The sequence below is a fragment of the Chryseobacterium sp. KLBC 52 genome (assembly GCF_003347605.1).
Taxonomy (GTDB): Bacteria; Bacteroidota; Bacteroidia; order Flavobacteriales; family Weeksellaceae; genus Chryseobacterium.
In genome coordinates this window covers 57,672-151,356 of record NZ_QDFZ01000014.1, presented here as the reverse complement: position 1 = coordinate 151,356, position 93,685 = coordinate 57,672, and the positions used below count along the sequence as shown (strand labels likewise).

General features: G+C 36.4%; 91 protein-coding genes and 4 tRNA genes (1 of these 95 running past the window's edge). 60 read left to right on the top strand and 35 right to left on the bottom strand.

Features of this window, described 5'->3' with window-relative positions:
- The 4 genes from DDF69_RS15830 to DDF69_RS15815 all read left to right on the top strand — a co-directional run.
- Window positions 1-465: IS3 family transposase (locus DDF69_RS15830; RefSeq protein ID WP_114820850.1), on the top strand; the 465-nt coding region annotated here is incomplete at its 5' end.
- 114 nt (window positions 466-579) lie between these two features.
- Window positions 580-1,023 carry a hypothetical protein gene (locus DDF69_RS15825; RefSeq protein ID WP_114821619.1) on the top strand — a complete coding sequence of 148 codons (444 nt, stop codon included), beginning with the start codon at window positions 580-582 and terminating at the stop codon, window positions 1,021-1,023.
- A 14-nt stretch (window positions 1,024-1,037) separates the two neighbouring features.
- A complete protein-coding gene (locus DDF69_RS15820; RefSeq protein ID WP_114821618.1) occupies window positions 1,038-1,874 on the top strand; it encodes a hypothetical protein in 837 nt (278 codons plus the stop codon).
- A 205-nt stretch (window positions 1,875-2,079) separates the two neighbouring features.
- A complete protein-coding gene (locus DDF69_RS15815) occupies window positions 2,080-2,580 on the top strand; it encodes a hypothetical protein (protein ID WP_114821617.1) in 501 nt (166 codons plus the stop codon).
- A gap of 276 nt (window positions 2,581-2,856) precedes the next feature.
- Here DDF69_RS15815 and DDF69_RS15810 read toward each other — a convergent pair whose 3' ends face one another.
- A complete protein-coding gene (locus DDF69_RS15810; protein ID WP_114821616.1) occupies window positions 2,857-3,258 on the bottom strand; it encodes a nuclear transport factor 2 family protein in 402 nt (133 codons plus the stop codon).
- A gap of 199 nt (window positions 3,259-3,457) precedes the next feature.
- Here DDF69_RS15810 and DDF69_RS15805 point away from each other — a divergent pair, with 199 nt between their 5' ends.
- From DDF69_RS15805 to DDF69_RS15795, 3 genes are all read left to right on the top strand, one after another.
- On the top strand, window positions 3,458-5,608 hold the full coding sequence (locus DDF69_RS15805; RefSeq protein ID WP_114821615.1) for a TonB-dependent siderophore receptor: 2,151 nt from the start codon (window positions 3,458-3,460) through the stop codon (window positions 5,606-5,608).
- 217 nt (window positions 5,609-5,825) lie between these two features.
- Window positions 5,826-7,100 carry a PepSY-associated TM helix domain-containing protein gene (locus tag DDF69_RS15800; protein ID WP_114821614.1) on the top strand — a complete coding sequence of 425 codons (1,275 nt, stop codon included), beginning with the start codon at window positions 5,826-5,828 and terminating at the stop codon, window positions 7,098-7,100.
- Window positions 7,084-8,136, top strand: coding sequence for an alpha/beta hydrolase (locus tag DDF69_RS15795; RefSeq protein ID WP_114821613.1), 1,053 nt, complete (start codon window positions 7,084-7,086; stop codon window positions 8,134-8,136). Before DDF69_RS15800 ends, DDF69_RS15795 begins: the two co-directional genes overlap by 17 nt.
- Window positions 8,137-8,510: 374 nt before the next feature.
- On the opposite strand, the gene DDF69_RS15790 is transcribed toward DDF69_RS15795, so the two are convergent.
- Window positions 8,511-9,527 carry a hypothetical protein gene (locus tag DDF69_RS15790; protein ID WP_162800948.1) on the bottom strand — a complete coding sequence of 339 codons (1,017 nt, stop codon included), beginning with the start codon at window positions 9,525-9,527 and terminating at the stop codon, window positions 8,511-8,513.
- Between the two features lie 31 nt (window positions 9,528-9,558).
- Window positions 9,559-10,413 carry a hypothetical protein gene (locus tag DDF69_RS15785; protein ID WP_114821611.1) on the bottom strand — a complete coding sequence of 285 codons (855 nt, stop codon included), beginning with the start codon at window positions 10,411-10,413 and terminating at the stop codon, window positions 9,559-9,561.
- Window positions 10,414-10,482: 69 nt separating this feature from the next.
- Here DDF69_RS15785 and DDF69_RS15780 point away from each other — a divergent pair, with 69 nt between their 5' ends.
- The 9 genes from DDF69_RS15780 (at window position 10,483) to DDF69_RS15740 (ending at window position 16,395) form a co-directional block, all read left to right on the top strand.
- On the top strand, window positions 10,483-11,001 hold the full coding sequence (locus DDF69_RS15780; protein ID WP_114821610.1) for a Crp/Fnr family transcriptional regulator: 519 nt from the start codon (window positions 10,483-10,485) through the stop codon (window positions 10,999-11,001).
- A 53-nt stretch (window positions 11,002-11,054) separates the two neighbouring features.
- Window positions 11,055-11,600 carry a DinB family protein gene (locus tag DDF69_RS15775; RefSeq protein ID WP_114821609.1) on the top strand — a complete coding sequence of 182 codons (546 nt, stop codon included), beginning with the start codon at window positions 11,055-11,057 and terminating at the stop codon, window positions 11,598-11,600.
- A 46-nt stretch (window positions 11,601-11,646) separates the two neighbouring features.
- A complete protein-coding gene (locus DDF69_RS15770; RefSeq protein ID WP_228412015.1) occupies window positions 11,647-12,153 on the top strand; it encodes a methylated-DNA--[protein]-cysteine S-methyltransferase in 507 nt (168 codons plus the stop codon).
- Window positions 12,154-12,245: 92 nt separating this feature from the next.
- Window positions 12,246-13,013 (top strand): isocitrate lyase/phosphoenolpyruvate mutase family protein, encoded by a 768-nt coding sequence (locus tag DDF69_RS15765; RefSeq protein ID WP_114821608.1) that lies wholly within the window; start codon window positions 12,246-12,248, stop codon window positions 13,011-13,013.
- Window positions 13,010-14,056, top strand: a complete 1,047-nt coding sequence (locus tag DDF69_RS22445) for a bifunctional transcriptional activator/DNA repair enzyme AdaA (protein WP_114821607.1) — start codon at window positions 13,010-13,012, stop codon at window positions 14,054-14,056. Before DDF69_RS15765 ends, DDF69_RS22445 begins: the two co-directional genes overlap by 4 nt.
- 211 nt (window positions 14,057-14,267) lie before the next feature.
- Complete coding sequence (locus DDF69_RS15755; protein WP_114821606.1) at window positions 14,268-14,870, top strand: DUF2911 domain-containing protein; 603 nt, start codon at window positions 14,268-14,270, stop codon at window positions 14,868-14,870.
- A gap of 3 nt (window positions 14,871-14,873) precedes the next feature.
- On the top strand, window positions 14,874-15,401 hold the full coding sequence (locus DDF69_RS15750; RefSeq protein WP_114821605.1) for a GNAT family N-acetyltransferase: 528 nt from the start codon (window positions 14,874-14,876) through the stop codon (window positions 15,399-15,401).
- Window positions 15,398-15,769 (top strand): cupin domain-containing protein, encoded by a 372-nt coding sequence (locus DDF69_RS15745; protein ID WP_002980258.1) that lies wholly within the window; start codon window positions 15,398-15,400, stop codon window positions 15,767-15,769. Before DDF69_RS15750 ends, DDF69_RS15745 begins: the two co-directional genes overlap by 4 nt.
- Before the next feature lie 245 nt (window positions 15,770-16,014).
- Window positions 16,015-16,395, top strand: a complete 381-nt coding sequence (locus DDF69_RS15740; protein WP_114821604.1) for a PEGA domain-containing protein — start codon at window positions 16,015-16,017, stop codon at window positions 16,393-16,395.
- Window positions 16,396-16,459: 64 nt separating this feature from the next.
- Here DDF69_RS15740 and DDF69_RS15735 read toward each other — a convergent pair whose 3' ends face one another.
- A complete protein-coding gene (locus DDF69_RS15735; protein WP_114821603.1) occupies window positions 16,460-17,203 on the bottom strand; it encodes a dienelactone hydrolase family protein in 744 nt (247 codons plus the stop codon).
- A gap of 196 nt (window positions 17,204-17,399) precedes the next feature.
- Window positions 17,400-17,831 carry a type I restriction enzyme HsdR N-terminal domain-containing protein gene (locus tag DDF69_RS15730; protein ID WP_114821602.1) on the bottom strand — a complete coding sequence of 144 codons (432 nt, stop codon included), beginning with the start codon at window positions 17,829-17,831 and terminating at the stop codon, window positions 17,400-17,402.
- 7 nt (window positions 17,832-17,838) lie between these two features.
- Here DDF69_RS15730 and holA point away from each other — a divergent pair, with 7 nt between their 5' ends.
- The 3 genes from holA to DDF69_RS15715 all read left to right on the top strand — a co-directional run bounded on the left by holA (window position 17,839) and on the right by DDF69_RS15715 (window position 21,737).
- Window positions 17,839-18,876 carry a DNA polymerase III subunit delta gene (holA, locus tag DDF69_RS15725; RefSeq protein ID WP_114821601.1) on the top strand — a complete coding sequence of 346 codons (1,038 nt, stop codon included), beginning with the start codon at window positions 17,839-17,841 and terminating at the stop codon, window positions 18,874-18,876.
- A gap of 318 nt (window positions 18,877-19,194) precedes the next feature.
- A complete protein-coding gene (gene trxB, locus DDF69_RS15720) occupies window positions 19,195-20,139 on the top strand; it encodes a thioredoxin-disulfide reductase (protein ID WP_114821600.1) in 945 nt (314 codons plus the stop codon).
- A gap of 1,220 nt (window positions 20,140-21,359) precedes the next feature.
- Entirely contained in the window at window positions 21,360-21,737 is a 378-nt protein-coding gene (locus DDF69_RS15715) for a VOC family protein (protein WP_114821599.1), read from the top strand.
- A 224-nt stretch (window positions 21,738-21,961) separates the two neighbouring features.
- On the opposite strand, the gene DDF69_RS15710 is transcribed toward DDF69_RS15715, so the two are convergent.
- Window positions 21,962-22,813, bottom strand: a complete 852-nt coding sequence (locus tag DDF69_RS15710; protein ID WP_114821598.1) for a hypothetical protein — start codon at window positions 22,811-22,813, stop codon at window positions 21,962-21,964.
- A 182-nt stretch (window positions 22,814-22,995) separates the two neighbouring features.
- On the opposite strand from DDF69_RS15710, the gene DDF69_RS15705 reads away from it, so the two are divergent.
- Entirely contained in the window at window positions 22,996-23,208 is a 213-nt protein-coding gene (locus DDF69_RS15705) for a glyceraldehyde-3-phosphate dehydrogenase (RefSeq protein WP_114821597.1), read from the top strand.
- A 69-nt stretch (window positions 23,209-23,277) separates the two neighbouring features.
- On the opposite strand, the gene DDF69_RS15700 is transcribed toward DDF69_RS15705, so the two are convergent.
- Entirely contained in the window at window positions 23,278-23,658 is a 381-nt protein-coding gene (locus tag DDF69_RS15700; protein ID WP_114821596.1) for a helix-turn-helix domain-containing protein, read from the bottom strand.
- Between the two features lie 277 nt (window positions 23,659-23,935).
- Between DDF69_RS15700 and DDF69_RS15695 the strand changes: the two genes are divergently transcribed.
- From DDF69_RS15695 to DDF69_RS15685, 3 genes are all read left to right on the top strand, one after another.
- Window positions 23,936-24,020: transfer RNA gene (locus DDF69_RS15695), tRNA-Ser, on the top strand.
- Between the two features lie 316 nt (window positions 24,021-24,336).
- Window positions 24,337-24,516 carry a bacteriocin-like protein gene (locus tag DDF69_RS15690; protein WP_114821595.1) on the top strand — a complete coding sequence of 60 codons (180 nt, stop codon included), beginning with the start codon at window positions 24,337-24,339 and terminating at the stop codon, window positions 24,514-24,516.
- Entirely contained in the window at window positions 24,510-25,370 is an 861-nt protein-coding gene (locus DDF69_RS15685; protein ID WP_114821594.1) for a GLPGLI family protein, read from the top strand. The genes DDF69_RS15690 and DDF69_RS15685 overlap by 7 nt, the downstream gene beginning before the upstream one ends.
- Before the next feature lie 306 nt (window positions 25,371-25,676).
- Here DDF69_RS15685 and DDF69_RS15680 read toward each other — a convergent pair whose 3' ends face one another.
- Together DDF69_RS15680 and DDF69_RS15675 are read right to left on the bottom strand one after the other, a co-directional pair.
- On the bottom strand, window positions 25,677-26,657 hold the full coding sequence (locus tag DDF69_RS15680) for a sterol desaturase family protein (RefSeq protein WP_114821593.1): 981 nt from the start codon (window positions 26,655-26,657) through the stop codon (window positions 25,677-25,679).
- 11 nt (window positions 26,658-26,668) lie between these two features.
- Window positions 26,669-27,319 carry a lysoplasmalogenase gene (locus DDF69_RS15675; RefSeq protein WP_114821592.1) on the bottom strand — a complete coding sequence of 217 codons (651 nt, stop codon included), beginning with the start codon at window positions 27,317-27,319 and terminating at the stop codon, window positions 26,669-26,671.
- A gap of 491 nt (window positions 27,320-27,810) precedes the next feature.
- On the opposite strand from DDF69_RS15675, the gene DDF69_RS15670 reads away from it, so the two are divergent.
- Complete coding sequence (locus DDF69_RS15670; protein ID WP_114821630.1) at window positions 27,811-28,263, top strand: Hsp20/alpha crystallin family protein; 453 nt, start codon at window positions 27,811-27,813, stop codon at window positions 28,261-28,263.
- Between the two features lie 142 nt (window positions 28,264-28,405).
- Here DDF69_RS15670 and DDF69_RS15665 read toward each other — a convergent pair whose 3' ends face one another.
- Entirely contained in the window at window positions 28,406-29,194 is a 789-nt protein-coding gene (locus tag DDF69_RS15665; RefSeq protein ID WP_114821591.1) for a PhzF family phenazine biosynthesis protein, read from the bottom strand.
- A gap of 368 nt (window positions 29,195-29,562) precedes the next feature.
- Here DDF69_RS15665 and DDF69_RS15660 point away from each other — a divergent pair, with 368 nt between their 5' ends.
- The 5 genes from DDF69_RS15660 (at window position 29,563) to DDF69_RS15640 (ending at window position 34,193) form a co-directional block, all read left to right on the top strand.
- A complete protein-coding gene (locus DDF69_RS15660; RefSeq protein WP_114821590.1) occupies window positions 29,563-31,158 on the top strand; it encodes a tail fiber domain-containing protein in 1,596 nt (531 codons plus the stop codon).
- 314 nt (window positions 31,159-31,472) lie between these two features.
- The gene (locus DDF69_RS15655) at window positions 31,473-32,288 is read left to right on the top strand and encodes an oxidoreductase (RefSeq protein WP_114821589.1); all 816 of its coding nucleotides are present in this window, start codon (window positions 31,473-31,475) and stop codon (window positions 32,286-32,288) included.
- Between the two features lie 30 nt (window positions 32,289-32,318).
- Complete coding sequence (locus DDF69_RS15650) at window positions 32,319-32,753, top strand: DUF2147 domain-containing protein (protein WP_114821588.1); 435 nt, start codon at window positions 32,319-32,321, stop codon at window positions 32,751-32,753.
- Between the two features lie 14 nt (window positions 32,754-32,767).
- On the top strand, window positions 32,768-33,268 hold the full coding sequence (locus tag DDF69_RS15645; protein WP_114821587.1) for a hypothetical protein: 501 nt from the start codon (window positions 32,768-32,770) through the stop codon (window positions 33,266-33,268).
- A gap of 19 nt (window positions 33,269-33,287) precedes the next feature.
- The gene (locus tag DDF69_RS15640) at window positions 33,288-34,193 is read left to right on the top strand and encodes a helix-turn-helix domain-containing protein (protein ID WP_114821586.1); all 906 of its coding nucleotides are present in this window, start codon (window positions 33,288-33,290) and stop codon (window positions 34,191-34,193) included.
- 98 nt (window positions 34,194-34,291) lie between these two features.
- Here the strand turns inward: DDF69_RS15640 and DDF69_RS15635 are convergent, their stop codons facing one another.
- The 3 genes from DDF69_RS15635 to DDF69_RS15625 form a co-directional block, all read right to left on the bottom strand.
- Window positions 34,292-35,341 (bottom strand): alpha/beta hydrolase, encoded by a 1,050-nt coding sequence (locus DDF69_RS15635; protein WP_114821585.1) that lies wholly within the window; start codon window positions 35,339-35,341, stop codon window positions 34,292-34,294.
- A gap of 12 nt (window positions 35,342-35,353) precedes the next feature.
- Window positions 35,354-35,920 (bottom strand): sugar O-acetyltransferase, encoded by a 567-nt coding sequence (locus tag DDF69_RS15630; protein ID WP_114821584.1) that lies wholly within the window; start codon window positions 35,918-35,920, stop codon window positions 35,354-35,356.
- Window positions 35,921-36,001: 81 nt separating this feature from the next.
- The gene (locus DDF69_RS15625) at window positions 36,002-36,823 is read right to left on the bottom strand and encodes a helix-turn-helix domain-containing protein (RefSeq protein WP_114821583.1); all 822 of its coding nucleotides are present in this window, start codon (window positions 36,821-36,823) and stop codon (window positions 36,002-36,004) included.
- A 222-nt stretch (window positions 36,824-37,045) separates the two neighbouring features.
- Here DDF69_RS15625 and DDF69_RS15620 point away from each other — a divergent pair, with 222 nt between their 5' ends.
- Window positions 37,046-38,335 (top strand): hypothetical protein, encoded by a 1,290-nt coding sequence (locus DDF69_RS15620; RefSeq protein WP_114821629.1) that lies wholly within the window; start codon window positions 37,046-37,048, stop codon window positions 38,333-38,335.
- 53 nt (window positions 38,336-38,388) lie between these two features.
- On the opposite strand, the gene arsB is transcribed toward DDF69_RS15620, so the two are convergent.
- From arsB to DDF69_RS15585, 7 genes are all read right to left on the bottom strand, one after another.
- A complete protein-coding gene (gene arsB, locus DDF69_RS15615; RefSeq protein ID WP_114821582.1) occupies window positions 38,389-39,420 on the bottom strand; it encodes an ACR3 family arsenite efflux transporter in 1,032 nt (343 codons plus the stop codon).
- Between the two features lie 2 nt (window positions 39,421-39,422).
- Window positions 39,423-40,034: a low molecular weight phosphatase family protein gene (locus tag DDF69_RS15610; protein ID WP_114821581.1), complete on the bottom strand. Its 612-nt coding sequence runs from the start codon at window positions 40,032-40,034 to the stop codon at window positions 39,423-39,425.
- Between the two features lie 19 nt (window positions 40,035-40,053).
- Window positions 40,054-40,527 carry a DUF6428 family protein gene (locus DDF69_RS15605; protein WP_114821580.1) on the bottom strand — a complete coding sequence of 158 codons (474 nt, stop codon included), beginning with the start codon at window positions 40,525-40,527 and terminating at the stop codon, window positions 40,054-40,056.
- 76 nt (window positions 40,528-40,603) lie between these two features.
- Window positions 40,604-40,933 carry an ArsR/SmtB family transcription factor gene (locus DDF69_RS15600; protein ID WP_062670547.1) on the bottom strand — a complete coding sequence of 110 codons (330 nt, stop codon included), beginning with the start codon at window positions 40,931-40,933 and terminating at the stop codon, window positions 40,604-40,606.
- 182 nt (window positions 40,934-41,115) lie between these two features.
- Window positions 41,116-42,057: a 3',5'-cyclic-nucleotide phosphodiesterase gene (locus tag DDF69_RS15595; protein ID WP_114821579.1), complete on the bottom strand. Its 942-nt coding sequence runs from the start codon at window positions 42,055-42,057 to the stop codon at window positions 41,116-41,118.
- 126 nt (window positions 42,058-42,183) lie between these two features.
- Complete coding sequence (locus tag DDF69_RS15590; RefSeq protein ID WP_114821578.1) at window positions 42,184-43,305, bottom strand: agmatine/peptidylarginine deiminase; 1,122 nt, start codon at window positions 43,303-43,305, stop codon at window positions 42,184-42,186.
- A 69-nt stretch (window positions 43,306-43,374) separates the two neighbouring features.
- Complete coding sequence (locus DDF69_RS15585; protein ID WP_114821628.1) at window positions 43,375-44,199, bottom strand: GyrI-like domain-containing protein; 825 nt, start codon at window positions 44,197-44,199, stop codon at window positions 43,375-43,377.
- A gap of 162 nt (window positions 44,200-44,361) precedes the next feature.
- On the opposite strand from DDF69_RS15585, the gene DDF69_RS15580 reads away from it, so the two are divergent.
- Together DDF69_RS15580 and DDF69_RS15575 are read left to right on the top strand one after the other, a co-directional pair.
- The gene (locus DDF69_RS15580) at window positions 44,362-44,610 is read left to right on the top strand and encodes an FUSC family protein (protein ID WP_110009680.1); all 249 of its coding nucleotides are present in this window, start codon (window positions 44,362-44,364) and stop codon (window positions 44,608-44,610) included.
- Window positions 44,610-45,017: a YybH family protein gene (locus DDF69_RS15575; protein WP_114821577.1), complete on the top strand. Its 408-nt coding sequence runs from the start codon at window positions 44,610-44,612 to the stop codon at window positions 45,015-45,017. The genes DDF69_RS15580 and DDF69_RS15575 overlap by 1 nt, the downstream gene beginning before the upstream one ends.
- A gap of 128 nt (window positions 45,018-45,145) precedes the next feature.
- Here the strand turns inward: DDF69_RS15575 and DDF69_RS15570 are convergent, their stop codons facing one another.
- A complete protein-coding gene (locus tag DDF69_RS15570) occupies window positions 45,146-46,600 on the bottom strand; it encodes a sigma 54-interacting transcriptional regulator (RefSeq protein WP_114821576.1) in 1,455 nt (484 codons plus the stop codon).
- Between the two features lie 60 nt (window positions 46,601-46,660).
- Window positions 46,661-47,800, bottom strand: coding sequence for a vWA domain-containing protein (locus DDF69_RS15565; protein ID WP_114821575.1), 1,140 nt, complete (start codon window positions 47,798-47,800; stop codon window positions 46,661-46,663).
- Window positions 47,801-48,519: 719 nt separating this feature from the next.
- On the opposite strand from DDF69_RS15565, the gene DDF69_RS15560 reads away from it, so the two are divergent.
- From DDF69_RS15560 to DDF69_RS15545, 4 genes are all read left to right on the top strand, one after another.
- Window positions 48,520-50,253 (top strand): sensor histidine kinase, encoded by a 1,734-nt coding sequence (locus tag DDF69_RS15560; RefSeq protein ID WP_114821574.1) that lies wholly within the window; start codon window positions 48,520-48,522, stop codon window positions 50,251-50,253.
- The gene (locus DDF69_RS15555) at window positions 50,231-50,884 is read left to right on the top strand and encodes a response regulator transcription factor (protein ID WP_185144358.1); all 654 of its coding nucleotides are present in this window, start codon (window positions 50,231-50,233) and stop codon (window positions 50,882-50,884) included. The genes DDF69_RS15560 and DDF69_RS15555 overlap by 23 nt, the downstream gene beginning before the upstream one ends.
- A 525-nt stretch (window positions 50,885-51,409) precedes the next feature.
- Window positions 51,410-51,817, top strand: a complete 408-nt coding sequence (locus DDF69_RS15550) for an ACT domain-containing protein (protein ID WP_185144357.1) — start codon at window positions 51,410-51,412, stop codon at window positions 51,815-51,817.
- Window positions 51,818-51,963: 146 nt separating this feature from the next.
- Window positions 51,964-52,911, top strand: a complete 948-nt coding sequence (locus DDF69_RS15545; protein ID WP_114821572.1) for an alpha/beta fold hydrolase — start codon at window positions 51,964-51,966, stop codon at window positions 52,909-52,911.
- A 209-nt stretch (window positions 52,912-53,120) separates the two neighbouring features.
- On the opposite strand, the gene DDF69_RS15540 is transcribed toward DDF69_RS15545, so the two are convergent.
- A complete protein-coding gene (locus DDF69_RS15540; RefSeq protein ID WP_114821571.1) occupies window positions 53,121-53,516 on the bottom strand; it encodes a VOC family protein in 396 nt (131 codons plus the stop codon).
- A 101-nt stretch (window positions 53,517-53,617) separates the two neighbouring features.
- Complete coding sequence (locus DDF69_RS15535; RefSeq protein ID WP_114821570.1) at window positions 53,618-54,304, bottom strand: Crp/Fnr family transcriptional regulator; 687 nt, start codon at window positions 54,302-54,304, stop codon at window positions 53,618-53,620.
- Window positions 54,305-54,701: 397 nt separating this feature from the next.
- Here DDF69_RS15535 and DDF69_RS15530 point away from each other — a divergent pair, with 397 nt between their 5' ends.
- Window positions 54,702-55,427, top strand: a complete 726-nt coding sequence (locus DDF69_RS15530) for a YoaK family protein (protein WP_114821569.1) — start codon at window positions 54,702-54,704, stop codon at window positions 55,425-55,427.
- Window positions 55,428-55,478: 51 nt separating this feature from the next.
- Here DDF69_RS15530 and DDF69_RS15525 read toward each other — a convergent pair whose 3' ends face one another.
- Window positions 55,479-56,297 (bottom strand): DUF4249 domain-containing protein, encoded by an 819-nt coding sequence (locus tag DDF69_RS15525; protein ID WP_114821568.1) that lies wholly within the window; start codon window positions 56,295-56,297, stop codon window positions 55,479-55,481.
- A 3-nt stretch (window positions 56,298-56,300) separates the two neighbouring features.
- Window positions 56,301-58,631, bottom strand: a complete 2,331-nt coding sequence (locus DDF69_RS15520; protein ID WP_114821567.1) for a TonB-dependent receptor — start codon at window positions 58,629-58,631, stop codon at window positions 56,301-56,303.
- A 357-nt stretch (window positions 58,632-58,988) separates the two neighbouring features.
- Between DDF69_RS15520 and DDF69_RS15515 the strand changes: the two genes are divergently transcribed.
- The 6 genes from DDF69_RS15515 (at window position 58,989) to DDF69_RS15490 (ending at window position 65,743) form a co-directional block, all read left to right on the top strand.
- Entirely contained in the window at window positions 58,989-59,639 is a 651-nt protein-coding gene (locus tag DDF69_RS15515; RefSeq protein WP_228412014.1) for a TlpA family protein disulfide reductase, read from the top strand.
- Window positions 59,640-59,677: 38 nt separating this feature from the next.
- A complete protein-coding gene (locus DDF69_RS15510; protein ID WP_114821566.1) occupies window positions 59,678-60,241 on the top strand; it encodes a Crp/Fnr family transcriptional regulator in 564 nt (187 codons plus the stop codon).
- Window positions 60,242-60,337: 96 nt separating this feature from the next.
- Complete coding sequence (locus tag DDF69_RS15505) at window positions 60,338-60,727, top strand: RidA family protein (protein ID WP_114821565.1); 390 nt, start codon at window positions 60,338-60,340, stop codon at window positions 60,725-60,727.
- A gap of 96 nt (window positions 60,728-60,823) precedes the next feature.
- A complete protein-coding gene (locus DDF69_RS15500) occupies window positions 60,824-61,612 on the top strand; it encodes an SDR family oxidoreductase (RefSeq protein WP_114821564.1) in 789 nt (262 codons plus the stop codon).
- 225 nt (window positions 61,613-61,837) lie between these two features.
- Window positions 61,838-62,194, top strand: coding sequence for a hypothetical protein (locus DDF69_RS22110; protein WP_162800947.1), 357 nt, complete (start codon window positions 61,838-61,840; stop codon window positions 62,192-62,194).
- 63 nt (window positions 62,195-62,257) lie between these two features.
- The gene (locus DDF69_RS15490) at window positions 62,258-65,743 is read left to right on the top strand and encodes a DUF2723 domain-containing protein (RefSeq protein ID WP_114821562.1); all 3,486 of its coding nucleotides are present in this window, start codon (window positions 62,258-62,260) and stop codon (window positions 65,741-65,743) included.
- A gap of 325 nt (window positions 65,744-66,068) precedes the next feature.
- Here the strand turns inward: DDF69_RS15490 and DDF69_RS15485 are convergent, their stop codons facing one another.
- The 6 genes from DDF69_RS15485 to DDF69_RS15460 form a co-directional block, all read right to left on the bottom strand.
- Window positions 66,069-68,312 carry a nitric-oxide reductase large subunit gene (locus DDF69_RS15485; protein ID WP_114821561.1) on the bottom strand — a complete coding sequence of 748 codons (2,244 nt, stop codon included), beginning with the start codon at window positions 68,310-68,312 and terminating at the stop codon, window positions 66,069-66,071.
- 13 nt (window positions 68,313-68,325) lie between these two features.
- Window positions 68,326-69,051: an iron-sulfur cluster repair di-iron protein gene (gene ric, locus DDF69_RS15480; protein WP_114821560.1), complete on the bottom strand. Its 726-nt coding sequence runs from the start codon at window positions 69,049-69,051 to the stop codon at window positions 68,326-68,328.
- A 41-nt stretch (window positions 69,052-69,092) separates the two neighbouring features.
- On the bottom strand, window positions 69,093-69,524 hold the full coding sequence (locus tag DDF69_RS15475; protein ID WP_114821559.1) for a c-type cytochrome: 432 nt from the start codon (window positions 69,522-69,524) through the stop codon (window positions 69,093-69,095).
- 14 nt (window positions 69,525-69,538) lie between these two features.
- Window positions 69,539-69,988, bottom strand: coding sequence for a hypothetical protein (locus tag DDF69_RS15470; RefSeq protein ID WP_114821558.1), 450 nt, complete (start codon window positions 69,986-69,988; stop codon window positions 69,539-69,541).
- Between the two features lie 55 nt (window positions 69,989-70,043).
- Window positions 70,044-70,475, bottom strand: coding sequence for an RrF2 family transcriptional regulator (locus tag DDF69_RS15465; protein WP_079241300.1), 432 nt, complete (start codon window positions 70,473-70,475; stop codon window positions 70,044-70,046).
- A 102-nt stretch (window positions 70,476-70,577) separates the two neighbouring features.
- A complete protein-coding gene (locus tag DDF69_RS15460) occupies window positions 70,578-71,390 on the bottom strand; it encodes a helix-turn-helix domain-containing protein (RefSeq protein ID WP_114821557.1) in 813 nt (270 codons plus the stop codon).
- A gap of 132 nt (window positions 71,391-71,522) precedes the next feature.
- Here DDF69_RS15460 and DDF69_RS15455 point away from each other — a divergent pair, with 132 nt between their 5' ends.
- From DDF69_RS15455 to DDF69_RS15430, 6 genes are all read left to right on the top strand, one after another.
- Window positions 71,523-72,845, top strand: coding sequence for a TolC family protein (locus DDF69_RS15455; protein ID WP_114821556.1), 1,323 nt, complete (start codon window positions 71,523-71,525; stop codon window positions 72,843-72,845).
- Between the two features lie 4 nt (window positions 72,846-72,849).
- The gene (locus DDF69_RS15450) at window positions 72,850-73,914 is read left to right on the top strand and encodes an HlyD family secretion protein (RefSeq protein ID WP_114821555.1); all 1,065 of its coding nucleotides are present in this window, start codon (window positions 72,850-72,852) and stop codon (window positions 73,912-73,914) included.
- Complete coding sequence (locus DDF69_RS15445) at window positions 73,907-75,499, top strand: beta-carotene 15,15'-monooxygenase (protein ID WP_114821554.1); 1,593 nt, start codon at window positions 73,907-73,909, stop codon at window positions 75,497-75,499. The genes DDF69_RS15450 and DDF69_RS15445 overlap by 8 nt, the downstream gene beginning before the upstream one ends.
- Before the next feature lie 195 nt (window positions 75,500-75,694).
- On the top strand, window positions 75,695-76,696 hold the full coding sequence (locus DDF69_RS15440) for a GlxA family transcriptional regulator (protein WP_162800946.1): 1,002 nt from the start codon (window positions 75,695-75,697) through the stop codon (window positions 76,694-76,696).
- A 105-nt stretch (window positions 76,697-76,801) separates the two neighbouring features.
- Window positions 76,802-77,428 (top strand): DJ-1/PfpI family protein, encoded by a 627-nt coding sequence (locus tag DDF69_RS15435; protein ID WP_114821625.1) that lies wholly within the window; start codon window positions 76,802-76,804, stop codon window positions 77,426-77,428.
- Window positions 77,429-77,687: 259 nt separating this feature from the next.
- Window positions 77,688-77,760 (top strand) — tRNA-Lys (locus DDF69_RS15430).
- A 164-nt stretch (window positions 77,761-77,924) separates the two neighbouring features.
- On the opposite strand, the gene DDF69_RS22105 is transcribed toward DDF69_RS15430, so the two are convergent.
- Window positions 77,925-78,086, bottom strand: a complete 162-nt coding sequence (locus DDF69_RS22105; RefSeq protein WP_156106559.1) for a hypothetical protein — start codon at window positions 78,084-78,086, stop codon at window positions 77,925-77,927.
- A gap of 327 nt (window positions 78,087-78,413) precedes the next feature.
- On the opposite strand from DDF69_RS22105, the gene DDF69_RS15425 reads away from it, so the two are divergent.
- From DDF69_RS15425 to DDF69_RS15390, 8 genes are all read left to right on the top strand, one after another.
- Window positions 78,414-78,486, top strand: a tRNA-Lys gene (locus DDF69_RS15425).
- A gap of 229 nt (window positions 78,487-78,715) precedes the next feature.
- Complete coding sequence (locus tag DDF69_RS15420) at window positions 78,716-79,585, top strand: helix-turn-helix domain-containing protein (RefSeq protein ID WP_114821552.1); 870 nt, start codon at window positions 78,716-78,718, stop codon at window positions 79,583-79,585.
- 176 nt (window positions 79,586-79,761) lie between these two features.
- Complete coding sequence (locus tag DDF69_RS15415) at window positions 79,762-80,679, top strand: alpha/beta hydrolase (protein WP_114821624.1); 918 nt, start codon at window positions 79,762-79,764, stop codon at window positions 80,677-80,679.
- Window positions 80,680-80,700: 21 nt separating this feature from the next.
- The gene (locus DDF69_RS15410) at window positions 80,701-81,627 is read left to right on the top strand and encodes an alpha/beta hydrolase (RefSeq protein WP_114821551.1); all 927 of its coding nucleotides are present in this window, start codon (window positions 80,701-80,703) and stop codon (window positions 81,625-81,627) included.
- Window positions 81,628-81,902: 275 nt separating this feature from the next.
- Window positions 81,903-81,975: transfer RNA gene (locus DDF69_RS15405), tRNA-Lys, on the top strand.
- A gap of 374 nt (window positions 81,976-82,349) precedes the next feature.
- Window positions 82,350-82,661 carry a hypothetical protein gene (locus DDF69_RS15400; RefSeq protein ID WP_317048657.1) on the top strand — a complete coding sequence of 104 codons (312 nt, stop codon included), beginning with the start codon at window positions 82,350-82,352 and terminating at the stop codon, window positions 82,659-82,661.
- Window positions 82,662-83,061: 400 nt separating this feature from the next.
- A complete protein-coding gene (locus DDF69_RS15395) occupies window positions 83,062-83,526 on the top strand; it encodes a heme-binding domain-containing protein (RefSeq protein WP_114821549.1) in 465 nt (154 codons plus the stop codon).
- Window positions 83,527-83,602: 76 nt separating this feature from the next.
- Complete coding sequence (locus DDF69_RS15390) at window positions 83,603-86,116, top strand: cation-translocating P-type ATPase (protein ID WP_114821548.1); 2,514 nt, start codon at window positions 83,603-83,605, stop codon at window positions 86,114-86,116.
- A gap of 146 nt (window positions 86,117-86,262) precedes the next feature.
- On the opposite strand, the gene DDF69_RS15385 is transcribed toward DDF69_RS15390, so the two are convergent.
- Both DDF69_RS15385 and DDF69_RS15380 read right to left on the bottom strand, forming a co-directional pair.
- Window positions 86,263-87,129, bottom strand: coding sequence for an alpha/beta fold hydrolase (locus DDF69_RS15385; RefSeq protein ID WP_114821547.1), 867 nt, complete (start codon window positions 87,127-87,129; stop codon window positions 86,263-86,265).
- Between the two features lie 136 nt (window positions 87,130-87,265).
- Window positions 87,266-87,610 carry a GNAT family N-acetyltransferase gene (locus DDF69_RS15380; RefSeq protein WP_228412016.1) on the bottom strand — a complete coding sequence of 115 codons (345 nt, stop codon included), beginning with the start codon at window positions 87,608-87,610 and terminating at the stop codon, window positions 87,266-87,268.
- A gap of 531 nt (window positions 87,611-88,141) precedes the next feature.
- Between DDF69_RS15380 and DDF69_RS15375 the strand changes: the two genes are divergently transcribed.
- From DDF69_RS15375 to DDF69_RS15365, 3 genes are all read left to right on the top strand, one after another.
- Complete coding sequence (locus DDF69_RS15375; RefSeq protein WP_114821546.1) at window positions 88,142-89,680, top strand: tetratricopeptide repeat protein; 1,539 nt, start codon at window positions 88,142-88,144, stop codon at window positions 89,678-89,680.
- Window positions 89,681-89,821: 141 nt separating this feature from the next.
- Window positions 89,822-91,246, top strand: a complete 1,425-nt coding sequence (locus tag DDF69_RS15370) for a tetratricopeptide repeat protein (protein WP_162800945.1) — start codon at window positions 89,822-89,824, stop codon at window positions 91,244-91,246.
- 653 nt (window positions 91,247-91,899) lie between these two features.
- Window positions 91,900-93,685 carry the 5' portion of a reprolysin-like metallopeptidase gene (locus DDF69_RS15365; protein WP_114821544.1) on the top strand. 1,217 nt of this gene lie beyond the right edge of the window, so the window shows 1,786 of its 3,003 coding nt (coding positions 1-1,786); it begins with the start codon at window positions 91,900-91,902; its stop codon lies off the right edge, out of view.

Below are 93,685 nucleotides of genomic sequence, written 5' to 3'. Positions count from 1 at the left end.
ACAGAATTTAACGTTTCGGGCAGTAAATTGTATCTTTCGCCGATAATTGACCTTTACAATGGCGAGATTATCAGTTACGATCTCTCAGAAAGGCCTGCCTTTGCGCAGGTTGTGAATATGCTCAAAAAAGGATTCAGAAAAATTAAAAATACTGAAAACCTCATTATCCACTCTGATCAAGGCTGGCAATATCAGATGAAAGCCTATCAGCACCTGTTAAAAGAAAAAGGCATTATCCAAAGTATGTCCCGCAAAGGAAACTGTCTGGATAATGCAGTAATAGAAAACTTCTTTGGAACTTTAAAATCTGAAATGTTCTATACTAAGAAATTTAAAACCATTGATGAGCTCAAAAAAGAAATAAAGAAGTATATCAAGTATTACAATAACGACAGGATAAGACTTAATCTAAAAGGAAAGAGTCCGGTACAGTACCGAACTCTTTCATATAATAATATTGTTTAATTTTGTCTAAACTTTTGGGTGCAGTCTATCTTGTGGGATTTTTTTTATCAATTTAATCCAGAAAAAATAAAGGATTCTGTTTACTTTTGCAAAAGCCATTTAAACTTCAATATAATGAGTATAAAATCAATTACGATAGGATTTCTATGTTGTATTTTCGTAGCAGTGCTTTCAGGATGTTCCTGGATAACTGATTTCTATATTCAAAACCTTACTGGCTCCAAAAAAATAATTAAGATCAATTACAGTTATCCCATCTCAAAAGCAATTGATAATGGAGGCGGCAGCTTTGCATTTAATTATGAAAATGGAATATTGTCACCTCGGTCTTTCTATAAAATCAAAAATCCAAAGTCTCTTGAAAAAATAGAAATAAAAGATTCTTCCATTGTCCTTGAGCTTTATCCAAATTCAACAACAAAAATTTACACAAGCCATAATGGAAGCTGGAGATATAGAATTAAAAGTGTTGAGATTAATGGAACCATATTTTATCCTTCAGAATTAATAAATAAAAGCAGATATATCAGTAAGAGTTATGTTTATAAAATCGAATAAAGGAAAAAGCTGTAATGGATAAAAAAGCAATACAAATTTTACTCAACACCATAAAAACTTCCCAGAACGAAAGTGTAAGGGATTGGTTTTATTGGGAAACTTATATGCAGTATATCTCTGAAGATGATTTTGAGTATGCAAAGAAACATTCTGTAATGTATGATCAGGAAGAGATAAGTCATGATGAAATTTGCAGAAGAATTAAAAGGGCTGTCGCTGGTATTGAAAAGCAGAAAGTTGTGGATGCTTTTGTGTACAGTTTAAGTACAAGACAACTGGAATACCGATCATTTTTATCCAGCTATTGCATTGCAGAAAGTCTGGAAGAGCATAGCTTTACGCCAAGTCCGGAACCTAATGAAGATATCTGTGCGATATGCGGGCTTCATACTTATGAGTTTGAAGATCCTATCGAATTCAATACCATCAATTATTTCAAATACAAAGATGGATGTTGTTTTGATAGTTTAATCCAGGTTTTATTTGATGTAGAACAGTTTCCAAAACTTCCGGTCGTTAAACCTACCGAAAATGACTACAGGATTCTCAATGAACTGAAAGAAATTATTGAAACATCAGAACCCGGCGACAGAATTTCTCAACTTAAAAAGAGAATCGCCAAAACAGTAAAATCAAATGATGAAGAAAGATTAGGATTGTTGGAAATTTTGGGAGTTATCGGAATTTTACATGATGATGCTCATTTTGGGTATGCAGATCAATATGTTACCTATCCGGAAAGAGAACACAGACCCATTAGGAATGATGATGTTGGTTATCCCGCAAGATGGTGGCAGGGGAAATTTGGAATTGATGATGAAAAATGGAAGTACTGGTTTGAAAGCAATTAAGTGATTTTTTTATCATGCTCTCATACATTTAAAAGCAAATTTTCAATACAAAAAACAGGGTTAAAATGAATTCGGAAGTGTTTTTATCGGATTAGCTTAAAAATAGATGATGTTTACCGAATTATTTATAAATTAGAGCGTTAAAATTCAGGCTGTTATTAGTATTTAAAAACTAATAAAAATTCCACCAAATCAAAATATAACCATGGCAGAATATTACGCAAAATCAAGCAATTCTTTATCTTTCGAGGTCACAAGAGAAGAAAGATTAATTGGAAAACTTACTTATACAAGCTGGTTTAAATTTAATGCTGTCATTGAAATTGCAGATGGTAAAACCTATCAGGTAGAGCCAAAAGGTTTTTGGGGAACTACGATTGAGCTTAAAGACCATGAAAGGGTACTTCTGAAATTCAGAATGAACTGGAACGGGGAAATTGTGGTGCAGACCTATTTTGATGGGATTAAAAATGGCTATCTTTTTAAACACAGAGGTATTTTTAAAGAATCATTTGTCCTTACAGATCAGGACGGCGTAGAGCTGATAATTATAAAACCCCACCTGAAATGGACTTCCATGAATTACGAATATCAGATAACCACCTCTGATGCCTATGAAACCTTTCCGGAAAAAGAAATCGTTTTAATTAACGCACTGCATTGCGCCAATTATTATATGTCGATGATGGCCGCTGCCGTTATATAAAAGATAATTGTAGACATTAATAGCAATGTAATTCTGACACAGAAAAAAGTTCTGTGCGCATTGTTCAAAGAATCTCATTAATAATAAACTTGTTTAAACTTTTTTGAAACATTAAGATCGCATTAAGGTATTTAGACTATTAAGATGAGCTTCGCTTTATGCTTAAAAATCAGAATGATTTATCTTAACTTAATTATGCTTTACTGCTTAAATCCTTCTTAATGGTTTAAGAAATATCCAATGTATGTTGTTATCAATAAGATAAATAGCCTTTAACTACTTATCCAAAGCCTTTGAAACTGCTAAACTATCTTCCAGTAGTCTGTAGCGTGTAATTTTATGATTTTGAATACGCATCTGAATACAGAATAAGGACTCTACAATATTCCCAGTTTCAAGCATTTTCGTTACAAATTCTCCTGTAATCACGGCATTTTCATCATCGGTAAAAATATGATCAATTTTTGCAGAAACAGGCTCCGTATATTTCCATAGCAGTTCAAAAAATTCGGCGACTTCCTGTTTATTGTTTCTTACTCCCAGCCAGGGCGCTTTTTGTTCATCTCCAGGTATATACCAGTCTACAGTATCAGAAAAAAGGTTGGTTAATTCTGTCAGATTTCTTTCCGACATAAACTGTAGAAATTGCTGAATAGTTTCTTGGTTATTGCTCTTCATTTCTTGAAAATTATAATCAATAATTAGCTTGATATGGAGTCATGAAGATAAGAAAAAATTAAACTCCAATTGCTGTTTATTTTCATAGAATCCTTTATTAATGGGTTATTTCATTGCAAAAGTTTTATGATTTGTATCATGTTTTTATTTAGAATTAATAAAAATAAGATAATTTTGCAGAACTAACTTAATTATAAACATGAAAAAAACTATTATTTCTGCAGCTCTATTAGCCGTAACGATGCTGAGTGCCCAGGAAACGGATACCATTAAAGTGGCTGAAATTCAATCCGTATCGCTCCAGGGAACTCACAATTACAGAACCAAAAAATCTGAATCTATCGCAAGACTTCCTCTTGAAAACCTTGAAAATCCAACCGTTTACAACCTCGTTCCCAAAGAAATCATCAGTGAAATGGGAGCAATGGACTTCAATACAGCCATGGCTTCTGCTCCGGGAGTTGTTGTAAGCAACAGTGTCAATGACAGTGGAAACGATATTTTTATGAGAGGATTCAGTTCCAATGCCAGTTTCAGAAACGGACTGATTCAAAATCCAAGAGTACAATCTGAGATCGCTAATATCGAGAGAGTAGAAGTAATAAAAGGCCCATCCGGAACTTTATTCGGAGGAACATTAGCCAACTATGGTGGTGTGGTGAATATTGTAACCAAAAAACCACAGGAAAACTTCGGAGGAATTATCAATTATACTACCGGAAGCTGGGGAATGAACAGGATCACAGCAGATGTGAATACCCCTTTGAATAAAGAAAAAACTGCATTGGCAAGATTCAATGTCGCAGCCTATTCTCAGGATTCTTTTCAGGATGCGGGCTACAACAAAGGATTATTTTTCTCCGGAAGTGTTTTGTACAAAGTAAGTGATAAAACCACAGTAACGTTAGACACCGAGTTCCATGCTCCGGACAAAACATTGAATGCTTATGTAAGAAACTCAGAAAAGCTGACTCTCCACTCCATGAAAGACCTGGAAGTCGCTTACAAAAGAGCATTTACCAGTAATGACATCGGTTCCAAAAGAACCAATTTTGTAACAATGGCTGAGGTTACCCATAAATTCAATGATCAATGGACTTCAAGAACCTCTTATCAAAGAGGGGAAGCCAATGAAAATGAGTCGATCTTTTTAGTGCTGAGATATCTGAATAATAATCAGGTAGAAAGAATGATCCGCCCTTTCGACAGTTTTAAAGTAACCACAGACAATATCCAGCAGAATTTCACAGGAGATTTTAAAATAGGAGGTTTAAGAAACCGTCTGGTGGTAGGAATAGATTACTTCCAGCAAAGAACAAAATATCAGTTCCCTTATTATGAAGCCAATGGATACAGCAATGTTTTCATGCCTTATGACAAAGTGAATCTTGATAGCTCTTCAGCTTGGGATCCGATCTCAAGAAACAAATTCATGAACAGAGAAAGAAAATCCACAGAATCTGATATTACAACTTTCAGAACGATCAGTGGTTATGTCTCCAATGTTTTAAATATCACAGATAATTTACTCGTAATGGCCAGTTTGAGAGTAGATAGCTATAAAAATGATGATATGGTGGTAAATGGTGTAGAGATCTCTACCAAAAACGGATATGCTGAAAATAAGGTTTCCGGTTACAGCCAGACCCAATTTTCACCAAAGTTCGGATTGGTGTATGAAATTGTAAAGGATGAGATTTCATTCTTTGCCAATTATGTGAATGGATTTAAAAACTATGCTCCATCACTGAATGAAGTCGGTGTTCTGACAAAATGGGATCCGGAACAGGGAAATCAGATTGAAACAGGTTTCAAAGTGGATTTGTTCCATAAAAAACTACTAACGACCGTGAGTTACTATAATATTAATGTTAAAAACAGACTGGTTGCAGATCCGGGTGGAATAGGAAGTATTCAGGATGGTAATATCAAAAGTCAGGGACTGGAAATAGGGATCATTGCGAACCCTTTCAAAGGATGGAATATCGTTGCCGGATATGGTTATAACGACAACAAATATGATGACCGAAGCAAAGACAGCGGAAAAAGAATCGCCTGGACTCCAAAACATGTAGCCAATCTATGGACAAGTTACAAAATTATGGATGGTGCTTATGAAGGACTTGGTTTCGGAGCCGGATTTAATTTTGTAGATCAAACCTACATCAACATTGTGAATCATTTTCTAGCTCCTTCTTACACTACTGTGGGTGCTACCATTTTCTATGACAAGAAAAAATACAGAATCGGTCTGAAAATGAATAATGCGCTGAATGAAAACTATTGGAATTTCTACGGACAGCCACAGAAGCCGAGAGAAATCCTTGCCAATTTTGCATTCAAATTTTAAATCTAAAAAACAAAAATAATCTCAACGAAACTATAAGGATGAAAACCGCAAAGGTGCAACGATTTGATTTATAATCTCTTTTTATTTCTGAAGCCTTCAAATATGCTAAAGTAAATGGCAGCAGAAATAACTCTTTTCACTTTACAAACACGCCATTATAAATACGATTGCGCCTTTGCATTTTCTACCCTTCCATTTTTGAGCAGATAAAAAAGATATGGAGAATAAAAAAACTAATCCTAAAAAAAAGCAGGGGAAATCCCTTACCAAAAGGATCACCGGCTGGCTGCACCTTTGGCTCGGACTGGTGTCCGGAATCATTGTGCTTACTGTTACTCTTTCTGGAACTGTATTCGTCTTTTGTGACGAAATCATTGATTGGTGTGGTGGAAGCGCGAAATACGTCCAGGCTCCGGCTCATGCAAAAAAAATGACCCCTGAAGAATTGCTTGTACAGTTTCACCAGCAGGTTCCGGACAGAAAAGCGTTCTATTTTGATACGTACAAAGAATCAGACAGAAGCTTCAGAGTAGCATCAGCCACCAAACCGCCTAAAGATAAAAATGCGGACAAAGCAGAAAAACCGAAGAAAAAAGGCCGTGGCCCGCGAGGTGTATTTGCTTATCATTATCTCAACCCTTACACCGGAAAAGTAATAGGCTCTACAAAAAGCTATGAGTTTTTCTATGTTGTAGCCCATATTCATGCGCAGCTATTGGCAGGAAAGTTCGGGAAAACGGTGGTCGGAATTGCCTCGATCATCTTTTTTGTTCAGCTTATCGGCGGACTGATTCTCTGGTGGCCAAAAAAATGGAACAAAACAACCAGAACAACTGCTTTTAAAATCAAATCCGGAACAAAATGGCGCAGGAAAAACTACGATTTTCATAATGTTTTTGGGTTTTATTCATTGCTTCCGGCCGTGTTTATTACCATTACAGGATTGATTATGGCGTATGAGGTTTTAACCAATCTTACCCAGCAGGCTTTCGGAGGAGCCGTAGATGCCCATACTATTGCGGAAAAATATGAACCTAAGTTTGATCCGGAAAAGAAAGCTTTGACTTATACTGATTTTGTAGACAGAAAGTTTAAAGAGTTTCCTGATGCAAAACAGTTCAGAATGAGTATTCCGAGAAATGATTCTGCAACGGTGTACCATGTTGGAGTCGCTCAGTTTATCGGGTTGAAAAGCCTTATCAACGGGAAAAGTATGGAAACCAACAAATACACCGGAAAAGAAATAGATTATCCTAAAGAAGTTCAGATGCATGAAGTAATAGAACACATGAATTTTGATCTTCACGTAGGCTACTGGGGTGGAATGTTCGGTAAAATATTCACCTTCATCATCGGAATTATCTGTACCAGTCTCCCGATTACCGGATTCCTGATCTGGTGGGGCCGAAGAAACAAATCACCCAAAAAGAATAAAGAAATTAAAAACATTCATCAACACAGAAAAGACTCACACCATGAACAATTGGTTTAAAATTATATATCTTCCCTTATTTTTACTGTTTACCTTTGGGAAATCACAGGAAAAACTGACGATAGGAGAGAAGCAAAACGTATTTTCAAAAGTTTTGAACGAAAACAGAGAAATCTGGATTCACCTGCCTAAAACGTATAACGACAATACCATCAATCCCGCAAAATATCCGGTGATCTATCTTTTAGATGGAGAAATCAATTTTGAATATTATACAGGATTAGCAGATTTCATTGCCAGAACACCCTATGCCGATATTCCTGAGTGTATTGTGGTAGGAATTAAAAATACAGAAAGAACAAGAAATCTTACCCCGACAAAGTCTGAAAAGAAAAGTCCCGTAAATCCTGCTCTTACTCTTTTTGCAGATAGCGGAGGCGGTGAAAGTTTTCTGAAATTCATGCAGGAAGAATTGAAACCTTTTATGAATAAAAACTACAGAACTCAGGATTATTCTGTGTTGGTAGGGCATTCTTTCGGAGGATTATTTGCCATTAATACCTTTCTTTTGCATCCGGATTATTTCAATGCTTATGTTGCGAATGATCCCAGTTTATGGTGGGACAATAAAGTAACCATCAAAAGAACGAAAGAGTATCTGGAAAAGAATAAGAACTTTCCTGCAAAAAAATCTTTGTATGTTTCCCAGGCAGATAATGAAGAACAGCAGAAAAACTGGAATTCTGAGATGACGCAGGCTATTGAAGAGTTTAAAGGAATTATAGAAAAGAACGGTTCTTTGAACTATAAACATCGCTTTTTTGAAGGCGAAACCCACGGAACCGTTTCTTATCCTGGAAATTATGAAGCCTTGAAATTTATATTTAAAGGTTTCAGAACCGATATAAAACAGTTGGCCAAAAATCCCAAACTGCTTGAAGAAGAGTATAAAAAGTTTTCCGAAAAAATGGGAGCAGATTTTATTCCTTCAGAGGCCTATCTGAATGTGGTAATCAAATTCATGAAAAGCAATAGTTTCAAAGAATCTGAAACCTATTTTATGAATCTGAAAGACAAGTATTATTCTAAGAAATAATACGCTGAAAAAGAAGCTGTCTCAAAAGTCAAACAATTTGGCTTTTGAGACAGTTTCTTTTTTATATATACTAATTTTAAAATTAGGTTTTGGCTAAAGCCAATGGAATTGCTGATGTAATATAAAACGGGCTAAAGCCCGTTCCTATTGAATATTTCTCTCGCAGATTTTGCTGATTGAGCAGATTTATTCTTAAAGATCCGCACAGTTTTTCATTCCGCAGGAATCTAGATCTAGTATTTAGATGGTAAGAGTATAGATTCCTACTGAATGGACAAACTACACGTTTTATTTATCCAAAGAATTTGACATTCCTATAGAAGCCTAAACCGATTCTTTTAGAAGCTTTTTTACCATTTCGCATTTTCGCCCTATTAATGTCTGTTATCACAATTAATCGGGAAATCCTTCTCCTTTTGATCTAAAAAACTAATGGAAGGACAACCAAAAGACTGCGCCATGAATCCAAAAATAACAGGAGGCTTTCCTTTGAAAAGGTGACCTGTATATTGGAAAACATTGGCTTCATCGGCATCTATACCATACAGAGGAAGAAATTCTCCACCATCACTTCCTGCAAGGCTGAAGGTCTTTTCCGCAATTTTTTCCTTACGATCATTGATGACCGCAAGCTTACGTTCAACAATATTTCCCTCTTCAAGGTAATCCTGAAGATAATAGGTCAGATTTTCATATTGTGACTGATACGTTTTTCCCAGAGCCAGTTTTGAGTGAGAAAAGTATTTTTTTGAAATATCTGTACCCGCTTTTTGCCATTTCAATGCTTTCATTTTATGGTCTACAAACGGATTTTTATTTCCAAAATAAGCGATAGCATTAGTATAACGGTCGTATTCTGTTGTTTTTTGATGAGTAGCCACCTGGAATCCCATCATATAAGAATCCGGGTCTAAATCCTGATCATCGGAATAAGGACTTAAGTAGGCCACAGCTTTTAATTGGCTGACAGGCATTCTTTGAAGTTGGTTCGAGCCATACTCATAGATGTAGAGAGAATCATTTTCAGTAAGGTGAATCCCATCCAGCAATTTTTTTCTGCTGGGTGCATCCAGTTCAAAATGCTGACGTTCCTCATAAGTCATCTGCTTCTGATTTTTCATAATAGCTGCAGGAATTGGTTGTTCCCCCTTATAAATATCTGAGACAGAAATGAAAATATCCATATCAGAATCTTTTTCCGCGGATGAAATAACAGACAGACTGAATATATTAAAGTTGGTATAATCTATTTTCTCTTCAGTTTTTACTGTTTTTAGAGTATCATTCGTAATTTTTGTTTCCGTGGCAACAGTTTTCTTTTCTTCTTTCTGACAGCTCACAACAAACAGTTGAAAACAGAAAAGGAATGCAGCAGTTTTGATCTTCATCATCTTTCTTGACATTAAAGTGTGTATAATAAGTTTAATTCATTTTGTAATAAGGTTCCGAAAAATATTTGCTGGGTTTGATGTAAGCCATTTTCCTTTCCGCATCAAAGATCCAGATAAATCTTCGGAGCATATCGGCACCGAGATAACTTACATTTTGTGTTTTCAGTTCACCTGAGAAATATCCTACGGAAACATCTTTAAACACGCTGTTTCCCAACTTGAAATAGGGTAGAACAGCTTGTTTGGTCGTTAAAGTTTTACCTTCAGAATTCTTTAGTGTTTTTTCTCCTGTTACCTTCAGTTTTTTCTCCAGATGTTTTTCTTCAGCAAACTCATTGCTATAAAGAATAGCTCCGGAAAATCCGGATTGTAAAACAAAATAGGCTTCCTGCTGCTGATCACCTTCAAGAATATTATCTGCGGCAAGGTAAAACCCTTCATGATCGAGAATGATGTTGATGGGTTGATAGCCTTTCAGATCCGGCATTTTGTCGTACATCACAAACTGGTTGTTGTCGTAATCAATTTTAAAGGCTTTCCCTTCAAAAATTCCGGTTCCGATTTTTCCGTCTGCTTCATGACCTGCTAACTGCTTGTCAAAAAAACGAACATTTTTCTGAGTAATTTTCCCGATTTGTACAGTATTGTCGTCGCTGAGTTCTTCTTTGTTGAAAATAATATGATTTGCTTTCTGTTTGCCATCAGGGGAAATAGCATAATCTTTCATCGCAATCTGGAACATCAGATCCAGTGAATCTTTTTTGTTGACAAGGGTTTTAACAATAATATTATTGTGCCTGGTAATCCGGAAAGGGATGGTTTCCTGTGCTTTCATACCATAAGATCCGGCAGAAAGCAGTATAAAAAGTACTGTTTTTTTGAGCATTATCAGTGATTAGTGTTTTAAAACTTTAAAATTACCTATTATCTTTGGAAAAGCAAATAATAAAATGAAATGGTTGAAAAATTGCTTCAAAGCGGAATCCATTGGGAAAAGAAAGCATTCAGACGGAATGAGTTCCTGAAGATTTCAGGCAGTACAGATACCTCGATTTATTGTATTGAAAACGGAAGTGTCCGGATTTTTATGATGGATGAAAATGAAGAAAGGATCATTCGTTTCGGATACACAGGAAATATTATTGTCAGCCTGGATTCTTTTTTATCGGGAAAACCTTCGGATCTTTATATTCAGGCGATTAAGAAAACAACGGTAAAAGTAGCTTCAAAAAAGGATTTCTATGCTTTCGTACAATCGGATGAAGAACATATGAAATTCTGGATGAATGTCCTTGAAGATCTCGTATTGCAGCAGCTTGAAAGAGAAAAAGATCTGCTCATCAATGCTCCCGGAGAACGTTTTGAAAGGGTTTTAAAACGAAGTCCGAAACTATTTCAGGAAGTTCCCAATAAATACATTGCCAATTATCTGAGAATGTCACCGGAAACTTTATCCAGACTTAAAAAATCTTGAGTTCAGTCAAGATTTAAGAACAACCAGATCAGCATATTTGCATAAAAAACGTAATGAAAATTTCAACCTCAGAATTGCTGGATGAGTTAAAAAACAGGACAAAGCAGCATTTACAGTTTGCTGAAATGTTGTCTTTAAAGACGGAACATGATCTGAATTTCAGAACTTCCGCAGACAGTTGGAGTACCTTGGAATGTCTGGAGCATCTCAACCGCTATGGAGATTTTTATATTCCCGAAATAAGCCGTACTATTTCTTCTGCCGGAAAACCTTCTCAACTCTATTTTAAGCCTGGAATTCTCGGGAATTATTTTGCTAAAAGTATGCTTCCCAAAGAGAAACTGAATACAATGAAAACGCTTAAAGCCATGAATCCTATACACAGCAATCTGGATAAAAGAGTAGTGGATACATTCATAAAACAGCAGGAGAAAATGCTTGAATTACTGGAAGAGGCTCAATATATTGACTTAGAAAAGACAAAAACAGGCATAAGCATTTCAAAACTAATCAAAATGAGGTTGGGAGACACCTTTCGTTTTGTTATTTATCATAATGCAAGACATGTTGAGCAGATAAAAAGAATTTTAACGGATTAAAAAACAAGTTATGATTTCCAAAAAGCTTAATTTTAAGCTAATGGAAATGATACACCAAAAAAACATATCAACCCCGCTGGGAGAAATGATTGCCTGCGCTGTAGATCAGGGAATCTGTCTGCTGGAATTTACAGACAGGAAAAACATTGAAAAGCAGCTGAAGGCGTTGGCAAAGATTTTGAAAGCAGAAATTGTAGAAAAAGAACATTCTCATTTCAAACAGCTGGAAGAAGAACTGAAAGAATATTTTGAAGGAAAAAGAAGCCGTTTTGAAGTTCCGTTGTTGACTACAGGAACTGAGTTTCAGGAAAAAGTATGGAAGCTTCTCCGTGACATTCCGATGGGAGAAATCAGAACCTACAAACAACAGTCAGAAATACTCGGAAACCCCAAGGCGATACGTGCAGTGGGAACGGCCAACGGCATCAATAAAATTGCTATTTTAATTCCCTGCCATCGTGTGATAGGTTCTAATGGTGAATTGGTAGGTTACGCTGGAGGGATCTGGAGAAAACAAAAGCTGCTGGAGCTTGAAAAAGCGATTCTATTTTAAAACCAAAATTTACATTCGGAAAATAAAAAATAGGTGTTCATTTTTCGGTTGTGGAACATGTGGTAATCTTTCTACTTTTGAATAAAAAAATTATGATTAGTTTTAAACAATTACATCATGGTGAAGAACCTTTACTTTTAGGTAATGTATGGAATGTAGAAAGCGCAAAGGCATACGAAAAGCTGGGCTATAAAGCATTAGCGACCTCAAGTTCGGCAGTCGCACTGAGTTTGGGATATGAAGATGGAGAACAGATGACCTTTGAAGAATATTTTTATATCATCAAGAGGATCAGAGCTTCCGTTTCAATTCCTCTGTCGGTCGATCTGGAATCCGGATATGGTCTTGAAAATGATACGGTTGTTTCCAATATTATGAAACTTATAGAAATTGGAGTATCAGGAATTAATATTGAAGATACCAACGTTATTGACGGGACACGAAAACTGGTAAACAGAGATGTTTTCTATGAAAAATTAAAAGATATTTTCATCAAATTAGGAGAAAACAGAGATAAGGTATTTATCAATGTACGCACAGATCCTTTTTTATTGAATATTGAAAATGCGCTGGAAGAAACTTTAGAAAGAATTAAACTGTTTGAAAAACTTAAAGCCGATGGCGTTTTCATTCCGGGCATGACTTCTGAAAACGACATCAGAACGATCACAGAAGCTACTTTTCTTCCCGTGAATGTTATGGCTCTTCCTGATTTACCCGATTTTGATACGCTTAAAGCATTAGGTGTAAAAAGAGTTACTTCAGGTGCTTTTATGTACAGACATATTTATAGAGAGCTTGAGAAAGCAAGTCAGAAAATTACAAACGTAAGAAGTTTTTCACCTCTTTTTATCTCATGATGGAACTTACTGAAAAAATCATGTACGAGGCATCTTATATCAAAGATGTTTCATTTGAAGGGATATTCTGGATGGGCGTAAAAACCACAGGAATATTCTGCAGACCGACCTGTACGGCCAGGAAACCGAAATTTGAAAATGTAGAATTTTTTTCTACTACCAAAGATGCGATGCTCAAAGGGTATCGTCCTTGTAAAGTCTGTAGACCTTTGGAAAATCTCAATGCTACACCTCCGTATATCCAAGATTTATTGAAAGAAATTGCCGACGATCCCACATTAAAGCTAAAAGATTATGATCTTGTAAAAAGAGGTCTGGAACCCGCTACCGTACGCAGATGGTTTCTGAAACATCATGGGATTACGTTTCATGCTTTCCAGAGAATGTCAAAGCTCAATACAGCATTTAAAAAACTTCAACAGGGAGAATCCGTTACAGAGGTAGCATTTGATACAGGATATGAAAGTCTGAGCGGTTTTAATGAGAGTTTTAAAAATATTTTTGGTGTATCACCTAAGAATAATTCCATGGAAAAGATCATTGATCTGAAGAGAATAGAAACCATGCTGGGAACGATGATAGCCTGTGCTGATGAACATGGAATCTGCCTTCTTGAATTTTCCGACAGGAAAGCGCTTCCGACAGAATTAAAAAGTGTTGCGGAATATTTTAAAGCCAATATTATACAAGGAGAAAATCCTCATTTTGTTACGCTGGAAAAAGAATTGAAAGAGTATTTTGAAGGAAAAAGAACCGTATTTACAGTTCCTCTTTCCCCTGTAGGAACAGTTTTCCAAAAAGAAGTATGGACTATTCTTCAGGAAATTCCTTATGGTGCAACAAGAAGCTATCAGGAGCAGGCTGATATTCTGGGAAATCCTAAATCTGTAAGAGCAGTAGCCAATGCCAATGGTCTGAATAAGATATCCATTATAATCCCTTGTCATCGCGTAATTGGCAGCAACGGACAATTAACAGGCTATGGAGGAGGAGTCTGGAGAAAGCAAAAATTGCTGGAATTGGAAAAGGCTATATTATTTTAGAAAATAATTTATACTTATCCTGTTTTTCAATACAGCTTAGAAAAGGGAAAACGATTAAGAAAAATAAAATTTTTAATAGTTAATCATTTACTTTTAAAAGGGATTTGGTAAAAAAATACCTTCATAGAAAAATATCGGTAAAACAAAATTTAACGAAGTTTGGGAAAGCTATTTCGTTTTGATTTTTGTAATTTTAAGCAAAAATTTACACGTGAAAAAGTTAATAATAGCAGTTTGCATTTCAGTTTCAGCATTCAGTTTTGCACAGGATTATTCTGTACCGGCAGCAAGTCCGCGTCAGAAGGTTGAGCAGCAGTTTTCTATGTCCAAAATCTCTATCGACTATGGAAGACCGGGAGTAAAAGGACGCAAGATTTTTGGAGAATTGGTTCCTTATGGCCAGGTTTGGAGAGCGGGAGCGAACTCTTCTACGAAAATTACTTTCGGACAGGCCGTTAACTTCGGCGGGAAAACAGTACCTGCAGGAACATACGGATTATTCATCATTCCTACAGAAAAAGAATGGAAAGTAATCCTGAATAAAGATTTCCAACAGTGGGGAGCTTATACTTACGATCCAAAACAGGATGTAGTAGATGTTACGGTACCGGTTAATAAACTGACAGACAAACAGGAATGGTTTGAAATCACTTTAAATCCTACTGATGAAAATACAGGGAACCTGGTGATCAAATGGGATATGGCTCAGGCAGAAGTTCCGTTGAAGCCATCAAAACTAGACACTGTCATCAAGATTTCTGATAAGCTGAAAGAAATCAAAAAAATAGAATCAGATTCTACTAAAAAGAGCTAATTAATGAATTTTTCTGTTCAGCCTATTTTAGAGAATGAAGAATTTCAATTGATCCACTTAGAGCAAGGGGATTTTGAATCTTTATATGAAGTAGCTTCCGATCCTAAAGTGTGGGAACAACACCCCAACAAAGATCGTTACAAGAGAGAAGTTTTTGAAAACTTTTTCACAGGAGCTATGGAGAGTAAAGGTGCTTTCAAAATTATGGAGAAAGCAACCGGAGATGTATTGGGAAGCAGCCGTTATTATGATTTTGATGAAGAGGATAATCATATTTTCATCGGGTATACTTTCTATGGAACAAAATCATGGGGAAAAGGCATTAATCCTAAGGTGAAAAAGCTGATGCTGGATTATATCTTCCAGTTTGTAGACAAAGTTCATTTCCACATTGGAAAAGAGAATTTCCGTTCGCAGACAGCTTTGGAAAGATTGGGAGGACAAAAGATTGCTGAAGAAGAAGTGGCTTATTTTGCAGAACCTACAAGAACCAATTTCGTGTATGAAATTAAAAAAGAAGATTGGGTATGAAAAAATACAAAATCCAGCAGTCACCATTTATCGTTCCTACTACAGACGGAAAACTGATCGAAGAACACTGGGGAAATTCTACAGGGAATTCTAATGTTTCCATTGCTCACATGGTAGCCCCTCCGGATTGGAGTGAGCCCCACCAGACTCCTGAATTTGATGAATTTACTTATATCATTTCAGGGAAAAAGCAATTTGAAATAGATGGCGAAATTGTTACATTGGAAAAAGGACAAAGTATCCTTATTGAAAAAGGAGCGAGAATCCGTTACAGCAATCCGTTTTCTGAACCTTGTGAATATCTTGCCATCTGTCTTCCTGCATTTTCTATGGAACTGGTGCACAGAGAAGAGGAAGGAGTAGACTAAGAAGTAATTAAAAAATAGATGAAAAAGCAAATCTGAAAATAGTGGATTTGCTTTTTTTATATAATTACTTCATCATGAAAAAATAAACATAGATTGCTGCATTCTTTGAAATTGATTTTCAATGTGTTTTTATTGATAATGCCCGTCAATACTAGGTTTTGCCATAGTTTTTTCTTTTTCATGATTGATAGTTTTAATTTATTTTGTAAGTTCGCGGACTTAAAAAAATGAACTAATTAAAATCTATGAAAAACAAATTATCGATTGTATTCATGCTGACAATCGCGCTTTCTACCACTTCATGCGCAACCATTTTTACAGGAACTCAGGATTCAATTGCTTTTTCTTCAAGCCCTGAAGGAGCAAAAGTGTTTCACAAAGGAATAGAAAAGTGTACAACCCCTTGTACCCCTAAAATCCCAAGAGCTCTAGGGAAGCAGATGGTTACATTTGAAAAAGAAGGATTTGAGAAGCAGGAAATAAAGCTGACAAAAACTTTTAATGCCGTTACTCTACTGAATATTATTCTGGGAGGAGCAATAGGAGTAGGAATTGATGCAGCAACAGGTTCTCTTACCAAATATTCTCCAAAGAAATATGATGTTGAGCTTCAGGCTAAACCATAATTAAGCAACACTATAAAAGTAAAAAGGCAAATTCAATGGTTCACGAATTTGCCTTTTTTATTGTTTATTTCAAAATTTCTTTCAGGAACAGCAGCGTATGATTCCATGCTCTTTTAGCCATTGTCGGATTGTAATCCGGAGATTTCGGATCTGTGAATGTATGTTTAGAATGAGCATAGGTGATGATCTGCCAGTCGGCATTTCCTTCATTCATTTCTTTGATGAGGTTATTGTAATCCTCAGGAGTTACACTTTTATCATCTGCCGGATTTTCAACAAGAATTTTAGCCGTCAAAGTTTCATTTTTTCTGCTCTGATCTCTGCCCAGACTTCCATGGATGGAAACCACACCTGCTACAGGAAGATGTCCTCTTGCAGATTCCAATGCTCCTGTACCTCCGAAACAGTACCCGATCACTGCTACTTTATCAGAAATCGCTCCGTTTTTCTTCAGTTGTTCCAAAGCCAGTGAGATTCTTTTCTGGTATTCCTGATAATTCTGTTTATAATATCCTGAGGTCTTTGCTGCAGATTCATTATCGGTCGGAATTTTTCCTTCACCATAAATGTCAGCAATAAAAGCGATATAGCCTTGCTTTTCAAGCTCAACAGCCGCTGTTTTTGCCTCTTCGTCAATCCCTTTCCAGGCTGGAAGAATCAATACTCCGGGAAGTTTTTTCCCTGCATTGGAAGTGATGAGACCATTAAGTTTCTGTGAACCGTCCTGGTAGGAAACAGGTTTAAGTTTCTGACTGAAAAGGGTTCCTGAAGCCATAATCATTGCAGTTAATAAGATGGAACGTATCATATTTTGTAATTTATTTTAATATAAACTACACTAATCCTTTTCACAAATACAACAAATAACAATTGTGTAATTCATGTAAAAATTTGTGATATTAGTGTTGAGAAGAAATCTTATCTAAATTAATAAAAATAAGTCAGAAAGAATATTAATAGAATATTATTTAATCTTTTTCAGAAATCATTTGGTATTGTAAGCCTTACTCAGGTCTGTAAAACTGATACTGTCCGTCTTCATAATAAGCATTGATATGCTGAAGCCCATTCGTCAGAATAATTTCCCTGGCTCCGATAATGGAATTGTATCGGGCAGTCTGCTCAAATGTTTTTTCCGTTAATTTGATCTGCGGAGCTTTACATTCAATCAGAATTACGGGTTCGGTTTTTTCAGTAACCAGAAGGTCAATTCTTTTGGTAAGGCCATTCAGAATAATCTTTTTTTCGGTAATGAGAGCCGATGTGGAGTAGGATTTTACAGTAAGATAATAATGTACCCAGTGTTGTCTGACCCATTCCTCAGGAGTGAGCAGAAGATAAGTTTTGCGAACCAAATCATAAATAAAAAACTTATCTTTGTCTTTCTTGAATTTAAAATCAAAAGTTTCCTGAAAATTCAGTTTTGGAAGTTCCATTAATAAGATGAAAGAATTAGATTTAATCCTCAAAAATATTAAAAATAAAGAAGTTTTACCTATTTATTTTTTCCACGGAGAAGAAGCTTACTTCATTGATGTTGCTGTAAAAGCCCTTGAACATAACTTTTTGGAAGAAGATGAAAAAGCTTTTAACCAAACGGTTACCTACGGAAAAGATACTTCTTATCAGGAAGTTCTTTCTCTGGCAAGACAGTTTCCGATGATGGGAGATAAGCAGGTAATTATTGTGAAAGAAGCTCAGGATTTACGATTCAATGAAGAGGAAAACAGAATTCTGGAATCTTACGTAGATAATCCTGTTCCTTCTACAGTTTTGGTTTTTGCTCACAAGCACAAAAAGCTGGATAGCAGAAAAAAAGCCGCCAAAGCCTTAGATAAAGCCAAAGCCCTTTTCCTGAGTGAATCTGTAAAGGAAAGCAACTTACCGAAATGGATTTCGGATGAATGTGCAAAGCTGAAAATCAATACAGCTCCTAATATTTCTCATCTTCTGGCAGAATATCTTGGAAATGACCTTTCAAGAATTTCCAACGAGCTGAACAAACTGAAGATGATCCTTAAAGAAGGAGAAATCCTTGACGGAACCATCGTTGAAAACCACATCGGAATCAGTAAAGAATATAATATTTTTGAGCTTCAGAAGGCTTTGGGAACTAAAAATGCCAATGCAGCTTTTAAGATTGCTCATTTTATGGGTAAAAACCCGAAGAATAATCCTTTTGTCATGATGCTGGCAAGCCTTTACAATTATTTTTCAAACGTTATTATTTACCAAACCATGGCAGGACAGTCTCCACAGACCATTGCTTCACAAATGGGAGTAAATCCTTATTTTATCAAAGACTATGCAGAAAGTGCAAGACTTTATCCTTTGAAACATGCCACAAGAGTGATTTCCATTCTCCGTGAATTCGATATGAAAGGTAAAGGGCTCGGAGCAGTAAATATGGGGGAAGCGGAGCTGATCAGAGAACTGGTGTATAAGATCATTAATGTAGATAAGATTAAGATGAAGGTGTGAGGCGAGTTGCGAGATGCGAGGTAACGAGTTGCGGGATACGTGTTGCGTGATGCGTGTCGCGAGATAGTGAGATTCGGGATATGATGGATAAAGGACATTAAAAAAGTTTTAAATTTCCTGCCAATCTAAATTCCGTAACACAATAACCCGCACCCCGAATCTCGGATCCCGAACCCCGGAAGTCACCCACAACAGCTACCATCGAAATTCAACATATCAGATATTGACAAGTATCATTAAAATAACTTTAAAGAGAAATTAAAATTTCCGAAATTAGCAGTCTTAATTCAAATTAAATCTTTTCGAACAAAGCAAATTATGGAGCAAAACATTTTAGATTGTGTGATCGTTGGATCTGGGCCTTCTGGTTTCACAGCTGCTATCTACGCAGCAAGAGCAGACTTAAAACCTGAATTGTATACAGGTTTGGAGCCGGGCGGACAATTAACAACCACTACAGAAGTTGACAACTTCCCAGGGTATCCAGCCGGGATTACAGGTCCTGAAATGATGATGGATCTGCAAAAACAGGCAGAAAGATTTGATACCAAAGTTCATTACGAAATGATCACTAAAGCTGAATTCTCTAAGGAAGCAGGCGGTGTTCATAAATTATATGCAGGAAACAAAGAGATCCTTGCCAAAACAGTAATCATCTCTACAGGAGCTACAGCAAAATATTTAGGTCTTGATGATGAGAAAAAATATGCCGGAGGTGGAGTTTCTGCTTGTGCTACATGTGACGGATTCTTCTACAGAGGAAAAGATGTTGTAGTAGTAGGAGCGGGAGATACAGCAGCTGAAGAAGCTACTTACCTAGCAAAGCTTTGTAAAAAAGTAACGCTGTTGGTAAGAAAAGATGTATTCAGAGCATCGAAAGCAATGGTTCACAGAGTAGAAAGTACTCCGAATATCGAAGTGAAATTCCATCATGAATTAATCGGGATTGAAGGAGAAAACAGCCTTGTAGAAAGAGCTGTAATCATCAATAACCAGACTCAGGAGAAATCTACAGTAGATGTTGAAGGAATCTTTATTGCCATCGGTCACAAACCGAATACAGATATCTTCGTAGGTCAGGTAGATCTTGATGAGAACGGATATATTTTGACTGAAAAAGGTTCTTCAAGAACGAATCTTCCAGGGGTATTTGCTGCCGGAGATGTTCAGGATCATATCTACAGACAGGCTATTACAGCTGCAGGAAGCGGATGTATGGCTGCAATGGATGCAGAAAAATATTTAGCTGAATTACACGGATAGTTTTCAGTATATACAATACAAAGCGTGCCCGGTAGGTGCGCTTTTTTTATTGGAAAACACAAAGGAGAAGATATCGTCAAATTATTCTAAACCATTAAGGAACTTGAAGCTTTGAAGGAAAGTTAAGGAAACATCCAAGATGTTTTAGAAAGTGTTGCGCTTCAACTTAATATTCTTAATTATTTAATTCATCTTAATGGTTTAATATGTATACAATGTTCTCGCAGATCATGCAGATTGCGCAGATTTATTTCATAATAATTGATCTGCTTTATCTGCAAAATCAGCGTGAGACTTAAAAATTTGCATTTATCAATTTTATCAGAGATAAAATCTTTGCGCCCTAAAGCAGTGTGTTTTTATATTCTTAGCGTCCTTGCGTTTCCCAACAATAATTTATCCTAAACTTTTAAATATCAGCTCAAGGAATAGAGTTTTTGAACTTATTTTAAACCATTAAGGAACTTGCAGTTGTGAAGGAAAGTTAACGAGACATCAAATATTTTTCGAAAGATTATTAAAACTCTCGCAGATCATGCAGATTACGCAGATTTTTTTCATAATAATTGATATGCTTTATCTGCAAAATCAGCGTGAGAGTTAAAAATGTGCAGTTACCAATTTTATCGGAGATAAAATCTTTGCGCCTTAAAGCAGTATGTTTTTATATTCTTAGCGTCCTTGCGTTTCCCAACAATAATTTATCCCAAGCTTTTAAATATTTGTTGAAGGAATAGAGTTTTTGAAATTATTTTAAACGATTAAGGAACTTGAAGCTGTGAAGGAAAGTTAAGAAAACATCCAAGATGTTTTAGAAAGTGTTGCGCTTCATCTTAAATATTCTTAATTATTTAATTCATCTTAATGGTTAATATTATACAATGTTCAGAAGATTCTCAGCAAATATGGCTTAGGTTACAATGTTCTCGAGGATCATGCAGATTGCGCAGATTTATTTCATAATAATTGATCTGCTTTATCTGCAAAATCAGCGTGAGACTTAAAATGTGCAGTTATAAATTTTATCGGAGATAAACTCCTTGTCCCTAAAACAGTGTGTTTTTTAGTATTCTTAGAGGTTTCGCGTTTTTTCAAAAACCTTTAAAAAATTTAAAAAAAATCAGTCAACAACTCGCTAAAACATTGATATATTTGTGAAATTGCAAAGCGTATTGTATTTGCGTGTAAGAAACTATCAACTGAATAAAAACAAATAAAAAATGAAAAGAGTAACCGCGATTGGAGGAATCTTCTTCAAGTGTAAAGACCCGGAACAAGTCAATGAATGGTATAAAACTCATCTTGGATTACCAACGAGCCCATACGGCGCCAAATTCGACTGGAAAGATGAAGAATCTGATAAGAAAGGATATACGCTGTGGAGTCCTTTTAAAGATTCTACCCAGTATTTTGAGCCTTCTGCCAAAGAATTTATGATCAATTATCATGTAGAAAATATCGAAGCATTGGTGGAAGAGTTAAAGAAAGAAGGCGTAACAGTGCTGGATGAAATTGCAACGTATGAGTATGGAAAGTTTGTACACATCCTGGATCCCGAAGGAAACAAAATTGAATTGTTCGAACCGGCAGGAGAGTAGCTGTTATTTTTTCAGAAAACTTCTGAAAACCCGTATTACCAACTATATAACAACTGAAGACGTAATGATTCCCATCCTCCGGAGGGGTGGCGAAAATTCAAAGAATTTTTGACGGGGTGGTTTTCTCAGCACACTTTTCCACATTGTCATTCTGACGAAGGAAGAATCTCAAATTTGAGTAGGATTCTTCGTCAGAATGACAGTTTACTGTACCGATGTAGTTTTTAATCCAAAATATAGATCTTTTTCTCTTTAAGATTGAATCCCAATTTTTTACCCAGCCAGTTGATGCTGGTTTTGCCTTCATAAATAAGACCTTCTACAAAAAATACAGCCGGTTTTTCTACGGTGGCAAAGGGGGTAGAAATAGAGCCAATATCACTTTTGTAAAACTTAGTGGTTATATCGGGATTAAATTCGCTTTTCTTTTCAACTACATTCAGGCCTTCTTTTTTGATATCCATTGTTTTCATCAGGCTTTCATTCAGCCAGAAAGAATCTTTGCCCGCTCCGGAATCCAGAAGAATATTGATTCTGTATTTGTTGTTCAAGAGAACATAGGTGGTAATATCCAGAGACTGATCTGCATTTGTAGACAGCTGAATATCCATCACTTTCTTACCGTTAAGTTTTTCTTTAGGAAAGATCAGTTCTTTCGTGGTATAATCGATGATGAATTCTGTATCATAGAGCATGGGCAGGGAAATCAAACCGTCAATTCCTTTGATTTCCATATCATGAGTGGAATACCAGATATCTTTAAATTTTTTACCGTTAAAAATAATCTCTTTTGATTTGAACAAAGGAATCGTCATCTTTTCTCCAGTTGCCCGGAAAGCGGTAAGGTAATTATAGGTTTCTTTCGTGTCCAGGTTTTTGGAAAAATTTCCCAGAAAAAGATTGATTCCACCTCCGGTATCAAAAATAAAATTTCCCTTTCTGCCATCCACTTCAGCACTCACTACAAGATGGCCGGAAGGAAGAACAGATATAGGTGTTTTTTGGGCAAAAGCCATAGAGGAGAAGGCTAATGAGGCGGCAATAACCGCGTTTTTAATAAAGGATGGAGTAATCATCTGAAATAGTATTATTAGTTTTTATGGGTGCAAATATACTCTATTATACCTTTTATATAAAGGGCTTCTGGTATTTATAACGTCTGAGGAACGTTTTGTAGTCATATTAATTCATATCTTTTCCCGAAACATCTTTATCCTTAAAGTAAAATGCCTACATTTAGCCCTTAATCAAAAACAAAATGGAAACAAAAATCATAAAGGTTACACACGTTACCGGAACCTATATCATTGAAATTCCCAATGGAGCGCTTAATGACATGAAAACCCAATTGGACAAATGCCTCAACGATGAACAGGGCGCTATTGTAGTAAAGGGAGAAGATGGAGATCAGTTTGTATATCCGTCTGATTTTTTAAAAAACAGTTTTATTTCCATTGTTGATCGGGAATAAGGAGTTTTTCAAAAGTATAAAATAAAAACGGCTTTCAATAGAAGCCGTTTTGTTCTTATATAAAAGTGATTATCCTTTTTTCAGTTTTTCATTTTCTTCTTTTAAAGCCTTAATCTGCTCTTTCAGAAGATTAATGTATTCCTGTTGGTTTTCTAATAAATATTCTGGAATATTGCAATACTGATTATAGTTACCAGATTGGTTACTGGTATTAGAACTACTATCGTTAAATGTAAGATTCTGTATAACAGTTGCTGTTTTCTCCTCTCTGATATCTTCTACAGAAACATCTAAAACTTTAGCCAGTTTCTCCCATTCGTCATCAAATATTTTGACATCTCCATTTTCTTTTCTGCTGTAGTTGGAGACATCGGTGGCAAGAAGATCAGCAATCTGCTGCTGAGTATAACCTTTCTGCTTTCTTAAAGTTCGTAGTTTTTCCATTGTCATAAGATACCTGTGTTTTTACAAATGTAGTGAAAAATATGTGTGTTTGTAAATAGAGCTGTAAGTTTTGTTATACAAATGCCTTTCTATAATGGGATTTCTCAAAATATAAATGTTTTAGATTTTTATATTGAAGCTTTTGCGAAAGAGCGAAAAATAATTCCCCTGATTCCTAGTCTATTATTAAGTTTTGTTAAAATTTGTGAGGGAAAAGTTTTGCAGAAATTAAAAATCGTTCTATATTTGCACCACTGAAAACAACGGTATAGCCGGAGTTTATGGAGAGTTGGCAGAGTGGTCGATTGCGGCAGTCTTGAAAACTGTTGACTGTAACAGGTCCGGGGGTTCGAATCCCTCACTCTCCGCTTAGGGAGACGTTTATTATTAACGTCTCCTTTTTTTGTGTCCTAAATTGCTTGATTTCCGGTCGGCTAAGGGAGAGGCTTGTTGTTCGTAGGTAGTTAAACTACATATAAAAAACTGGTTCAGGTATTGAAATGGGTGTTCACATTCTGAATAAAACCAAAATTCTATCAATCATTTAAATCACATATTTGTAAATCGTAACAATGCACAAGTTGGTATAAGTTGTTTATTAACAAATACTTAACATAATAAAATTTTTCTCTTTAGAATGATTTATATTGTTATATTCGCTATCGAATTTAAAATATTACAAAAATGAAAAAATTAAAAAAATTATCTCGAAATGATCTTAAAAAAGTAACAGGAGGAACTTGTAGTCAATGGGTTGGTGTTACTGCACCTTGTGGAGCTTCTTATTCCTTATGCACGGATAATTATAGTAACTGGGCAGAATTACAAGAAGCAGCAGAATACTTTAATGATGTGAAATGCTAATAAAAATCGGAATAATTAACAATAACCGTAATTTCTTACGGTTATTTTTTTTGGTGATTGGATTCTTTTCAAATGCTCAAATTACTGTAACAGGTAATTTCTCTATGAAACCTGATTCGTATGAAGAAAAAATTATAGACAGTAGTTATCAAAATATTTATTACAAATTAGAATTTTTAAAAGACCCTAAAAAAAAGAAGTTAGAAACAATATGCTTACTTCAAATAGGAAAGAATTTTTCAAGGTTTTCAGATTTTAATTCTTTACGAAAGGATTCTTTAATGTTAAGTTTTAGTCATTTAGAAAAACTAGGAGCTAAGGAATTAAACCAAACACTTAATTTACCTGATAAATGGAAAAATGTTTTAGTTAAGGATTTTTCAATGAATAAAGTTATCGTACAGGATAGAGCAAATGTAACTTATCAATACGAAGAGAACCAGCCAGTAATAGAATGGAAGCTCGAAAATGAGACAAAAGATATATTAGGTTACTTGTGTAAGAAAGCCACAACTAAATATAGAGGTAGAAAATACACAGCTTGGTATTCTAAAGAAATCCCAATTAATAATGGACCGTACGTTTTTCAAAATTTACCTGGTCTAATTTTAGAAATTGAGGATAGTAAAAGTAATTTCCATTTTACTGTAATAGCAATGGATAAAAAAACTAATAGAATCTATCTGAGGAACGAAAAAAGAATATTAACAGTAACAAGAGAACAATTTAGAAAAGTATTACAAAACTACAATGATAATCCTGGCTTTTTTCATGGTAAAGCCTACAATGAAGATGGTAGTCAGATATCTGTTAAATCAGACCCACTACCATATAATCCTATTGAATTAGAGTAATGAAAATTTATTTTCTTAACACTTTTTTTAACCAGGAAAGCTTTGTACATAAATTCAATTATATTTTAAGCATTTTAAAGTTGCTAAAAAAGTGTCTGGAACTTAATTTGCTATTTGTTTTCAGTAATCAATTATTTAAAGCGCTATATGGTGACTTTATTTTATTACGAAGTATTTCAAGATAAAAATTCCCTCCAAATTGTTGAGGGAATTACTTTGTCTAACAAGTCGTAGAAGGTTGATGTCTGTTTCTGAATTGATAAAGAGTTTTTATCAGTAATTTACACTTTTCATGCAAGACAACCATCAATTCATCTTTTCTTTTAATTCCCGCTTCAAAGTAGAAATCCGCTCATCTTTATCATGATGATGCCAGCCCGGAGCATTGAATATATACCCCAGTTTCGCTTTCCATGTCGGTGCATTTCGGACATCCTTTATCATATTTCCAAACTCATCAAAGACGATATGAAAGACATTATAAGTATTAATGTTATGATAGATTCCGTAATCTGTCGTTTTCTTTTCTTCCGCTTTGTATGTGCCGAAAAGATGATCCCAAATCATCAAAATGCCCCCATAGTTATTATCTAAATCCTCAACTTTTCGGGAATGATGCACCCGATGGTTGGATGGAGAATTGAATACTTTGTCGAACCACCCTAATTTTCCAATAGCATTGGTATGCGGCCAAAACTGAAAAATCAGGTTAAATTGATGCATCATAGCAATCATAATAGGATGAAAACCAATAATGATAAAAGGGATATACCAAATGTCCCGATATATGATTTCAAACCATCCCTGACGCAATGCAATAGCAAAACTCAAATGAGTAGCCGAATGATGATTGACATGACCTGTCCAAAATAATCTGATTTTATGACTCAATCGATGATGCCAGTAAAAGCCAAAATCCTGAACAATCATAACCAATAACCAAAGCCACCAGTGATCTGCATGCCATTGTAAAGTGAAGAATTTATTAAAATCTTTGATCCCGAAAATATCGGTAAGTCTAAAATGATTGTAAATCCAAAAAAAGTAGGATAATGAAATAGCTTTCATCCCAAAGTCTAACATTACTGCCCCTATCCCCAATCCGATACTCGATACATTATCTTTGATGAGTCTTTTTGTGAATACTTTTTGAGGAATCTGATACAAAAATATTTCCCCTACTATCAACAAGATAAACACAGGAATAAAATAAGTAACAGGATCAGTAAAATCCAATGGACAGAACAGGCCAATACTATGAAAAAAATGGTTATCTTTTCTTTTCATAAGGCTTGATTTTATCGGATAATTCTGTTCTTTTTTTCAATACCAACCACTCCCAACACCAGCATCAATTGGGCTAAAACATAAGTAATCATCACAATAAGTTCTTTCCCGACACTATGCTGTACGAAAATATTAATGGCCAATACAGAATCTGATATTACAAACAAAACAGCTCCCAGGATTAATACTAAAGAATAAGTTCTGATACTGAAATACAGCATCGTAGCAATGGTAATTCCGTAAATCACCACGGGTATCTTCATTTCGTTTAAATAAGGATATATAGAGTAAATAAATGAGCCTAAATATAGAAAAACAAAGGGAAGCCAACTCCATGCATTTTTCTTTTTAATCTTAAAAAAATAAATGATGTAACAAATATGAGCCAACAAAAAGCTGCCCAAACCGGGCATAAATCCCCATCCAAATAACAAAAACACATCACCCAAAAAGCTCAAAATTAATCCAGACAAAAACCATTGGTTGATCCGAAATACATTTTGTTTAGAATAAGTAAAATACAACCAGATAATAATAGGTAACAACAGTGGCTTGGTAAAAAACCGCCAGGAACTATGATCCCTAGCTATAAATACTAAATCAAATGCAAAAACAATCGCAAGAAGGACTAATAACAATTTGATATTGACAGATTTTATCATGGTACAATTTTATTGCAATCTTTTAATTATCTTTTTTCTTGTTACAATACGGATATATCTCAGGTTTGCATCAAGTTATTCTATACGTGATACTTAGCTCGGATTGTTAAATTACAAATAAAATTAAGATAAAATACTTTTGAAATATAAAAATACAATGCACCACACTTTAGTTTATTTTATATTGTAGAAATAGACTATTATTAGAAATATTATTTAAGCTAATACAGTTTAATCACATCTTTTCCAAAGTAATTTTCGAATTTTTTGGAAAATTCTTTATCCTTGAACTTTTAGGATGTATGATAACTATTAAAAATATTGAATATTCTAAGAATCAAGGCTTTGTGTCATAAATACTGAAAAAATGACAGAAGATCGGAAAAAATTTCACTCGTACTCAAATGGTATTTTTTTTGCAAATTTTTATGTACAGCTGGCCAGCTGACGTGTTTTTTAATGATTGTTAAACTTAATTAAAAATGATTACAATGAATAATCTAATAAGAAAAAACGGAAACAGCAATTTGGGCTTTTCAAATGTCTTTGATGATTTTTTTGGTCGTGAACTTTTTAACTGGGGCAATAACAATTACTCATCTACCAGTACAACCGTACCATCGGTCAATATAAAGGAGAATGGAGAGGCTTATGAAGTTCAGGTTGCAGCACCAGGTATGGATAAAAATGATTTTCAGATCAGGCTGGATGGTAACCTGCTTACCATTTCATCAACGAAGGAAGATCGTAAAGAGTCAAAAGATGACAATTTCACACGAAGAGAATTCAGTTATCAATCCTTCCAGAGAAGTTTTGAGCTTCCGAAAGATGTTGTGGATCAGGATAGCATTAATGCAAAATATGAAAATGGCCTTTTAATGTTAACCATTCCCAAAAAAGAAGAGGCGAAGCAGAAACCACCCAGAATGATTGAAATATCATAGAAATAATTACAAAATTGGCTACCGAAAGAGTAGCCAGTTTTTTTTATAATTTTTGAAAGTGCAGATCAACTTAAATCCTTTAACCGAATAATTCTAGGATTGTAATTCCAGCATATCTGGTGAATGTCATTATGCAGAAAATCTATTCTATCCAAAAATGCCCTGCAGAATACGTTTGGGCTTTCCCCGCTACAATTACCCTTTCATTTTTGTTCTCACAATAGAGTTCTCCGCCTCTTTCAGAGATCTGGCGGGCAAAAAGCTGATCTTTTCCTAATCTTGATGACCAGAAGGGAATCAGTGAGCAGTGTGCAGAGCCGGTTACCGGATCTTCAAGAATAGAGGACTGCGGGGTAAAGTATCTTGATACAAAATCACAATCAGTGCCTGTTGCGGTCACGATAACACCACCCGGATCCAGGTTGATAAGATCAAAAACAGATCTTTCAATGCAGATCTTTTTTACATCCTCTTCAGAATCATATACCAACACATAATCTCTTGCTTTAAAGACTTCCTTAGGCTGAATATTGAGTGATCTGGATATGATATCCGGAAGAGTAGAGGTTTCGGGCATCCTTGATGGAAAATCCATATAGTACATCCCATCTTTAACATCTACCGTCAGTTCACCGCTTTTTGTTTCAAAAATGATTCTATCACTCTGATAATGTAAGATGGAAACAAGACAATGAGCGGTAGCAAGGGTAGCATGTCCGCATAAATCCATCTCTATTTCCGGGGTAAACCATCTCAGATGAACACGATCTCCATTGTCAATAAAGAAAGCGGTTTCTGCTACGGCATTTTCACGGGCTATTTTTAAAAGGATTTCATCGGGTAACCAATTTTTTAATGGAACAACACCAGCCGGATTTCCATGGAAAACAGATTCTGTAAAAGCATCTATCTGATATAATTCTAACTTCATAGGTTGTAAAAATTTTGTGAAATATAAAGATAATTCATTTTCATCAGGAACTTCTCCGGTATTGCTGAAAAATTATTTCAGGTTCTGTTTTATACAAATAATTAATGAGCTTTCATGGTCTGTTTTGTAATAATTTTTCCACATCCGGGTGGCAATTTTCTTACAGGTGTTTTTCCGGAAAAGCTTTCGGAAAATTTAGTTTTGTACTCAATAAAAACGGGAAACAATGAAAAATATAATCGTGATTTTCTTCATTTTAGTCTTTCGGGGAGACTGGTAGCTAAAGTCCCCAATCTGTTGAAAAGACTCTGAATATCAATTGTTCCTGAGATTTCTTCACTTCATTAATAACTCATAATCAAATAATAATGTTTAAAAACTTTACTACATTATCAGTAGCAGCAGCTTTGCTCTCTTATGGTATTGTGTCTGCCCAAAGTGTCGGAATCAATACAGCTAAACCAGGTTCAACACTGGATGTGAACGGATCATTAGCTGCAAAATACAGCACTGTTACTGCCGCAGCGTATACACTTACTGCTGCTGATTTTCATATCTCGTATAACGGAACGGCCAACGCGGTTTTTACATTACCGACATCAATATCCGGTGCAGGTAATTTCAAAGGACGTCTGTATACGATCAAAAATAATACGGCTTTTACCGTTACAATAGCTCCCGCAGCGTCAGAAACCATTAATGGTAATGTAAGTATGGCAGTAGGTCCTAATCAGAGCCTGCAGCTCATCAGTACCGGTCTTACGGGAGCTGCTTCTACATGGGAAATTTCAGGAAGTGCAAATGTGACGGCAAGCAACGGGCTTACAGCTGCAGGGCAGGATGTGAGACTTGGCGGTACACTTTTACAGAATACAGCGATTGATTATCTGGACAAAGCCTTATATTTCAGAAGCAATGTAGATGGTGCAGGATTGACATCCATCAGCAACACGAATTCCGGAACTAATGCTTCCGCTCTTTTAAGACTTACTAATGATGTAGGAAGTTCTATGGATATGTTCCTGAACTCTTCTACCAAAACAACAGAAGGTGGAGCCAGTGCAGGAATTATAAACAATATAGGTGGCGCGCTAACGATAGCGGGAAATAATAATGTTGCCCAGTTGAAACTCAGCCAGGCCAATGGAGGAGATTATCTTTTTAATGGAGACAGAAAGCTTAACTTCAATGGAGACGGTGATATTACAGCGTTTGGGGCTGCCGGTAATTCTGTGAATGCTTTCAATGGTCTTCTTACCTTAAAAGGAAACAGCAACAATCCTGCATTTGCTCAGGTAACCGTTGGGACTACAGGGCTTAGATATTATTATGGTAACAGCGTTAACAGTATGCTTGACATCGATGGTAATGGAGATATCAATATGAACAGACCGGAAGTTGGCGGTATTGGCGGAAATAAAGTGGCGGCCACCAAAGGGCATCTAGATTTAAGCGGATACAACACGCTGAATGGCTCTGTAACTCAGATTTACCTTGGGGCGGAAGGATTTAAGTACAGTTATAACGGAAGCACTAAGGTGACGATTGATGGTAACGGATTGGTGAGTGCAGCAGGTGGTTTTGTCAATACTTCGGATACGCGTTTAAAAACTCAGGTTAAAGAAATAGGATATGGTCTTACTACCATTATGGCATTGCAGCCGAAACAATACGAGCTGTCTGCCAACAATCAGATTAAAGAAGGTAAACCGGCTGTGAATCCGGCACAGAAGACTCAACATAAAATCGGATTTCTGGCACAGGATCTTTATAAACTAATTCCTGAAGCCGTCTATAAACCAAAAGATGATACCAGAGAGGCCTGGGCTGTTGACTATGCTTCACTTGTTCCTGCCCTTACAAAAGCTATTCAGGATCAGCAGACTGAAATAGAAGAGCAGAAAACCAAAATTAAAAAGATGGAAACAGAAATGGAAGCCATCAAAAAGAAACTGGGATTGTAATAAACAGGTAGAATATTTTGGACTTAAAGGTATTGCATTTCCGATTCTAAGAACACACACTAAAAAGAATATCTTATCCTGTTGTAAAAATATTTTAATAAAGCATTCCCTCGGTTTTTATTAAAATATCTAAGGTTTAGAATTTCCCAATTTTTTATTTTCCGATACGTCGCAAAAGCCTGCAGATAGCAGGCTTTTTTTTGATATGTAGTTGTTCTGAGTATCTGTAAAAAGTATACAACAATCGTGGATTTGTCTTAGAACCAACGTTATCTGTATCCTCATCTTTGTACTGTTAATCAAATACTCAGAAAATGAAAAAGATAATTTTAATTACAGGGGCAAGTTCCGGGATGGGTAAAGAAGCCGCAAAATCCCTCATCCAGAAAGGTCATACAGTTTATACAGCAGCCAGAAGAATTGATCAGATGCAGGATCTGAAAAATATGGGTGGATATCCTATTCGAATGGATATTATCAAAGAAGAAGACATCCAGAATGTTGTGGATACTATCATCAGGAGAGAAGGCAGAATTGATGTACTTTGGAATAATGCAGGCTTTGGCTTGTATGGTTCGGTGGAAGATGTACCCTTGGAGGAAGCCCGAAAGCAGATGGAAGTAAATGTCTTTGGAATGGCTGCAATGACGCAAAAAGTAATACCCTACATGCGAAAAGCAAGATCAGGAACTATTATCAATACTTCTTCTATGGGAGGAAAGATGTACTTTCCTATGGGAGCCTGGTATCACGCCAGCAAACACGCAGTGGAGGGGCTAAGTGATTGTCTTCGTCTGGAGCTGAAATCTTTCAATATTAAAGTTGTGGTTTTGGAACCAGGCTTTATTGCTACGGAATTTGGTTCAGTATTATTGGACAATTTTTCTAAAATATCAAAAGGCAGCGCCTATGGAAATATGATGGATAAAATTGCAAAGGGAACGGCTGATGCAGCCAAAGGAAACGGCTCATCAAAACCTGATGTCATTGCGGAGGCTATTGTGAAAATAGTGAATTCCAACAATCCCAAAACAAGATATAAAGTAGGTAAATATTCTGTAATGATGCCTTGGCTGCGTGTTTATTTGGGAGACAGGTTATTTGACAAAATTGTAATGAGCCAAATGTAATAATGGATATTCAAAAAACAGTTAAATAAAATGAAAACAACAAAGACTCTGATTATAGTTATGCTGGCGATGTTTGCCAGCACCTATGCACAATCTGAAAAAGCAATTGTAGGAAATTGGGAATCTGACAAAAAAGATGTCAGAATTGAAATCCTTAAAGAAGGAGATACATATTATGGAAACTATCTCTGGGGAGAGGATATTGTTGAAAAAGATGGTATTACTTCCAAAAAAGATATCAAAAACCCGGACGTTAAACTCCGTTCCCGTAATGTAGTGGGAATTAAAAGCTTAACAGGTTTAGTATGGAACGGAAAAGAATATGTGAACGGCAAAATCTATAATGCACCGAGTGGAGATACTTATAGCTGTAAAATATGGATTAAAAATGACAAACTCTATTTGAGAGGATATTTAGGATTGTCTTTACTGGGGCAAACAGCAACTTTTCATAAATATAAATAATTGAAATCATTCAGATGAATTTAATAGATTTTACTGTGGACTGGATTAAAGGTGAATTGTTTGAGGCTAAATTAATTCTTACCTTTGGTATTATCACAATACTTGCAGGTTTTATTTTTTGGAAAGAAGGATCAACTCTAAATGCAAAGGCACTTTTCATTCCTTTATTGGTTGCAGGAACCATTTACTCAGCAATTGGCAGTGGAATGCTGTATTCCAATACAAAACGGATGAGAGACTTTCCCCAAAACTATCAGAAGAACAAATCAGTATTTGCCAACCTTGAAAAGAAGCGGGTTGATGATTTTCAGTATGGATACAAGGTGTCAAAAATTGTAGCCACTCTCTTTTTTGCAATCACACTGATTATTTTCTGGACTACCAAAAATCCTGTCCTGATGGGAATAGGAATTGGGCTTACATATTTTGCATTGGCCGGATTGGTGATTGACTATTTTTCCGGGGAAAGAGCAGATGTATATTATTCGGCGATTTTAAAATCATTAAGATCATAAAAAACAGTAAATTAAACAAATGAAACCTATTATCAACATACAATCTATCTCTGACATTAATAATTTTGTTCAGCATAAGACCAGGCATCCTTTGGTAACTGTTATTGATTTCGGTAAAATGGATGATCAGATGGAAGAAGGTATACGGATAAGCTGTGATTTTTATTCCGTGATGTTCAAAAACTATTGCGCCAATAATATGCGCTATGGCAGGCAGTCTTATGATTTTCAGGAAGGAAGTCTGGTTTGTATTGCCCCAAAGCAAGTAGTAACCATGGATACAGAAATTATAAAAAAAGAAAACATGATGGGCTGGGGATTGTTTTTTCATCCTGATCTTTTGCGTGGCACCTCATTAGGAATGAAGATGAAAGACTATACATTTTTTTCCTATGAAACATCGGAGGCTCTTCATTTATCAGATAAAGAAAAAGAGATTCTGTATGACTGTATACAGAAAATAGAAACAGAGCTTCAGGAAAATATTGATCATCATAGTCAGACACTGATCGTATCTAACATAGAACTTTTGCTGAATTATTGCCAGCGTTATTACGGAAGGCAGTTTATTACAAGAAAAAACTCTAACAGAGATATCGTAGCGCAGGTTGAAAATGTTCTGAAAGGGTATTTTTTTTCTGATACTTTAAAAATGGAAGGATTACCAACAGTAAGCGATCTGGCAGATAAAGTAAATTTATCTCCTAACTACCTCAGTGACCTGTTGAAAAAAGAAACCGGAATGAATACCAAGGATCATATTCACCATTTTCTGATCGAAGAAGCTAAAAATATTTTATTGAGCTCCAATAAAAGTATCAGTGAAATTGCTTATGAACTGGGATTTGAGTACCCGCAGTATTTTAGTAAACTGTTTAAGCAAAAAACAGGAAATACACCTCAGGAATTCAGAAATTTGAATTGAAAATTTGATTTTTGGAAATAGAAAAACCTACAGTATAGTAGGTTTTTTGAGAATAATAGGGATATCCGTAAGTCATGATGATATTGTGAACTATCAATTTATTTCAGGTTTTCCCTGAAAAAAGCATCCAGTTTATCGAAAGGAATAATGTCTGTTTTGTCGTAAAGATCTGTATGTACAGCATCAGGAATGATTATTAATTCCTTAGGCTCAGCAGCCATCTTGTAAGCATCTTCACTGAAGTACCTGGAATGTGCTTTTTCTCCTGCAATAATCAGTACCGGACGGGGAGAAATTTCTTTAATATAAGTGAGTAATGGCATATTCATAAAAGAAAGTGCATTGGTTGCATTCCAGGAACCGACTGAGTTTAATGAACGTTCATGAAACCCTCTCGGACTACGGTAGTAATCAAAGTATTCTTTTACAAACTGAGGCTCATCTCCTTTGAGTTTTTCAGCATTCAGCCTTGGTCCGGGCTGAAATGTTCCCTTTTCTGCATCTTTCCAGCGTTGTTCACCAAGTTGCTGTAACAATTGTGTACGCTGTTCCGGAGTGACGGCGTCATAATATCCTCTGGACATTACCCGTGACATATCATACATACTGGTTGTTGCAACAGCTTTTACCCGGTGATCCACCGCAGCAGCATTTAATGCAAAACCTCCGAATCCGCATATTCCGATAATTCCTATACGGTTTCTATCCACTTCTTTTTGTAATCCCAGGAAATCTACCGCAGCACTGAAATCTTCTGTATTGATATCAGGAGATGCCACACTTCTCGGTTCTCCGCCACTTTCCCCGGTATACGATGGATCAAATGCCAGTACAATAAATCCACGTTCTGCCATCTGATTGGCATAGAGACCGGATGACTGCTCTTTTACTGCCCCAAAGGGTCCACTTATGGCAATAGCTGATAGCTCTTTATTTTTAACTTGGGATGCAGGACTGTACAGATCACCGGTAAGTAATATTCCGTAACGATTTGTAAAATGTACTTTTTGACGGATAACATTGTCACTCAGTTTAAAAGTATAGTGTTCGTTTTTTTCTGTATTTTTCATTTTTTTTTCATTTTGCTGTGGATAAGCTTTTCCTGTGAGCAGCAATGCAAATGCTGTTAAAATTGTCCATTTTTTCATGAGAATGTTTCTTTAGATAGGTTTAATGATTTTTGCAGGAACTCCTCCCGCAATGACATTGTCCGGAATGTCTTTAGTAACAACTGCTCCAGCCGCTATTACGGTATTTTCGCCTATGGTAACTCCGGGAAGAATGGTTGCATTGGCTCCAATCCAGGCATTCTTTTTAATGTGAATACGTCCGGGAACAAGTGAGTGACGGCTTACTGAAGAAACAGGATGTCCTTCAGAAAGTAAACTGACGTTGGGAGCGATTAAAACATGATCTTCTATTGTAATACCTCCCAAATCAAGAAATGTACAGCCGAAATTGATGAATACATTTTTACCGATTTTTGTATTCTTTCCGTAATTGATATATAACGGAGTAAAAATAGTCGTGTTTTCTTCAATACATATACCGGTGATCTGGCCCAGAAACTCCCTGATTTCTGCCGGATCAGAAGAACCGTTCATTCTGATCAGTAATTTCTTTGTTTCAAAAGAGGCTTCCCGCATTCTGATGGCCTGCGGATCATCTTCAGGAATTGTTTCCCCTTCTGTGAGCCGTTCAAAAATATCCTGTGTTTTCATTATCATTTATTTACAGGACAAAATTAAAAAGTGAGCCTCACAGTACTATTACTGCGAGGCTCAAATAACTTTTCTCTGAAGCTCAGGTTAAATTTCCTTCGGTGAAAATCCGTATTGTTTTTTGAATGCTGTGGAAAAGTGTGAAGGATTTTTAAATCCAACCTCTACATAAACATCCTGTACTTTCCTGCCTTCGTTTTTCATTTTGAAATAGGCTGCTTCAAGACGTTTTCTGATCAGCCATTTTTGCGGACTCAGGTCACTTATCTTTTGGAAGTCCCGCTTGAAAGTGGCAAGACTACGGCCGGTATAGGAAGCAATTTGTTCCATGGTAAGCTCATCCATGTAATTTTCATTCATGAACTCCATAATATCAATTTTCCAGGGCTCTGTAAAATCAAACAAAATAGGAAAAAAGATCTCTGAATGATTGAGTAAGGCGTAGATTCCTTCCTGTAATTTAAGATGAACAACCCCTTCAGTAGGTCTTGTATTTTCATCAAAATAAGGAGTTAGCGATTGAAACAGGCTCGTAATATCGGCACGAGGTTCTATTTTAAATACATTTTCTTCAGAAAAATGAACCTTCTGAGGCAGATTCGATTTATTTAGTTTATGATAAAAATCCCGGAGTAAGTTACGGTTAAAAGTTAATGAAATACCCTTGTAAAGTTCATCGTCTTTACTGTTTTTATACATCATCAGACGATGGTTACGCCGTATAAAAGCACATTCTCCTGCTCCTATGGTTATTTTCGTATTCCTATCTTCAATAATTTGTTCTCCGGAATACAAATAGAGCAGTACATGTTCAGGAGTTGCATGAATGCATTTTTCACTGTAATCCGAAAAACAGGAAAAAAATATTCCTGAGTAATTTATGGTTTTCAATAGGTCAGCCTGTTCCATCTTGTTCTAATAATATAGGGTCTGTAATAACAAAGTTAGTTATTAAATGCTAAGCTTTCTTTTCTTTACGGCTCAATATATATTTCTTAGAAGCTCATCAAATCAATTTACCTGTAGGTTATTTTTGATGGTTGCCGTTGTTCCTGATCGCTGTAATTCATTATATTAGCTACCTAAAGTATGTATTTTAACAGAAAAACATTAATCACAAAGAATTTAACCATGAAGATGACTGTTACAGCTTTCTTTTTCTTGTTTGTATTGGGTGTAAAAGCACAAAAACAATCTATTCCCCATGATACAGTTTCTGTTTATTTTGATGAACTCAAGACAGCTTCAAAAAAGAATATCGGACTATGGAACAAAGATTTATATGGTCCTATGATTTTAATCGATCCGAAAACCAGAGCGTTTTTTGCCACCGAGCCGGATTCGGAGGGAATACTGAAACGTGATGGTACTCTCTATTCTGGGGTTTTACCTGCCACAGTCAACATCGCAAATACCGCTGTCAATTGGGGTGGAAAAAGATGGGCAATGATTATGCTCCCTCTTTCTCAGAATAAGGAAAACAGGATTAATCTTTTGGCTCATGAGTCTTTTCACCGCATTCAGCCTTCATTGGGGTTTAATCTTAACAATGCAGAAAATAATCATCTGGATCAGAAGGAGGGCAGGATTTACCTTCGTCTCGAATTGGAAGCGCTAAAGCAGGCAGTCCGCTCAAATTCAGAAAAAGAAATGAAGCAGCATCTCACCAATGCATTGATCTTTAGGAAATACAGGAATACACTTTACAAAGGTTCAGAAACTACAGAAAACCTGCTGGAACTGAATGAGGGAATTGCTGAGTTTACAGGGCTCATTGTGAGTGGCAGAAATAAAGATCAGACAAGATCATATTTTTTGAATGGCATAGAAGGTTTTATGAAAAACCCCACATTTGTACGTTCATTTGCTTATTACACCATACCTGTTTATGGATATCTGCTGTATCATAAAGATCCGGACTGGAACAAAAAAATTGATTCAAAAACAGACCTGACCGGTTATTTCATTAAAGCATTCGATATACGGATTCAGACTGACTTGCAAAAAGCAGCTGAAAAGCTATCTGACAATTATAATGGTACATCCATTATAAAGCAGGAAACCGATAGAGAAGAACAAACGAAAAAACGTATTGCCGAGTACAAACTGAAATTCATTCAGCAGCCTCACTTTGAAATCAAATTTGAAAAAATGAATGTTTCCTTTGATCCGAGAAATATTGTGCCTGTGGAAGATCAGGGGACGGTATATCCCAATATCCGGATTACTGATTTGTGGGGCATTCTGACGGTTGAAAATGGAGCATTAATGAGTCCAAACTGGGATAAAATTTCAATATCCAATCCAGTGAAAACTGAAAATAAAAAAATATCAGGTGACGGATGGATTCTTGAACTGACAGACGGCTATACCATAGCTAAAGATGAAGGTAGTGACAATTATAAATTGATTAAGAACTGATATCCATAAAAAAGCATCACTGTTTCGGTGATGCTTTTTATTTAATAATAAGATTAGTGATACCATTTCTTTTTCATAAATAAACTGGCTCTTACCAGAAGTATCAACACCGGAACCTCTACCAATGGACCAATCACGCCTACAAATGCCTGTGGTGAATGAATGCCAAAGACCGAGATGGCCACTGCAATAGCCAGTTCAAAATTATTTCCGGTAGCGGTAAAGGCTATAGATGCATTTTTATCGTAAGGTATCTTCAATGTTTTGTTGAGCATAAAACTTACAAAAAACATCAGAACAAAATAGATCACCAATGGGATTGCTATCTTAATGACATCCATTGGCAATTCCAGTATTGTGGAACCTTTTAAGCTAAACATCAGTACGATGGTCAATAATAAAGCATACAATGTCACAGGAGAGATCTTAGGTACGAATTTTCTGTTGTACCAGTCCGCACCTTTTGATTGGATCAGAAAATAACGGGTGAGAAAACCTGCCAGAAAGGGAATCCCGAGATAGATCAGTACACTTTCTGTGATATCCTGCATAGAAACGTTGACATTAAAGCTTGCCAGACCGAGTTGATTGGGAAGTACATTGATAAAAAGCCAAACCAGAAAACTGTAAGTAAGCACCTGAAAGATGCTGTTTAAAGCCACCAATAATGCTGCATATTCTCTGTTTCCTTTGGCAAGATCATTCCACACGATAACCATGGCAATACATCTGGCCAGTCCAATGAGGATTAATCCTGACATATAATCTGGTTCATTTCTTAAAAAAAGAATGGCAAGACCAAACATCAGAACCGGACCAATAATCCAGTTGAGCAATAAAGAAATTCCGATTACTTTTTTATCGTTAAAAACCAATGGCAGAAGAGAATAATCAACCTTAGCCAATGGCGGATACATCATCAAAATAAGTCCGATAGCCAGAGGAATATTAGTAGTACCCACTGACTGTGAATTAATAATAGTAGGAATGGCCGGGAAAAAATGTCCCAAAGCAATTCCTGTCCCCATAGCCAGAAAGATCCATAAGGTAAGATAGCGGTCAAGAAATTTTAATCTGGGCTGCATGATTATTTTTTGATTTTAGAGAAAACATAGAACATCTCTTCTGCAATTTGTAAACTTCTTTCAGCATAAACAGCTGCCTGTTCCGGAGTATGATCTGAAATCTTAGGATCTTCAAATGTGATCGGAATTCTCTTTTCCGCACCGGGAATAAAAGGACATCCGCCATCTGCCTGCGAACAGGTCATAATTGCTGCAAAACCGGATACAGGATTGAACGGGCTGTCATATTTTTTAGAAAAGCCAATGATCGGAAGGCTGTTATCATCATATTTTACAGCATATACAGGATTGGTTGTATCAGCAATGCTGAAAATTGAAAAACCCTGTTCTGCTAAAACTTCCGCAATCTTATGAAATAATGCCGTTGTCTCCGTTCCACCGGAATAGCAGCGGACTTCCGGAATTGTAAAGAAAGAAGCCGCTGCCTGTGCCCAGATCTGTGCCAGATGGCTTCGTCTTGAATTGTGAGTGCAGATAAAATTCAGGTTGATTTCCTGGTTATCATCCACTTTTTGCTGGATAAAGCTGATCAATGGCTCAAGAACCTCTTTTCTATCGCTATCTGTATTTTCCCATTTCAGAGATTGAATCGTGTTTAATAATTCCTTATACATAAGATTTTAATAAAATTAATTAGCAGCATCCTGATCCCGGAGTGCAGGCTGATGCTGGGTTTACAGATAAGTCAGACAGGTTTTTCTTTTGTTTTTCGGAAGGAATTCCGCAGGCTTCCTGAGCAAGGCAGGCTGTTGTTTTATTTTTCAGTACAAAGTTTTTTCCGTTAAATTCAAGGTCATATTTTCCAATGGTTTCTCCCTGATATTCAACTTCAATTTCGCTGTCTTCTATCCCAAGCTTTTCTTCAGAAAGCTGAATGATATGAAGCAGTTTTCCAGGTTTTAAACGATGTTCATAATCATCGGCATCCCAAAGCTGGAAGTTGACCACTTTTTCATTTCTGATGACTCCGCCGCAATCGATGAAGTTTTTTATAATCTGTCCCACTTCCGTTACATGGAAATGTTCAGGGACAAAATTTCCGTTTTCTAATTGAAATTCAACATTTTCCAGAGTAGGGAGAATTTCTTTAATTTCTGATAGTCTCATAGTAGATTAAAATTGAGTGTTATGATTTTATAATGTTATATTGCAATATTACGATGTATCAGTTCAAAAAAATGCCCTAACAGCATTGTTTTATACTAACATCCTGATTAAAAAACAGGTTGAATTCATTTTGAAACTGTTTCCAGTTGCTTTCATTAATACAATAGCATACAGATTTTCCTTCAATAGAACCTTTGATGATTCCAATATTCTTCAGCTCTTTTAAATGCTGAGAGATCGTTGCCTGAGCCAATCCAAGTTCTTCAACAAGATCATTACAGATACATGCTTTTTGATTAATGATATACTGTAAAATAGCGATTCTTGCCGGATGTCCCAAAACTTTAAGCAGAGAAGCCAGCTTGTTTTGTTCGTCAGTATAGATTTCTGTTTTAGTAACTCCCATTGTTGTAATTTTATATTGCAATATTACGATGATAAATTAATTAAACAATAAAAAAACTTCATAATTTTAATTATAAGTATTTAAATTGTTGTATTTCAGTATTTTAAAGTTTGTTGAGAGAGCTGATAATATCTGAAATAAAAAAGATGAAGCAAAAACAGGCTTCATCTTTTTATTTGTTGTTATGGTAAACTAATCTTTTTACCTTGTTCCGGGAAGATATAATTTACTTTCAAAGGATTGTTTTTCAATAGTTCCTTTTTGATCAGTTCAGGATTATCACCTGTAGGTTTTCTGTGAGTAACCACGATATTGAGACCCTCAAGGCTGCTTTGTCCTGTCTTTTCTTTGAGTTTGCTCAATTCCTCAATCAGCAGACTCGGAGTAAGGTGGCCGAACAGCAGATGTTCCGGCTGACTGTTGGGGAAAGAAACTTCAATTAATATCGTGTTGAGCTGACTTTTTTTAACAAGTGGAGCTGTCCTATTCCAAAGTTGATCCAGACGGTCAGATTTTTCTATACGGTCTGCACCTGTATCTCCCAGATAAAGCAGATAATGATTCTCTCTTCTTACCAAAGCGGCACTGCTTTTATATGGATTTACGTGGCTCAGTTCATAACCTGTTATAAAAAAAGGAGTTTTAGGTGCGGGAATTTCAGTTCCTGCCTGCAACTCATTGTAATGATACTTTCCAAGAATAGGTTTTTGTCCCTGATCTGCAAAATTGATCCAGGTATCTGTAATAAAGTAATGATTCTGTAAAATCTGAATAACCGGAGCTATGGCGAAAATATATTTCTTAGAATCAGCCGGAGAATTGATGATAAGTCCTGACAAATGATCGAGATGACCGTGGGATACAAAATATCCTTTGATCTGATCCTTTAAAACCGTTTCTGCTGATCCCTCAAGACTTTTCAGTTCAATCGCTTTTCGGATTCCTGCATTTACGGTACCGGCATCCAGGCAGAGAAATGCATTGTCTTTTGGAGCGCCTACCAGATAGGCTGATAAATTGTCTTCCTGCTCACCACCATAGATTCCTAAGGGAATTACATCAAAATTCTGTGCCTGGCAAACAATATTCAGAAGAACCAATAAAGAAAGTGCTGTTTTTTTCATAATACGTATAATAGAAAACCATCTTTTTCGGGATGGACAGAGCAAATTTACGCTATTTTTTGACGACTGAAGCCCTGAATCAGTAAAGCCTGCTGAAAATGAGCAGGCTTTATTTTTACGATTATTTTATTGAGGTTGTTGCTGGGTGACACAATGCACCATTCCTCCATTGGCGAATAAATTACGGCAATCAATCCCAACTACTTGTTTGCCAGGGTACAGCTGTTGGATGATGTTGTTGGCAACCGCATCATTCGGGTCATTATAATTAGGAACCAATACACGGTTATTGGCAATATAATAATTGATGTATGAAGCGCGACCTACATTTTTCCCGTAAGTAGTGATCACATCATTTCTTGTTAGAGGCACTTTTACAAACTGATAGGCAGCTCCGGTTTTTGTGGTTGCATCATACAGTTTATCAACATCTCCATTGGGAACCTGCCAGTAGTTAAGATCGTCCGGATTCATGGTGATAATGGTAGATGAATTGGCAAATCGGGCAAACCCATCAATATGCATGTCGGTAATATCCAGACCGGCTTTTCCATTCAGCCAAATAAATTTGGTTACTCCGAGGTTTTTAGTAAATATGGCTTCTGCCTGTTGTTGTGTCATTCCCGGATTTCTGTTATTATTCAGGATAGAACTTTTACAAGCCATCAACACTCCGTTTCCGTCAATTTCCACACTTCCTCCTTCATTGATCATGACTGAATTAAGATCGATTTTTGGAATATTCGTATCTGCTGATATTTTAGATGGAATTTCGTTACATTTGCTGTAATCTGCCTTATTTCCCCAACCGTTAAATCCCCAATCCTGAATAAACAACTGTCCGTTCTGGTCTTTTACATAAATAGGACCATTATCTCTTACCCAGAAATCATCTGTCGGATAAATTTTGAAATTAATATTGGTAAGAGGAACTCCTGCAGTGTTGAGTAACCCTACAATACGACTCTTTTCTGCACCGTCATAAGCAATGATGTGAACTTTTTCACTTTGCACAAGCTCTTTGGTCATGGCTACCCAGGTGGCATCCAGACGGTTTCGGTAAGTAGTTCCGTACTGATACTGGTGTGGCCACTGAAGCCAGGTTCCTTCATGGGTTGCAGACTCTTCAGGCATTTTATAAAGAGCTGTTGCAGGGTTCAATGTTTCCGGATTCTCTATTGGATCTGTCTGAGAACAGGAAAGTAAAAGAGCGGGTAATAACAGGAACATGATTTTCTTTTTTTGCATAACTGATCTATTTTTAACAGGGCAAAATTAGATCAGCAAAAGTTTTGAAAGTTGTCCCAAATTGACAACTTACTTCAAGGGCAATAAAATATAGGTCAGCTGTTTTTCCTGGTCGTCTTCATTTTCAGCATGATTTTCATACTTTTCAATGATAGGAGTGTGTGAGAATTCAAGATCTGAATTGAAAATCCAGCGGGAATAGATTTTCGTATACGTGTCGTCTATTGTTTCGTAACTTCCGGAATGGATAAAGCGGGCATATTTCCCTCCGAATATCATTTTTGAAGGAAGCTTTTTATTCCCGGATTGAACAGATGAACATGCATCATAGCGGCAGTTGATTTCTGTTTTTATTAATGGTTCATCGGCTATAACTCCAAAATATTCTACCCCGGAGTCAGGGAAATCATTTTCCATAAACTTTTCCCACAGCACTTCAATTTCTTCATTATTATAATAGGTGTTAATGCTCTGATAATAGACCTGGACAGGTTTCAGATAAACAATTTCGGGTTCCAGCAAGACTGCTGAGGTGATAGGAATGATGGCACCTCCACAAAGGAGTTGTTCCTTGCTTTGTCTTGCCGCTTTAGGGGAAATCCCAAAATGTTGTTTAAAAGCTTTGGAAAAGGAAGCGATATTGGCAAAACCGACTTCAATGGCAATGGAGGTAAGATTTTCCTGAGTATAAAGAATCCGTTTATAGGCGTTTTCTACCTTCAGCCTCTGTTGGAAAGCACCTATTGTCTCTCCACAGCTGTATTTGAAAATGCGCTGGATATTCCGGTAAGAATAATGAGAAATGTCTTCCAGTTCCTTTACAGAAACAGGCTGGTCGTAATTCTTTTCCATGAAATTGATAACTCTGTAAATACAATTCAGGTTGTCTTCCATAAGCATTGAAATTTTTCCGAAACTGGTGATATGAAATAAATTACAAATAAAAGAAATAAAAAAATATCTTGACAATATTGTAATTTAGCTTTCGGTAAAAATAGATTTAAAAAAAATGAATTTTACCGCTTTAAAACGAAAAACCAAGAAATACTATTAAATATGGAAAAAGATTTGTCAGAATTAACGGATCAGGAGCTGATAGAGAAAAAAAGAACTATTGAAGCCAGAAATGTTGTGAATGCTATCATCCTGGGAGTACTGGCTGGAATTGCTATTTACAGCACCATAACCAAAGGAATCAGTTTCACTACTTTTTTACCGATACTTCTTGCTTTTTTTGTGGCCAACAGCTGGAATAAAGGTAAGAAAGGCTTGAAAAGGGAGATGGATTCCAGAAATGTAAAGTAATGCAGGAATTTGATAGAAAAACAGAAACTGGTGCTGTAGCCTATTTTCGGTATTGCATCAGAAACGGAGATGTAAAAGGAGCATTAAGTTGTTTTCATCCTGAAGCAGTCTACATAGACCGCGATGGAGGAGAGTGGAGAGGGCTTGAGCAGATAGAAAGGGCAATGAATGAGATCTGCCGCTTACAACTGGATATTCAGGGTGAAACTCCACATATCACTGTTGTAAATGATCTGGCAATGTGGCAGGATCAGTGGGAAATAACAGGAACTGCTCCGGATGGACATTCTATTCATATGACAGGCAATACTTCCTGTATCCTGAAAAGAAATGAAGATGGAGAGTGGCTGTGGCTGGTTGACAATCCTTTCGGTTCTGCTGTGCTTAAAAATGACAATCTGGTATAAAGTCTGAAATAATCGTACCCTTGTCAAGGTTTTAAACCTTGACAAGGGTGGAGATAAAGTCTTTCAGAAACAAATAAAAAACCTTCAGCTGAACTGAAGGTTTTACTTTTATAGTATTTTACTGATTTTTAGTTACGTAAAAATTGACCGATCCCGGGAGAATCAAAAGTGAATGCATTCTGATTTTCAGATTTGTCAATTTTATTGCTGATGGTTAATGCCCATAGCACCAGTTCTTTGCAGAAATTCTGATCTTCTTTGCTCAATTCGGAAGCATTTTCTTCCACTACAGTTGTCAGGGGTTCTATTTGATCAAGTTTAGCATAAAATTCTTCATCCGTATCATTGTAATTAAGTTCTAAATGATTTTTGTTAAACCATCTGATCAGTTCAGTGTATGGTGTTTTGATCCCTTCTTTTTCCAGTTTTGAAATGCGTGGGAACAGGCTTTCAAATTGAGTCATTACGGCTTTATCAATTAAGATTTTGGCTACGTAATCAGCTCCTTCCTGTTCTCCTTCATAGACCAGTTCAATTTTTCCTGTGATCGATGGAATGATCGACATAAAATCAAGCAGACGTACAGTGGTTCTTTCTGCACCGGATTCAATCAGACGCAGTTTGGCTGCAGCGATTAAGTTTTCCATCGCGCTGATGGTAAGGCGTGCACTGACACCGCTTTTTGCATCCACATATTCGCTGATACGGGCGGCAAAAGCAACCTCTTCCAAAAGATCTTTCGCCAGATCAGGAATCTGAATCTGAGCTTTATCTTCAGCAGAAATCAATGCTTCCTGCTCTGTAATCTGTTTTGCAAGAGCAATAGTTTTTGGATAATGGGTGAAGATCTGAGATCCGATTCTGTCTTTCAACGGAGTTACAATACTTCCTCTATTAGTATAATCTTCCGGATTGGCTGTGAAAACAAACTGAATATCAAGAGGCATTCTCAGCTGGAATCCACGGATCTGAATATCTCCTTCCTGCAAAATATTAAACAGGGAAACCTGGATTCTGGCCTGCAGATCCGGCAATTCGTTTAAAACAAAAATAGAGCGGTTGGCACGCGGAATCATTCCGTAATGTAAAACACGTTCATCAGAATAGGGTAGTTTCAACGTAGCCGCTTTGATAGGATCTATATCACCAATTAAATCTGCAACATTCACATCGGGAGTAGCCAGTTTTTCGTAGAAACGATGAGAACGGTGTACCCACGAAATTGGGGTTTCATCTCCTAATTCAGCAAGCAGATCTTTGGCAAATTTTGAGATGGGCTGAAAAGGACTGTCATTAATTTCTGACCCCTTTACGATAGGCATATATTCATCAAGCAGATTAACCATGCTTCTTGCAATCCTGGTTTTTGCCTGGCCGCGCAGTCCCAATAAATTGATGTGGTGACCGGCAAGAATGGCTTTTTTCAATTGGGGAACTACCGTGTCTTCATAGCCCCAAAGTCCTTCAAATACAGGTTCTTTAGCTTTAATTCTGGCAATTAAATTGGCTTGGATTTCCTCATTAATTGTTTTGTGAGTATAGCCGGATTTTTTTAATTCTTTGAATGTAATATCGTTTTTCATTGTCTTGTAATACTATTTATCGGATCAGGTTTTTATTTTAAATGGTTTAAAATCTGATCTTTATATTCTTCTTATTCTGTTTTTTTCATAATCTTCAAAAATCATCTGTCCCAAACCTGATAGCCCGGTGAGGAATGCTTTTCCTTTGTTTTGAGCGGTAAATTCTTCCACAAACTGGCGCAGATAAGGATCCTGAGCAATCATAAAAGTGGTAATAGGAATTTTCAGTTTTCTTGCCTGTGCTGCTCTGTTGAAACATTGGTTTACAATTTTTTCATCCAGGCCAAAGCTGTTCATATAAAATTCACCACTAGGAAGCTGAATACAGCTGGGTTTCCCATCGGTGATCATAAAAATCTGTTTGTTGGTATTTCTTTTTCTGCGGAGAATATCCATGGCCAGCTCAAGTCCGGCTACGGTATTGGTGTGATAAGGGCCAACTTTCAGATAGGGAAGGTCTTTGATCTTAATGGGCCAGGCTTCGTTTCCAAAAACAATGATATCAATGGAATCTTTCGGATATTTACGTTTGATCAATTCCACGAGTGCCATAGCTACTTTTTTGGCTGGCGTAATCCGGTCTTCACCGTACAGGATCATCGAGTGGCTGATGTCGATCATCAGGACGGTACTCATTTGGGCCTTATGTTTGGTTTCCTCTACGATGAGGTCTTCTTCTGTCAGGCGAAGGTCTGAGATTCCGTTGTTGATCTGTGCATTTTTCAAGCTTTCCGTCATATTCACGGCAGCGAGATCATCTCCGTATTGGAAAGAACGGTTTTCGCCATCTCTTTCATCGCCGATTCCTGTTTTGTTGGTCCGATGATTTCCGGCTCCGTTTTTCTTTAGTTTTCCAAAAATCTGATCCAGCGCGTATTCACGCAGGGCAGCTTCCAGCTTAGGAGTTAATATATTTTTGCCTTTTCCACTTCCTGTATTGCCTTCTTCCGGATCTTCTTCCCGAATGTAGCCTCGTTTTTTCAGATCTTCTTCAAAATCCTGAAGGGTGTATTCATCACTGAAAATGTCATATTCCTGATCAAGCATGTCCAGCCACTCGAAGGCTTCTTCAATATCTCCGGAGGTGTGGGTAAGCAAATCTTTGAAAACATCAAAGACACGGTCAAAATGTGATAATTCCTCCGGCACATGTTTGCTGAATATAAATCCTTTTCCCGGATTAAAATTTTTATCTCTCATAAGATGATAAAGAGGTTTTGCAGTTATTTGCTATTGAATATTTCAGAAAATGTAATGAATTGTCTGAAGTATTCTTTATTTCGTTTCAAACTGAAAAGTTAGGAAAATATCATCGCAAGATTTCCATAGAAAAATAGAAAATACTAATGATGGTGATATGGAATAAGAATATAATAGCTTCTGTTTTGATAAGCTTAAAAACATTCTTAGTCATAAAATTTTAATCAATCCAGCGTTTTATCTACTTTTTTATTTTCTCCATACACGATAATACCTACAAGATCCAGAAGATCCGCGTAGAAATACGGAATGCCAGGAAATCTATTTCCGGAAGGTGGTTGCAGCAATTACGAAGAAGGTATGGTATAAGTGGTTTATGAATTATCTGCTCACTTTTTTTTGCCTCGTTGTTTACTATTGGTAATAAAATGAACAGAAAAATAATATTTTACTGAACCTCAACTTTTTGCAATTGATCTAAAAAAAAAGATTTACATACATAAAACTGAGTGTTTACAAAGCGTTTTAATGGTAAAAAAAAATAAATTCTGTGAGTTTAATCAAATATTCATTATTATATGAAGACAAAAATTACTTTAACTTTGCCAATTGAATGATATATGCTTATTATGAAATTATTGAAAATAATGCTATATTGTTAAAGGCTAATATCTAATGGACTTATGTCATCAGGAAATTAATTTAACTGATAAACAAATATGAAAAATAAATTCTTAAATTTTAAATTGAGAAAACTTGTTCATTACTCTTTAATCCTTTGTATTTTACTGATACAGGTCATTATTGCCATATTTTTCTACAATGAATTTGTCAATGGGAAGAAGCTGAAGTTTATTAAAGATCAGCTTGAGGAAAGCCGTGCATTGGGAGGACTGACCGATAATTCCAGGAAAGATTTCATGGATGCACAGGATCATCTTCAGAAGTATATGGCCACTCAGGATAATAATGATCTGCAGCTCTATTTCCAGTCGTTGAGAAAGCTTAAAACTAATTTTGATAAAATTGGTGAATATGAAAATACAAGTCCCAGACTGAAAAAAAATCTGGCGCTTCGCAGCAAGGATACCTTAAAGACTGCAAAACTGAAGACATTGATAGATTCAGTGTACCAGACTTCTCTGAACCCACCAGCAAAGATTGAGGATAAGCAATATGAACCTGCCAGGTATAAAAATGATTTTGAAGATTTCAAGATTCAAACACGTACTTATGCAGATACAGTAAAAAAGAAAGGCTTTTTCGGACGTTTAAAAGATGCGGTAACAGGGAAAGTAGATGTTCAGAAGGAGAGTACTGTCATAACGATGACCAATAACAAAACGATAGATCTTTCTCAGGTAAAATCCAAAATGGATAATACGATAAAATCTATAGACAAGCATTATGCAGCCGAAGTAAAGAAGGTTCAGTTGCTGGCAGCTATTAGTCAAAAGAATAACTTACAGTTTTACAGCAATTTCAGTAAGCTGTTGGTGTATAGTAACAACTTAATAGAAGTGTATGAAAATGCCATCAGGGATTTTAAATCTGAACTGGAAAGAGAATACAACGAACAAAGCTCCAATAATAACAAGATACGTACTTATCTGGTATTGGGACTTATGATTCTGATGTTTATTGTTTCTATTCTGATCATGTATTTTACAAGAATGGCATTTGTTTATGAACAAAAACTGGATGCTGCCAATAAGGAAATTAAAAAGAACCTTAATTTCAAAAACAGGATTCTGGGAATGCTAAGTCATGACCTGAGATCTCCTTTGAAAATCATCAATATTTTTATTGATAAAATCCACAGAACTACTGAAGATGAGACCATAAAAGATTATCTAAAATCCATCAAATTTACCAACAGTACTTTACTTCTGCAATCTAACCAGATTCTGGAATATACCAAAAATGAAAATGCAGAAAAAGAACTTATAAAATCTGTTTTTAACCTTAAAGAGGAGATCAGTTCTATTGTAAAGGTCATTACCCCTTATCTGGAAACGAGAAACAACAGATTTGCAGTTACAGACAGAATCCCTGAAAACTTAGTAGTGTATTCGGATAATATCAGAATCAATCAGATTTTTATGAATATTCTGGGAAATGCGAATAAATTTACAGAAAACGGGCAGATTGATCTTGTATTGGCTACAGAATCCCTTGGAGACAATAAAATTTGTCTGATCACAACTGTAGCAGATACCGGAGTAGGAATATCAGAATCGGATCTTGGTAAAATTTTTGACCCTTATTATCAGGGAATGGTTTCTGATGAAGTCGATAATCTGGGAGCGGGACTTGGGCTTAATCTGGTAAAAGAAATTGTAGAACTTTTCGATGGCGATATATCCGTTGAGAGTAAATTGCATAAAGGAACTAAAGTGACATTCAGGATCAATTTAAATAGTAATACTAATGGAAACACCAATTCAAAATAAAGAGATTATATTTCTTCTGGCAGATGATCACAGTATTGTACGCCAGGGAATGGAGATTGTGATCAGTGATATTGTTCCGAACGCTAAAGTGTATCAGACCTCATCTCTGCATCAGGTATTGGAGCTGATAGAATCCAAAGGAATAGAGATGGCCGTTATTGATGCCCATTTCCCGGACGGAAACAGTCTTCATATTTTACCACAGATGAAAAGTGTAAATCCTGATCTTAAAATTTTGATTTTTACCGGACTCGAAGAAGAGCTCCATGGCCTTAAATTCATCAAAGCCGGTGCTGATGGTTATCTGAGTAAACTGAGCGAAGAGGAAGAGGTAAAGGAAGCGATTACAACCTTTATCGAGAAAGGAGAATATTTCTCTGCGCTTTTACGAAATCTGCTGGTACAGTTTGTTTACAATCCGGATCTGATAAGCCCACTGAACATTTTAACCAAAAGAGAAATGGAGATTGCAGAGCTTTACGCTGAAGGATACGGAAACCTTGAAATTTCAAACAGTCTGAATATCAAACAAAATACAGTGAGCACAATCAAAAAAAATATTTTTGAAAAACTAAAGATTGAAAATATGGTTGAGCTTGTAGAACTTGTCAAAACCCATCATAAACTATAGTGTTTCAAGGTGATCACCACTTCAAAGAGTCAGAATATTATATTTCATCGATAAATATCTATAAGTCGGTCGATATGTATCGATGGGGTTTATAGAAGATTTTATTTGAGAATGTCGTTCCTTTGTACTGTGAAATTTGAGTAATGAAAAAGCAACTGAGAAATGCTCTTTACCTTCTGAAGCTTCACACACAAAAAACCACAGATGATTATAACTATACAAATAATAAACGGTAGTTATAGAAACACAAATGATGAAAAATTAATAAACACTGATGAAATTAAAGAAGTGTATGAATAACCTTAACCGGACTTCTTAAAAAAGCCAAATGATCAGAAAAAAACACAAACACATATAGTGAGGTTCAGTGATAGGTTACATTACAAACACAAAAAGGAGGCATTATGCTTCCTTTTGTGTTTTTGGACGAGAAAAGAATCACTATTTCAATATAGCAATTGAGTGTTTTTTTATCAAATGATAAACAAAGACTGTCATCTATGCCTTAGTTTTGCATCAAAAAAGATGTCAGGAGAAAAAGACTTAGCGGTACTGATTCAGAATATGGAACCAGTATTGAATACCGGAGAATATGTATTTTGTACTGTTGAAACCTTAGACGGAATACCGGATATAGGAAAAATCTTGTTCTTTTTTCGGGAAACTGAAGCGGTCACTATTGTTTTAGACAAAAATATAGCAGATGAATGGTCTTTAGACTATAGTTATATTTCTTCCTGGATTACCTTAAATATTCACTCTTCTCTGGAAGCGGTAGGACTTACTGCTGCTTTTGCCAATGCCTTGAAAAAGGAGAATATCAGTTGTAACGTAGTTGCTGCTTATTTTCATGATCATATTTTCGTAGCTGAAAAAGATGCTGAAAAAGCAATGGATGCCCTATACGCATTGAGATCAGCTCAGGATCTTTAAAGATTGTTTTTGAAATCTTTACTTTTGTTTTCAACTTGTAAAATGTCTAACTGAGCTGCTAAAATGTCCTGTTCATAAAGCTTGTGAGTGTTCTGCCTGTTTTTGTGTTTTATGTTTGCACCATAATCATACAAAAATAAACAACAATGAAAACAATCAGAAAAATTTCAGCCTTAAGCTTATTATGTTTAACTCTTTTTACGGTAGTGACCGTTTCCTGCACTGAAGAAAATGAGCCTCCCACGACGCAGGAGATACAAAACAGAAACCACCAAACTGCCAAAACCCAATTCATAACCGTTAAAGGAACTGCCATTGCCTACCGTGTTTTAGGAAAAGAAGACGGAGTTCCTCTGGTTCTTCTTCCGGGATTAGGCGGCTCAATGGATGATTGGGATCCTGCTGTGACTGATGGATTGGCAACAAAGTATAAAGTCATTATTTTCGATAATAAAGGAGTGGCTTCCTCAAAAGGAACAACGCCCAATACTGTTCAGGCAATGGCTGATGATGCAGTAGATTTTATTAAAGCTTTACATTATACCAAAGTGAATATCATGGGATTTTCTATGGGAGGATTTATTGCTCAGAGAATTGTATTGACTAATCCCTCACTGATCAATAAAGTGATTTTAACAGGTACAGGCCCACAGGGAGCAATCGGGTTATCTAATCTTCCCAATATTATTGCAGGAACAGCCGGATTAAGCCCGGAAGCTTCCTTCCTGAAATTTGGTTTTACAGAATCTGCTCAAAGCATTGCAGAAGGAAAAGCATCTTTCGCAAGGGTTCAGCTTAGAACTACAGATAGGGATCTTCCTTTAAGTGATGCCACTTCAAACTCGCAGTTTACCGCTGTATTGAGTTGGGCTCAGCCTAATGCCGCTGCCCTTACGGAAATTCAAAAGATTAAAAATCCGGTACTGATTGTTCATGGTGAAAACGATCTTCCGGTATCTGTTCAGAATGCAAAAAATATGGCTCAGCATTTAGACCATGCAGAACTGGTAATCTTCCCGGATTCAGGCCATGCTTCTTTCTATCAATACCATGATGCATTTGTTGGAAAAGCCATTGAATTCCTTGGGAAATAAATTACAAGAATATCAACATATTCATAAAAAAGAGGCTGTTTCAAAGGTGTCATTCTGACGAAGGAAGAATCTCATTAATAACTAAGTACATGAGATTCTTCACTACATTTCTGAACTACGTTCGCAGACTTTCAGTCTGTATTCAGAATGACATAGACCAAATTATTTGACTTTTGAGACAGCCTCTTTTGTGTTGATGGATAAAAAATCTAACTGAATTTCTTCACAGCTTCTTCACTCACAGGAGTAAAAAAGTTGATCATATTGCCATCAGGATCACAGAACAGGAGAGATCTGTTTCCCCAGGGCATTGTTGTCGGTTCCTGAATAATTCCGGAAGCTATATTTTTGATTCTTTCATACTCTTCATCGACATTGTTAACCAAAAATTCGATAATAGTTGATTTTGTTCCAGCGAAATCTGCCAGACTTTCCGAGAACATTTTCATTGTCCGGGTACTTCCGATAGCAATCGTAATAGAATCTGTAGAAAGTTCTGCAAAATCTTCCGTGTACCATGTGGCAGTTATACCCATAATCTGTTCGTAAAATGCTACAGCTGCTTTAATGTCTTTGCTGATCATTCTTAATGAGGTAAGTTTCATAAGGATACTTATTTGTTTAAACTAATTATAAGCAAAGGTAACAGGTGTTTATGACAACAGGCTGTCAGTAGAAATGGGCGATTTTTAATTTGAAAGATTTACTAATAAAAATTAGCAATATAAATTAACTGTTTAAAGTTGATGATCTGTATTTTCCGTCCTTCGGATCTGATGAGTTTTTCCTGTTTGAAATCATTGATGATACGCGCTAAAGTTTCTCTGGCCGTTCCTACCATATTGGCAAGATCCACACGGGAGAGCGTGATAAATACTTCGTCATCAGGAGCATCACTGGATTTATATTTATCATGAAGAATCAGCAGGCTGAGAGCGGCTCTTTCCCTTACGGTACGATGAGATAAAACAGCAATAAGGTTGGCCATTACACTGAATTCGTGGCTCAGAGATTTCAATAACAGTCTTGAAAGAACTGATGACTGTTCCAGAATATTCAGAAAGCTGTCTTTTGAAATAAAAGAAATAACTGAATTCTCCAGTGTTGAGGTCGTATCTCCATAAGATTCGTTGCTCAGGATCGCTGAATAGCCGAAAAATTCTCCGGAACTGTAAATGTAAATAATCTGTTCCCTTCCGTCATTATCAACCTTGTATTTCTTTATTTTACCCTCATTCAGGTAGTAAATGCCGTTAGGTTTTGTCCCGTCCGTAAATATGGGCTCATTTTTACGGTAGTTTTTGGTTTTCATTGCTCCTGTAAGCAGATTTTTGTCATACTCGGGGAGTTCATCAAAAAGATACTGATTATTGAAAATAAATTTTGAGATCATAATTTTTCTATACGGCTGTTGAATTTACGCTCAGTTTTTAACTTAAATCACATTTTAAACCCATCTATATCACAAGGTTTTTTTTCTGAACGAATTACTTTTACAAAAGTAATAAAATTGGTACTGAAATAAGAAACAGAACATTTCAGAGAGGTTTTGAAGGCATCTTCATGTCATAAACTGATCTGTTATTTGTTACGGAAAAAGTAGAATTTTACGTTAAAGGGGATTCCGTAATTCTATAAAGAACACTGGATAAATAGTTAAGCGGATATGTTTTTCACGGCTTTATGCTGACATTTCTAATTTATTTTTTTTTGCTTATTTATTTTATCCAGCTGTTTTTTTGAGTAAAATTTTAAAAAAGCACAATATACAACCCTTATAGAAATTTAGAATGTTCAGGCACAGAGGGAGAAACAGAACCTATTTTCATAATCTTAAGCTGGCATCAGCACTTTCTTTTGTTGCCGGAATAGTGAATATTGTGGGAGTATTATCTGTTAAAGTACTTACCACCAACATAACAGGGCACTTTGCCTTCTTTTCCGAAGAAATTTTACTCAGTCATTACAGCGAAGCTATTACCTATCTTGTCTTCATTATCTGTTTTCTGGGAGGAGCATTCTGTTCAAGCTTTATGGTCGAATTTTCTTCCGTACGTAAAATGTTTCGCCCGCATCTTATTCCTTTGATTACTGAAATTCTGATATTAGGTTTCGTAGGAATATCGGATGATGAGACACTGAAACTATCAATATCTCCTTATACCATTGCCGGTCTTTTGCTTTTTGCAATGGGAGTTCAGAATTCATTAGTCACAAGAGTATCACAGTCTGTGGTGAGAACGACTCATCTTACGGGATTATTTACTGATCTGGGAATAGAACTTTCAAAACTTTTCTTTAAAGAACGGGAAAATGAAAAGAGACAGCTTACAAAGAACATCACTCTTAAACTGGTGATTATTGCCTGCTTTTTTTCAGGATGCATCATTGGGGGTTTCGGGTATAGCATGATCCGTCTCAAAACATTGATGGTGACAGCAGGGTTTCTGGTTTGTGTGATCAGGTATGACAAGCTTCTGTACAGATATTATGCTTTAAAAAGGAAATTAAGATAGGCGAGAAAATAAAAAAGGATATTCCTGCCATTGGAATATCCCTTTTTTAATTTATGGAGTGGTCATCTGCTCGATGACAAAAGTTTGCGTATCTGTCGTATGGGCTGAAAAATATCCCAATGCTCCATTACTGATATTACTTGGAGGATTGGTTGGAGTTGCAGTTCCTCCATTGCCGCCTGAAATCTGAAGTAAAGCACTGTAATATGTAAATACGTTGGTATCTATAGATTGCATCTCTACATGAATTTTATCTCCTACTACCACTTCATGATCTCTGCCTTTATTCTCATCATTAGGAAGAATCAGAGGCTGTTGGTTGGGTAACCCGTTATTCACATTATCTGAAAAAGTATTCATGTACTTTTTAGTAAGATCATTGATGGTAAAACTAAAAAGGTAGCGGTTTCCTAATGGTAATGGATCTGTAAATAATGGTAAGAGGGTATACGTGGTTTTATCTCCAAATTTGAAAGAACTCTGCTGTAATCCGTCAAAATTGACCACTTCAGGCATTTTGCTCTGAGCGCTATATTGCTTTCCTTCGGATTCTACTTTCAACGTATAGGTTCTGCCAGGCTCTCCCGTGAAAGTAGTTGTTTGATAGACTCCGTTTCCTACATAATGAAGGGTTTCTGTCTGACCTGTATTATCACTTAAAATAACCTGAGCTCCGGTTACTGCCGGATACTGATTGGGTTCGGAAAACCCGACTGATTTTGTGATTTTTACTGTATAAGGTCCTGATTGATTGGTTACATTTCCTTCAATGACAATGTTTCCGCTTTGATCATTCAGGTCCAGGTCGATCTCTTTTTCACAAGAAGTTAAGGCAAGGAGAGATACTATGATATATAATGTATTTTTCATGATTTAGAATTTGAAATTATAAGTGATATTGGGTACCCAACGGAATAAAGAGGTCTGCATCGCACGGGTTGTTCCGGGACGGTCAGGATTGTCTTCAAAATTGATGGTATAGGCATTTTCTCTACCATACAGGTTGTAAATACCAAATGTCCATGAACCACGGAATCGTTTATTGGTACTTGGTTCATAAGTTGCACTCAGATCCATTCTGTGATAGGCCGGCATTCTGTCTGCATTTCTATTACTGTACTGGAATATGGTTTGCCCGTTCAGCTCATATTTTCCGGTAGGGAAAGTAACGGCATTTCCTGTGCTGTAAACAAATAGTCCTGAAAAACTCCATTTCGGATTAAGCTGATAGGTGGCAACGATAGAAAGGTCATGGGTTTTATCCATTCTGGCGTTGTACCATTCGTTATTATTGATTCCGTCAATCTTTCTTTCTGTTTTGGAAAGGGTATAGGAAATCCATCCTGTCAGTTTTCCACTTTTCTTTTTGGCAATAAGCTCCAATCCGTAAGCTCTTCCTTTTCCGAATAGCAGTTCACTTTCTACATCCGCTCCGGTATCAAAACCTATTTGAGCCCCGTTTTTGAAGTCGATCTGGTTTTTCATGTCTTTATAATAAATTTCAGCATTCAGTTCATAATTGTTATTGTTGAAATTTCTGCTGTAACCAAGACTGATCTGATCTGCAATTTCCGGTTTTACCGTGTAGCTGCTTCCTATCCACTGGTCGGTAGGATTTCCACTGTTGCTGTTGCTCAGAAGGTGAAGATTCTGGGTATTTCTGGAATAACCTCCTTTCACACTGCTGACTTCGTTGATACGGTAGTTGGCGCTAATACGTGGCTCAATATTCACATAGGTTTTCCCGAATTTTCCTTTTTCTAAGAATTTACTGTCGGTGAGCACCCCATTCTCGTAAGTATTGAATGTATCACCTCCCAATACGCTGAACATGGAGAGTCTTGCTCCATAATTAATCGTTAGCTTTTCTGTTGCTTTATAATCATCATTGATATAAACTGCATTCTCCCATGAATATCTCGGATTTCTTGCAAAGCTGCTCACTGTAGTTCCGGAAGCACTGCTCGGAGTAAGGGTATGATAAATAGACTGCAGACCAAAACGTACAGAATGTTTGTTTCCTGCAAACCAGGTAAAGTCCTGCTTAAGATTCCAGTCACGGATTTTTGAATTTAAATCAAATACGGTATCATCATTTTTCAGACTGATTTTATAATCATAATTACTGTAGATGAATGAAGTATTGGAGAATAGCTTACTGCTGATAATGCTGTTCCATCTCAAGGTTGCAGTAGTATTTCCCCAGTCTGTATTGAAAGTATCTCCCAATCCCAGAACATCTCTTCCAAAATATCCGGACAAGTAAATACGGTTGTTTTCATTGATCTGATAATTGGCTTTCAGGTTCAGATCATAGAAATATAATTTGTTGTCTTTATAATCTTTGTTGGTTTTAAGGAACAAATCCGCGTACGTTCTTCTCCCCGAAACAATGAATGAAGATTTTTCCTTCTGAATAGGGCCTTCCACACTCAATCTGCTGCTGATAAGCCCGATGCCTCCGTTGACGTTATAATCTTTGTTGTTTCCGTCTTTCATTTTAACATCTAATACAGAAGAAAGGCGGCCTCCGTATTGTGCGGGGCTGTTCCCTTTAATAATGCTCGCATCTTTCAGGGCATCACTGTTGAATGTACTGAAAAAACCAAGTAGGTGAGAGGCGTTATAAACCGGAGCTTCATCCAGTAAGATCAGGTTCTGGTCGGTAGCACCACCTCTTACACTGAACCCGCTGCTTCCTTCACCACTGCTTTTAATACCTGGTAAAAGCTGAATGGTTTTCATTACATCCTTTTCTCCAAACAGGACAGGAAGTTTTTCTATATTTTTAATGCTTAACGTTTCTGCTCCCATTTGAGCCGAAGTCAGGTTTTTATCCTTTTTAATGCCGGTTATCACCACCTCATCAATTGCTTTTGCTACAGTTTCTGCAGGAAGTAGAGGGAGATCAACTTTTATATTCTGATCTACTTTGATCTGCTGTTCGAAATCCTGATATCCAGGGTAGGAAATAATCAGGGTATAATTTCCTTCAGGTAGGGAAAGTGAGTAAAATCCATACTCATTGGCTACAACATTGATGGTAGGATCTTCACTTACTTTTACAGAGACTCCGATGAGCAGTTCACCGTTTTTTTTGTCTTTCACGGTTCCACTTACGGAATACGTTTGCTGGGCGATTGCCAGGGTACTGAAACAGAGCGCAGCGGTGGCCGCGGTGATTTTTAAAAAGGATGTTTGCATTAGTTTATTTTAAAGTAGTAGATCTCTTGTATAGGAATTAATGTTTAATTGATGTATGATTAGTGAGATGAATAGGGGATTTGTTACACGTAACAATTTAATTATGAAATAAATCCGGTGAAAAAACAGCTTTCCGGAAATGGTAAAAGCAAGGATAAAATAAGATGGTTACATAAACAATAATATTATGCATTGTATATTGATTTATTGTTGTTTTTCTGTTGTTTTTGTTGAAAAATAAATTATTAACGGGTGTTAAGCGAATTTTATTACTGTTAACGTGAAGTTTTCAGTGTAATACTGCTAGAATCCTGAGATGTAAGGGAATTTTGTTTTAAAAACAATCTTTCCTGTCTTTTGATCAAAATATTAATCCTATATTGGCTGGGAATTAAGCAGGAGAATATGGAAAATCTGAAAATCTGGCTAAGAAAAAATGCCTCTACAGCAGTACTTACAGTATTGTTTATTATCATTTTGGTGAATAAAGATGCAAAGGCATGGCTGATGAGGCAGGTGGCTTCCACAGGAATTCTCAATTCCAGTATATCAGAACCCAAAGAAACCCGGAATAATGCTGCTAAGGTTTCCTATGCCGGATTGATGCTGAAAAGTGAGGATGGAAAGATTATAGATGCTTCTGCATTACAGAATAAAGTGGTATTCATTAATTTTTGGGCCTCCTGGTGTCCTCCGTGTCGTGCCGAGTTTCCGTCTGTTCAGAAACTGTATGATCGGTACAAAAACAATCCGGATGTGGTATTTCTTACTGTAAATCTTGATGATACTCCTGCTCCTGGAAAATCTTATTTAAAAGAAAAAGGCTTTACCATTCCTTTTCTTACACCGGCTGGAAATATCCCCGATGTATTGTATAGTGGTTCATTGCCAACGACTGTTGTATTAGATAAAAAAGGAGAGATCCGTCTGCATCATAAAGGATTGGCAGATTATAGTAAAGATTCATTTTATAAACAGATTGATCAGCTTTTAAAACAAAATCCTTAGCTATTTAAATCGTATTTTTAAATCATAAGAAACAGAATATGATGCAACAGCTAAGAACACACATCGAAAAAATAATTCCCCTTAACGATGATGAATTTGAGTTCATATCATCCTGTTTTACCTATAAAAAATATAAGAAACATCAGTTTTTAATACAGGAAGGAGAAACTGTTCCTTACAACTATTTTGTATTGAAAGGTCTTTTGAAGCTCGTTTATACAGACGAAACAGGAAAAGAACATATTATAGGATTTGCCATGGAAGACTGGTGGGAAACAGACTTTCCAGCTTACTATCAGCAGGCCACAGCAACCATGTCTTTGGAGTGCATTGAAGATACAGAAGTCTTATGCATTAAGCTGGATGATTATAAAAAACTCTGTGCACAGCTTCCGAAACTGGAACATTTCTTTCTTGAAAAAGCCTATATGGGTTTTATTACAGCGCAGCAGCGTACCGTTTCCATGATGACAACCGGAATAAAGGAAAGGTATGACCAGCTTTTGAAAAAATATCCTTCGCTGGTTCAACGGGTTCCAAAATCTCTTCTGGCTGCTTATTTAGGTGTATCCAGAGAAACATTGAGCCGCCTGCCTCTATAGAATTGTGATGACACTCACAGAATAATTGTGATCCGGATCACACGGATTTGAAGCCTCAGTTCTGCAATTTTGTATGGTAATTCTAAATTCAAAACAATGGAAAAAAGAACGGTTAATCCTTGGAAATGGCAGAATGAAAGAAGCTATTCACAGGCGGTAGAGGTAAAAAATGTGCAAAGTACTTTATATTGCTCGGGACAGGCAGCTATTGATCCTGATGGAACATCCAGTACTCAGGATATGAAATCACAACTGGAACAGGCTATTGCCAATCTGGAAGAAGTGATCCGTTCAGCAGGCTTTGAATGTAACGGTATTGTAAGATTAAATATCTACACAACTTCTACCGAAGAGCTATGGCCTCATTTTCCTATTCTTCAGGAATGGATTGCCAGACATCAGATTCAGCAGGCTGTAACAATGCTTGAAGTAAAAGGTTTGTTTGAAACTTTAAAAGTAGAACTTGAGGCTACAGTTGTAAAATAAATGAGAAATAACCCTTAAAAAAATAAACCTTCAAAATATAAGTTGGAGGTTTTTTCTTACATTTATCCTATACCAATTTGTATATCCAAAGATCATATGAATATTCAACTTTTTTCAAAAAATGCTTTAGTAGGGGGAGCAACCCAGGGAATCGGTGCCGGAATTGCCATTGAACTGGCAAAATGTGGCGCTAATGTTACCGTTATGTCCCGCAATGAAACAAAACTTAAAGACTTCGTTGATGCGCTACCGGTCATCAATCCTGATCAGAAACATGGATACCTGGTTGCAGATTTTTCAGATTTTGAAAGTTATAAGACAATTATAGCAGGATTTTTTAATGATTATTCGATAGATATTCTGGTGAATAATACCAATGGTCCGGAACCTGGTTTAGCACTGGATAAAAATGCAGATGATTATCAGAAAGCATTTGACCTTCTCTTTAAAACTGTTTGCGAAACAACATTATTGGCTTTACCGCATATGATTCAACAGAAAAAAGGAAGAATCATCAATGTTTCATCGCTTTCAGTAAAAGAACCGATTGGAAATCTGGCCTTGTCCAATTCTATCCGTTCTGCAGTAATCGCTTGGGCAAAAACCCTTTCCAATGAAATTGCACAGCATAATATCACAGTAAATAATGTCTTAACCGGATATTTTGATACGGAAAGAATTCAAAAACTGGTAGCTCATGAGGCCCAGCAAACTGGTGCAAAAGAAGAAGAAATAAAAAAGGCGAGGGAAAATAAAATTCCGATGAAAAGATTCGGACAGCCTGAGGAATATGGCCATCTGGTGGCTTTTCTGGCTTCGGAATATTCAAATTATCTTACCGGAACAAGTATTCCTTTGGATGGAGGATTGAATAATACGTATTAACCCGATTGATGAGAATGTGACATGAAAGTGTTAATTAAATATGGAACTGTAATTTTACTTTTCTTACTTCTTATTCATTATACTCATACCTATTATGATTTTACGGCGTCAAATTCTAACATCATTATTCTTCCTTTAGTAACAGGGCTCATATTTGTCAATTTTATTCTGATTTATATTTATGAATCAAAAAATAAAGAGAAGCATAAAGTCACAAATTTATTATTGATTTTTTTAGTTGCTTTTTTTGGAATAAACCTTTATTTGAATAGTGTTCAATCCGAAAAGGAAGTAAAATATTCAGGTTATATTTCTCCTGACCCACAGTTGAAATCTAATGGATATGAAATTAAATTATACAAAGACAAAACCTACAGGATCAATGAATACTGGCATGGTGAAAGCCGGCATTATTTTGGAAAATATGAGTTTGAAAATAATCTACTGACTTTACATGATGAAAGGATTTCAGAAAAAACTGAAGAACTACTGACTTCAAAATACAAATATAATAGCATTAAAAAGTATTTTGAACCTATAGATAAAGGTTTTCCAAAGTTGAAATTGAAAAATAAAGAATAAATTTCACAATTCATGTAATAAACCCTTTTCTCCAGTTGTCATATACATATTGGAAAATATGATATGAAAAACTGGTCTTTTAAAAAATGGAACACCGTACTGGGATGGTTCCTTTTCGCTATTGCGCTTATTACTTATCTTTCGACGATAGAACATTCCTTGAGTTTCTGGGACTGCGGAGAATATATTTCTTCAGCCGTGAAACTGGAGGTAACCCATGCACCGGGAGCTGCTTTATTCCAGATTATGGGAGCGGTAGCAAGTATTTTTGCATTAGGGAATGCAGAACATTATTCTATTGTTATCAATGCGATGTCGGCGTTATTCAGTGCATTTACGATCCTGTTTCTGTTCTGGACAATTACCCATTTTTTTAAAAGGCTTTTAAATAAAGATGTTGAAGAAATTACAAAACATCAGGAAATCTCAATTCTGTTTGCCGGAGTGATTGGAGCTTTATGCTTTACATTTTCAGATACCTTCTGGTTTTCAGCCGTAGAGGGAGAAGTATACGCGATGGCTTCCATGTTTATTGCTTTGCTGGTCTGGCTCATCACCAAATGGGAAAATGAATATAAAGCAGTCGACAACGAGAGATGGATCATTCTTATTTTCTTTATCATAGGGCTTTCCGTTGGAGTGCATATGATGTGTATGCTGGCTATTCCGGCCATATGTCTGGTGTATTATGCCAGAAATTATACTTTTTCGTGGAAGAGTTTTATAGTGGCCAATTTGGTTACGCTGGGAATTCTTGCCTTCGTATTCAAGATGATTTTCCCTTTGATCATGACCATGTTTGGAAAGCTTGAAATTTTCTTCGTGAACGGGCTGGGACTTCCTTTCCATTCAGGGACCATTGTGGCATTTGTTTTCATGACCATCATAAGTTATCTTCTGATTAAATATGCGGGAAAAACAAAAAGAAAACTCTATCAGACTGTTGTTTTATCTCTGGTCTATATGATCATCGGGTTTTCATGCTGGCTGGTGATTCCGATAAGAGCCAACGCCAATCCTCCGATGAACCTTAACGATCCTGATACAGCCATTGGGATGAGAGATTATTACAACAGAGTGCAATATGGTGACTGGCCTACCATTTACGGACAGAATTATACCGCATTTCTTGATAAAAACGGGCTGGAAAAAGATGAAGACGGAAGCTACAAAAGAGACATCACCGGAGATATTTACGAAAAAGATGAAAAAACCGGAACTTACAGAAAAACGGGGGAGAGATTCAACTATGTTTTCAATAAATCTCACATCAGCTTCATGCCGAGGATGTTCAATGAAGATAAAGAGGTAACCGCCAATTATATTTCTTTATATGGAGCGCCTGATTTTACTTTTAATTATGACAATGAAGATGTTGCAGACAATCCGGAAGCGAAAAGGATTTTCGAAGAACTGAGAGCAAAATATGAAGGAGACTCCATCACGGCAGAAGATTATCTGAAAGTGAAGCCTTATGATCTTATCAAGGTGCAACGTCCATCCTTCGCTCAGAATATGGATTATTTTATATCATTTCAGAATGGATATTACTTTGTAAGATATCTGATGTGGAACTTCGTAGGAAGGCAGAATGATCTTCAGGGACACATGGAAAATACCAATGGAAACTGGATATCAGGATTTTCTTTTATTGATAATGCTTTATGGGGAGATCAGGATCATATGCCTGCCAAATTTAAAAATGAAAGTACCGTAACGTTTTTCTTTTTGCCGCTAATTTTAGGATTAATCGGCTTCTTTTTCCAGCTCAACAGAGATTTTGGAAGATTTTATGCGACGCTTTCGCTGTTTGTTCTGACAAGTATGGGAATTGTTTTCTACACCGGAGTAAAGCCATTTGAAGTAAGGGAAAGAGATTATGCCATGGTAGGTTCATTTTATGCCTTTGCCATCTGGATTGGTCTGGGAGCAGGAGCTATACTTTGGCTGATTCAGTCTAAGGTTAAATCCAATGCCGCCAACATTGTTCTGGGAACTATTTTATTAGGAATTCCTTTGATGATGGGGTTTCAGAATTACACTTCGCATGACAGAAGCAAGAAGACAGCAGCCCGTGATTATGCCTATTCATTGTTAAGGTCGTTGCCGAAAGATGATATTATTTTCATTTATGGTGATAATGATACCTTTCCGGTATGGGCGATTCAGGAAACAGAAAGATTCAGGGATGATGTGAAGACGGTGAACTTTACCCTTTTAGCCACTCCATGGAATATTGATCAGGTGAAAAGAAGAACTTACAATGCGAAGGGCATTCCGGGTGAATTAACGCATGAAGAATATAGAGATGGGGTAAATGATCAGGTATATCTGATGAAAAAAGAAGATTGGGAAGGGCTTTTCCAGATGCTGAAAGAACAGGGGGCTCCAGACACTGCTTTCCAGGAATTCAGAAAATATCTGACCCAGGATTCACTGACCCTGAAAGATGCTATGAAATTTCTGAAATTGAAATCTTCTGATAAAGATGAATTGCTGAAGATGTATTTCGGAGAAAAACAATATGAAAAATACAATATTCTTCCGGTGAGTAAATTTATTCTTCCTGTAAATAAAGAAAATGCTGTGAAATCGGGGATCATTACTCAGGCAGATCTTCCACAAGCTGTAGATCAGATCACGATTAATTATGAAGCCAATACGCTTTATAAAAGTAATCTGATGATGTTGGATATGCTGGCTAATTTCGATTGGAAACGCGCGATCAATTTCTCTTCAGGCGGAATGTATGACAGTGAAAATATTTTTTATCTGGATGAATATCTTCAGTTTGACGGTTTCAGCTACAGACTGGTTCCTATTCATACTCCGCAGAGTCCGGATGGAGACAAAGGAAGGGTAGATGCGAACTCTCTTTATCATGTGGTGAAAAACTTCAGATGGGGAAATTTTAAAGATCAGAGTATTTATTACGATGAAACGGCTACGTCAAATATCTTAGGCTACAGAATGTCTGTCAGCAGGGCAGTGTCCGCATTGGTTGTCAATGGACAGAAAGCCAAAGCTTTAGAATTACTGGATCTTGCTGCAAAAGAAATTCCGGCGGAGAAATATAATGATCCGCGTTCATTAAGTGCGATGGTTACCGGATATATTGTTGCAGGACAAGAGCAAAAAGGTCTTCAGCTGGCAGAAATGCTCAAAAAAGGAATATTTGAAGAATATGATTATTACCACAATCTTTCCCCTTCATTTAAACCAATGGCGAAAAGACAGATGAGGTCTAAACCGATGGAATATGCACTTGTTGTGGCAGCCGTTACAGATGCCTACAAGACTTTGGGGCAGAAAGAAAAAGCCCATGCATATCTTTTAAAATCGATGGAGCCTATTGATAAGAAATTCAGTGTTTTTATCAAAGGACTTCAACAGATGGGCAAAGAAAAAGCAGGGAAGGAAGCTGAAAATGTACGGCAGATTGCTCCTTTTTATCAGTATTTATTCAATGTTATGGAACCTTTTGATTCCACATATTCAAGAAAAAAAGAAATTGAAATCACAAATGCGATGATGAAAGTGACACAGTAAAACTTAAATAAAAGCCTTTAAATATTTAATTTAAAGGCTTTTTTAATATAAATCAGAATGAATGAATAAAATCTCATTTTATAAACGCAAAGTTTTATTTATAATTCTTATGATTTTAAAGGAGCAAAGAGGTTTGATCAATTTCATTGATCATTTTTAAGCGAATGTATTACCATAAGGCTTCATCCGCGACAAAGTCGCTCTTCTTCGCTTCCTTAAATAAGCATAATGATATTATTCCTTTGCGTTAAAAATTAAATTGAAGTAATGTAAAAATCATCAAATTTAAAAGATTAAAAATTCTATGAGATTTGAACCATTCATACTATCGTTTTTCTTTCAACGACCATCCAAATTTCAGTCCGATAATGAAAACTACTAAAAGCAGTTCCCCGGCAGCCAGCAAAATATCTCCCGGCACACGCATCCATCTCAGAAAATGCATAATGTCCGTCTGCATGAACTCTGCAGAACGTGCATACCAATAACCTTCTTTTATAGAGGCAACAGACTGCATGATGCCTATTGGAAGAAGACTGATGGTTACCATCACCAGTAATCCGATATTAATCATCCAGAAAGCCCAGCCAATTAATTTATCGTTCCACTGACGGTCTGGATAAAGTCCTCGCAAAACAAACATCATTAATCCGATTCCCAGAATTCCATAAACTCCGAACAAGGCTGCATGACCATGTACCGCAGTGGTATTCAATCCCTGGATATAGTACAATGCAATAGGAGGATTGATGGCAAACCCGAAGATCCCTGCACCAAGGAAATTCCAGAAACACATGGCAATGAAACAATAGATAGGCCATTTGTAAGCCTGAATCCATGGGGTTGATTTACTCAGTTGATAATTTTGGTAGGCTTCAAAGCCTATCAGAACAAGCGGAACAATTTCAAGCGCACTGAAAGTAGCTCCTAAAGCCAACACAGCGGTAGGAGTAGCACTGAAGTACAAATGGTGGAATGTCCCCAGAATTCCTCCGCCAAGAAAGATAATAGTAGAAAATAAAACAGCACTGGTGGCAGATTTCAGCCTTAATAATCCCAGTCTTGTAAATAAAAATGCAGCCACTACCGTTGCAAAAACTTCAAAAAATCCTTCTACCCAAAGATGAACAACCCACCATCTCCAGTATTCGGCAATGGCCATATGAGTTTGTCTTCCATACATTAATCCTGCTCCATAAAATAACGCAATGGCTACAGATGAAAGGGTAAATAAGGTCAGCAAATGACGGTCTCCGTCTTTGCGTCTTAAAGCGGGAAGTAATGCTCGGACCATTAAAACCAACCAGAGAATGAGCCCTATAAGCAGTAAGATCTGCCATACCCTTCCCAGTTCTACATATTCATATCCCTGATGTCCCCAAAGAAAATTATCCACCAGTCCAAGCTTTTGCATCACACCAAGCCATTGTCCGGTTAATGATCCCAGCACAACAATCAATAAAGCTCCGAATAATACATTCACTCCCAGTTTCTGGTATTTCGGTTCATGTCCTGAAACTGCAGGAGCTATATAAAGTCCTGTGGCCAGCCATGAGGTGGCAATCCAGAATATTGCTAGCTGTACATGCCAGCTTCTGGAAACCGACTGTGGTAAAAACTGGTCCAGGGGAATCCCATAAAATCCGCTTCCTTCCACACCGTAATGGGCTGTAACTACACCGGCAAGCATTTGAACAAGGATCAGCAGTGCAACGACCCAAATGTATTTCAACGTGGCTTTCATAGAAGGGGTAGGTTTCATATTGCGAAGAGGATCTTCGAGCGGTAGTGCTTCACTGATTTCTTCCTCTTTGTTTCTGGCATGATAAAATACCAAAAGGCCTACCGAACCTAATAAAAGTAATATGCTGAACCCTGACCATAAATGCAGTGAAGGGGGAGGAACGTTTCCAACCGATTCATCATGCGGCCAGTTATTGGTATAGGTCACATCATCTCCAGGTCTTTCTGTGATGCAAACCCATGTACTCCAAGCAAAGAAAGCATTCATTTTAGCCATTCTTCCCGTGTCTTTGATGGTATTCTCAGGAATGGCGTACTGGTCACGAAGTTTTGCCATGGAAGCATCATTCATGAATAATTTTGAATAATACTGTGCAAGCTGTTTCTGCACTTCCGCCCGCTCCGGGGAAAAAACAATTTCATTTTTACTTTCATTAAAAGTATTGGTACGAAGTTCTTTTTTCAGCAATACCTGATATTTGGCCTGTTCTACATCCGGAAGTTCTTTGTAAACTTTGCAATCCTTTTTCGCCAGTTCATCAAGCAGAAGAACAGATTCCCGGTGAAGGTAATCGGCCGTCCAGTCCGGAGCAATATAGGCACCATGTCCCCAGATACTTCCTACCGTTTGTCCACCAATAGACTGCCAGACGTTCTGTCCGTCTTTAATATCCTGTGCGGTTGCAATCACCGTTCCGTCTGTGCTGATTATTTTGTCCGGAATGGGTGGGATTTTCCTGTAAATTTCAGTTCCATAGAAGATAAGAACCGCAAACGAAGCAATCATTACTACAGCAAGCCATATCCAAAGTTTTTTAGGTGTCATTCTGTATTAATTTTTAAGATTCAACGGTAAATTCTTTCTCCAGTCGGATCGCTTTGGGGAAAAGGATATTGTTCTCAAGGTGGATGTGTTGATGCAGGTCATTTTCGAAATCCTGAAGCATGGCAAAAGCTACTTTATAAGTATTGCAGGCATCTTCAGGCGGAAGATATTCGTTGGTGATTTCTGCAATCCTTCTGAAGCGGTCTCCTTCTATGGTGTGATCATGTTCCATCATATGAACCGGATTTTCTACGGTTCCAAAATGAGGCTTTGGAAGAGAACCTCCGGATATTTTAGCCTTTACCATATTTTTTACAAACGGGAACAGAATGAGTTCTTCTTTTTTCATATGGGCAGCCAGATTGTGTGCTGATTCATTAAATAAAGAATTGATTTCAAACAGTTCCGGATGTCTTCCTCCATGTACTTTGCACAATTTATCAAGAAATGCCTGCAAAACAGAAGTTTTTTCTTCTACATAGCGGTGATGGGTTTTCTCAATATAATCTGTCAGAAGGTCCAGAGGCCAGCTGTTGAAATCGATTGAAGTACCTTCATTTTTTGGAAGCGCTTCCAGTTCTTCATAAATTTTTTCAGGAGCAAGTTTCTTATTACTGCATGCTTCTTCGATGGTTCTTCCACCTTTACAGCAGAAATCAATGCCATGTCTTTTAAAAATTGCGGCTGTTCTGAAATCTTCAGCCACCATATTTCCTATAAAGTCTGTTCTTGTATTCATAATATAATACTTTTTTGTCTTTTATTATTTTAAATTTTTTTTTACTGTTTTCTGAGTGATAAAATATATTTTACCATCTGTTGGGCATTCTCTTTACTCAATCCTGCATGAGGAGTCATTGGGATTTCGCCCCAATTGCCTTTACCACCGTCAATGATTTTCTGTGCCAGCATATCAAGATCAGCATCCGTATATTTTGCAGCAACTTCCTGATAAGAAGGGCCTATTAATTTTGAATCTATTTTGTGACAGGTAAGGCAATCTGTTCCTTCAATTAACTTCAATCCTTCGTGCTTTGACCCATCATTGGAAGCTGAAACTTCAGGGACTTTTTCTACTGGCTGTGGTTGGACGACCTGTTGTTCAGAATATGGCACAGCTTGAGGAATGGGAGTTGTTTCCGGTTTGGAACAGGAAAATAATAATGTGGCTAAAGCTAATGCAATAATGGTATTTTGAACGGGTGTTTTCATAATGAATAGTGTTATTATTGAACCGTATTTCTTTTGAATTGTAAAATGATTGCTGTGATGAGCATTAATGCTTTCGCGGTTTCAGCATAAATAAAATAGTCGTGGAGTGGAGTTGGAGATAGTGTTTTTCCTGACGAAAGTAAATCGACACGAGAATCCAATACGGGCAACATCCAGAACTGTTCTATAGCAAGTATGAAAAATAAAACAGCCTGAATGATAAAGTCAGTTTTAGTGTAATTTTTCCAGCTGATGAGCATCAGAATCAGTATTACAATAAGAAATCCCCATTGTATTTTTGAAGAGAGTCCAAACATGAGTTTTCCTAATCCTAATGCAGTCTGAAGGGTGATTCCCTGAACCTGAAACTTCAAAGGTGTCTCCAGGAAGCTTATAGTCAGAAACATTCCGGTCATCAGGCACAGCAGCATCAGCACTAAAGGATTTTTGAGTTCTAATTTCATTTTTAATTTATTTAATATTAAAAGATCTTTTTATCTTTTATTTATTTAAATTTTTTTAAGCCCTCAAATGAGTAAGCTGTAAGTCCAGATTATCAACAAACATTTGAATTTTTGAGGTTTCAAGCATGATTCGAAGATCCTGTCGGATACTTTTGAACTGATCATGAAGCGGGCACGGATGCGTTTCCGAACACTGATCAAGTCCAAGTCCGCAGCCGGTAAAAAGTTTGTCTCCGTCAATTTCTCTGACAATATCGGCAATGGAGGTATTCAGATTTTTCTGATCCATATAGAAACCTCCGTTCGGACCTTTGGCAGATTGTACAAATCCTTTTCTGCTCAGATCCTGCAAAATTTTAGCAATAAAATGCTCCGGTGAATGGATGCTTTTTGAAATGTCCTTAATCCCGACCCTGCTGTCATTTTTAGACTGCTGGGCAATATAGATCAAAGCTCTTAAAGCATATTCGCACGTTTTTGAAAACATTTTACTGAATTTTATGGGACAAATATAGAAAGATATTTTTAATAAAAGATAAATTAGTCTTTTATTTTTTTCTGAATCTGATGAAGATCATCTATCATGGGTTTAATTCATCATATTTTGAGTCGCTTTATTACTCTTTCTAAGATCTGATGGTCGTGATTGGGTAAACTCATGAAAAGTATCACTGAAGGCGCTGATAGAGCTGTAGCCCACATCATCGGCAATTTCATTGATGGGTTTGTCTGTATTTAAAAGCAATTCAATCGCTTTGATGATTCTTAATGTTTTTAAATACTGGAGGAAAGAAATATCCATATCTGCTTTGAAAAGCCGCGAAAGAGAACGCTCACTCAAACCAAATCTGCTGCTGACGTTGGACAGGGTCAATTTTTCCCCGATATTCCATTCCAGATAAGATACAATTTTCATCATCTGTTTGTTGTGGGTGGCGGGGAGGATGATGGGCAAGGGCTGTTTGTGAGTTTTTGGGAGGATTTTTTTTAAAGCCACTAAAAATTCAAAATTTTCATCTTTTGCCGTTACATGCTTTTCATCCCAGATTTCAGAATATTTGATCATCTGGATCAGAAGTTCTGACGCAGGATAAATGCCCAGTCTGCTGTAGAAAGGATCTGAGACATCATCATGAGCATAGAAATAAAGAGAACGGAGAACCGTTGCTGTATGTCCGATCTCTAAAATATGTTCCATTCCCTGCGGAATCCAGAAGAAATGTCTTGCCGGAACCACATAGGTCCTGTTGTCAATCGTAATATAGGCGATACCACCTTCCACATAGCTCAGTTGTCCTTTCGTATGTTTGTGAAAAGGAATCAGTTTTTCTGATTTTTCGTGCATAACAAATACACTTTTATCGTCTTTATCAATGTCCGGAAGTGCAGCAATTAATCCCATAAAAAATTTTAAAATCCCAAAGAAAATACAAATATAATCATTTGGCCGGAATCATGTAAAAGTTGACTATTTTAGGTAAATAAAATTTCCGGATTGCCAATAAATTTGCAGTGCAATAATTCAAAAATTCAAATGAAAATTTATGTCGCCGGATTGCTGATTTTTGGAATTTCCTCCACTATATCAGCTCAGACCGGCAGTCCAACAAAGGATACCATACGACTCTCCCTAAAAGACGCATGGCAAAAAGCGGAAGAAAACAGCCGTCATATCAGAATCAATATCATTAATGTAGACATTGCCGAAGCCGAAGTAAAAGATGCCAAAAGAGAGCGTCTCCCGGAAATAGAAGTCAAAGGTTCTGCAGAAAAAGCGTCCAACATTCCCATCTATGAAAACGGAATTTTTTCCAAACCAACACAGCATGAAGTTATTCATACGCTGTACAGAGCCGGAGCAGATTTTTACCTTAACATTTACAGTGGAAATAAGCTGAATCTTAAGATTAAGGAAAATCAGACCCTTCAGAAAATTAAGGATATTCAGAAAGAACAGTCCGTTTCTGATATTCATTACAAAACTGCAGCTCTTTATCTTGAATTACAGAAAACATTAATCTTCAGAGACCTTATCAAACAGGACATCACTGATCAGAAGACACAGCTTAAAGAAATACAGACTCTTTATAAAAATGGAGTGGTTTTAAAAAGTGATGTTTTAAGGATCGAACTGGAACTTTCCAAAAGAAAAATGGCTCTGGTGACCATAGAAAATGATATCCTCATCGCCATGCAGAAACTGAATATTATTCTTGGAATTCCGGATGAGCAGATTGTCATCCCTGACGCACCGCTTAATCAGTGGAATGAAAATACAACTTATAATGAGTATCTCAAGCTGGCACTGGATCATTCTTTTGATTACCATGTTTCTGAACAGCAGACAGCGCTTAGTATAATCAAACTGAAACAGGTAAAAGCCAATGTAAGACCTAAAATAGGGATGTATGGTGAATTTTATTATGCCAATCCGCAGATTTTCCTTTATCCCTATAATCCTTATTGGTATTCACTGGGAATCGTTGGAATTAAAGCATCGTTTTCTATCTCTTCCCTTTACCATAACACCCATAAAGTAAAGGCTGCCCAGCTGGAGTTTGAGAAAGAAGAAGAAGTACACAAAGATACGGAAGATAAAGTGAGACAACAGGTGAAAGAAGCTTATCTGCGTTACCAGGAAGCTTTGGAACAGATAAAAGTGGCAGAAGCCAATGTTGCGCAGGCAAAGGAAAATGCACGTATTATCAAAAATACTTATTTCAGCCAGACTTCTCTTATTACAGAATTGCTGGATGCAGATATACAGCTGCTTCAGACAAAATTTGAACTGGAAGCTGCCAAAATTATGGCCCAGAACAATTATTATTTACTACAAAACATTACAGGCGTTTTATAATACAATGAAAAAAAAATATACTCCCACCGATAGAATGATCACGAAGATCACAGGATGGATTTCAGTTGTAATCGTTGCCGCACTTGCTGTCTGGGGCGGTTTCACCTTAAAAAATTACTATGCCTACGAGCAGACCAATGATGCACAGGTTCAGGAATATGTCAACCCAATTATTTCAAGAGCCGGAGGTTTCATTGTTGAAGTAAAGTTTGAGGAAAATCAGGAAGTTAAAAAAGGAGATACTCTTTTAATCATTGATAACCGCGAATATATTCTTCAGGAAAAACAGACTCAGGCTGCCATTCAGAAAGCGCGTGCCCAACTGAGAGTATTGGAAAGTACGACAGGAACTACAGAAAAGGAAGCCGCAGCAGCATTGGCTCAGGTAGATGCCAGCAAAGCGAAAGTCTGGAAACAACAGCTTGATTATAACCGATATAAAAAGCTTTATGATGAAGAATCTGCTACCAAACAACGTCTTGAGGACGTGAAAGCAACCTTGGATGTCAATGAAAGCGACTATCAGTCTTCACAGGATAATTATGCTGCTTCAGTATCTAAAATTAATGATATAAGAGCTGAAAAAACAGTTGTTTTAGCAGAAATTGCAAGACTTGAAGCATTGCTGGACCGTCATAAACTGGATGTAAGCTATACCGCTGTGACTGCAGCATATGATGGAAGAATGGGACGCAGAACTGTAGAAGTGGGGCAGATGATTGATACCGGAGAAACGCTGGCCTTTATTGTCAATAATGAAACTGACAAATGGGTGGTAGCCAATTATAAAGAAACTCAGATCAAGGATATGCATATCGGAGATCATGTAAAAATTGTGGCGGATTCTTATCCGGACAAAGAATTCCAGGGAACAATTATTTCCCTTTCTCCTGCAACAGGTTCAAGTTTTTCACTGCTTCCACCGGATAACTCTACCGGAAATTACGTGAAAATTGTACAGCGTATTCCTGTAAGAATCAGAGTGGATGGACAAAGAAGTCAGATCGATGTTCTGAAAGTGGGAATGAATGTGAATGTTTACGCCAATAAAAAGCATTCCAATGGCTAAAAGACAAATGCCCTATTTCAAAAAATGGGCTCCGGAATGGCTGGTGAAGATTATTCTTTTTTCAATGACGCTTCCGGGAATCATTATCTTTTTTCTGCCATTGTCTAATGTGAATGCTGCAGCCGGATATTATGGATGTGAACCAGCGGATATTCAGTTTTCAGTAGCCTTGTTTTATGCAGGGTATGTAGGTTTTTACAGCCTGGAAAGACGATTTTTCAGTTTTCTGGCCGCAAAAGAATATTTTGTTCTGTTCACCACATTACAGATTCTGGCTTGTCTGATATGCTATTTCACCCGCGAAGTCTATATTTTGTTTCCGGTTCGTTTTATGCAGGGAATGTTATTTGCCGGAAATGTCAACCTTTCACTTACCCTTATCTTTACACGATTGAGCAGTGAAAGAGGTAGAGAAATCAGTTTTTCGGTATTTTTTGGAATCTTAATTTGTGCTTTGCCTTTTAATAATCTGATTACTGCAGACCTCATCGATTCCTATAATTTTAATATCGTTTATAAAACTGCCATCTTCTCCTATCTTCCGGGACTTATTTTCCTGACTCTGGCTATGAGTAATTACAGAACCCATGCAAGGTTTCACCTGTATAAACTGGACTGGCAGAGTTTTGGACTTTTCAGTACGATATTGGTTTTGGTAGGATATATTACCATTTTTGGTCAGGAATATTATTGGCTGGAAGATAACCGGATTTTAGGAAGTGTAATCGGAATTATTGCTTTAGCAGGAATCTCCATATTCCGTCAGCAGGCCATTAAAAGACCTTATATTGATCTGCAGGTTTTCAGATACAGGAACTTTAAAGTAGGTTTACTGATTCTTTTTGTCATGTATATATGCCGGTTTGCTTCAGGGATTGTCAATACGTATTTTGCTGCAGAACTGCATCTGGACCCGTTTCATATATCCTATATTAATATTTTCAATCTTATGGGGTTGGTTGCGGGAGTGATCATTGCGTGCTGTATGGTTTTGCAAAAGAAAAATATACGATATATCTGGGGGCCAGGTTTTTTAATGCTATTGATCTTTCATGGATTGATGTATTATTCTTTTGATGTTCAGGCTGATGAGTTTAATTATTACGTTCCGTTATTTCTTCAGGGATTAGGGGTAGGGTTGATAATGGTTCCGACCATTATTTATATTATTTCTTCTGTTCCTGCTGTTATTGGACCTTCAGCTGCTGCAACAGCCTTAGCAATACGATATCTCGGATTTTGTATCAGTATTGCCCTGATCAATTTTTTTGAACTCTTTGAAAAAAGCCGCCATTATAATGCTTTTCAGGATCATTTAACTGCTGTCGATCCTGAAGTTAAACATTTTCTTCATCAGCAGACGGCTAAGCTTATTTCAAGAGGAATGCCTGAAGAAAAGGCTGTAAAAGCTGCCCATAAGTTATTGGTAGGAAGAATGAATGTTCAGGATCATGTCCGCTTTGCGATGGATTATTATGAAATGATGGTGTGGCTTCTTGCTGCCTCACTCTTATTGATTTTTCTTTTTCCCTATCTCAACCGTACTGCTCTTTATCTGAAATCCCGCAGACTGTCACCTGCATAAGTGCAATTTTATTTTTTATCAATCAAAAGTATAGCTTATTAGCTAATTTTATAGTAGAGTGCTGAGACTGTCTGATAAGGCAGTCTCTTTTGTTATGACAGAAAATAGATAAACGCTTCTGGCCGGAATTGTATGTTTTTTGTCATTGCAGACAAAATCCTTTCTCTCTACATTTGTACTCATACAGAACGGGATATGAAGAAAGAAGGACAACATACAGGAATGAAAAATATAGTACTTCTGGCATTACCACAGGTACAGCTGCTTGATATTGCCGGACCATGGGATGTTTTTACAGCGGCCAACCGTTTTCTGAACACTGATAAAGAAGATACTGGCTATCATGTGTATCTCGTTTCCGGAACTTCAGAGAAGGTTATCTATTCCGGTTCAGGAATGCCATTATCATGCAGTCATACCATTTATGATATTGATTTTCCTGTAGATACTTTACTGGTAGCTGGGACAGCGTTGAGTGTACTGGAGGAAATCAGCCACGATCTCTATCATTATCTTCAGAATATAAAGTCAGACGTAAGACGGCTGGGATCTGTCTGCGTTGGGGCATTTGTTCTGGCCAAAGCAGGGCTGTTGGATGGTAAGCAGGTCACTACCCACTGGAAATTTGCAGATACACTGCAGAAGTCTTATCCCAAACTAGAAGTGAATGTCAATCCTTTTTTTATTCGTGATCAACCTATCTATACATCGGGAGGTGTTTCTTCAGGGATGGATCTTGCGCTGGCACTTTTGGAGGAAGACTTTGGAAAACCATTGGCCATAGAAGTTGCCCGTCATCTTGTTCTGCCTTTAAAAAGAGCCGGAATGCAGTCGCAGTTTGGAGATGCACTACCGGAATATGAAATAAAGTCTCCTTTTACAAAAGAGGTCCGTGATCTGTTGAAAGATAAACTTGGAGAAGCTATTACGGTGGAGTATATGGCAGAGTTCCTGAACATGAGTGTCCGTAATTTTTCCAGAGTATTTCTAAAAGAATCAGGAATGACTCCCGGCAGGTTTCTTGAAAAAATGAGATTGGATCAGGCTAAAAATTTGCTGGAATATACTGAGATGAGTGTTGATATGATTGCGGTTAAATGTGGATTTAGCAACGCCGTTTCGCTTCGTCGGGTATTTCTTAAAAATATCTCCCTTTCTCCGGCTCAATACCGGAAAGCGTTTAAGACTGCAGAATAATTTTTTTCTCTTACGGATTTAAAATAAAACTGATCATCCTCAATGGTCGGCAGGGGAGAACTATGCCTTTATTCAAAAAATAATCATCTTAAAAATAAAAGAATTATGAAACAAGACCCTAAAACAATGAATGTCGCATTTTTAATTTATGATCAGGTAGAAGCTCTTGACTTAAATGGTCCTTTGGATGTTTTCGTTAAGGCGAATGTTGTACATCCTAACGCTTATCATTGCTTTACAGTTGGAAAAACAAAAGAGTCGGTGTATATGGAAGCCAATACAATGGCTGTTATTCCTACTTACGATATCCATTCCTGTCCTCAACCGGATATGATTGTGGTTCCCGGAGCAAATCCTGAACACATTATGAAATACCTTAAGGATAATGATTTTCAGGAAACCGTTTTACAATGGATTAAAACTCATTATGATGCCGGAACCGTTGTGTTTACAGTATGTACAGGAAGTATGCTGTTGTCCGGAACAGGTATCCTTGAAAACCATGATATTACTACCCATAGTATGTTGTTAGATGCTTTAGAACAGTATAATCCGGAAGCGAATGTGATTAGAAATGTTCGTTACGTGGATCAGGAAGAGTTGATAACTACGGCTGGAATTACGGCTGGAATAGACGCTGCTCTTTATCTGATTGGAAAACATCTTGGTAAGGAGACAATGGATAACATTATCGATATTTTCGAATATCAGAACGGAAAATCTGAAAGTTGAGTGTAACAGAAAAATAGATGGTTTTAAAATTTTCGTCAACCGTAAAAATTGGCGGAAATTTTATTTTTAATTAAACGATTACTCATTCTGTAATTTTATTGAAAAAAAATAGTAAACGTAATTAATTTATAAACAGATGTTTAAATTTTAAGTGGTGAAATTTATCACAAAAAAGCATAGAAAAATTTGGATTTAAACAGTGTTTTCCTATCTTTGCAGTCCCTTAAACAAAGGAATTTACTTGAAAAAGTAAGTGGCCGACTCGGTAGCTCAGCTGGTAGAGCAATACACTTTTAATGTATGGGTCCTGGGTTCGAATCCCAGCCGGGTCACAATATGAAAATATAAATTTTCAAAAGCATAAAAAACCTGCAAATTATTTTTGCAGGTTTTTTATTTATAGTGTTTGCTATAATGTTTCAAAATGGCCGATTATTTAAATTAACGGACCAGTTGATTGTACTCGTACTTTTTCAATTGAAATTCAGCTATACCTTTATTCCTCATTTTTGGGTTTAAAGTTTCTTCCGACTCCCTGGCGGAGAAATGTAATTTTTCCTTGTACTTTTTTCGCTTTTTCAAGGACTTCCAATGCTTTTGTTCGTTCGTTAATTTTGCCAGCGTGTGTTATATTGTCCTGACGTTCATTTTTTTTCATGTATCAATATAGTAAATTTATTTGACAAAAACAAATTATTGATAGTAAGGTCGTTTCATATTTTAAGAAAATAAAATTGATCTACTGATCGTCTGCGAGTAGCAAAGGGATTCACTGCTGTTTTCAATTTTTAACGGAAGCGTTTTGGGCTCATTTTTGAAATTTACATTAAGAACCTCCTAAGGTGTGTGAAATTTTTATGTCTGATATTGTAAAAGTTAGCGGAATCATAGGCATAAAATGTCCGGAAAGTATTGTGAATAAAGAAAAAGTTTCTATCTTTGCAGTCCCTTAAACAAAGGGGTTTACTTAAAAAAGTAAGTGGCCGACTCGGTAGCTCAGCTGGTAGAGCAATACACTTTTAATGTATGGGTCCTGGGTTCGAATCCCAGCCGGGTCACTTGAAAAAGCTTCAACAGACGTTGAAGCTTTTTTTGTATTCTGTTCCATGTAATATTTTTATTTTTCGTCATTCTGATAATTTTATGTTATACCATCAATACATGAGATGAAGATGATAAAAGCACCCGTTTTTGAAAATCAGTAAAATATTTCTTTTTTACCTTAAAATGTATCCTTATGTTAGCTGACAAAGAAACTACTTTTGTATACACATTATTTCTGAAGCAATGGCTAATAAAATATTTAATATAAAAGAATTTGCATCCTATCTGAACGTTGCTCAACCTAAAAATGATGACTTGCTTATCATCAATTTTGAAAATGAACAAAATATAAGGTTGAAATCCGATTCTGTTACCATAGATTTCTATTTGCTGGCTATAAAACCACCTTTGGAAAAGAACTTTAAGAAAACCGATTTTCTGGAAGACCAGGCAAAATCCTTTATGTATGTTGATTGCCCGCAGAACAATCTGGAGTGGGATATTAATATTCCTAAGTCCGGCTATAATATTCTGGTAAGTGCCAGATATATCAATAAGCTGGCAAAAGAATATAATTTCCCCCACTACAATAACCATGAGGCATTGTTTCTTACAAAAGAAGAGGAAGAAATCCTGTGGGATCTTTATAAAAAGGCATATAATGAATTCCAGAAAGAAAACTATTCCAGAGATATTATCCTGTCGTATATTACTTTGATCTTGTCTTATACCCAAGTGTTTTATGACAGACAATTTGATTCAAGAAGCAGTATATATGATTCAGTAATTGAAAATTTTTATGAAAACCTGAAACAGTATTTCAGTCAGAAAGAAGAAGTTTCAGGTCTTCCATCTGTTGCATTTTTTGCACAGAAGGCCAACCTGTCTGCCAATTATTTTGGAGATCTGATCAAGCATTTTACCGGCGAATCTCCTATAGAGCATATTCATAATTTTGTATTAAAACAGGCAAAAGACAAGCTTAAAAATACGTCACTTTCCATCAGTGAAATTTCTTACAGTCTGGGTTTTGATTACCCTAATTATTTTGCAAGATTTTACCGGAAAAAAACTGGTATGTCTCCGAAAGTGTTCCGAGGAATGCAGTCATAAAACATCTGAATTATTCACATATTAAGCAGCCTTTGAGGTTGCTTTTTTTATTGGAGAAAAATTATAAACTGTAAAAAGTCTCCGTTTTAGAGTAATCTGTCTACGTATCTGAGCAGGTGCCCATGGTAACTTTGTTCTATCAAAATAACAAATGTTTTAATTTAAAAAATAAGATCATGTTACAAAAGAAAATCAGTATTAAAAATGGAAACGGACAGGATATTACCTTATCAGCAATTGTTAATTTCCCTGAAGGATTTGATGAAAATAAAAAGTATCCGGTGATAGTAGTTTCGCATCCCGGTGGCGGTGTAAAAGAACAGGCATCCGGACTTTATGCAAAGAAACTGGCAGAAAACGGATGGCTCACTATTGCTTACGATGCTTCTTATCAGGGGGAAAGTACAGGTGAACCACGCCAGCTGGAAAATCCTTATATCAGAACGGAGGATATAAGTGCAGTAATAGATTATCTGACCACTATTTCTTATGTAGATGCAGAAAGGATTGGAGCGATGGGTATCTGTGCCGGTGCTGGCTATACTGCAAATGCAGCCATTAATGATCACAGAATTAAAGCGGTAGGAATGGTAAGTGCAGTGAATATTGGTTCCATGTTTCGTAATGGCTGGGAAAATAATGTAAAAGATGCCGATGCAATGCCCTATCTGATCGCAGGAGCCGATGCAAGAACCCAGGATGCAAAAGAAGGACTGCAGACTATGCCTTTAGCACCTATGAAAGAAGAAGATGCACCCAACGAAGAATTGAGAGAAGCCTGGGAATATTACCACACAGACCGCTGTCAATATCCTACAGCTCCGGGATGGGCGACATTAAGAAGCCTTACACAGATTATTACCTATGATGCTTATAACAAAGCAGAAGCGTTTTTCGCACAACCTCTGCTGGCTATTGTCGGAAGTGTTGCAGGAAGTGCGTGGATGAGTGATGATCTTCTAAAGATTGCAGCAACGTCAGATAAGAAAAAATATATCATAGAAGGAGCAAACCACATGTCATTGTACGACAGAGAAAATAATGTAAATGAGGCTGTTGATCAGCTGGCAGCTTTCTTTTCTGAAAAATTATAAACATTATCAAACTTAATCACAATGAATACACAAAAAATAACATTTAAAAACGTAGCTTGGGACAATGCTGGAATTCTGCATTTTCCAGCAGATTTCAATCAGAATAAAAAATATCCAACCATTATTTCCATGCATCCTATTGGAAGCTGTAAAGAACAGACGGCAGGAAATGTGTATGGTAAAGCATTAGCAGAAGCAGGGTTTGTTGTGTTGGTATTTGATGCTTCTTTTCAGGGAGAAAGTGGAGGAACGCCTAGATATATTGAAAATCCATACCAGCGTACAGATGACGTTCGATATGCCATCGACTATCTGGAGACTCTGTCTTATGTAGATGCTGAAAAAATCGGGATATTGGGAGTTTGTGGAGGAGGAGCGTATTCTTTGAATATTGCGATGACTGAACGCCGTATCAAAGCAGTGGTTTCCATTACTGGAGTAAACTTTGGACGTCTGTTACGTGACGGTTTTGCAGGCGGAAGTCCTATGGAAGTCCTGGGCCAGATTGCTTCACAAAGAAGTTCTGAAGCTAAAGGTGATGATTTATTGACGATCAATATGCTGCCTGAAAGTGTAGAAGTAGGTAAAGCTGCAGGGATTGACGATATAGATGTACTGGAGGCTACGGATTATTATAAAACTTCAAGAGGGCAGGCTATTGGAGGTGCCACAAGTGCTGTTTATTCACGCCTAGGCATAGGAATGGGCTGGGATGCGTTTTATCTTGCTGAAACCTTATTGACCCAACCCATTCTGGTAGTGGTGGGTGATAAGCCAGGTGGATTCGGAGCCTACAGGGACGGGTACGAAATTACTCGTCGTGCTGCATCACAGAAAAAAGAATTATTAGTTATAAAAGGTTTCTCCCATTATGATCTTTATGACCAGCCCGAGCCGGTAAAGCAGGCATTGGAAAAAGTTGTTCCTTTTTTCAAAGAAAATTTATAAGAAATTTCAGGAAAGAAATTATTTTTAACAGATACTGTAGTGATGATAAAAAGGGTTATTCAATTGAATAATCCTTTTTATTAAAATCTAATTTATCCTTTTTTACAGGATTTAAAACTTAGATCTGTGCTGAACCTGAAAATTTTTGTCTCTGATTTTGTAAAAGTTAGAAAAATTCAATGCGTGAAATTTTACGAAAGTATTATAAATAAAGAAAAAGTTTCTATCTTTGCAGTCCCTTAAACAAAGGGATTTGCTTGAAAAAGTAAATGGCCGACTCGGTAGCTCAGCTGGTAGAGCAATACACTTTTAATGTATGGGTCCTGGGTTCGAATCCCAGCCGGGTCACTGGATGGAACAAATCATTTTTTTTAATGATTTGTTCTTTTTTTTTATAGTTAGCTTATTATTTAGGTTTGCGGCTGAGTTTTTCCGATAATCCTTCTCTGAATTTTCCAATTTTTCAAGCTTAAGTAAAAGTGCTTTATTGATTCATGATACTGACAGACGGTTTTATAACTCTATTTTCTATAATTTTCTGACCAAATAATGCTTAGTATATAATTACTTATCGACCACCATATACAAGAGGTTCCGGCTACTTATTTAAAATCATTCTTAATGAAATATTTCATAACTTTGATATAGTGAAAAAGCTGATTTCCATATTGTTGCTATCATTATATTTGGTTTCTACAACCGAGTTATATCAGTTTTTGAAAATGCCGCTTCTTATTGAGCATTATATTCAGCACAAAAACCAAAACCCTGAAATGTCTCTTACGGCATTCCTCAAAACCCATTATGATCATCCTGTGAAAGACAGTGACCACGATCAGGACCAAAGATTACCTTTTGTATCCCATGCAAACCTGCTGTCGGTAGTTTTCACGATTACTCCTTCGCTGGATTTTTATGGTATAGAGAAAATATTTAATCCTATTGAGATCAAGAAGGCCATTCACAAAAGTGGCCTGTACAATAAAGAAATTATCAATTCTATATGGCAGCCGCCAAGATCTGGTCAATCGTAATCTGTTTTTAATCATTTTTTTGATTGGGAAGGTATTCTGTTTTTCTACATTAAAGTGTCTGTATACTGCGCAGATACGATTAAGCCTATGACTGAGAATAGTCGAATTTCTTCAAAACAACAGATTACTCCATTAAATTAAGCTTTTAAAAGTCATTGATTTTTTCTGTAAAGAATAAAATCGGTATTGCATTGCTGATCGTGAGGTTGATCTTATCTGGGCATAAAATTACCCATCGATATGATGCCGGACAATACACGTAATCGGGTGTAAGTTTTTACTACAGCACCTTCTTTTGATGCAACAGATATAGAAATGCTTATACACTTCTTGTGAAATTTTAAAATACTGCAGATGAATAAAACTGCGGTTATAGAATTATTTAAAAATACATATCATAATGAAAATATCATCTTTAATAAAAATAGGAGCAGGATTTATACTCATGCTTTTTGTGATCATTCAGTTTGTTGACAATGAAAAAAATATAGCTGTCGCACCCTCGGGGAATGAAATCGGGAAACACTATCAAGTTCCTGCCCATGTGCAGAAATTATTGAAAACAAGCTGCTATGATTGTCATTCAAATACAACTGTTTATCCATGGTATAATAATATACAGCCTGTACAATGGTGGTTGGCAGATCATGTCAATTCAGGAAAGCGGCATTTTAATTTTGATGAATTTAATACTTATTCTAAAGAAAAAAAATTGCATAAACTTGATGAGGTTGTGGAAACGATGCAAAATGATGAAATGCCCCTTGCCTCATACACTATGATTCACCATAGCGCAAAACTGTCTGAAACTGAAAAGGCGGACATTGAAGCGTGGGTAAAAGATCTGAAGAAAGAGATTCAATAGCAGTTTCTTAAAATACGGGACAAATATGTCAATATAAGAAAAACAATGAGTAAATTTAATATTATATCCATCTCATATGAATTATAATATACCTCAGGATTTGAAAGGCCTTACGGAAGCGGAAGTATTGGTTTCCAGGAAAAAGTACGGATATAACCGTCTTGAAGCGGTGAAAAAAGAATCATGGCTAGACCTGCTTATCGGTATTTTGAAAGAGCCAATGCTCCTTCTTCTGATATGTGTTTCCTTTGTTTATGTTCTTACCGGTGATTATGGAGAGGCTTTGTTTATGTTGGCTGCCATTATTGCAGTTACAGCCATTTCATTTTATCAGGATAACCGCAGTAAAAAGGCACTGGAGGAACTTGAAAAACTTAACGAACCTTTGAGTAAGGTGATTAGAGATTCAAAGATAGTCAATATTCCCACTTTTGAAATAGCTGTCGGAGACTTATGCATTACCGAAGAAGGAAATCTCATCAATGCAGACGGAAGAATTGTTCACAGCAACGATTTTTCTGTGAATGAATCTTCGCTTACGGGAGAGAGCTTTTCTGTTTTCAAAGACAGCCAGTCAGAAGATAACGGAGTATATAGCGGAACAATTACCGTCTCTGGTCTTGCTGTTTTTGAGGTTGAAAATATAGGAAAAGAAACGAAAGTAGGAAGAATAGGACAATCTATTCTGGATATAAAAACAGAAGCATCTCCTTTACAAATTCAGATCAGAAACTTTGTAAAAAGCATGGCTGTTATTGGAATAATCATTTTTTTGGCAGTATGCATCTTCAGTTATGTCAAAACAGGTGATTTTGTAACCAGCCTTTTGAGCGGGCTTACATTGGCCATGTCTGTACTTCCCGAAGAAATTCCCGTAGCTTTTACTACTTTCATGGCTCTGGGAGCCTGGAAACTGATGCGGGAAGGAATCATTATAAAGAAAAGCAGTATTGTTGAAACCTTGGGCAGCGTTACTGTAATCTGTACCGATAAAACAGGTACAATTACTGAGAATGCTATGCAGTTGAAATATCTTTATGACTATCATTCCGATAAAATTTATCAGGAGACAGAATTTGAAACAAACCAACTGAATGAACTTATTGATTATGCAATGTGGAGTAGTGAGCCCGTACCTTTTGATCCTATGGAGGTAACGCTGCATAAAGTATACGAGCAAACCCAAAGGCCCGACAGGAGAAGAGACTATCAGTTGGTTCATGAATATCCATTGGAGGGAAAACCTCCAATGATGACCCACCTTTTTGAGAATTCACAAAAAAACAGAATGATTGCAGCTAAGGGAGCCCCTGAAGCTATTATCGCTGTTTCAAATCTTTCAGAGGACGAGAAAAATAAAATAAGAAAGGTAATTAAAGACTTTGGTGAACAGGGATACAGAGTGCTCGGAGTGGCTAAATCTCAATTTGAAGGAAATAATTTCCCTGATAAACAGCAGGATTTTATATTTGATTTTTTAGGATTGACGGTATTTTATGATCCTCCTAAAAAAGGGATAAAAGACGTATTCAGGCATATTTACGAAGCAGGTATTAAAGTAAAAGTAATTACCGGAGATAATGCAGATACTACAAAGGCTATTGCATTGCAGGCCGGAATTAAAAACAATGCTCCGGCAATTAACGGAAATGAAATTACTACAACTTCAGAACAAGATTTATTAAAGCTTTCCGAGAATGCAACACTGTTTACAAGAATGTTCCCGGAAGCAAAGCTTGAAGTTGTTAAAGCATTAAAAAAACAAGGTCATATTGTGGCGATGCTCGGAGACGGAGTGAATGACGGACCTGCACTGAAGGCTGCTCATATAGGAGTGGCGATGGGAAATAAAGGTACTGAAATTGCAAAATCTGCTGCAGCTCTGGTTATAACCAATGATGATCTGGATAAACTTGTCACCGGTATAGCTGCCGGACGCAGAATCTATGCTAATATAAAGAAGGCCGTTCAGTATATCATTTCCATTCATATTCCTATTATACTTACTGTTTCCTTACCATTATTTCTGGGTTGGGTATTTCCACATATATTTACGCCGGTACATGTAATCTTTCTTGAACTGGTTATGGGGCCAACGTGTTCTATTGTTTATGAAAATGAACCTATAGAAAAAAACGCGATGCAGAAACCTCCCAGAGCTCTTACAGATACATTTCTGAACTGGAGGGAACTCACATTAAGTATTATTCAGGGGTTGGTTATTACTGCTGGAATCCTTTGGATGTACCAGAATTCTGTGGATTGTGGAAACGATGAAACTAAAACGAGGGCGCTGGTTTTCAGTACTCTTATATTTTCCAATATACTCCTGAGCTTCGTGAACCGCTCTTTTTATTATAGCGTAGTGGAGAGTTTTAAAAACCGTAATTTACTGCTTACAGGAATTTCTGTTGTTGTTCTTCTTCTGCTTTTGGTAATTCTGTATCTGGCTCCTGTGTCAAAATTTTTCAGTGTGACTTCTCTTTCTTTAAAAGAGCTTGGCTGGGCATTGCTTACAGCTTCTGTTTGTGTGTTGTGGTTTGAAATTTATAAATTTGGTAAAAGGCTTTATAAAAAGAAAAATAAGTAGAAAAAAATAATCAATAGTAATTTAATTTTGTTTTTTTAAATAGTTGATTTATAAATTATTACTTTAGACTCAATATGATCATTATCTTCTTGCCTGATATTTTTCTTCTGATGAATTTCAATGCTGAAAAATATTTTTTTAAATATTTAAAGAAAACCGTTTAATGTACCTACTACGTTTTCCCAAAGCCTGTCTTTCATATTTTTTTTGAAAAAACCAAAGTGGTCAATTTTTTTTAATCCTAATTCCGAAGGAACCAGTTTTGTGAAAGTAATATCTTCTTTACTGTCAATATGCTGCCAATATGTTTCAGTGTTTTTCTGGCTTGAAATGGTATCATCCGTAGTCCAGAATAAATGAATAGGAAATGCATAATTCTTGAAATGCCCTGTAGGAACAGTGGTACCATAAAATTGAGCATCGAAAAAATAATCTTTCTTTTCAAGCCAGTTTCGCCACTCATAGACTACATTTTTAGGCAGGTTTTCCATTAATCCAAAGGTTTTGGCTTTTACATATCCTGTCATCAGAACACTTATCGGCGCAAAAATGTAAAAATAAAAATACGCCTTCATTCTGTAAGAGAATGGCATATTCATGTAATATCCAGCTGATACAGCAAAATTGATCATTCCCTTTACATTGTCCAGATTTTTCATAAATCCTATTTGCTGCCCGCCCGCACTATGACCAACAATCATAAACGGAAGATCAGGAAATCTCTTATTGAGAAAATCTTTGATGGCGGGCATATCTTTTACTCCATAATCTGAAAAGGTGAACTCACAGGATTTCAGACTTCCGGAAAAAGAATTTCCGCTTCCTCTGTAATCCCAAAGACAGCACAGAAAATCATTTTCAGCAAGATAGGTGAGGAAAGACAAATAGAATTCTTTCTTTGTTCCCGTACCGCAGTTAAACTGAATGACGGCTTTCGGATGATCCGGAATAAGAAGAATTCCTCTAAGCTTTATACCGTCTTCACATATTGTTTCAAAATTTTCCGTTTTCATGTTTAATTTAACTTTAAAAATCAAGATACATTGTAGTGGTATCCTTTTTCTCTGTTAAATGTAGTAAATACCCCAATTACATAATAATATTTAACTATGCAGTGCTAGGTTTCTGGTTAAGACTTTCAATGGTTATTCAATTTTTTTGAGGTGTATATTTCATCATAATAACCTTATTGATATTCTGGGCAGAAGTGTTTTCTATTTCTAAAAATCCTGTCTTTCTGTATAAATTGTAAGCCTTATCATTTCCCGGGGCAACTTCTAAAAGAATTTCAATATCGTTAAATTGCCTGCCTGCTTCATGAATAACAGCTTCAAGCAATCCCTGACCTATATTCTTCCCCTGAAACTCCTTTTTTACATACATTTGGTAAATTGTACCGGAGTTTTTGGCGCTTTTGACGAAAGTACATATGCCGATAAGCACATTATCTGCGTAGGCACCCAATACAAATTTTCCAAAAGTCTGTTCTTCAATGTCGGTTTCTAATTGAAATTTTTCAATTTTCAGGGCTTAATGATAGTTGGCACAAAATGATTCGGGAAATTGTTCAAGACTTTCCAGACGGATTGTGCGGTATGCTTTACTTTCTTCAGGGTGAAGTTTTCGATAACAAATATAATTCATGCTCATCAGGTTTCATTTATATTAATATACAAAGATGAAATAATTTTATCAGGTAACGGAATTTGCAATAAATAGTTAAAATTATACATTGGTCTTATCTATTTGTAACAATTTTCATTTCAGATAGTCTTATTATAGACACAATAAACACTTTTTTGATCAGAATACGTATATCAATGCAATATGGGAATTTTAAAAAGTGTTTGTTTAAAGTGGGGATATTACATTATTTATTTCAATATTACATTTTTGCGAAATAACTCGTTTATTTCATAAAAAACATGATAAATTATGTATATTTATAACACTTATTGGGGAATAATATTAAAATAACGTCAGGTAATTATCAGCTTATTTGTAAATAAGTGAATAGGTAGATATGTGGATACACATGGGAAAAGTGTGATGATGGGAAAAATTGACTTAATCATTTTTAAAAAGATAAAGGAACATTCAAAAGGGATAAAGAAAATAGTTGCCCTTACAATCTGCGTGGGGTTATTGCTTGTTATATTTTCATGTCACAATGATTCTCAAAATGCAGACAGGGAAAACTTTGATGTGTCTCTATTGACTGAAAGTTCAGAACTTCAGCTGTCCGGTGAATATGAAGCTTTTGTCAGGCTTAATAAAGAATATCTGAAAAAAGCCGCCAAAATGCGTTACAAAGGTGGAAAAGGACTCTGCTATCTGAATATGGCAGGTGTAAATGTTTCTGCAGGGAATTATGAAAAAGCCCGTTTTTTCTTCAATAAAGCAGAAAAAGACCTTATCAATTCTGAAAACAATTACCACAAAGCAGTCTTCTATGATGATTACAGCCTTTATTATTCTCACCTTAAACTCAATGATAAGGCTATAGAATGTAATAGTAAAGCATTTTATTATTTAAAACAGGCAAAAAAAACGAAACTTACCCAGAAACTTCTGCCAAGACTTTATGTAAACAAAGGGATTTACTATGCATGGAAAGGATGGTATGGAACTTCTTTAAAATGTTTTACCAAAGCAAATATGCTGGAAAATTCGGCGTATACCAATTGTATGGTGGCACAATATTATTTATTTACCCATAAACCTGATTCTGCGGGTATATACATTGCTAGGGCAGATGAAAAAATGATCAGACAGAAAACAACAGACGTGGAATCTCTTTGGGTGTATTATACAATGGGATATTATTATAATGAAATTGATAATAGCGAACAGGCTGAAAAAGCACTTAAAAAAGCACTGGAGATCAATATTAAGACAAGACGGACTTATTCTTCCCATATAAAAGAAGTCTACAAAGCACTGGCAGCACTGTACAAGAAAAAAAATGACGGAGGCAAGGCCTATTTTTATCTGAAGAAATATATGGAAGAGGAGGGAAGGTTTGATGCAGAACGGTTTGCCGTTATGAATAAAGCTACGGAAGATTTTATTTCAGAAATGAAGCAGGAATCAGACTGGCATAAAAATGATCTTCCTTTATTTATTGCATTATCCATTACAGTGCTTACCGTTTCAGGGGTATATGTCCGGAAAATAATTAATGGTTTACAAAAGAAGAAGAATACTTTAAAAGAACAAACCGATACATTGAAAAATCATGTCCAGACAATGCAACGGGAGGAAGTGATTGAATTGGCTAAAAAGAATGATTCCTCTTTCCTGTTGAAATTCAAGGAATTCTATCCTGATTTTATTAAATCACTTATGAAGATCAATCCGGATCTTGAGAATTCAGAGCTGGCTTTCTGTGCAATGCTGAAATTACGTTTTTCTTCCAAAGAGATTGCAGATTATACTTTTGTACAGCACAAGTCTGTTCAACAGAAGAAATACAGGATCAGAAAAAGACTGAATATTCCCGGAGAAACAGATATTTATGACTTTTTTGAAAACTTGACAGAATACAATAATAGATCACAATAAAAGCGGCAGGATTCTGTTTTATGAAAAGATTTTATTGTTGATCCTATCAGAAATAACCATTGATACTTTTATAATTATACAAAATTTCATCTTAATAAGATCATTGTTTAATCATCAATTTTAGCGTAATTAGAGAAACATATGATGCGTATTTTTCTTTCTGTGTTGCTTTTTGTTTTAGTTTCGTGCCATTCTCATTCAAAGAAAGAGGCTGAAAAGAAATTTGACACCGCTTTACTGAAGCAGAATGAAAGGTTCAGATTAGAAGGAGCATATGATTCGTTGATTAATCTCAATAAAAGATATTATAAACAGGCCGATCAAATGAATTATGAAGATGGGAAGGCACTGTGTTATATCAATCTGGCAGAACTTAATATATCGCTTGAAAATTTTCAAAAATCGCAGATTCTCTTTGATAATGCAAAAGAAATTCTGGAAGATTCAGAGGACAATCTCCATAAAGCCAGGTTTTATAATGTGTATGGCCGCTTCAATATAGAGCTTCGGAGGATTGATAAAGCTTTTCAATATAATAATGAAGCCATGAATTTTATAAAGAAAAGTGATCCGTCAGAACTTAAAAACGATCTGCTTTTCAGCATTTATTTCAGACAGGCTATTTATCTTGTTCAAAAAAAAGACTATGGAAAAGCCCTTGAATATTTCCATAAAGCGAAAAAACTGGATGATACAGGTCTTACAGATTGTGCTATCAGTGATTATGTGTATATACGGAGAAACAAGGATTCTGCCTATAAATATATAACGACTGCTTACAACAAAGCCAATATGAGAGGTAAAGAGGACGGAATAGCTCTTTATGCCAATACCATTATGGGGGAATATTTTCTTTATTATAAAGAATATGATAAGGCAGAACAGGCTCTGAAAAAGGCATTGAAAATCAATGATAAAACAAAACGTGTCTACGCTTATTATGGTAAGTATATCTATAATGATCTCAGAATGTTATATGAACGTACCGGTGATAAAGAGAAGGCCTATTTTTATTTGGAAGCCTATACAGATGCTTTTTACAGAACAAATTCCTCCCTGCTGGCTACCATTAATCAGGATATGGAGTCTTTTATTACAGTAACCCAGCAGGATGCCAGCCATCATAAAAGTAAAATATACTGGATCGTTTCCCTGTCGCTTATAGGACTTTTTCTGTTGGGGCTGTATGCCTGGAGAATTATTATTGCCTTAAGGAAACGGAAAAAAATTCTTACGATAGAAGCTGAAAATCTGAAAATAAGAATGAATGACAATAAACAGGAAGAAGTTATAGAACTCGGTAAAAAGAATGATCCTGAATTTCTGGATCGTTTTAAAGAAACTTACCCGGAGTTTATTGCTCAGCTTTTAACGATAAATCCCAATCTTGAAAACTCTGAACTGATTTTTTGCGCAATGCTTAAACTACATTTTACTTCTAAAGAAATAGCAAACTATACGATGGTTCAGCATCGGAGTATTCAGCAGAAAAAATACAGAATCAGAAAAAAATTAAATATTCCGGGAGAAACAGATATTTACCATTTCTTTGATACTTTAAAATAATCCAAAAAAAAACTGTCTGATTTATCAGGTCAGACAGTACTCGAAATATTCTCTTTTCACCACTCGGTTTTTTTTAGTGGTCTCAATGGTTCAAATATGAAAATTTTTAGTGGAAAGAGGAAAAAAGATTGTACTACACAGATACTACATGTTTTATTCAGGTTGTTAAATACTTGATTTTTAATAACTTGAATATTGTTTTCTGCGATCTGGTTTATTATTTAAAAATCTCAATAGTTTTTTTAATGTTTCCCTTTTTTAGACGGAATATTTAGTTCTTCTTTTTCTATTTCATCTTTTTTTAACTGATTTTCAGTATATTTTTTATCCGTTTTTCAGATCGAATTTTTTAATAAAAACTTATTCATAAATAATAGATTTATGTAGGAACTAAATTTAGTGTGAAATATAAGTTATTGATAATTAATGAATTGTCTCTGCTGTTGTACGCGTGTAGTATCATTTATTTTTGTTTTTTATTGAGAATATATAAGTTTTGCGAAGTGATTTGTTGTGAATTTTTCATCATTGATTTTATTTTATTGAATTTATCATAATATTTATTTGTAGTGTTAATTAGAATCTTAAATGATCTTTTTGATAAAAAATAAACAACATGTAATCATACAACCAAAGTAATTTTAAATAAATCTATGAAAAAAAGAATTTTATTCGTTTGTGCATTAGCATCTTGTTTTACGGTTTTCAATGCTCAGAGATGGGAATCTGTCTCTCAGAAAACTTCACAGATAAGAGAAGGAGTTGAAGTGCAGCACTCCTATAGAGTGGATCTTAAATCTCTTCGGGAAATGCTGAGAAATGCTGAAGAAACCGGGAAAAGTGCAAGACCGGTTATTATTTCTTTACCTACTGTAGAAGGAAAGATTGAGAAATTTGCTGTGTATAGCAATCCTGTGATGGATGTGTCGCTGGCCGAAAGATATCAGCTTGGATCATATGTAGGAGTGGGCGTAGATGATCCGTCTAAGTATTTAAGATTCAGTACATCTCCCAACGATATGCAGTCTATGATTATTAAAAATGGTATATTCCAGTTTATAGAGCCGATAAGTGCTGATAAACAAACTTATGGAGTATTCTATAAAACAAAGAATGAGGGAGAACATGGCTTTAAATGTGATACAGGGGAACGTGATTTCAAGACTATCAATAAACTGGTAGAGAATGGCAAAAAAATGCTTTCCGGAGTTGGAATTGCGAGCAGACCTACCAACACAAAATACAGAGATTTTAGAATGGCATTGTCCGTTACAGGAGAATACAGCCAATATCAGTTAACTGCAGCAGGTACTCCGGCCAATGCAACAGATGACGTAAAAAAAGGAGTAGTACTGGCTGCCATGAATAATACGATGACCCGAATAAACGGAGTTTTTGAACGTGATTTCGGGGCTCATCTTACCGTTCAGAATCTTCCTGATATCATCTATCTTGATCCGGCAACAGATCCTTATTCTAATAATTTAAATCTCCAGCTGCAACAGACCCTTAACTCTGTAGTGGGAAATGCCAATTATGATATCGGGCACGTTCTTAATCAAAACGCAGAAAGAAGTGGAAATGCAGGAGGAATAGGAATTGTCTGTGTAGATCCGGCCACTAATACTGAAATAAAAAAAGGTTCTGCTTACACCCAGGGACCTGTTCCTGTAGGTGAAGTTTTTGACTTTACTGCAGCGCATGAAATGGGACATCAGTTGGGAGCTAATCACACCTTTTCAAATACTTCTGTTACAGATGCCAATCAGGGAGCCAATGTAGAGCCCGGAGGAGGAACTACTATTATGGGCTATGCCGGGATTACCTATGATAATGTGCAGGCGAACGCTGATGGATATTTCCATTATAAATCGATTGATCAGGTATTAACTAATCTGGAAAGCAAGATTAATTGCGGAGCTTCTCAGAATATAAACAATAATACGGCACCAGCAATTAATCCATTGGTAGCTTATAGTATTCCTAAAGGAACCGCTTATTATCTTGAAGCTTCAGCTACTGATGCAGAAAATGATCCTGTAAACTATACCTGGGAACAGAATGACAGTACCGATGAGTTTTCTACAATTTCAGGGGATAGCGGATGGGGATACAACCCAAAAGGAGCTTTAACAAGATCAGTTCCCGGAACAGCAAACGGAAGAAGATATTTTCCAACGTTAGCGAGTGTGATGAATGGAAATCTAACAGACAAGCAGGCATGGGAAACAGTATCTTATATCCCCCGAACATTGAATTATGCTGTAACAGTAAGAGATCAGAATGCTCAGCGTCCTATGGTTTCAAGTTCAACAACTACAGTGACTGTAGGGAATGATGGACCGTTCAAATTCAATGGGCTTACCACATCTTCAGTATTGTATAATGATGCTGTAAACACAATCTATTGGGATGTTGCCAATACAAATGCTGCACCTT

Excerpts from the sequence above, each read along its gene's own strand:
- DDF69_RS15540 (WP_114821571.1), bottom strand. The coding sequence starts at position 53,516 with ATGAAACTTACCTCATTAAGAATGATCAGCAAAGACATTAAAGCAGCT.
- DDF69_RS15810 (WP_114821616.1), bottom strand. The coding sequence starts at position 3,258 with ATGAAGAGCAATAACCAAGAAACTATTCAGCAATTTCTACAGTTTATG.
- DDF69_RS15500 (WP_114821564.1), top strand. The coding sequence starts at position 60,824 with ATGAATATTCAACTTTTTTCAAAAAATGCTTTAGTAGGGGGAGCAACC.
- DDF69_RS15710 (WP_114821598.1), bottom strand. The coding sequence starts at position 22,813 with ATGATTACTCCATCCTTTATTAAAAACGCGGTTATTGCCGCCTCATTA.
- DDF69_RS15490 (WP_114821562.1), top strand. The coding sequence starts at position 62,258 with ATGAAAAACTGGTCTTTTAAAAAATGGAACACCGTACTGGGATGGTTC.
- DDF69_RS15555 (WP_185144358.1), top strand. The coding sequence starts at position 50,231 with ATGGAAACACCAATTCAAAATAAAGAGATTATATTTCTTCTGGCAGAT.
- DDF69_RS15395 (WP_114821549.1), top strand. The coding sequence starts at position 83,062 with ATGAAAATATCATCTTTAATAAAAATAGGAGCAGGATTTATACTCATG.
- DDF69_RS15665 (WP_114821591.1), bottom strand. The coding sequence starts at position 29,194 with ATGAAGTTAGAATTATATCAGATAGATGCTTTTACAGAATCTGTTTTC.
- DDF69_RS15520 (WP_114821567.1), bottom strand. The coding sequence starts at position 58,631 with ATGCAAACATCCTTTTTAAAAATCACCGCGGCCACCGCTGCGCTCTGT.
- DDF69_RS15790 (WP_162800948.1), bottom strand. The coding sequence starts at position 9,527 with ATGATGAAGATCAAAACTGCTGCATTCCTTTTCTGTTTTCAACTGTTT.
- DDF69_RS15805 (WP_114821615.1), top strand. The coding sequence starts at position 3,458 with ATGAAAAAAACTATTATTTCTGCAGCTCTATTAGCCGTAACGATGCTG.
- DDF69_RS15550 (WP_185144357.1), top strand. The coding sequence starts at position 51,410 with ATGTCAGGAGAAAAAGACTTAGCGGTACTGATTCAGAATATGGAACCA.
- DDF69_RS15415 (WP_114821624.1), top strand. The coding sequence starts at position 79,762 with ATGTTACAAAAGAAAATCAGTATTAAAAATGGAAACGGACAGGATATT.
- DDF69_RS15785 (WP_114821611.1), bottom strand. The coding sequence starts at position 10,413 with ATGCTCAAAAAAACAGTACTTTTTATACTGCTTTCTGCCGGATCTTAT.
- DDF69_RS15620 (WP_114821629.1), top strand. The coding sequence starts at position 37,046 with ATGAAGATGACTGTTACAGCTTTCTTTTTCTTGTTTGTATTGGGTGTA.
- DDF69_RS15740 (WP_114821604.1), top strand. The coding sequence starts at position 16,015 with ATGAAAAACAAATTATCGATTGTATTCATGCTGACAATCGCGCTTTCT.
- DDF69_RS15600 (WP_062670547.1), bottom strand. The coding sequence starts at position 40,933 with ATGGGAGTTACTAAAACAGAAATCTATACTGACGAACAAAACAAGCTG.
- DDF69_RS15815 (WP_114821617.1), top strand. The coding sequence starts at position 2,080 with ATGGCAGAATATTACGCAAAATCAAGCAATTCTTTATCTTTCGAGGTC.
- DDF69_RS15650 (WP_114821588.1), top strand. The coding sequence starts at position 32,319 with ATGAAAACAACAAAGACTCTGATTATAGTTATGCTGGCGATGTTTGCC.
- DDF69_RS15645 (WP_114821587.1), top strand. The coding sequence starts at position 32,768 with ATGAATTTAATAGATTTTACTGTGGACTGGATTAAAGGTGAATTGTTT.
- DDF69_RS15435 (WP_114821625.1), top strand. The coding sequence starts at position 76,802 with ATGAAACAAGACCCTAAAACAATGAATGTCGCATTTTTAATTTATGAT.
- DDF69_RS15635 (WP_114821585.1), bottom strand. The coding sequence starts at position 35,341 with ATGAAAAAATGGACAATTTTAACAGCATTTGCATTGCTGCTCACAGGA.
- DDF69_RS15765 (WP_114821608.1), top strand. The coding sequence starts at position 12,246 with ATGATTAGTTTTAAACAATTACATCATGGTGAAGAACCTTTACTTTTA.
- DDF69_RS22445 (WP_114821607.1), top strand. The coding sequence starts at position 13,010 with ATGATGGAACTTACTGAAAAAATCATGTACGAGGCATCTTATATCAAA.
- DDF69_RS15505 (WP_114821565.1), top strand. The coding sequence starts at position 60,338 with ATGGAAAAAAGAACGGTTAATCCTTGGAAATGGCAGAATGAAAGAAGC.
- DDF69_RS15470 (WP_114821558.1), bottom strand. The coding sequence starts at position 69,988 with ATGAAATTAGAACTCAAAAATCCTTTAGTGCTGATGCTGCTGTGCCTG.
- DDF69_RS15735 (WP_114821603.1), bottom strand. The coding sequence starts at position 17,203 with ATGATACGTTCCATCTTATTAACTGCAATGATTATGGCTTCAGGAACC.
- DDF69_RS15530 (WP_114821569.1), top strand. The coding sequence starts at position 54,702 with ATGTTCAGGCACAGAGGGAGAAACAGAACCTATTTTCATAATCTTAAG.
- DDF69_RS15535 (WP_114821570.1), bottom strand. The coding sequence starts at position 54,304 with ATGATCTCAAAATTTATTTTCAATAATCAGTATCTTTTTGATGAACTC.
- holA (WP_114821601.1), top strand. The coding sequence starts at position 17,839 with ATGAAAGAATTAGATTTAATCCTCAAAAATATTAAAAATAAAGAAGTT.
- DDF69_RS15685 (WP_114821594.1), top strand. The coding sequence starts at position 24,510 with ATGCTAATAAAAATCGGAATAATTAACAATAACCGTAATTTCTTACGG.
- DDF69_RS15625 (WP_114821583.1), bottom strand. The coding sequence starts at position 36,823 with ATGGAACAGGCTGACCTATTGAAAACCATAAATTACTCAGGAATATTT.
- DDF69_RS15585 (WP_114821628.1), bottom strand. The coding sequence starts at position 44,199 with ATGGAAGACAACCTGAATTGTATTTACAGAGTTATCAATTTCATGGAA.
- DDF69_RS15820 (WP_114821618.1), top strand. The coding sequence starts at position 1,038 with ATGGATAAAAAAGCAATACAAATTTTACTCAACACCATAAAAACTTCC.
- DDF69_RS15560 (WP_114821574.1), top strand. The coding sequence starts at position 48,520 with ATGAAAAATAAATTCTTAAATTTTAAATTGAGAAAACTTGTTCATTAC.
- DDF69_RS15460 (WP_114821557.1), bottom strand. The coding sequence starts at position 71,390 with ATGGGATTAATTGCTGCACTTCCGGACATTGATAAAGACGATAAAAGT.
- DDF69_RS15670 (WP_114821630.1), top strand. The coding sequence starts at position 27,811 with ATGAATAATCTAATAAGAAAAAACGGAAACAGCAATTTGGGCTTTTCA.
- ric (WP_114821560.1), bottom strand. The coding sequence starts at position 69,051 with ATGAATACAAGAACAGACTTTATAGGAAATATGGTGGCTGAAGATTTC.
- DDF69_RS15795 (WP_114821613.1), top strand. The coding sequence starts at position 7,084 with ATGAACAATTGGTTTAAAATTATATATCTTCCCTTATTTTTACTGTTT.
- DDF69_RS15825 (WP_114821619.1), top strand. The coding sequence starts at position 580 with ATGAGTATAAAATCAATTACGATAGGATTTCTATGTTGTATTTTCGTA.
- DDF69_RS15705 (WP_114821597.1), top strand. The coding sequence starts at position 22,996 with ATGGAAACAAAAATCATAAAGGTTACACACGTTACCGGAACCTATATC.
- DDF69_RS15450 (WP_114821555.1), top strand. The coding sequence starts at position 72,850 with ATGAAAAAAAAATATACTCCCACCGATAGAATGATCACGAAGATCACA.
- DDF69_RS15580 (WP_110009680.1), top strand. The coding sequence starts at position 44,362 with ATGGAAAAAGATTTGTCAGAATTAACGGATCAGGAGCTGATAGAGAAA.
- DDF69_RS15575 (WP_114821577.1), top strand. The coding sequence starts at position 44,610 with ATGCAGGAATTTGATAGAAAAACAGAAACTGGTGCTGTAGCCTATTTT.
- DDF69_RS15605 (WP_114821580.1), bottom strand. The coding sequence starts at position 40,527 with ATGAGACTATCAGAAATTAAAGAAATTCTCCCTACTCTGGAAAATGTT.
- DDF69_RS15750 (WP_114821605.1), top strand. The coding sequence starts at position 14,874 with ATGAATTTTTCTGTTCAGCCTATTTTAGAGAATGAAGAATTTCAATTG.
- DDF69_RS15370 (WP_162800945.1), top strand. The coding sequence starts at position 89,822 with ATGATGCGTATTTTTCTTTCTGTGTTGCTTTTTGTTTTAGTTTCGTGC.
- DDF69_RS15660 (WP_114821590.1), top strand. The coding sequence starts at position 29,563 with ATGTTTAAAAACTTTACTACATTATCAGTAGCAGCAGCTTTGCTCTCT.
- DDF69_RS15390 (WP_114821548.1), top strand. The coding sequence starts at position 83,603 with ATGAATTATAATATACCTCAGGATTTGAAAGGCCTTACGGAAGCGGAA.
- DDF69_RS15510 (WP_114821566.1), top strand. The coding sequence starts at position 59,678 with ATGATGCAACAGCTAAGAACACACATCGAAAAAATAATTCCCCTTAAC.
- DDF69_RS22105 (WP_156106559.1), bottom strand. The coding sequence starts at position 78,086 with ATGAAAAAAAATGAACGTCAGGACAATATAACACACGCTGGCAAAATT.
- DDF69_RS15690 (WP_114821595.1), top strand. The coding sequence starts at position 24,337 with ATGAAAAAATTAAAAAAATTATCTCGAAATGATCTTAAAAAAGTAACA.
- DDF69_RS15640 (WP_114821586.1), top strand. The coding sequence starts at position 33,288 with ATGAAACCTATTATCAACATACAATCTATCTCTGACATTAATAATTTT.
- DDF69_RS15410 (WP_114821551.1), top strand. The coding sequence starts at position 80,701 with ATGAATACACAAAAAATAACATTTAAAAACGTAGCTTGGGACAATGCT.
- DDF69_RS15715 (WP_114821599.1), top strand. The coding sequence starts at position 21,360 with ATGAAAAGAGTAACCGCGATTGGAGGAATCTTCTTCAAGTGTAAAGAC.
- DDF69_RS15525 (WP_114821568.1), bottom strand. The coding sequence starts at position 56,297 with ATGAAAAATACATTATATATCATAGTATCTCTCCTTGCCTTAACTTCT.
- DDF69_RS15485 (WP_114821561.1), bottom strand. The coding sequence starts at position 68,312 with ATGACACCTAAAAAACTTTGGATATGGCTTGCTGTAGTAATGATTGCT.
- DDF69_RS15745 (WP_002980258.1), top strand. The coding sequence starts at position 15,398 with ATGAAAAAATACAAAATCCAGCAGTCACCATTTATCGTTCCTACTACA.
- DDF69_RS15630 (WP_114821584.1), bottom strand. The coding sequence starts at position 35,920 with ATGATAATGAAAACACAGGATATTTTTGAACGGCTCACAGAAGGGGAA.
- DDF69_RS15545 (WP_114821572.1), top strand. The coding sequence starts at position 51,964 with ATGAAAACAATCAGAAAAATTTCAGCCTTAAGCTTATTATGTTTAACT.
- DDF69_RS15675 (WP_114821592.1), bottom strand. The coding sequence starts at position 27,319 with ATGATAAAATCTGTCAATATCAAATTGTTATTAGTCCTTCTTGCGATT.
- DDF69_RS15700 (WP_114821596.1), bottom strand. The coding sequence starts at position 23,658 with ATGACAATGGAAAAACTACGAACTTTAAGAAAGCAGAAAGGTTATACT.
- DDF69_RS15570 (WP_114821576.1), bottom strand. The coding sequence starts at position 46,600 with ATGAAAAACGATATTACATTCAAAGAATTAAAAAAATCCGGCTATACT.
- DDF69_RS15445 (WP_114821554.1), top strand. The coding sequence starts at position 73,907 with ATGGCTAAAAGACAAATGCCCTATTTCAAAAAATGGGCTCCGGAATGG.
- DDF69_RS15420 (WP_114821552.1), top strand. The coding sequence starts at position 78,716 with ATGGCTAATAAAATATTTAATATAAAAGAATTTGCATCCTATCTGAAC.
- DDF69_RS15770 (WP_228412015.1), top strand. The coding sequence starts at position 11,647 with ATGATACACCAAAAAAACATATCAACCCCGCTGGGAGAAATGATTGCC.
- DDF69_RS15455 (WP_114821556.1), top strand. The coding sequence starts at position 71,523 with ATGAAAATTTATGTCGCCGGATTGCTGATTTTTGGAATTTCCTCCACT.
- DDF69_RS15400 (WP_317048657.1), top strand. The coding sequence starts at position 82,350 with ATGCCGCTTCTTATTGAGCATTATATTCAGCACAAAAACCAAAACCCT.
- DDF69_RS15730 (WP_114821602.1), bottom strand. The coding sequence starts at position 17,831 with ATGGAACTTCCAAAACTGAATTTTCAGGAAACTTTTGATTTTAAATTC.
- DDF69_RS15565 (WP_114821575.1), bottom strand. The coding sequence starts at position 47,800 with ATGAGAGATAAAAATTTTAATCCGGGAAAAGGATTTATATTCAGCAAA.
- DDF69_RS15385 (WP_114821547.1), bottom strand. The coding sequence starts at position 87,129 with ATGAAAACGGAAAATTTTGAAACAATATGTGAAGACGGTATAAAGCTT.
- DDF69_RS15475 (WP_114821559.1), bottom strand. The coding sequence starts at position 69,524 with ATGAAAACACCCGTTCAAAATACCATTATTGCATTAGCTTTAGCCACA.
- DDF69_RS15800 (WP_114821614.1), top strand. The coding sequence starts at position 5,826 with ATGGAGAATAAAAAAACTAATCCTAAAAAAAAGCAGGGGAAATCCCTT.
- trxB (WP_114821600.1), top strand. The coding sequence starts at position 19,195 with ATGGAGCAAAACATTTTAGATTGTGTGATCGTTGGATCTGGGCCTTCT.
- DDF69_RS15655 (WP_114821589.1), top strand. The coding sequence starts at position 31,473 with ATGAAAAAGATAATTTTAATTACAGGGGCAAGTTCCGGGATGGGTAAA.
- DDF69_RS15465 (WP_079241300.1), bottom strand. The coding sequence starts at position 70,475 with ATGTTTTCAAAAACGTGCGAATATGCTTTAAGAGCTTTGATCTATATT.
- DDF69_RS15590 (WP_114821578.1), bottom strand. The coding sequence starts at position 43,305 with ATGCAAAAAAAGAAAATCATGTTCCTGTTATTACCCGCTCTTTTACTT.
- DDF69_RS15610 (WP_114821581.1), bottom strand. The coding sequence starts at position 40,034 with ATGTATAAGGAATTATTAAACACGATTCAATCTCTGAAATGGGAAAAT.
- DDF69_RS15680 (WP_114821593.1), bottom strand. The coding sequence starts at position 26,657 with ATGAAAAGAAAAGATAACCATTTTTTTCATAGTATTGGCCTGTTCTGT.
- DDF69_RS15440 (WP_162800946.1), top strand. The coding sequence starts at position 75,695 with ATGAAGAAAGAAGGACAACATACAGGAATGAAAAATATAGTACTTCTG.
- DDF69_RS15780 (WP_114821610.1), top strand. The coding sequence starts at position 10,483 with ATGGTTGAAAAATTGCTTCAAAGCGGAATCCATTGGGAAAAGAAAGCA.
- DDF69_RS15595 (WP_114821579.1), bottom strand. The coding sequence starts at position 42,057 with ATGAAAAAAACAGCACTTTCTTTATTGGTTCTTCTGAATATTGTTTGC.
- arsB (WP_114821582.1), bottom strand. The coding sequence starts at position 39,420 with ATGCAGCCCAGATTAAAATTTCTTGACCGCTATCTTACCTTATGGATC.
- DDF69_RS15775 (WP_114821609.1), top strand. The coding sequence starts at position 11,055 with ATGAAAATTTCAACCTCAGAATTGCTGGATGAGTTAAAAAACAGGACA.